106 protein-coding genes, 3 tRNA genes and 2 pseudogenes (2 of these 111 running past the window's edge) are annotated in these 108,479 nt (G+C 72.6%); 58 read left to right on the top strand and 53 right to left on the bottom strand.

Going from position 1 to position 108,479, the window contains the following annotated elements; translation table 11 throughout:
* On the top strand, window positions 1-225 hold the 3' portion of the coding sequence (locus ACE3UN_RS01345; RefSeq protein WP_374673096.1) for a YecA family protein. Its footprint begins 531 nt before the window's first position; 225 of the gene's 756 nt are visible here — the last part of the coding sequence; its start codon lies beyond the left edge, outside the window; its stop codon occupies window positions 223-225.
* Window positions 226-291: 66 nt separating this feature from the next.
* Here the strand turns inward: ACE3UN_RS01345 and ACE3UN_RS01340 are convergent, their stop codons facing one another.
* The 9 genes from ACE3UN_RS01340 to ACE3UN_RS01300 form a co-directional block, all read right to left on the bottom strand.
* Window positions 292-744 (bottom strand): nuclear transport factor 2 family protein, encoded by a 453-nt coding sequence (locus ACE3UN_RS01340; RefSeq protein ID WP_374673095.1) that lies wholly within the window; start codon window positions 742-744, stop codon window positions 292-294.
* Window positions 745-859: 115 nt separating this feature from the next.
* Complete coding sequence (locus ACE3UN_RS01335; RefSeq protein WP_374673094.1) at window positions 860-1,156, bottom strand: cupin domain-containing protein; 297 nt, start codon at window positions 1,154-1,156, stop codon at window positions 860-862.
* A gap of 84 nt (window positions 1,157-1,240) precedes the next feature.
* On the bottom strand, window positions 1,241-1,690 hold the full coding sequence (locus tag ACE3UN_RS01330) for a hypothetical protein (protein ID WP_374673093.1): 450 nt from the start codon (window positions 1,688-1,690) through the stop codon (window positions 1,241-1,243).
* Window positions 1,691-1,736: 46 nt separating this feature from the next.
* The gene (locus ACE3UN_RS01325) at window positions 1,737-2,282 is read right to left on the bottom strand and encodes a DinB family protein (RefSeq protein WP_374673092.1); all 546 of its coding nucleotides are present in this window, start codon (window positions 2,280-2,282) and stop codon (window positions 1,737-1,739) included.
* Window positions 2,283-2,349: 67 nt separating this feature from the next.
* On the bottom strand, window positions 2,350-2,688 hold the full coding sequence (locus ACE3UN_RS01320; protein WP_374673091.1) for an antibiotic biosynthesis monooxygenase: 339 nt from the start codon (window positions 2,686-2,688) through the stop codon (window positions 2,350-2,352).
* A gap of 175 nt (window positions 2,689-2,863) precedes the next feature.
* Window positions 2,864-3,349, bottom strand: a complete 486-nt coding sequence (locus ACE3UN_RS01315; protein WP_374673090.1) for an energy transducer TonB — start codon at window positions 3,347-3,349, stop codon at window positions 2,864-2,866.
* Between the two features lie 79 nt (window positions 3,350-3,428).
* Window positions 3,429-4,742 carry an Hsp70 family protein gene (locus tag ACE3UN_RS01310; protein WP_374673089.1) on the bottom strand — a complete coding sequence of 438 codons (1,314 nt, stop codon included), beginning with the start codon at window positions 4,740-4,742 and terminating at the stop codon, window positions 3,429-3,431.
* A 764-nt stretch (window positions 4,743-5,506) separates the two neighbouring features.
* The gene (locus ACE3UN_RS01305) at window positions 5,507-6,841 is read right to left on the bottom strand and encodes a glycerate kinase (protein WP_374673088.1); all 1,335 of its coding nucleotides are present in this window, start codon (window positions 6,839-6,841) and stop codon (window positions 5,507-5,509) included.
* Window positions 6,842-6,898: 57 nt separating this feature from the next.
* Window positions 6,899-8,212, bottom strand: a complete 1,314-nt coding sequence (locus tag ACE3UN_RS01300; RefSeq protein ID WP_374673087.1) for a D-amino acid dehydrogenase — start codon at window positions 8,210-8,212, stop codon at window positions 6,899-6,901.
* A gap of 248 nt (window positions 8,213-8,460) precedes the next feature.
* Between ACE3UN_RS01300 and ACE3UN_RS01295 the strand changes: the two genes are divergently transcribed.
* Window positions 8,461-8,679, top strand: coding sequence for a hypothetical protein (locus ACE3UN_RS01295; protein ID WP_374673086.1), 219 nt, complete (start codon window positions 8,461-8,463; stop codon window positions 8,677-8,679).
* Between the two features lie 78 nt (window positions 8,680-8,757).
* On the opposite strand, the gene ACE3UN_RS01290 is transcribed toward ACE3UN_RS01295, so the two are convergent.
* Window positions 8,758-9,180, bottom strand: a complete 423-nt coding sequence (locus ACE3UN_RS01290) for a universal stress protein (protein WP_374673085.1) — start codon at window positions 9,178-9,180, stop codon at window positions 8,758-8,760.
* An 83-nt stretch (window positions 9,181-9,263) separates the two neighbouring features.
* Window positions 9,264-10,106: a metallophosphoesterase gene (locus ACE3UN_RS01285; protein WP_374673084.1), complete on the bottom strand. Its 843-nt coding sequence runs from the start codon at window positions 10,104-10,106 to the stop codon at window positions 9,264-9,266.
* 183 nt (window positions 10,107-10,289) lie between these two features.
* Here ACE3UN_RS01285 and ACE3UN_RS01280 point away from each other — a divergent pair, with 183 nt between their 5' ends.
* The gene (locus ACE3UN_RS01280) at window positions 10,290-10,706 is read left to right on the top strand and encodes a DUF1801 domain-containing protein (RefSeq protein ID WP_374673083.1); all 417 of its coding nucleotides are present in this window, start codon (window positions 10,290-10,292) and stop codon (window positions 10,704-10,706) included.
* 246 nt (window positions 10,707-10,952) lie between these two features.
* Here the strand turns inward: ACE3UN_RS01280 and ACE3UN_RS01275 are convergent, their stop codons facing one another.
* The 8 genes from ACE3UN_RS01275 to ACE3UN_RS01240 all read right to left on the bottom strand — a co-directional run bounded on the left by ACE3UN_RS01275 (window position 10,953) and on the right by ACE3UN_RS01240 (window position 20,553).
* Window positions 10,953-12,017: a hypothetical protein gene (locus ACE3UN_RS01275; protein ID WP_374673082.1), complete on the bottom strand. Its 1,065-nt coding sequence runs from the start codon at window positions 12,015-12,017 to the stop codon at window positions 10,953-10,955.
* 347 nt (window positions 12,018-12,364) lie between these two features.
* Window positions 12,365-12,571 (bottom strand): hypothetical protein, encoded by a 207-nt coding sequence (locus ACE3UN_RS01270; RefSeq protein ID WP_374673081.1) that lies wholly within the window; start codon window positions 12,569-12,571, stop codon window positions 12,365-12,367.
* Window positions 12,572-12,654: 83 nt separating this feature from the next.
* Window positions 12,655-12,945, bottom strand: a complete 291-nt coding sequence (locus ACE3UN_RS01265) for a hypothetical protein (protein WP_374673080.1) — start codon at window positions 12,943-12,945, stop codon at window positions 12,655-12,657.
* A gap of 12 nt (window positions 12,946-12,957) precedes the next feature.
* Window positions 12,958-15,183 carry a hypothetical protein gene (locus ACE3UN_RS01260; RefSeq protein WP_374673079.1) on the bottom strand — a complete coding sequence of 742 codons (2,226 nt, stop codon included), beginning with the start codon at window positions 15,181-15,183 and terminating at the stop codon, window positions 12,958-12,960.
* Window positions 15,184-15,442: 259 nt separating this feature from the next.
* Entirely contained in the window at window positions 15,443-17,089 is a 1,647-nt protein-coding gene (locus ACE3UN_RS01255) for a GDYXXLXY domain-containing protein (RefSeq protein WP_374673078.1), read from the bottom strand.
* Window positions 17,086-18,060, bottom strand: a complete 975-nt coding sequence (locus tag ACE3UN_RS01250) for a DUF2157 domain-containing protein (RefSeq protein ID WP_374673077.1) — start codon at window positions 18,058-18,060, stop codon at window positions 17,086-17,088. Before ACE3UN_RS01250 ends, ACE3UN_RS01255 begins: the two co-directional genes overlap by 4 nt.
* A 173-nt stretch (window positions 18,061-18,233) precedes the next feature.
* Window positions 18,234-19,406, bottom strand: a complete 1,173-nt coding sequence (locus ACE3UN_RS01245; protein WP_374673076.1) for an ABC transporter permease — start codon at window positions 19,404-19,406, stop codon at window positions 18,234-18,236.
* Window positions 19,396-20,553, bottom strand: coding sequence for an ABC transporter permease (locus tag ACE3UN_RS01240; RefSeq protein ID WP_374673075.1), 1,158 nt, complete (start codon window positions 20,551-20,553; stop codon window positions 19,396-19,398). Before ACE3UN_RS01240 ends, ACE3UN_RS01245 begins: the two co-directional genes overlap by 11 nt.
* A gap of 69 nt (window positions 20,554-20,622) precedes the next feature.
* Between ACE3UN_RS01240 and ACE3UN_RS01235 the strand changes: the two genes are divergently transcribed.
* Window positions 20,623-20,997 (top strand): MAPEG family protein, encoded by a 375-nt coding sequence (locus ACE3UN_RS01235; protein WP_374673074.1) that lies wholly within the window; start codon window positions 20,623-20,625, stop codon window positions 20,995-20,997.
* 46 nt (window positions 20,998-21,043) lie between these two features.
* Here the strand turns inward: ACE3UN_RS01235 and ACE3UN_RS01230 are convergent, their stop codons facing one another.
* Window positions 21,044-22,294 (bottom strand): ferritin-like protein, encoded by a 1,251-nt coding sequence (locus ACE3UN_RS01230; RefSeq protein ID WP_374673073.1) that lies wholly within the window; start codon window positions 22,292-22,294, stop codon window positions 21,044-21,046.
* Between the two features lie 68 nt (window positions 22,295-22,362).
* Here ACE3UN_RS01230 and ACE3UN_RS01225 point away from each other — a divergent pair, with 68 nt between their 5' ends.
* The 3 genes from ACE3UN_RS01225 (at window position 22,363) to ACE3UN_RS01215 (ending at window position 23,972) form a co-directional block, all read left to right on the top strand.
* Entirely contained in the window at window positions 22,363-22,998 is a 636-nt protein-coding gene (locus ACE3UN_RS01225; protein ID WP_374673072.1) for a cytochrome c oxidase subunit 3, read from the top strand.
* Between the two features lie 67 nt (window positions 22,999-23,065).
* A complete protein-coding gene (locus ACE3UN_RS01220) occupies window positions 23,066-23,314 on the top strand; it encodes a hypothetical protein (RefSeq protein ID WP_374673071.1) in 249 nt (82 codons plus the stop codon).
* A gap of 46 nt (window positions 23,315-23,360) precedes the next feature.
* The gene (locus ACE3UN_RS01215) at window positions 23,361-23,972 is read left to right on the top strand and encodes a magnesium transporter (RefSeq protein WP_374673070.1); all 612 of its coding nucleotides are present in this window, start codon (window positions 23,361-23,363) and stop codon (window positions 23,970-23,972) included.
* Here ACE3UN_RS01215 and ACE3UN_RS01210 read toward each other — a convergent pair.
* The 4 genes from ACE3UN_RS01210 to ACE3UN_RS01195 form a co-directional block, all read right to left on the bottom strand.
* Window positions 23,939-24,793, bottom strand: a complete 855-nt coding sequence (locus ACE3UN_RS01210) for an alpha/beta hydrolase (RefSeq protein ID WP_374673069.1) — start codon at window positions 24,791-24,793, stop codon at window positions 23,939-23,941. The two genes, ACE3UN_RS01215 and ACE3UN_RS01210, sit on opposite strands and share 34 nt — an antisense overlap.
* A 68-nt stretch (window positions 24,794-24,861) precedes the next feature.
* The gene (locus ACE3UN_RS01205) at window positions 24,862-25,557 is read right to left on the bottom strand and encodes an ABC transporter ATP-binding protein (RefSeq protein WP_374673068.1); all 696 of its coding nucleotides are present in this window, start codon (window positions 25,555-25,557) and stop codon (window positions 24,862-24,864) included.
* The gene (locus tag ACE3UN_RS01200; protein WP_374673186.1) at window positions 25,554-26,804 is read right to left on the bottom strand and encodes an efflux RND transporter periplasmic adaptor subunit; all 1,251 of its coding nucleotides are present in this window, start codon (window positions 26,802-26,804) and stop codon (window positions 25,554-25,556) included. Before ACE3UN_RS01200 ends, ACE3UN_RS01205 begins: the two co-directional genes overlap by 4 nt.
* A gap of 129 nt (window positions 26,805-26,933) precedes the next feature.
* Window positions 26,934-28,034 (bottom strand): SUMF1/EgtB/PvdO family nonheme iron enzyme, encoded by a 1,101-nt coding sequence (locus ACE3UN_RS01195; RefSeq protein WP_374673067.1) that lies wholly within the window; start codon window positions 28,032-28,034, stop codon window positions 26,934-26,936.
* Window positions 28,035-28,130: 96 nt separating this feature from the next.
* On the opposite strand from ACE3UN_RS01195, the gene selD reads away from it, so the two are divergent.
* The gene (gene selD / locus ACE3UN_RS01190; RefSeq protein ID WP_374673066.1) at window positions 28,131-29,210 is read left to right on the top strand and encodes a selenide, water dikinase SelD; all 1,080 of its coding nucleotides are present in this window, start codon (window positions 28,131-28,133) and stop codon (window positions 29,208-29,210) included.
* A gap of 647 nt (window positions 29,211-29,857) precedes the next feature.
* Window positions 29,858-30,046 (top strand): annotated as a pseudogene (locus ACE3UN_RS01185) (AIR synthase-related protein); the annotation flags it as partial.
* Between the two features lie 252 nt (window positions 30,047-30,298).
* On the opposite strand, the gene fghA reads toward ACE3UN_RS01185, so the two are convergent.
* The 3 genes from fghA to ACE3UN_RS01170 form a co-directional block, all read right to left on the bottom strand.
* A complete protein-coding gene (gene fghA, locus ACE3UN_RS01180) occupies window positions 30,299-31,138 on the bottom strand; it encodes an S-formylglutathione hydrolase (protein ID WP_374673065.1) in 840 nt (279 codons plus the stop codon).
* A 19-nt stretch (window positions 31,139-31,157) separates the two neighbouring features.
* Window positions 31,158-32,267 (bottom strand): S-(hydroxymethyl)glutathione dehydrogenase/class III alcohol dehydrogenase, encoded by a 1,110-nt coding sequence (locus ACE3UN_RS01175; protein WP_374673064.1) that lies wholly within the window; start codon window positions 32,265-32,267, stop codon window positions 31,158-31,160.
* Between the two features lie 87 nt (window positions 32,268-32,354).
* A complete protein-coding gene (locus ACE3UN_RS01170; RefSeq protein WP_374673063.1) occupies window positions 32,355-33,083 on the bottom strand; it encodes a GntR family transcriptional regulator in 729 nt (242 codons plus the stop codon).
* Between the two features lie 60 nt (window positions 33,084-33,143).
* Between ACE3UN_RS01170 and scpA the strand changes: the two genes are divergently transcribed.
* From scpA to ACE3UN_RS01135, 7 genes and pseudogenes are all read left to right on the top strand, one after another.
* A complete protein-coding gene (gene scpA / locus ACE3UN_RS01165) occupies window positions 33,144-35,300 on the top strand; it encodes a methylmalonyl-CoA mutase (protein WP_374673062.1) in 2,157 nt (718 codons plus the stop codon).
* Between the two features lie 39 nt (window positions 35,301-35,339).
* Window positions 35,340-35,804: a GNAT family N-acetyltransferase gene (locus ACE3UN_RS01160; RefSeq protein WP_374673061.1), complete on the top strand. Its 465-nt coding sequence runs from the start codon at window positions 35,340-35,342 to the stop codon at window positions 35,802-35,804.
* Window positions 35,801-36,010 (top strand): annotated as a pseudogene (locus tag ACE3UN_RS01155) (GIY-YIG nuclease family protein); the annotation flags it as partial. The gene ACE3UN_RS01160 and the pseudogene ACE3UN_RS01155, both read left to right, overlap by 4 nt.
* Before the next feature lie 570 nt (window positions 36,011-36,580).
* Window positions 36,581-37,552: a methylmalonyl Co-A mutase-associated GTPase MeaB gene (gene meaB / locus ACE3UN_RS01150; RefSeq protein WP_374673185.1), complete on the top strand. Its 972-nt coding sequence runs from the start codon at window positions 36,581-36,583 to the stop codon at window positions 37,550-37,552.
* A 40-nt stretch (window positions 37,553-37,592) separates the two neighbouring features.
* Window positions 37,593-39,125, top strand: coding sequence for an acyl-CoA carboxylase subunit beta (locus ACE3UN_RS01145; protein WP_374673060.1), 1,533 nt, complete (start codon window positions 37,593-37,595; stop codon window positions 39,123-39,125).
* A 133-nt stretch (window positions 39,126-39,258) separates the two neighbouring features.
* The gene (locus ACE3UN_RS01140; RefSeq protein WP_374673059.1) at window positions 39,259-41,334 is read left to right on the top strand and encodes an acetyl-CoA carboxylase biotin carboxylase subunit; all 2,076 of its coding nucleotides are present in this window, start codon (window positions 39,259-39,261) and stop codon (window positions 41,332-41,334) included.
* A gap of 11 nt (window positions 41,335-41,345) precedes the next feature.
* Window positions 41,346-41,894, top strand: a complete 549-nt coding sequence (locus tag ACE3UN_RS01135; RefSeq protein WP_374673058.1) for a VOC family protein — start codon at window positions 41,346-41,348, stop codon at window positions 41,892-41,894.
* On the opposite strand, the gene ACE3UN_RS01130 is transcribed toward ACE3UN_RS01135, so the two are convergent.
* The 4 genes from ACE3UN_RS01130 to ACE3UN_RS01115 are packed head-to-tail and all read right to left on the bottom strand — an operon-like array spanning window position 41,879 to window position 45,286.
* Window positions 41,879-42,202 (bottom strand): hypothetical protein, encoded by a 324-nt coding sequence (locus tag ACE3UN_RS01130; protein WP_374673057.1) that lies wholly within the window; start codon window positions 42,200-42,202, stop codon window positions 41,879-41,881. The two genes, ACE3UN_RS01135 and ACE3UN_RS01130, sit on opposite strands and share 16 nt — an antisense overlap.
* Window positions 42,199-43,203: a hypothetical protein gene (locus ACE3UN_RS01125; protein WP_374673056.1), complete on the bottom strand. Its 1,005-nt coding sequence runs from the start codon at window positions 43,201-43,203 to the stop codon at window positions 42,199-42,201. Before ACE3UN_RS01125 ends, ACE3UN_RS01130 begins: the two co-directional genes overlap by 4 nt.
* Before the next feature lie 27 nt (window positions 43,204-43,230).
* Window positions 43,231-44,439 (bottom strand): glycosyltransferase family 4 protein, encoded by a 1,209-nt coding sequence (locus tag ACE3UN_RS01120; protein ID WP_374673055.1) that lies wholly within the window; start codon window positions 44,437-44,439, stop codon window positions 43,231-43,233.
* On the bottom strand, window positions 44,432-45,286 hold the full coding sequence (locus ACE3UN_RS01115; RefSeq protein WP_374673054.1) for a hypothetical protein: 855 nt from the start codon (window positions 45,284-45,286) through the stop codon (window positions 44,432-44,434). Before ACE3UN_RS01115 ends, ACE3UN_RS01120 begins: the two co-directional genes overlap by 8 nt.
* Window positions 45,287-45,483: 197 nt before the next feature.
* Between ACE3UN_RS01115 and ACE3UN_RS01110 the strand changes: the two genes are divergently transcribed.
* Both ACE3UN_RS01110 and ACE3UN_RS01105 read left to right on the top strand, forming a co-directional pair.
* A complete protein-coding gene (locus ACE3UN_RS01110) occupies window positions 45,484-47,412 on the top strand; it encodes a propionate--CoA ligase (protein ID WP_374673053.1) in 1,929 nt (642 codons plus the stop codon).
* Window positions 47,413-47,518: 106 nt separating this feature from the next.
* Window positions 47,519-48,292, top strand: a complete 774-nt coding sequence (locus tag ACE3UN_RS01105) for a hypothetical protein (protein ID WP_374673052.1) — start codon at window positions 47,519-47,521, stop codon at window positions 48,290-48,292.
* Between the two features lie 45 nt (window positions 48,293-48,337).
* Here ACE3UN_RS01105 and ACE3UN_RS01100 read toward each other — a convergent pair whose 3' ends face one another.
* Both ACE3UN_RS01100 and ACE3UN_RS01095 read right to left on the bottom strand, forming a co-directional pair.
* Complete coding sequence (locus ACE3UN_RS01100; protein ID WP_374673051.1) at window positions 48,338-49,441, bottom strand: hypothetical protein; 1,104 nt, start codon at window positions 49,439-49,441, stop codon at window positions 48,338-48,340.
* Between the two features lie 56 nt (window positions 49,442-49,497).
* Window positions 49,498-50,490, bottom strand: coding sequence for a hypothetical protein (locus tag ACE3UN_RS01095; RefSeq protein WP_374673050.1), 993 nt, complete (start codon window positions 50,488-50,490; stop codon window positions 49,498-49,500).
* Between the two features lie 360 nt (window positions 50,491-50,850).
* Between ACE3UN_RS01095 and ACE3UN_RS01090 the strand changes: the two genes are divergently transcribed.
* From ACE3UN_RS01090 to ACE3UN_RS00955, 28 genes are all read left to right on the top strand, one after another.
* Window positions 50,851-51,744 carry a LysR family transcriptional regulator gene (locus ACE3UN_RS01090; RefSeq protein ID WP_374673049.1) on the top strand — a complete coding sequence of 298 codons (894 nt, stop codon included), beginning with the start codon at window positions 50,851-50,853 and terminating at the stop codon, window positions 51,742-51,744.
* Between the two features lie 38 nt (window positions 51,745-51,782).
* Window positions 51,783-53,198 (top strand): 3-isopropylmalate dehydratase large subunit, encoded by a 1,416-nt coding sequence (leuC, locus tag ACE3UN_RS01085; protein WP_374673048.1) that lies wholly within the window; start codon window positions 51,783-51,785, stop codon window positions 53,196-53,198.
* A 14-nt stretch (window positions 53,199-53,212) separates the two neighbouring features.
* Window positions 53,213-53,860 (top strand): 3-isopropylmalate dehydratase small subunit, encoded by a 648-nt coding sequence (gene leuD, locus ACE3UN_RS01080; RefSeq protein WP_374673047.1) that lies wholly within the window; start codon window positions 53,213-53,215, stop codon window positions 53,858-53,860.
* A 10-nt stretch (window positions 53,861-53,870) separates the two neighbouring features.
* On the top strand, window positions 53,871-54,710 hold the full coding sequence (locus ACE3UN_RS01075; RefSeq protein ID WP_374673046.1) for a hypothetical protein: 840 nt from the start codon (window positions 53,871-53,873) through the stop codon (window positions 54,708-54,710).
* Between the two features lie 50 nt (window positions 54,711-54,760).
* A complete protein-coding gene (gene leuB / locus ACE3UN_RS01070; protein WP_374673045.1) occupies window positions 54,761-55,852 on the top strand; it encodes a 3-isopropylmalate dehydrogenase in 1,092 nt (363 codons plus the stop codon).
* Between the two features lie 96 nt (window positions 55,853-55,948).
* On the top strand, window positions 55,949-57,103 hold the full coding sequence (gene asd / locus ACE3UN_RS01065; protein WP_374673044.1) for an aspartate-semialdehyde dehydrogenase: 1,155 nt from the start codon (window positions 55,949-55,951) through the stop codon (window positions 57,101-57,103).
* A 279-nt stretch (window positions 57,104-57,382) separates the two neighbouring features.
* Window positions 57,383-60,061, top strand: a complete 2,679-nt coding sequence (locus ACE3UN_RS01060; RefSeq protein WP_374673043.1) for a FimV/HubP family polar landmark protein — start codon at window positions 57,383-57,385, stop codon at window positions 60,059-60,061.
* Window positions 60,054-60,860 (top strand): tRNA pseudouridine(38-40) synthase TruA, encoded by an 807-nt coding sequence (gene truA, locus ACE3UN_RS01055; protein WP_374673042.1) that lies wholly within the window; start codon window positions 60,054-60,056, stop codon window positions 60,858-60,860. The genes ACE3UN_RS01060 and truA overlap by 8 nt, the downstream gene beginning before the upstream one ends.
* 6 nt (window positions 60,861-60,866) lie before the next feature.
* Window positions 60,867-61,502: a phosphoribosylanthranilate isomerase gene (locus tag ACE3UN_RS01050; protein ID WP_374673041.1), complete on the top strand. Its 636-nt coding sequence runs from the start codon at window positions 60,867-60,869 to the stop codon at window positions 61,500-61,502.
* A 64-nt stretch (window positions 61,503-61,566) separates the two neighbouring features.
* Window positions 61,567-62,811 (top strand): tryptophan synthase subunit beta, encoded by a 1,245-nt coding sequence (trpB, locus tag ACE3UN_RS01045; RefSeq protein ID WP_374673040.1) that lies wholly within the window; start codon window positions 61,567-61,569, stop codon window positions 62,809-62,811.
* Entirely contained in the window at window positions 62,811-63,632 is an 822-nt protein-coding gene (trpA, locus tag ACE3UN_RS01040; RefSeq protein ID WP_374673039.1) for a tryptophan synthase subunit alpha, read from the top strand. Before trpB ends, trpA begins: the two co-directional genes overlap by 1 nt.
* Before the next feature lie 3 nt (window positions 63,633-63,635).
* The gene (accD, locus tag ACE3UN_RS01035; RefSeq protein WP_374673038.1) at window positions 63,636-64,508 is read left to right on the top strand and encodes an acetyl-CoA carboxylase, carboxyltransferase subunit beta; all 873 of its coding nucleotides are present in this window, start codon (window positions 63,636-63,638) and stop codon (window positions 64,506-64,508) included.
* Window positions 64,509-64,568: 60 nt separating this feature from the next.
* Window positions 64,569-65,855, top strand: a complete 1,287-nt coding sequence (folC, locus tag ACE3UN_RS01030; RefSeq protein WP_374673037.1) for a bifunctional tetrahydrofolate synthase/dihydrofolate synthase — start codon at window positions 64,569-64,571, stop codon at window positions 65,853-65,855.
* 47 nt (window positions 65,856-65,902) lie between these two features.
* Window positions 65,903-66,664, top strand: a complete 762-nt coding sequence (locus ACE3UN_RS01025) for an SPOR domain-containing protein (protein WP_374673036.1) — start codon at window positions 65,903-65,905, stop codon at window positions 66,662-66,664.
* Between the two features lie 20 nt (window positions 66,665-66,684).
* Entirely contained in the window at window positions 66,685-67,191 is a 507-nt protein-coding gene (locus tag ACE3UN_RS01020) for a CvpA family protein (RefSeq protein ID WP_374673035.1), read from the top strand.
* A gap of 49 nt (window positions 67,192-67,240) precedes the next feature.
* Window positions 67,241-68,773 carry an amidophosphoribosyltransferase gene (gene purF / locus ACE3UN_RS01015; protein ID WP_374673034.1) on the top strand — a complete coding sequence of 511 codons (1,533 nt, stop codon included), beginning with the start codon at window positions 67,241-67,243 and terminating at the stop codon, window positions 68,771-68,773.
* Window positions 68,763-70,016 (top strand): O-succinylhomoserine sulfhydrylase, encoded by a 1,254-nt coding sequence (locus ACE3UN_RS01010; RefSeq protein ID WP_374673033.1) that lies wholly within the window; start codon window positions 68,763-68,765, stop codon window positions 70,014-70,016. Before purF ends, ACE3UN_RS01010 begins: the two co-directional genes overlap by 11 nt.
* Before the next feature lie 53 nt (window positions 70,017-70,069).
* A complete protein-coding gene (gene gltX / locus ACE3UN_RS01005) occupies window positions 70,070-71,479 on the top strand; it encodes a glutamate--tRNA ligase (protein ID WP_374673032.1) in 1,410 nt (469 codons plus the stop codon).
* 109 nt (window positions 71,480-71,588) lie between these two features.
* Window positions 71,589-71,664: transfer RNA gene (locus tag ACE3UN_RS01000), tRNA-Ala, on the top strand.
* A gap of 36 nt (window positions 71,665-71,700) precedes the next feature.
* Window positions 71,701-71,776 (top strand) — tRNA-Glu (locus ACE3UN_RS00995).
* 87 nt (window positions 71,777-71,863) lie between these two features.
* Window positions 71,864-71,940: transfer RNA gene (locus tag ACE3UN_RS00990), tRNA-Asp, on the top strand.
* Window positions 71,941-72,215: 275 nt separating this feature from the next.
* Window positions 72,216-72,632 (top strand): hypothetical protein, encoded by a 417-nt coding sequence (locus ACE3UN_RS00985; RefSeq protein WP_374673031.1) that lies wholly within the window; start codon window positions 72,216-72,218, stop codon window positions 72,630-72,632.
* A gap of 135 nt (window positions 72,633-72,767) precedes the next feature.
* Window positions 72,768-73,265: a plastocyanin/azurin family copper-binding protein gene (locus tag ACE3UN_RS00980; protein ID WP_374673030.1), complete on the top strand. Its 498-nt coding sequence runs from the start codon at window positions 72,768-72,770 to the stop codon at window positions 73,263-73,265.
* Between the two features lie 15 nt (window positions 73,266-73,280).
* Complete coding sequence (locus tag ACE3UN_RS00975; protein WP_374673029.1) at window positions 73,281-74,489, top strand: TolC family protein; 1,209 nt, start codon at window positions 73,281-73,283, stop codon at window positions 74,487-74,489.
* A complete protein-coding gene (locus tag ACE3UN_RS00970) occupies window positions 74,486-75,046 on the top strand; it encodes a hypothetical protein (protein WP_374673028.1) in 561 nt (186 codons plus the stop codon). The genes ACE3UN_RS00975 and ACE3UN_RS00970 overlap by 4 nt, the downstream gene beginning before the upstream one ends.
* Window positions 75,043-76,173, top strand: a complete 1,131-nt coding sequence (locus tag ACE3UN_RS00965; RefSeq protein ID WP_374673027.1) for an efflux RND transporter periplasmic adaptor subunit — start codon at window positions 75,043-75,045, stop codon at window positions 76,171-76,173. The genes ACE3UN_RS00970 and ACE3UN_RS00965 overlap by 4 nt, the downstream gene beginning before the upstream one ends.
* A gap of 16 nt (window positions 76,174-76,189) precedes the next feature.
* Window positions 76,190-79,330, top strand: a complete 3,141-nt coding sequence (locus tag ACE3UN_RS00960; RefSeq protein ID WP_374673026.1) for an efflux RND transporter permease subunit — start codon at window positions 76,190-76,192, stop codon at window positions 79,328-79,330.
* Between the two features lie 49 nt (window positions 79,331-79,379).
* Window positions 79,380-79,775, top strand: coding sequence for a hypothetical protein (locus ACE3UN_RS00955; RefSeq protein ID WP_374673025.1), 396 nt, complete (start codon window positions 79,380-79,382; stop codon window positions 79,773-79,775).
* Here the strand turns inward: ACE3UN_RS00955 and ACE3UN_RS00950 are convergent.
* The gene (locus tag ACE3UN_RS00950; protein WP_374673024.1) at window positions 79,762-80,418 is read right to left on the bottom strand and encodes a hypothetical protein; all 657 of its coding nucleotides are present in this window, start codon (window positions 80,416-80,418) and stop codon (window positions 79,762-79,764) included. The two genes, ACE3UN_RS00955 and ACE3UN_RS00950, sit on opposite strands and share 14 nt — an antisense overlap.
* A gap of 126 nt (window positions 80,419-80,544) precedes the next feature.
* Between ACE3UN_RS00950 and ACE3UN_RS00945 the strand changes: the two genes are divergently transcribed.
* Window positions 80,545-81,933, top strand: a complete 1,389-nt coding sequence (locus ACE3UN_RS00945) for a sigma-54 interaction domain-containing protein (RefSeq protein ID WP_374673023.1) — start codon at window positions 80,545-80,547, stop codon at window positions 81,931-81,933.
* A 5-nt stretch (window positions 81,934-81,938) separates the two neighbouring features.
* On the opposite strand, the gene ACE3UN_RS00940 is transcribed toward ACE3UN_RS00945, so the two are convergent.
* Genes ACE3UN_RS00940 through ACE3UN_RS00930 form a run of 3 tightly spaced genes read right to left on the bottom strand, consistent with a single transcriptional unit; the run spans window position 81,939 to window position 83,984 of the window.
* Window positions 81,939-82,763 (bottom strand): TSUP family transporter, encoded by an 825-nt coding sequence (locus ACE3UN_RS00940; protein WP_374673022.1) that lies wholly within the window; start codon window positions 82,761-82,763, stop codon window positions 81,939-81,941.
* Window positions 82,763-83,650 (bottom strand): MBL fold metallo-hydrolase, encoded by an 888-nt coding sequence (locus ACE3UN_RS00935; protein WP_374673021.1) that lies wholly within the window; start codon window positions 83,648-83,650, stop codon window positions 82,763-82,765. The genes ACE3UN_RS00940 and ACE3UN_RS00935 overlap by 1 nt, the downstream gene beginning before the upstream one ends.
* Window positions 83,651-83,654: 4 nt before the next feature.
* Entirely contained in the window at window positions 83,655-83,984 is a 330-nt protein-coding gene (locus ACE3UN_RS00930) for a rhodanese-like domain-containing protein (protein WP_374673020.1), read from the bottom strand.
* Window positions 83,985-84,126: 142 nt separating this feature from the next.
* On the opposite strand from ACE3UN_RS00930, the gene ACE3UN_RS00925 reads away from it, so the two are divergent.
* From ACE3UN_RS00925 to ACE3UN_RS00915, 3 genes are read left to right on the top strand one after another with little or no spacing between them, the layout of a single operon-like run.
* Window positions 84,127-84,507, top strand: a complete 381-nt coding sequence (locus tag ACE3UN_RS00925) for an ArsR/SmtB family transcription factor (protein WP_374673019.1) — start codon at window positions 84,127-84,129, stop codon at window positions 84,505-84,507.
* A complete protein-coding gene (locus tag ACE3UN_RS00920) occupies window positions 84,507-85,271 on the top strand; it encodes a cytochrome c (RefSeq protein ID WP_374673018.1) in 765 nt (254 codons plus the stop codon). The genes ACE3UN_RS00925 and ACE3UN_RS00920 overlap by 1 nt, the downstream gene beginning before the upstream one ends.
* A complete protein-coding gene (locus tag ACE3UN_RS00915; RefSeq protein WP_374673017.1) occupies window positions 85,268-86,572 on the top strand; it encodes a c-type cytochrome in 1,305 nt (434 codons plus the stop codon). Before ACE3UN_RS00920 ends, ACE3UN_RS00915 begins: the two co-directional genes overlap by 4 nt.
* A gap of 45 nt (window positions 86,573-86,617) precedes the next feature.
* Here ACE3UN_RS00915 and ACE3UN_RS00910 read toward each other — a convergent pair whose 3' ends face one another.
* The 3 genes from ACE3UN_RS00910 to ACE3UN_RS00900 are packed head-to-tail and all read right to left on the bottom strand — an operon-like array spanning window position 86,618 to window position 89,910.
* Window positions 86,618-86,998, bottom strand: a complete 381-nt coding sequence (locus tag ACE3UN_RS00910) for a copper-binding protein (protein ID WP_374673016.1) — start codon at window positions 86,996-86,998, stop codon at window positions 86,618-86,620.
* Window positions 86,999-87,016: 18 nt separating this feature from the next.
* Window positions 87,017-87,466 carry a Cu(I)-responsive transcriptional regulator gene (gene cueR, locus ACE3UN_RS00905; protein ID WP_374673184.1) on the bottom strand — a complete coding sequence of 150 codons (450 nt, stop codon included), beginning with the start codon at window positions 87,464-87,466 and terminating at the stop codon, window positions 87,017-87,019.
* Between the two features lie 41 nt (window positions 87,467-87,507).
* Window positions 87,508-89,910, bottom strand: coding sequence for a heavy metal translocating P-type ATPase (locus tag ACE3UN_RS00900; protein ID WP_374673015.1), 2,403 nt, complete (start codon window positions 89,908-89,910; stop codon window positions 87,508-87,510).
* Between the two features lie 190 nt (window positions 89,911-90,100).
* Between ACE3UN_RS00900 and ACE3UN_RS00895 the strand changes: the two genes are divergently transcribed.
* Window positions 90,101-90,361, top strand: coding sequence for a heavy-metal-associated domain-containing protein (locus ACE3UN_RS00895; protein WP_374673014.1), 261 nt, complete (start codon window positions 90,101-90,103; stop codon window positions 90,359-90,361).
* Between the two features lie 4 nt (window positions 90,362-90,365).
* Here the strand turns inward: ACE3UN_RS00895 and ACE3UN_RS00890 are convergent, their stop codons facing one another.
* Complete coding sequence (locus ACE3UN_RS00890) at window positions 90,366-90,878, bottom strand: DUF411 domain-containing protein (RefSeq protein ID WP_374673013.1); 513 nt, start codon at window positions 90,876-90,878, stop codon at window positions 90,366-90,368.
* 84 nt (window positions 90,879-90,962) lie between these two features.
* Here ACE3UN_RS00890 and ACE3UN_RS00885 point away from each other — a divergent pair, with 84 nt between their 5' ends.
* Window positions 90,963-92,516: a thymidine phosphorylase family protein gene (locus ACE3UN_RS00885; RefSeq protein WP_374673012.1), complete on the top strand. Its 1,554-nt coding sequence runs from the start codon at window positions 90,963-90,965 to the stop codon at window positions 92,514-92,516.
* 8 nt (window positions 92,517-92,524) lie between these two features.
* A complete protein-coding gene (locus ACE3UN_RS00880; RefSeq protein WP_374673011.1) occupies window positions 92,525-93,421 on the top strand; it encodes a ribose-phosphate pyrophosphokinase in 897 nt (298 codons plus the stop codon).
* 24 nt (window positions 93,422-93,445) lie between these two features.
* Here the strand turns inward: ACE3UN_RS00880 and ACE3UN_RS00875 are convergent, their stop codons facing one another.
* The 7 genes from ACE3UN_RS00875 to ACE3UN_RS00845 form a co-directional block, all read right to left on the bottom strand.
* A complete protein-coding gene (locus ACE3UN_RS00875; RefSeq protein WP_374673010.1) occupies window positions 93,446-94,033 on the bottom strand; it encodes a hemerythrin domain-containing protein in 588 nt (195 codons plus the stop codon).
* A gap of 106 nt (window positions 94,034-94,139) precedes the next feature.
* Window positions 94,140-94,880 (bottom strand): MgtC/SapB family protein, encoded by a 741-nt coding sequence (locus ACE3UN_RS00870; protein ID WP_374673009.1) that lies wholly within the window; start codon window positions 94,878-94,880, stop codon window positions 94,140-94,142.
* Window positions 94,880-95,797: a DMT family transporter gene (locus tag ACE3UN_RS00865; RefSeq protein WP_374673008.1), complete on the bottom strand. Its 918-nt coding sequence runs from the start codon at window positions 95,795-95,797 to the stop codon at window positions 94,880-94,882. Before ACE3UN_RS00865 ends, ACE3UN_RS00870 begins: the two co-directional genes overlap by 1 nt.
* A complete protein-coding gene (locus ACE3UN_RS00860) occupies window positions 95,794-96,327 on the bottom strand; it encodes a methylated-DNA--[protein]-cysteine S-methyltransferase (protein WP_374673007.1) in 534 nt (177 codons plus the stop codon). Before ACE3UN_RS00860 ends, ACE3UN_RS00865 begins: the two co-directional genes overlap by 4 nt.
* Window positions 96,328-96,341: 14 nt before the next feature.
* Window positions 96,342-97,841, bottom strand: a complete 1,500-nt coding sequence (locus ACE3UN_RS00855) for an Ada metal-binding domain-containing protein (protein WP_374673006.1) — start codon at window positions 97,839-97,841, stop codon at window positions 96,342-96,344.
* 101 nt (window positions 97,842-97,942) lie between these two features.
* The gene (locus tag ACE3UN_RS00850; RefSeq protein WP_374673005.1) at window positions 97,943-98,719 is read right to left on the bottom strand and encodes a LytR/AlgR family response regulator transcription factor; all 777 of its coding nucleotides are present in this window, start codon (window positions 98,717-98,719) and stop codon (window positions 97,943-97,945) included.
* Window positions 98,720-98,750: 31 nt separating this feature from the next.
* Window positions 98,751-99,884: a histidine kinase gene (locus ACE3UN_RS00845; protein WP_374673004.1), complete on the bottom strand. Its 1,134-nt coding sequence runs from the start codon at window positions 99,882-99,884 to the stop codon at window positions 98,751-98,753.
* Between the two features lie 194 nt (window positions 99,885-100,078).
* Between ACE3UN_RS00845 and ACE3UN_RS00840 the strand changes: the two genes are divergently transcribed.
* The 4 genes from ACE3UN_RS00840 (at window position 100,079) to ACE3UN_RS00825 (ending at window position 103,598) form a co-directional block, all read left to right on the top strand.
* Complete coding sequence (locus tag ACE3UN_RS00840) at window positions 100,079-101,467, top strand: phosphomannomutase/phosphoglucomutase (RefSeq protein ID WP_374673003.1); 1,389 nt, start codon at window positions 100,079-100,081, stop codon at window positions 101,465-101,467.
* An 85-nt stretch (window positions 101,468-101,552) separates the two neighbouring features.
* Complete coding sequence (locus ACE3UN_RS00835) at window positions 101,553-102,827, top strand: 3-deoxy-D-manno-octulosonic acid transferase (RefSeq protein ID WP_374673002.1); 1,275 nt, start codon at window positions 101,553-101,555, stop codon at window positions 102,825-102,827.
* Window positions 102,828-103,021: 194 nt separating this feature from the next.
* Window positions 103,022-103,234: a cold-shock protein gene (locus ACE3UN_RS00830; RefSeq protein ID WP_374673001.1), complete on the top strand. Its 213-nt coding sequence runs from the start codon at window positions 103,022-103,024 to the stop codon at window positions 103,232-103,234.
* A 100-nt stretch (window positions 103,235-103,334) separates the two neighbouring features.
* Window positions 103,335-103,598, top strand: coding sequence for a hypothetical protein (locus ACE3UN_RS00825; RefSeq protein WP_374673000.1), 264 nt, complete (start codon window positions 103,335-103,337; stop codon window positions 103,596-103,598).
* On the opposite strand, the gene ACE3UN_RS00820 is transcribed toward ACE3UN_RS00825, so the two are convergent.
* From ACE3UN_RS00820 to ACE3UN_RS00800, 5 genes are all read right to left on the bottom strand, one after another.
* Window positions 103,595-104,665, bottom strand: coding sequence for an AI-2E family transporter (locus ACE3UN_RS00820; RefSeq protein WP_374672999.1), 1,071 nt, complete (start codon window positions 104,663-104,665; stop codon window positions 103,595-103,597). The two genes, ACE3UN_RS00825 and ACE3UN_RS00820, sit on opposite strands and share 4 nt — an antisense overlap.
* Before the next feature lie 95 nt (window positions 104,666-104,760).
* Complete coding sequence (locus ACE3UN_RS00815) at window positions 104,761-105,780, bottom strand: TRAP transporter substrate-binding protein (RefSeq protein ID WP_374672998.1); 1,020 nt, start codon at window positions 105,778-105,780, stop codon at window positions 104,761-104,763.
* A gap of 28 nt (window positions 105,781-105,808) precedes the next feature.
* On the bottom strand, window positions 105,809-107,101 hold the full coding sequence (locus ACE3UN_RS00810; protein ID WP_374672997.1) for a TRAP transporter large permease: 1,293 nt from the start codon (window positions 107,099-107,101) through the stop codon (window positions 105,809-105,811).
* On the bottom strand, window positions 107,098-107,604 hold the full coding sequence (locus ACE3UN_RS00805) for a TRAP transporter small permease subunit (RefSeq protein WP_374672996.1): 507 nt from the start codon (window positions 107,602-107,604) through the stop codon (window positions 107,098-107,100). The genes ACE3UN_RS00810 and ACE3UN_RS00805 overlap by 4 nt, the downstream gene beginning before the upstream one ends.
* Window positions 107,601-108,122, bottom strand: a complete 522-nt coding sequence (locus tag ACE3UN_RS00800) for a gluconokinase (protein ID WP_374672995.1) — start codon at window positions 108,120-108,122, stop codon at window positions 107,601-107,603. The genes ACE3UN_RS00805 and ACE3UN_RS00800 overlap by 4 nt, the downstream gene beginning before the upstream one ends.
* 200 nt (window positions 108,123-108,322) lie before the next feature.
* Between ACE3UN_RS00800 and ACE3UN_RS00795 the strand changes: the two genes are divergently transcribed.
* Window positions 108,323-108,479, top strand: the 5' portion of a protein-coding gene (locus ACE3UN_RS00795) for a LacI family DNA-binding transcriptional regulator (RefSeq protein ID WP_374672994.1). Its footprint extends 872 nt past the window's final position; the window shows 157 of its 1,029 coding nt (coding positions 1-157); its start codon is at window positions 108,323-108,325; the stop codon falls past the right edge of the window.

The following is a 108,479-nucleotide window of genomic DNA, read 5'->3' as shown; positions in this document are numbered from 1 at the left end:
GCCGTGCTCTACCGCAGCTTCGACCCCGAAGACCTGGAAGACGCCGACGAACTGCTCGGGCTCATCGAAGAACTCGAACCCCCGGCCGACCTGGCCGAGGCGGTGGAGGCGCTGGTCAACAGCGTGCTGCTGCTGGCGGATGTGACGAGGCCGTTGGCGAGTACGCGGCCGGCAGCAGGACGCCCGAGGCCAGGGGCCGGCGGCGCGCGCCGGCCGCGGCGCTGAGCCTGCCGGGGCCCGCTGCGGGATCCCGGCGGGGCGGGCGCAGCGCACGCACGCCGGGCGGTGCGATCACGAGGTGAGGGGTGGGGACAGCGCCTCCGGTGTGCCCTTCCGGGAGATTCGCTGGAGCGTGGCTTCCAGGGCGGCGGTGTCGGGGTAGATGCGGACCGGGGTGACCCTGCCCCATCTGATCTCGATGAGGTTGACACCTTCAGCCGATGTCACCACGCCATCGGTACCTCGGTTCGTCTCCGTCCAGATGGCCTGCACCTGCGTGCGCCACGGCCCACCGCTGACCCTGACCTCCTGGACGCTGAAGCTGATTCCATTCAGCAGGCGAAGCAGCCGTTCGTACCCGGCGCGCATGGCGTCGGGTGTCCGACGCGTTCCTGACAGGGCGTGAGTGCCCACGAAGTAGTGCTGCGCGTCGGGAGCCAACTCATCGGTGACGGCTTCGATGCGACCTGCGCTGAGCCCCGCGAAGGCAGCGATGACCCTGCGTCGAACCATGGCGTGGTACACGTGTGCTCCTTGTGCTGACCGTGGTGAGAGACGCTTCGACCGACAGCGGGCGAGGCGCGCGGGCGCTCGGGTCCGGTAGGGACGTCTGCAGTCCCGCCGAAGGCCGTCGACCGCATCACCGATCGATGACCACCAGAGTGCCATGACTGCCCGCGGCGACCGCATGGCGGACACCGGCAGGAACGATGGCCAGTTCTCCGCGACGCACGATGACCGGGAGGCCCTCCATGTCGAGATTCATCTGGCCATCCAGCACCAGCAGTGCTTCCTCGAAGCCATGTGCCTCCGATGGGTAGGCCGCGCCATCCATGCGCAGCACCTTGAGGGTGGCACCAGCCGCTTGGCCGAGCGCGAGCGACTGCCAAGCTGCCGGAAGGGCGGCGGCTTCGTGCAGCAGGTTGATCTTGTTCATGTCGGGCATGCGAAGAGAGGGAGGAGGACGCGCGGCCGCCTGTCGGACCGGCCGGGCAGCGTGAGCAGCCTGAGGGTTTCGCCGTCATCGACGGTAAGACACCCCTGCGGTGGCCATGAAGCCTTTCGGGTCGAACCGTGACCACACCGTTCCCCAGGGGAACGACGCACTGCCGTCGGTCAGCGTCACATTCAGCTGCCGCTCGAGCTCGCGGGACATGAATGCCATCTGACGCAGGCTGGACGCCTCCGTGGGCCAGCTGTCGGACAACTCGTCGTCGGGAAGCGATAGGCCCAGCGTCACCATCACGAGGCCATCCTGCCGGAAGCACAGGCCGGCGCCGGCGGGGCGTCCCCCGAAGGTGACGTGGGCCAGGGACAACCACAGGTAGCCCGTGCCTCCCTGGCGCTGCGCCGCCACGCGTTCGCCCAGCGCCTGGCGGCCGGTGTGCAGCAGCGTGCGGCCGTCGATGGCTACCGTGCCGACGTGAACCGCGCCGTCGGCGTCGATTCGGATCGGGGCAGGCAGTTCCATCGCGGCGTCGTCGGTCGGCGCAGCATCCTCGGCAGCCGCACGGGGCTCAGTCACCGGACGGGGGGACGTCGGGGATGAACGTGATCAGGTCGGTGACACCCACATCCACGCCGGCCTGAAAGAGCAGGGTGGACACCTGGCCGCGGTGGTGCGTCTGGTGGTTGAAGAAGTGCTGCAGCACCGCGCCAAGGGGCTTGTTTGCCGTGACGCCCGCCATGTTGGCATAGGCCAGGGTGGACGCCAGGTGCACGGGGGTCAGCTCGTCCACCCAGCGCTCGATGATGTCGTCGACCCGCCGGCGGTAGTCACCCAGGCCCTCCAACTCGGATGAAACGGTCTGTCGAAGCGACGTGGGCCGCTCGAATGCCGACAACGCCGCGAGCGCGGAGAACCCGCCCGGATACTGCGCGAAGCGGTGCAGCCAGATAGTGTCGGCCACGGCGATGTGGTTGAGTGTGCCCAGGATGGAACCGAAGAAGGCGCCTTTGTCGGCGCGCAGATCGGCTGGGCTCACGTCCCGGGCAGCACGGAACACGCGCTCATTCATCGTGCGGTTGTATGCCGCGAGCAGCACGGCCATCTGCGGTGTCATGCGGTCTCCTTTGCAGAACATGGACGCCCCAGCCGGCTCGCCGGGGCGCCGCGGGCTGGCTGGGGTGTCAGGCGCCAGCGCCCCGTGGGAGGACCAGGTAGTCCGCTACCGGCTCCAGGACCAGCTCGGGCAGGCGCTCGACAACCGCCTCGTCCATCTTCCGACTCGCCTCTGGATCCCCCGGCGTGCCCGCGAACGCGTCCTCTCGTGCCTTTGCGCTGGGCCATTGGGCGTAGCCGTACCACCAGCCGTCCGGTCCTCGGTGAAGGCGGGAACCCAACGAGCCGCCCTGCGCGAGCAAGCGCTCCGTGACCCGGGACCACGCTTCGACGAACTGCTGCTCCTTGCCTTCGCGCAGCCGCCATCGGTACAGGACGGTGAATCCAGGGCCTTGTCGTTGAATCATGGTCAGCTCCCGTGTGACGGGCCGCACGCCGCGCCATGTCACTGGGGCGTCGCCCGGCAGGTGCGGGGCCCGCCGGCATGCTAACGCCGCAGGGGGTTGGGCGGACACCGCATTCCCGGTGGGCCGGCCTCGCCGTCCGTGAGATGTGGCGAGCTGCGCGCGTGCACTCGACCGTTCAGCCCGGCAGGCGACGAATGTAGGCGCCGGTGGGAGACGCGCGCAGCTCCCACTGGTACTCCAGGACGAACCGGCTACCGGAAGCCGTCCTCGCCGTCAGGTCGGGCGGGAACCGGCAGGCCGAGAAACCCTGGGTGGCGGCGTGGTCCAGGCTGGCATGCCCGCTTCCCTGGAGCAGGACCACGGCCGAGACCCTGCCGTCGGGCTCCACGTCGATCCGGACCGTCGTTCGTCCTTCCTGCCTGCTCTTCCTCGCCTCCCGCGGGTACTCGGGCGGAAAGCACCCGCCCACTGGGGTCCACCGCTGACGTCGCTGGTGGCACATCGCCAACTCCGGATTGCAGTCGCGGATGGCGTTCCAGGTGTCCAGCTGGCGCGCCAGCCACGCCTCCTGCGTCGTCACCTCCGGCATGGTGGCGCATGCCGTCAGCACGCACGCGGACAGAAGCCAGCCTGGCGTGCCTGGAAGTGGTCGGTGCATCATTCTCGGCTCCCTCGTGTCCGGACCGTGGTCGGCGGCGGTGACGGTCTCGTGTGCATCCAGATTGTGGCCTGCGGAAGCCTCACCCGAACACCCGCCTTGCGTGCCAGCCCAGCCCCTGCGCCACGCTGGCCAGGCGGTCGCCGCGCACGGTGCGGGCGTGGGTGAAGGGCTCGGCGATGCGCGTGGCCAGGGGCAGCAGGCCGGTGGAGCCGCCAGTGAGGTAGACCACGTCCACCTGCTCGGGCGCCACGCCGGCGCGGCGGGCGGTTTCCACGCCGGCGGCCACGATGCGGGCCATGTCGGCTTCCAGGGCGGTCAGGGCGTCGGGCTCGGTCAGGTGGCCGGCCAGGCCGTCTTCCACGGCGTCCAGGGGGATGTCCACCTGGCCCGTGCTGCCGGCGTCGGCCACGGCGATCTTGGCGGCTTCGGCGGCGCCCAGCAGGGCGTGGCCCAGGCGGTGCTCGACGATGGCGAGCAGGCGCGCGTGCAGGGTGGGGTCGGCGTAGAAGCTGCGCATGCGGCGCAGCTCCATCACGCGGGCCGGGGTGTACACCGTGTTCACCAGGTGCCAGGTGGCGAGGTCGAAGTACACCTTGCTGGGCACCTCGCGCTCAGCCGGCCTGGGGCCGCGGGCGCGGTAGCCGGCCAGGGGCAGGATGGCGGCCAGCTCCACGTGGCGGTCGAAGTCGGTGCCGGCCACGTGCACGCCGTGGCTGGCCAGGATGTCGTCGCTGCGGTCCACGCGGGCGCGGCGGCTGGGGCCCACGCGCACGAGCGAGAAGTCGGACGTGCCGCCGCCGATGTCGGCCACGAGCACCAGCTCTTCGCGGTCGGTGCTGGCTTCATGGTCCAGCGCGGCGGCGATGGGCTCGAACTGGAACGCCACCTCGGTGAAGCCCACTGAGCGTGCGGCGGTCTCCAGCGCGGCCTGAGCCTGGGCGTCGCGCTCGGGGTCGTCGTCCACGAAGTAGACGGGCCGGCCCAGCACGGCGCGGGTCAGCGGTGCGCCGGCCTCGGCCTCGGCCAGCGCCTTCAGGTGGCGCAGGTAGCCGGCGATCACCTCCACGAAGCGCACCGAGCGGCCGGCGCCCACGTCGGTGCTCTGCTCGATGAGGGCGGAGCCCAGCACGCTCTTCATCGAGCGCATGAGCCGGCCCTCGTGGCCGTCCACATAGGCGGCCAGGGCGGGGCGGCCGAACAGCACGCGCGGCGGTTCGTGCGGGGCCGTGCCCTCCAGCGAATAGAACACCGCCGTGGGCATGGTGCGCTGGCCGGGCTCCACCTCCACCAGGCGCACGCCGCCTGTTGGCGTGGGCAGGGCGATGGCGGAGTTGGAGGTGCCGAAGTCGATGGCGCAGAAGGCCGGGGCGGCCTGGGGGGTGGGAGTCGTCATCGGGGCAGGGCCGGCCAAAAAGGGGCGCGATTCTACGCAGGTGGGAGGTGCTTCGATAGGCGGGTGCTGAGCTCGTCGAAGGGCTCAGCCTGAACGGAGGGGGCTTCGACAGGCTCAGCCCGAACGGATCTCTCTGTCCCGTTCGTCCTGAGCCTGTCGAAGGGCTCGGCCTGATCGGAAGGGGGCTTCGACAGGCTCAGCCTGAACGGAGCTCTCCGTCCGGTTCGCCCTGAGCCTGTCGAAGGGCTCAGCCTGATCGGCAGGAGGCTTCGGCAGGCTCAGCCCGAACGGATCTCTGTGTCCCGTTCGCCCTGAGCCTGTCGAAGGGCTCAGCCTGATCGGAAGGAGGCTTCGGCAGGCTCAGCCCGGACGGATCTCTCTGTCCCGTTCGCCCTGAGCCTGTCGAAGGGCTCGGCCTGATCGGAAGGGGGCTTCGACAGGCTCAGCCCGAACGGATCTCTGTGTCCCGTTCGCCCTGAGCCTGTCGAAGGGCTCAGCCTGATCGGAAGGAGGCTTCGGCAGGCTCAGCCCGAACGGATCTCTCTGTCCCGTTCGCCCTGAGCTTGTCGAAGGGCTCAGCCTGATCGGAAGGGGGCTTCGACAGGCTCAGCCCGGACGGATCTCTGTGTCCCGTTCGCCCTGAGCTTGTCGAAGGGCTCAGCCTGAACGGTGGGGGCTTCGACAGGCTCAGCCCGAACGGATCTCTCCCTTCCCCGTTCGCCCTGAGCTTGTCGAAGGGCCCTCGGTCCTCGGCCCCGAAGGGCTCACGTGTCCAGGATGACGAGGGCCCGGAAGTCGTTGATGTTGGTGTGCGTGGGCCCGGTGTGCACCAGCTGGCCCAGGGCATCCAGCGCGGTGGCGCTGTCGTGCGCGGCCAGGGCGGCGGGCAGGCTCAGGCCCAGGGCGTGGGCGCGGGCCAGGGTGTCAGGGGCCACCCAGGCGCCCGCGGCGCGGGCGGCGCCGTCGAGCCCGTCGGTGCCGGCGGCCAGGGCGTGGATGCGCGGGTGGCCGCCCAGCGCCAGGGCCAGTGCCAGCGCGAACTCGGTGTTGCGCCCGCCGCGGCCGGCGGGCCCCTGCAGGGTGACGGTGGGCTCGCCGCCCGAGAGCAGCACGCAGGGCGGCGCGAAGGGCACGCCGCGCTCGGCCACGGCGCGGGCGATGGCGGCGTGCGCCAGCGCCTGGTCGCGCGCCTCGCCCTCCATGGCCTCGGCCAGGATGTGGGCGCGCCACCCGGCGGCCTGCGCGGCCTGGGCGGCGGCCTGCAGGCCGTTCCATGCGCTGGCCACGAGGCGGTGCGTGTGGCCGGCCAGGCGCGCGTCGCCCGGCTTGGGCGATTCCCAGCGGGCGTCGGCCCACGCCGCCGCCACGGTGGGGCCGGGTTCGATGGCATAGCGGGCCAGCACGGCGGCGGCGTCGGCGCAGGTGCTGGAGTCGGGCAGCGTGGGGCCCGAGGCCACCACGGCCGGGTCGTCGCCCGGCACATCGCTCAGGATCAGCGAGTGCACGCGCGCCGGGTGCGCCGCCAGCGCCAGCCGGCCGCCCTTGATGGCCGAAAGGTGGCGGCGCACCGTGTTGATCTCGCCGATGGTGGCGCCGCGGGCCAGCAGCTCGCGCGTCAGGCGCTGCTTGTCGGCCAGGGCCAGGCCCTCGGCGGGCAGGGCGCACAGGGCCGAGCCGCCGCCGGAGACGAGCGCGAGCACCAGGTCGTCGGGCCCCAGGCCCTGCACGGCCGCCAGCAGGGCGCGTCCGGCGGCCTCGCTGCGGGCATCGGGCACGGGGTGGCTGGCTTGCAGCAGACGCAGGCGCGCCAGGGGCAGGGCGCTGCCCTCGGGCACCACCACCACGCCGCTTAAGCGCGCGTCGGCAGGCCAGTGCGCCTCCACCGCCTGGGCCATGGCGGCGGCGGACTTGCCCACGCCCACCACCACGGTCCGGCCGCGCTCGGGCGGCTCGGGCAGGTGGGGCGGCAGGATGCGCGCGGGGTCAGCGGCCTCGCGCATGGCCGCGTACAGCCGGTGCAGCAGGGCGAGCGGGTCGGCGCAGGGGGAGGGCGCCGAAGGTGGCGCCGAGGAGGGCGCAGGGCCGGGCGGGCGGGGCATGGCCGATTCTGGCCCGCCCGCCACCCGGCCGGTGGTCAGCCGGTGATCAGCCGGTGATCAGGTCGCCAGCGCCACCTGGGTGGGGCGCTGCGGCAGCTCGGGGCCGCAGAAGCCGAAGGCCAGCTGCGGGCGCTTGCCGCTCATCAGCTCGGCCAGGGCGCGGCCGGAGCCGGCGCCGTGCGTCCAGCCCAGCGTGCCGTGGCCGGCGTTCAGCCACAGGTTGGCCACGCGAGCGGCGCGGCCGATGTAGGGCACGTTGTTGGGCGTGCTGGGGCGCAGGCCCGTCCAGTAGTTGGGCTCGGTGGTGTCGGCCACGCCGGGGAAGAGCTCTTCGTAGCGCTTCACCAGCGCCTCGCAGCGCACGCGGGCGGTGGCGGTGTCCAGGCTCAGGTCGTAGCCCGCCATCTCGGCCGTGCCGGCGATGCGGATGTGGTCGCCCAGGCGCGAGATGGCGATCTTGCGCGTGTCGTCCAGCAGGCTCACCACGCTGGCGGCCTCGGGCCGCTTCAGGCGCAGCGTGGCCGAGTAGCCCTTGGCGGGGTAGATGGCCAGGTTCACGCCCAGCGGGCGCAGCAGCGGGGCGGTGAAGCTGCCCATCGCGGCCACGTACTGGTCGGCCTTCAGCGTGCGGCGCTGGCCGGTGCGCTGGCAGCCCACGCGCACGCCGCTGACCTCTCCACCGGCGGTGTCCACGCCGATCACGTCGTGCTCGTACAGGAACTGCACGCCGCGCTCGCGCGCCAGGCGGGCCAGCTGCTGGGTGAACACGCGGGCGTCGCCCGATTCGTCGCTGGGGGTGAAGGTGCCGCCGTGGATGTGCGGGCCGAAGGCGGCGAGCGCCGGCTCCACCTTGAGCACCTCGTCGCGGTCGAGCACGCGGCGGTCCACGCCGTGGGCGCGCATCAGTTCGGCCGCGGCGGCGCCGGATTGGTAATCCTTCTCGGTGGAGAAGAAGTGCAGGATGCCGCGCTCCAGGCGGTCGTACTGGATGCCGGTCTGCGCCACCAGCTGCTTGAGCGATTCGTGGCTGTAGGCGCCCAGCGCCACCAGCTGTTGCACGTTGCGCGCAAAGGCGGCGTCGCTGCAGTGGGTCAGGAACTTCAGGCCCCAGATCCACTGGTGCGGGTCCAGCCGGGGGCGGAACAACAGCGGCGAGTCGTCGCGCAGCAGCCATTTCAGCACCTTCAACGGCGCGTCCTTGCTGGCCCAGGGCTCGCAGAAGCTCACCGAGATCTGCGCGCCGTTGGCGAAGCTGGTCTCCAGGGCGGCGTCGGGCTGCCGATCCACCACGGTGACCTCATGGCCCTCTTCGAGCAGGTACCAGGCGGTGCTGATGCCGACGATGCCGGCGCCGAGAACGATGACCTTCATGGGGGGCGGTGGGGTGACGGGAGCGACGCCGCGATTGTGCGGATGACGCCCGTCAAGTTGAAGGGTTACTCATGAAAGTCTCTGTTCATAAGGTTGGCTAATGGATTGGCATGCGCTTTGCCAGCGGGCGTGCAGCGGCCGGTGTGGCGAAAGTCGCAAAAGGGCCATAAGCGGGTGCTCTCGCGCTCTGCTCGTCGTAACGAATTCATACAGCGTGCCGAAACTGAGTCCATCCACCGGAGACGCCCATGACACAAGCCGCCCACCCGAGCCTGTTCCGCCGCCTGATGGGCGCGTCGTCGTCTCCTGCGCCGGAGCTGGACCCGGCCGACATGGGCACCGCCATGGGCCTGGATTTCTGCCTGGATGAGCCGCCGGCGGACCTGCCGGCCCCGGGCGCCCTGGCCACCACGGCCGGCGCGGCCGCGGCGCAGGTGAGCTGGCTGCGGCGTCTGAGCGCCAGCTGATTCGTCATGCCGGAGCCGCCGCGGGCGGGCTCCGGCGCGGCGGCCCTCCCGAGCCGCCCCACGCCCTCCTGCCGGTGCTCAGCGCACCAGCAGCATCGGCGTCTGGCAGTGGGCCATCACCTTGGTGGCCACCGATCCCATCACGAGGTTGCCCAGCGTGCCGTGGCCGTGGGAGCCCATCACCAGCAGGTCGAAGCCGCCCTTGGCCGCCACGGCGGCGATGCTGTCGGCGGCGTGGCCGACCTTGGTGACGAAGTTCGCGCGCAGCTTCTGCTTGCCGAAGAAGGTGCGGATGGGCTTGAAGACCTTCTCGGCCTCGGCCTCGTAGTAGGACGCGAGCACGGCCTTGTCCAGCGCCGCGGCGGCGCGCGGCGGCACGGCGGGCACCACGTGCACCACGGTGTACTCGTGCTGGTCACCCAGCCATTCGTCGTGCGCTGCCAGGTAGGCGAGCATGCGCTTGGTGTAGGAGCTGCCGTCCACGGCCACCAGGATCTTCATCGTCTTCTCCTTGTCGAGCGGGGTCCGCCCCCGGGTGAGCGCGGGAAGTGTCGCACGCAGGGGTGGGGCTCCCTTGCCGTGCGTCAAGCCGCGCCGGCGCCTGCCGGCACGTCGATCACCAGCCCGGGCCGGAAGCCCGCGCGCTCGCCCTTGGCCGCATAACCCAGCGGGTTGGCCACCACGCGGCAGCGGTTGCCCGCGCCGGCGCGGTAGTCCACCGCACAGTGCAGGTGGCCGTGCAGCCACAGGTCGGCGTGGTCCAGGCAGTCGTCGATGGCGTTGCAGAAGCCGGCGGTGCCGGGCACCAGCCCGTAGCGCGGGTCGGCGCTGCGCAGGCTGGGCGCATGGTGGGTGACGACCACGGTGGGGCCGGCCGGGTACGGCTCGGCCAGCGCCGTGCGCAGCCACGCCTGGCAGGCCAGCGCCTGCTCGCGCCACTGCTCGGCCAGCATGGGCTCGCCGCCCTGCAGCGCGGTGAAGCGGCGCAGGTAGAAGTTGGCCGCGCGGAAGGCCTTGTCACGCGCCTTGAGCTGCTGGGTGGCCGTTTTCTCGCGCGCGGCCAGGGCGTCGAAATCGGTCCACAGCGTGGTGCCGATGAAGCGCACGCCGTCGATGCGCACCACCGCGCGCTCCAGCCAGGTGATGCCCAGCTCGTCGCACAGGGCGCGCAGGCGAGCGTGGCGCGGGCCGAACTCACCGCCGTCGTACTCGTGGTTGCCCGGCACGTAGAGCACGCGGCGCCAGGGCGCGCCGGGCTGGCGCGGCGAGAAGCGCGCCAAGCCGAAATCGTCGCCGCCCAGCAGCGAGCCGGCCTGGTAGCTGCCCACATCGCCGGCCAGCACCAGGGTGTCGGCGCCGGGCGCTGGGGCGAGCACGAAGCCGGGGTCGCGTTCGAGGTGCAGGTCCGAGGCGAGTTGCAGGCGCATGCGGGGGATGATCGCACCGCGGCTGCGGGCAGGTGCCGATGGGCGCGTCGCGAGGCCGCTGCTAGGGTGGCCGCCTACCTGCCCATGGCCTGGCTCGGCGGGCGCATCGGCGCGCGCATCGTGCCGGCTGCGCCAGCCGCGCTGCGATGAAGCGAAAGCCGCGAGACCCGACCGGAGCCCCCCATGCCAGAGAACAAGACCCAGCCCACCGACGCCAGCGTGAGCGACTACATCGCCTCGCGCGCCAGCGACGAGCAGCGCACCGACTGCGCCGTGCTGATGACCATGTTCCAACGGCTCACCGGTGAACCGCCAACCATGTGGGGGCCCAGCATCGTTGGCCATGGCCGCTACCGCTACACGTACGACAGCGGACGCAGCGGCGAGGCCTGCCTGGCCGCCTTCGCCATCCGCGGCCGCGAGCTGGTGGTCTACCTCTCGTGCGACGGGCACGACCAGCAGGCCCTGCTGGCCCGCGTGGGCAAGCACAAGATGGGCAAGTCGTGCTTCTACTTCAAGCGCCTGGCCGACCTGGACACGGCGGTGCTGGAGCAACTGGTGGCAGGCTCGATTGCCGAGGTGCGGCGGAAGTACGGCTGACGGGCGCCGCCTGCCATGGCGCCGAATCGGCTGCCTCGATTCCCACGCGGGCTGCCGCGCAACCCCGCCATCGAGCGCTGGCTGGCCATTCACCGAGCACGTCGACGGCGGGAATGCCGCGGTTGCGGTCGGTCGGGCTTTGGAGCTGAGTAGCCGCAGTCAGTCCGGCCAGGACCTCGAACTGGCGAAGGCCCGCGTGCGCGAGTTCTTCAACACGCGCACCTATGGGTCAAGCCATGACGGCGATCAGTGCTGCAAGAGCGGCTTCAGCAGGAAGCCGCGCTGTTCGAATCCCCAGACATTGCGCATCACGCCGGTGATTTCGCCTCGACCGTTGATGGCCATGGCTTCCGTCAGCAGCCACTCGTTCGGGTCCAGTTGGGAGGGATCGACCAGGTCGTTCAGGTCGAGGACCGCGCCGGCCTGCCACAGCGTGGCGTGCGGCGTTTCGGTGCCCACCTTGGAGCTGGCCCCAACCGCCGAGCCCTGATTGTTGATCCCGTTGACCCAGCCCTGCGCCCCGCCGAGGGTGCCCACATCGACCGGCGTGGTTCCGCTCCAGATGATCGGGCGGGAATACGCGCCGGGCGCGATGTGGTAGCCGACCGCGGTGCCGTTGTCGTTCACGCCGCGCGCGTTGGACGAACCGGCGAGGCCCGCGCCGAGGTTGGTGAGCCCGCCGGCGCTCGACCACATCACCGCCCGCGTGCCCTGCTGGCCGCGCGCGGTGCTGTAGCCCACCACATGGCCCTTATTGCTCAGCGCCGTGGCGACGGCGTTCTTGCCGCCGAGGTCCGGCAGCGCCCGTGCCACGCCTGCGCGCCACACCACGGCGCGGTAGCGCACGTTGCCGGCGGTGGTGGCGTAGCCGGCGATGTCGCCGCGGCGGTTGATGGCGTAGGCGCCGCTGGCTTGCCCACCGAGGTTGGGGAGCTGAGTGGCCAGGCCGTTGACCCAGGTCGTGGCCACGTCGTTGCCTCCGCCCGCGAGAGTGCTGGCACCGATCACCACGTTCTGATCGTTGATGCCGGTTGCCGTAGCGTTCATGCCGCCCAGCGTGCCCAGGTCGGTCGGGTTCGACGCGGTCCAGCGCACGGCGCGCCGCGTCTCGTACGGTGCATCGTCGTCGCAGCAAGGCATGGTGTGCGCCTTGCCAACCACTGTGCCCGATTCATTGAGGGCGAGCCCAATGGCGATCGAGCCACCGAAGGAATCGAGGCGGATCAGTTGGTAGGTCGGCGCCGCCTGGGCGGCGACGGGGATGAGCGAGGCGGCCACGGCGGCAGCCAGGATGGCGTGGATGGTCTTCATGTCGGGAGCGGCGTGAATAGAAGAAGCCCGCCAGGCAAGTCCCCCGGCAGCGCCGCCGGTTATAGCCGCGCATTGGCGGCGCGACGTCGACAAATTGCTGAGCAAGGGGGCCGCAGGCGGGTCGGGTTGAATATGGTTGATCGGCCTGATGCAGCGCCCGCTCGGCGAGTTTGGCCAAGAACACGAGAGTGATCCGATCGCGGACCTGCCGCCATGCTGCCCTTTTTTGGAGTTATGACCACAGTGCCGCTTCGGGTCGACAGGCGCCGGTCGCCATGCCTCAACCGACAGACCGCAATCAGTGTGAAGCTGTCCTCTCTACGGCCTGCTCAGCTGCTCCCGCACCCTCACCGCACCCACCGAAGCCCTGCCACCGCCATCAACCCCGGTCGGTCCCGCGCGTCCACCGCGAGCCGCTCGCCTGGGCGGTTGAAGCGGTAGCGCTGCCCGCTGGCAGGGCCGATCACGGTGGCGCTTGGGGCGGTGCCGGTGTATTCGAAGACGATGGTCGTGATGCGCGCCGGCGATGCGGGGATGGCGGGCGTCGCGTGCATCGCGCGGGCGGCGGGCGGGGTAGGCGTGCGCGTGAGCGCGGCGCGTCGGGTGCCACAGCACATGAGGGTCTCCAGGGTTGGGGTCAGGCAGGGGTGTCGGTTTGCTGCGCGCGTTGCAGCAGCATGGCGCCGCCGGACGCGGCGAGCCAGGCGACCAGCCGGCCTGGCCAGTCGTCGGCCAGCCAGGCCGCGAAGGGCAGGGCCAGCCAGAGGCTGGCGCAGTAGAAGCAGTCCATCATCTGGCCGGCCAGGCCGTCGCCGGCCGCGCGGCGCAGGCGCACCACCACGTCCCACGGGCCGTCTTCGGCCACGACGAGGTGGGTGAGCCGCCACGTGGCCAGCGTGGCGGCGGCAAGGCTGGCCAGGTCGAGCATGGCTTCTTTCGGTCAGACCGTGACCTGGAAGCTGCGCTCGCTGAGGTTGCGGTGCGCGAAGTTGGCCTGGCAGTCCACGATGGTGCGCTTGTAGGCGCGCAGCTCCAGCTGGTAGCAGCAGCTCTCCGGGAAGGCCGTGGCCGCGGGCAGGCGCAGGCGCAGTGCGCCGCCGGTCCAGGTGGGCGCTGTGGCGTTCTGGGGAGCCGAGCGCGCGGTGGCGTAGTCCGGCCCCACCTGCGCCGCGGCCGGCACCGGCGGTGCGCCGCCGGGCAGCGGCATCAGCCCCGCGGCGCCGCCGGCCAGCGCGATCAGGTCGCGCGCCAGGTTTTCGCCGTAGGTGGCGATCAGGCTGTACCAGGCCAGGTGGCCTTGCGCGTCGTGGGCGATGAAGTCCACTTCCAGCATGTCGCCTTCGGCCAGCGTGACGTTGCCGCAGGGGCCGATGGGGGTGGCGCTCGAGTCGGCGTGCACGATGCGCGCGTCGAGGATGTCGGTCATCGGCTCGTCGGTGCAGGCGTGGGTGGTGCCGGGGCCGCAGGGGTTGTCGATCGGGCCGGGCGCAGGGTAGCTCGACTGGTTGTCGATGGTCACCACGATCTGCGCCTCGTCCTGGTCGTTGCACAGCCGCATCACTCTGGGGTTGGACAACGTGCCGCCGGCTTCGTCGTAGCCCACCACGCGCAGCCGGTAGGTGCCGTCGCCGAACACGCCTTGCGTGACCCAGGGGAACACCAGGTCGATGTGGGTGCCCAGCCAGACCTTGCTGCCGCCCCAGTCGGCGGGGGTGTGGGTGGCCTCGTAGTGGGCCACGGTCTCGTAGACGTGGTGGCCATTGATGGGCACGGTGGCGCTGAAGCCCACGTCCACGTCGGTGCCGAGCGCGAAGTCCCAGTACTCGCGCACGAAGCCGCCCAGCGCATCGGCGGGCACCGCGCCCCAGGTGGCGCCGCCATCGGCGCTGAACTCGATCTCGTAGTAGTCGATGCTGCTCATGCACTGCGCGGTGCCGCGGATGTGCACCACGCCGCCAAAGGGCGCGTCGGCGCCGGTGGCGATCACGTCCGGGAAGGCGTAGCCCACCGGGGCCGGGTCGGCGCCGGGGTTGCCGCCCACCTGGTCGGCGTCGACGCTGCACACCTTGGCCAGCGCCAGGCATTCGCCCTCGTCGCAGTCGTTGATGGGCACGCAGCAGGCGCCTTCGCCGGCGGTGAGCGTCACGTCCAGCACCTGGGGCACGTTCCAGCGCGCCTGCAGCCAGCCTTCGTCGACGACGACGCGTTCGACGCCGCCGCAGCGCTGCGTGGCACGGAAGACGAGGTCGGGTGTGCAGTCCCACCAGGGCTGCCAGGGGGCCCAGGGCCACAGCCGCTCGGTCAGGCGCGGGTTCAGGTGGTCAGCCAGCGGCGGCAGCTTCGCGACCAGGCGCTCGCGCAGGCCGTCCAGCAGGTCGGGCTGCACGCGGGCGAGTGGCGGTGCGGGGGCGAAGGCCTTGGCGCCGCGCCGTGGCAAGGCCAGCCGCTCGCGCGGGGGGGTGCGTGCACCGCCCATGCCCAGCAAGGCCTGCTCGCCCAGCAGGTGTTGGAACAGGTTCAGGTCGGGCGAGGGGTCGGGCAGGGGGATCTTCGGCACACGCGGTTCGCGCTGCAGCGCGCCATACAGGTGGCGGGCCAGGTCCGGCTCCACCTGCCAGCGGCGCAGCGACCACCACCACCACGGCCACCAGCCGCAGCACCAGCGGAAGCTCATGCTGAAGCTGCCGCTCGCGTCGGTGGTGGCGCAGGCCAGCTGCTGCTTGCTCCACCACCACCAGAAGGCGTCGACGTCGTAGGCGCAGACCACCGCGCCGGGCACGGGTGAGCCATCCGGGCAGAGCAGGCGGCCGCGCACGGTGAAGGTGCGGCACCAGCGCAGCCACCAGTGCCAGTGGTACTCGGGAATGCGCAGCGGCGGCAGCACCAGCTCCTCGCGGCCGACGAAGCGACGCAGCGGCACATCGATGCCCAGCGTCTGCAGGCCGACGAGGTCGTCATCGCTGGCGTCGGGTGGGCCCACCACGATGCGCAGCGCGCCGGCCGTTTCCTTGAGCTCGAACCGGGCGTAGGCCATGCCCTTGGGGTCGAATTCGAGCAGTTGGTAAGCGACCGGCTTGCCGCCGGCGGTGAGCAGGGCCCTGATCGGTTGCTTGGGGTCGCGGGCCTCGATGCCGGTGGCATCGAGGGGAAGGGTGAGGCGTGCCATGGTGAGCTCTCCTGACGCGTGAGTGATGCGTCAGTCGGAGCCTGACGCGTGAGTAATGCGTCAGTCTGAGAGCCGGTGGCACGCGGCCACCACCCCGAAGGTTCGCTGCTTTCCTCCCTCGGCCATGGGCCCTAGAAGGCCACCACGGCTATTCGAGCCCCCACACCATCGGGAACTCGTACGGGCCGGGTGTCAGCGCGATCGGCGCGGGGCTGCGCGGCGGGTGCAGCCGGTGGGCCATCGGAACCCGCGGCGGCGCTTACAGCGCCTGCAGCTTGTCGCCGCGCAGGCCGACCAGCAGCGCCTTGCCGCTCGCATCGACGCGGAACTCGCCGTAGCGGGCGCGCGCCCAGCGCTCGGCCTCGCCTTCGCGGAAGAACCAGGCGTCGGTGACGAGCACCCAGCGGCTGTCCTTGGGCGTCAGCTCGATGCGCAGTTCGCCCGGGGCCAAGGGCTGGCCGTCGTCTGCGCGCAGCAGCGTGGCGATGCCATTGGCTTCGCGCCGCGCGACCACCTTGGGGCGATCGGCGGTCGCCAGCCCCTCCACACGCGGTTCCACCTCGGGCGGCAGGCGGAAGGCGAGTTCCATGTAGTCACCCTGCATCAGCGAGCGCGGGTCCACGGGCGCCAGTTCCACGAACACCGGCTGGCCGGTGGCGATGAGCCGTTCTTTCTGCCAGATGCCGACGTTGGCCACCACCAGCACGGCCGCCAGGGTGCCTGCAATGCCCAGCAGCACCCTGCGTGGCCGTGCGGCGGGCCGCGCCTTGTCGTGGCTCGGCGCTGCGTTGCCCGGCCGGCCGACGCGCAGCGCCAGCCACGCGAACAGCCCCAGCAGCGCGCCGGCACCGGTGAGCGCGATGGCCTTGGTGGCCAGTGGCCAGTCCAGCCGGTAGTAGAAGGCGCCGACGATCCACGCCGCCGAGGCAGCCGCGGCGCAGGCCAGGCGCCAGCGCTGGCCGCTGGCGGCCACCGCCAGCAGCAGCAGCACCGCGCCGAGCGCCGGCATGAACCAGGCGAGTGCAACGAGCACCAGCGCGACGCCGGCGCACCAAGGCCGGCGCAGCGCCGGCCAGTGGTGGGCCAGCCAGGCGCCGCCCGCGGCGGCGAGCGTGGCGGAGGCGGCCTGCAGCCACGGCTGGGCACCGGCGCCGGCGCGGGCGCCGCGCGACGTCCAGTAGCCCGGTCCGTCGCCCAGGCTGGCGCCCACCAGGAAGGCCATGCCCGACCAGGCGGCCAGCGCCGCGGCGGTGGCCACGAAGCTGCCCGCGAGCACCGGCTCCAGCGCGACGCCCAGCCGCGCTGCTGGCCCGTGGGCGATCACGCGTGCCTGCGCCGCCCAGGCGCCGAGCGTGGCCGCGCCCACCAGGTGCCAGGACAGCCAGTACCCGGCCATGTCCGTGCCGCTGTCGAACAGCCGCGGTGCATCGGGCAGCAGGGCGATGGCCAGCAGCACCGCCGCCGTGGCGCCCAACAGCAGGCGCAGCCAGGTGCGCCCCACCACCAGGGCCACGCCGAGGGCCACTGCGGCCAGCCCGGCCGACGCGGCCTGGGCCTGCAGGTCCCGGTACAGCCCGAAGCCGATCGAGGCGCCGCCCACCAGCAGCGCCGGCACGGCCAGCTGCTCGACGAACAGGGGCAGGCCCTTGGCGTGCAGCACGACGACGGCGCCCGACAGCACGAGTACGCCGACGACATAGGCCCCGACGCCCTGGTCCAGCGGGTCGCCCAGCAGCATGCCCACGACGATGGTGAGCGGCAGGGCGGCGAGCCAGGCGCCGAGCGCTGTCAGCAGCACGGCGGGCCAGGGCCGCGTGTCCTGCGCGGCCACGCGTGCGTCGGCCGGCAGCAGTCCCTCGGCCACGGCGGCTTGCAGCCACGCGTCGATGCGGGTGTCGGTGGTCATGGGGCCTCCTTCGTGGCATGCACGCGGGCGATACGCAGCACCGCGGTGACGGTGGCCGCCAGCAGGCCGGCAGCCACCAGGCCGAGCACCAGCAGCTGACCGATGGTGTCGCCGCCGCGCCCGTCGAACAGCATGCGGGCCAGGCCGCAGACGAGCAGCGTGTCCAGCCCCAGCGCGATGGCGCTCAGGCCGTAGAGGTCAAAGAAGCGGCCAGTGGCGAACAGCGCGGCGCCGGTGGCCAGCAACAGCAGGCCCAGCCCGTAGTGCGAGCTGACCTCGTGCGAGAAGAGCCCGAACAAGGCGGTGGTGGTGACCGTGATCACGGTGAGCGTGGTGGCCGTGCGCAGCGACCACACGCCCGCGCCCGTGAAGCGCCGGGCCGGTGCGCTGAAAGCCGCCACGAGCACGAGCGCCGCGATCCACCCCAGGCCATGCACCTGCAGGTCACCTGGGCGCACCGCCCACACGTGGCCCAGGTGGGCATGCACCCACAGCGAGATGCCCGTCATCGCGACCAGCGCCCACGGTGCCCAGGCCACGTCGCTGCGCAACGCCAGGCACAGCGGCAGCGTGAGCGCGGCCCACAGCGCGAAGAGCTGCCACGGGTCGGCGCCGGTCTGATAGGTCTGGCCGAAGTAGGCGAAGAGGCCGCCGGTGGCGAGCAGCGCGGCCAAGGCCAGCGGCACGCGCGCAGCGGGCTTGAACAGCGCGCCGACGCAGGCCACCACCACCGCCGCCTGCAGCAGCGCGAAGCGGCCGAACCGGCCCAGCGAATCCCAGTTGGCCGCCACCCAGAAGATCATGCCCAGGCCCAGCAGCGCCGCGGCGAGCACCGCGATGCCACGCGCCAGCCAGGTGGCGGCTGCCGCGGGCTCGGCGTCCACGCCGGCGAGCTGGCGCAGCCGCCGCGCGCCGGCTTCGTCCAGCCCGTGGCGGGCCGTCAGTTCATACAGCGCAAGGCGCAGGTCCATCGCGGGCTCCTCCCGTTGTCTTCTTGGCGGGCGAATCGTAACGGCGCCAGTGGAGGTCTCGTCGGCGCATGCCCCGCCCCGGCGGCTTCCGCCGCGGCCAGCGTTCTCAGGGCGGGTGGAGTTCCCCACCGGGCGGTGGGTCGCCTGCCCCATCCGTCGAATGCCAGGTCGCCTCAAGCCGCGCGCAGCCCATCCACGATGTTCAGCCGCGCGGCGCGCCAGGCGGGCAGGAAACCGCCGGCCACGCCCATGGCGAGCGCGAACAGGAAAGCCTGCACGGCGATCGACGGGGTGAGCCGGAAGCGGAAGGCCAGCTCGGCGAAGGTCTGGAAGTTGGTGGTGGAGATGTCCACGGTCTGCATCACGCTGGCCGCGGCCAGGCCGGCCACGCCGCCCACGGCGCTGAGGACCAGGCTCTCGGCCAGGAACGCGCGCAGCACCGCGCCACGGCGGAAGCCCAGTGCGCGCAAGGTGCCGATCTCGCCCGTGCGCTGGGCCACGGCGGCGAACATGGTGATCATGGCGCCCACCACCGCGCCGATGGAGAAGATGGCCGCCAGCACGCTGCCCAGGATGCGGATGAACTCGGCCAGGGCGCGGCTCTGCTCCTCGTAGAACTGCACCTCGGGCTTGGCGTCCAGCTGCAGGCGCAGGTCGGCCGCGATGGCGGCCTGCAGGCGCGCCACCTCGGCCAGGCTGGCCGCCCGCATCACCACGATGGAATAGGCCGCGCGGCGGTAGCTCTGCAGCATCAGCTCGGCGTCGCCCCAGATCTCGGAATCGAAGGCGCTGCCGCCGGCGTCGAGCACGCCCACGATCTGCCAGTCGCGCCCGCCGAAGCGCAGGCTGCCGCCCAGCTGGGCGCCGGCGAAGCCGCTGGCCACCGAGCGCCCCACCACGATCTCGGCGGTGCCCGGGCGGAACCAGCGCCCCTGCACCAGCCGCGCCTGGGGGCGCAGGGCGGTGCCGGCCGGGCCCATGCCGCGCATGGTCACCTGGCCCGGCCCGCCGGTGCCGCGCTTGGCCAGGGTGTTGAGCACCACGGTCTCGGCCGACACGAGCCGCTGCCCGCCCACGCTGGCCACGCCCGGCAGCGCGGCCAGGATGGCGGCCTGGCCGCGGTCGATGCCGCTGCTGATCTCGGCGTTGGCGCCCTTGCGCAGGATCATCAGGTTGTCCGCCTGGCCGGTGGCCACCAGGGTGGCGCGGATGCCCTCGCTCATCATCAGCACGGTGGCGAAGGTGAACACCACCAGCGCCATGCCGGCGGCCGTGAGCGCGGTGGTCACGCGGCGCGCCCAGAGGTTGCGCGCCACGTAGCGCCAGGGCAGGCCGCTAGGCGACATGGCGCAGCCCCTGCACGATGTCGATGCGGCCCATGCGCCAGGCGGGCCAGGCGGCGGCCACCGTGCCCACCAGCGCCGCCGCGCCCAGCTGCATGGCCACCGTGGCGGGCTGCACCTGGAACGCGGGCAGGAACGAGCCCAGCGCCTGCGCGATGGCGCGCACGGCGGGGAAGGTGAGCGCCACGCCGATGGCCGCGCCGATCAGCGCGATGAGCAGGCTCTCGCCGAACAGCAGCCGCACGATGAAGCTGGGCGGGAAGCCCAGCGCCTTGAGCGTGGCGTACTCGGCCATGCGCTCGCGTGCGGTCATGGTCATGGTGTTGGCCATCACCACCATGATGATGACGATGAGGATCAGGCTCACCGCCTCGATGGCCACCAGGATGGCCTGGCTCATGGAGACGAAGCCCAGCTGGAAGGCGGCCTCGGTCTCGGTGAGCGTCTCCGCGGCGGAGTTGCGGAACAGCGCGTCCACCCGCTCGGACACCAGCGCCGCATTGGCCGGCTGGTCGATGCCCAGCACGTACACGCCGACGAAGTCCGCCCGCGGGCCGTACTTGCGGCGCATCGTCTCGTTGATGTATTGCCAGTGGAACAGCATCTGGTTCTCGTCGGTGCGCTCCTCGGCGCCGTCCCAGATGCCGCGCAGCGTGAAGGTCCAGGTGCCGCTGTAGATGGTGCCGCGCAGGGGGATCTGGTCGCCCACCTGCCAGCCGTAGGTGCGCGCGAGCTTGCGGCCCACGATGGCGCCGCGGCGGTCGCGCAGGAAGGCCTGCTTCTGGTCCTCGGGCAGCAGGTACTCGGGGTACAGCGCCAGGTAGCTGGCCGGCTCCACCGCGAACTGCGGGAAGAAGTTGCGCTCGGTCTGGTACACGCCGCCGAACCAGTTGGCCCACGAGATGGTGGTCACGCCCTCCACGCCCTTCAGGCGTTGGGCGTAGTGCAGCGGCAGCGGGAAGGTGAGCGACACCGAGCTGCGTGTGACCAGGCGGGTGCTGGAACTGGCCGCCACGCCGGCGTACCAGGCGTCCACCAGCGTGCGCAGCAGGCCGAAGGCGCACACGGCCACCACCAGGCCCACGATGGTGAGCGCGGTGCGCAGCCGGTGGCGGAACGCGTTGAGCAGCAGCAGCTTGAGCAGGAACATGGCCGGCGGGGGTGGGGCGCCCGGGGCAGTGTAGGCTGCGCCCCTGCTTCATCTGCAAGGGATGCGCCCATGACCACTGCCCAGCTCTGTCTGCTCGTCGCCTGCCTGCTGCCCGTGTCCTGCGCCTGGGTGGCCAAGGCCGGGGCCTTCGGGCTGAAGGACAACCACGACCCGCGTGCCTGGCTGGCGCGCCAGGACGGCTGGCGGGCACGTGCCAACGCCGCGCAGGCCAACGGCTTCGAGGCGCTGCCGCTGTTCATCGCCGGCCTGTTCGTGGCGCACCAGCACCAGGCGCCCCAGGCCACCGTCGACATGCTGGCGCTGGCCTTCGTGGCGGCGCGCGTGGCCTACATCGGCCTGTACCTGGCGGACTGGGCCGCGCTGCGCTCGGTGGCCTGGGTGGCGGCCGTGGCGGCGGCGCTGGGGCTGTTCTTCGCCGGCTGATGGCGCGCCTGGCGCGCAGGGTGCCCGGGGTGCGCCCGCGGCCGGCTCAGCGCGCGGCGCCGTGCCAGCCCTCCGTGGCGCGCTGCAGCCGCAGGTGGGCGCCGGCCGGCAGGGCCAGCGTGGCCAGCCCGTCCATCAGCTCGCGGGCACGCTCCTGCAGCAGCGCCAACGCGGGGGTGCCGCCCAGATAACCCGCCGTGTGGCGCGGCAGCGTGAACGTGGGCCCGGCCCGCGGCGCGCGGCGGCCAGGGCGGGCCGGCAGCCGGGTCAGGGCGGTGCCGAGTTCGCCCATCGCGTGCATGGCCCCCACCGCGACGGACCACACCGCCTGCCGCACGTCGGCGTGCGCCTGCGGCGTGTCGTACAGCGTGCTCCAGGCGCGCAACATGAGCGCGTAGCTGGCATTGAAGGCATCCAGCAGCGGCACCGCGGCCGGGTGGGTGACGTGCACCCGGCCGCGCGCCACCGGCGCCCGCATCACCGGGTGGGTGGCCGCGGGGCGCGCCGGCTCGAAGCCGGGCCGCCGGCGGCGCAGCGCGCGCAGCTCCTGCTGCATGGCGACGAAGCGGGCGTAGTGGCCGTCCTCGCGGTCGTCGCCGCTGCCTTCGCCCTGCGCCACCACCTGCTCGATGGCGCGCAGCGCGCTGGCCAGGTCCGTCACCACCTCGAGCGGCTGGCCGGGCAGCTCCTCGGGGCGCATCTGCGCCGCGGCACCGCCCGGGAACGGCCGCGGCGAGTGGTCCGCCAGGGCCCGCAGGCCGTCCGCGATGCGGGCATAGAACTCGCCGATGGTGCGGTAGTCCGGCGCATGGGGCGTCAGGCGGGCGGTGGGCGGCAGCGCACGCGAGGCCGGTGCGGGCGGGCTGTCCGGCACGGCCGGCGGCGTGTCGCGGTGGGGGTCCTGCGGCGCACGTTCGAGGAAGATGAAGTGCTGCAGCGCCTCGTCCGAGAACGGCGCGAGCGCCACCACGATGCCCGCCGGGTGGTAGCCGGGCGCCACGGGCAGGTTGGGCCGGTCGAAGTGCGGCCGCGCACCCAGCGCCACCATCAGGTTGGCCACCTGCGCCAGGTGGGCCATCTCCTCCATGCACACCGTGCGCAGCGAGGCGCGCCAGCGGGACACGGCGGCGAGCTCGCCGTCCGTGAGGTCCTCGTCGGTGCCGGTCTTCAGGCTGAAGCCGGCATAGAGGTAGCTGCACAGCAGGTTGTGCTCCAGCTCGGCCGCCTCGGTCAGCAGGTGCAGCAGCTGTTCGCGGGTGGTGGGCAGGGCGGCGCCGGTGGGTGGGGAAGAGGCCATGGCGGGCCCTCGGGCATACCGCGTTCCTTCCGCGGGGCCGCGCCGCCGGAACAGGCATGATGGGTCCGGTGACACCGAACCCGGACCTTGCGCTGTCCGCCACGCCGTCCGCCGCGGCCCCCGCGCCCGACGCTGCCGTGGACCAGAGGCTCGACCCCATTCCCGGGCACCGGGCGATGTGGGTGGGCATCTGCCTGGAGTTCGTCGAGTTCGCCGTCTTCTTCGCCGTGTACTTCAGCGCCCGCTGGCACTATCCCGAGGCGTTCCAGACCGGGGCCAGCAAGCTGTGGACCGCCGGTGGCGTGGCCATCACGCTCGCCATGGTGACCAGCGGCTGGCTGCTGACCCGCGCACTCGCGGCGATGGCTGAGGACCGGCGCCGGGCTGCGCTGCGATGGATGCTCGCGGCGCTCGCCGTGGGTGCGCTGTACCCGGTGACGAAGCTCTTCGAGTGGCGCTGGAACATGGCCCACGGGCTCGACGCCACCGCCGGGGTGTTCGTGGTCGTCTACTGGTACCTCACCATCAATCACTTCATCCACGCCAGCTGGGGCCTGCTGGGCATGGCGTGGTGCAGCGCGCGCCTGTATGCCGGCCAGTACAGCGCGGCGGACCACCGGGGCCTGCAGTCCCTGGCGGTCTACTGGCATGCGACCGACCTGGTCTGGCTCATGCTGTTCGGCCTGTTCTATGCCTATGCCTGATCCCGCAGTCCCCGCGCCCGCCTCTGGCACAAAACCCCGCGACACGGCCACGGGGACTTGGCTGCTGTTGGTGGTGCTGACCCTGGTCAGCGCCCTCACCACCGCGCACGGCGCCCACCCGGGCTGGCGGCTGGCTGCGGCGCTGGCGGTCGCGGCGCTGTGTGCGCTCAAGGCGCGGCTGCTGGTGCGCGGCTATCTGCACTCGCGCGCCGCCGGGCCGCTGTTCGACCGCCTGGTGTGTGCGTTCGCGGTGCTGGCCCCGGCGCTGCTGGTGCTCAGCGCCCTCAGGGAGGCATGGCGGGCGCTGGCGGCATGACCGGAACGGCACGCCACTGTGCCGCGGGCCGGCCAGAATCCGGGGCATGACGCCCGCCCCCGCCACGCACCCGCCCGAGGCCTCGTTCCACCACATCCACCCGCACCCGCTCGTCGCGCACCCGGGCGACACGGTGGGGCAGGTGCGGGCGCGGCTGCGCCAGCGGCGGGCCGACCAGGCGTGGAGCCTGCTGTGCGTGCTGGACGGTGACGGCCGGCTGCTGGGCACGCTGGCGCCGCAGGCGCTGGCGGCGCTGGACGACGCGGCGCGGGTGGACGAGGCCATGGAACCGCACGGCCCGCGCGTCACGCCCGGCATGGACCAGGAGGAGATGGCGTCCTGGGCGCTGCACCGCACGTGGAGGACCTGCACCGCCTGGCCGGCATCACGCGCGAGGCCGATGGCGGCGCGCGCACGCCCGACGCCACGCGGGCGCTGGAGGCGCTGGAGGCGCCGCCCATGCGCCGCGCGCGGCACCGCCTGCCCTGGCTGCTGGTGGGGCTGGCGGGCAGCGTGCTCGCCACCGCTGATGCTGCCCTGGGCCCTGCAGCGGCTGAAGCTCGACCCGGCCTACGGCAGCGGGCCGCTGGCCACCATCGTGCAGGACGTGCTGAGCCTGCTCATCTACTTCGGGTTCGCCACGGCGTTGCTCTTCTGAGCGAGCTGGCGCTCGAAGAACCCGGTCGCGCGGGCCAGCGCCGCGGCATTGCCGCTGCCATGCGCGACGCCGGGCATCACCTCCAGGCTCACCGGGCTGCCCAGCGCCTGCAGTGCCGCATGCAGGCAGGCGATGCGGTCCTGTCGGTCGGAGCCCCGGCGCTGCTCGGCGCGCGCCCACAGGCGAGAGGGTGGCTGGGGCTTGATCTCGTGCGTCTCGGTGTCGCGCTCGCCGATGAGCAGCTTCACCGGCACGCGGGCCGCGGCGGCCACGTCCACCCGCCGGCCGAAGCGCGCCGCCGTGTCGGCCACGCCGGCCCACCAGGCGGCGTGCGGGTCCGGCAGCGTCACCTCGCCCGGCGCGCCCACCACCACGGCATGCAGCCGCTCGGGCCACAGCCAGAGGTAGCGGTGCGCGAACTGCGCGCCGCCCGAGTAGCCATACAGGCAGAAGCGGGTGATGCAGGCCCTCGGTGCGCCCGCCTCGGCGGCGGCCTGGTCGATCATGGCGTGCAGCAGGCGGTCGTAGCGCAGGGGGCCCTCCTGCAGGCGCTTGTAGCCGTCCTCCTCGCCGTCCCCCCGCGGGCTCTTGGGGAAGTGGGGGGCCAGCAGGAGCAGGCCGTGGCGGTCGGCCAGCGGCGCGAAGGCCCGCACCAGCGAGGCGACGTCGCGCGTGCTGTCGTGCACGGCCACCAGCAGGCCGGTGGGGGCTGGGCGTCCCCGCGCATGGGGCCGGCGCAGGGCGAAGTGGAACCGGGGGTCCGCGGCCAGTGGCCGCCAGGGCGCGCCGGGTGGGGCGTCGCCAGGGGAGGGAAGGGGCATGCCCTGTGTCGGCAAGCGGTGGGCCCGTTCGCGGCGCCGAGGACGTCGGTGGGCGACGCCGCCCGCGCTCAGGCGCCGGGCACCTCGTCCACCAGCACGCCCTTCTCCAGGTGCACCAGGCGGTGTGCCCGGGCGGCGGCCTTGGGGTCGTGCGTCACCATCACGATGGTCTTGCCGAGCTCGCGCACCAGGCGGTCCATCAGGGCGAGCACCTCCTCGCCGGTGGCGCGGTCCAGGTCGCCGGTGGGCTCGTCGGCCACGATCAGCGGTGGGTCGGTCACCAGGGCACGGGCGATGGCCACGCGCTGCTGCTGGCCGCCCGAGAGCTCGCCGGGGCGGTGGTCGGCCCGGTCGCTCAGGCCCACCATGGCCAGCAGGGCGGCGGCCCGCTCGGCGCGCTCGCGCGCGCCCAGGCCGGTCAGCAGCAGCGGCAGTTCCACGTTCTCGGCCGCGGTGAGCACCGGCAGCAGGTTGTAGAACTGGAAGATGAAGCCCACGTGCTCGGCGCGCCAGTCGGCCAGCTCGCCCTCGCCCAGCGTGGCGATGTCCACGCCGCCGATCTCCACCGTGCCTGCGCCGGGCCGGTCGATGCCGGCGATGAGGTTGAGCAGCGTGCTCTTGCCCGAGCCCGACGGGCCCATGAGCGCGACGAATTCGCCCGCGGCCACCTCGAGGTGGATGTCCAGCAGCACGGGGATGTCCTGGCCGCCGCGGCGGTAGGCCTTGCGCAGCCCGCGCAGGCGGATGAGGGGCGGGCCGCTCATCGGCCGGCCACGCGCACCGCCTGGCCGTCACGCAGCCCCGGCGGCGGCGCCAGCACCACGCGGTCGCCACGCTGCAGGCCTGCGCCCGACACCTCCACCGCTTCACCGAGCCGGCGGCCGGCGCTGACCGGCAGCGCCTGCACGCGGCCGTCGGCGCCCACGCGCAGCAGCACGGGGCGGCCCTCGCGCTCGGCCAGCGCACCGGGGGGCACGGCCAGCACCGGCTGGCGCTCGTTCGCGCCGGGCGCCTGCGACAGGAAGCTCACCTTGGCGCTCATCTCCGGCAGCACGCGCGCGTCCATGCGCTCGAAGCGGACCTTGGTCATCACGGTGGCCTTGGCGCGGTCCACCGTGGGCACGATGCGCGCCACGCTGCCGGCCAGGCGCAGCTCGGGCAGGGCGTCCAGCGTGATCTCCACCGGCTGGTCCACCGCCACCTTGCCCACGCTGGACTCGGACACGTCGGCTTCCACCTCCAGCGTGGACAGGTCGGCCAGGGTGACCACCGCGCCGGACGTGCCGGCGGCGCTGGAGAAGGGGGTGATGAGGTCGCCGACGTTGGCGTTCTTCACCAGCACCACGCCGTCGAAGGGCGCGCGGATCTCGGTGGAATCGCGGTTCACGCGCGCCACGGCCACCTGCGCCTGCGCCTGGCCGACGGCCGCCTGGGCCGTGGCCAGCGCGGCGCGTGCGGCGGCGGTGCTGGCGGCGGCGGTGCGGGCGCGGGTCCCCGCGCTGTCCACCGCCTGGGTGGACACGAAGCCCTGCCCCGACAGGCCCAGCGTGCGCTGCAGGTCCTGGTCGGCCAGCGCCTGCTGCGCTTGCGCCAGCACCAGGTTGGCCTCGGCTTGGCCGGCGGCGGCGCGGGCCTGCCGTTCGCCGGCCTGGGCCACGCCCAGGCTGGCGCTCACGTCGGCGGCGTCCAGACGGGCGATCAGCTCACCCTGGCGCACGCGGCTGCCTTCGCGCACGTGCAGTTCCACCAGCCGGCCCGTGGCCTTGGACGACACCGCGGCGCGGCGCTGCGCCACCACGTAGCCCGAGGCCGAGAGCTGGGTGTACTGCTGCGAGGGCCAGGCCGGTTGCACGGTGGCCACCTCCACCGCGGGCACGCGCGGCCAGGCCCACCAGGCGGCTGCGGCCAGCGCGAGGGCCGCCACGGCGCCGATGGCCCATCGGCGGCGGCCATGTCGCCGCGTGTCGGCGCGCGGCGGGCGCCGCAGGGCGGACAGCCCGGAGGGCGGCAGGGACGCGGCTGCGGCGGGGGAGGGGGCGGTGGCGGGGCCGGCGTCGCGGCCCGGGCTCTCGGGTTCGGGCATGGGCCAAGCATGCCATGGCCGCGGCGCAGCGGCCGCGCCCGCACGGCGTGACCGTGCTCAGGCGGCCGGCGCGGAGCGGAAGCCCCAGAAACCGTCGTGGCGCTCGGGGTCCTGCGCGCGCGTGGCGGGGGTGTCGAGCGGCTGCACGAAGCAGCCACCGACGAGCTGGCCGGCGCCGCCGTTGCCGTCACCTTCGCCATCGCCGGGCGCCACCCACTCCCACACCTGTCCCCAGGTGAAGCCGGCGGTGTGCGCGGCAGCCTGTCGCCACTCGTCGGCGCTGGGCAGGCGGCGGCCCGCCCAGCGGCACCAGGCCTCGGCCTCGTGGCGGCTCAGGTGCATGGCGGGCAGCGCCTCGTCCAACGGCACCCACTGGCCGAAGCGCGCGCGGCGCCAGCCCGGCTCGCCCATGGCCTCGTCCGGCGCGGCCAGGTGGCGCGGGCGCGGCAGCTGCAGCCGCTTGCGCCAGGCCCAGCCGTCGGCCGACCAATGCGCACGCTCTGCATAACCCCCGGCCTGCACGAAGGCCAGCACCTGGCCCCAGGTGACGGGCGCGAGGTCCACGCCGTCGGGGGACGGCGCGGCGCCCGCGGGCACGGCGGCCGGGTCACCGGCATCCGCGCCGGGGTCGATGCCCAGCGTCTGCGCCATGCCCAGCCAGTGCTCATGCAGCGCCTGCTCGGCCTGCAGCACCTGCGCGAACAGCGCCAGGGCGGCGGGGTGGCGCCGCGCGGTGGGCAGCAGGGCCAGGCTGCGTGCGCGCGTGCGCTCGGCCCAGCCCAGCACCGTGGCCGCGGGCGGCAGCATCTGGTGCCAGCGCGCCGGGTGGTTCACCCGCCGGTCGTCGAACCAGGCGTCGGCGGGCGGCAGGTCGGTCTCGGCGGCGTGGGCGCCCGCCTCGTCGTGCCGGCCTGCCAGCCACAGCGGGTTGCGGCCCAGGCCGCGCGATTCGCGCCAGGCCAGGTGGCCCAGGTCCCACAGCGGGGGGCTCAGCTCGGGCAGGTAGCGCGGCAGGCTGTCGGGCCCCAGGCCGGCCCGCAGGCGCGCGAACAGGCGCAGGCTGCGCACGCGCGCGCCTGCGAGGGCGGTGGCGAGCGTGTCGGCGGTGGCGACGCGGTCGGCGGTGTCGGGCGTGTCGTGCGTGTCGGCGGTGTCCATGGCGGGGCCGGATTATCCGCGGCGTGGGCCGCGCGGCCCGCTGGCCTGCGCCCCTGCGGGCGGCGTGCCGAGGGGCCTGCTGGTAGGCTCCCCGGCATGGACACTTCTGCCGATTCCTCTTCCCTTGCCGCGCCGCCCCGGCTGACTTCGCTGTCGCACGGTGGCGGCTGCGGCTGCAAGATCGCCCCGGGCGTGCTCAGCGAGATCCTGCGCGGCACGGCCGGCATGCCGGTGCCGCCCGAGCTGCTGGTGGGCATCGAGACCAGCGACGACGCCGCCGTGTGGCAGCTCAACGACGAGCAGGCGCTGATCGCCACCACCGACTTCTTCATGCCCATCGTGGACGACCCGTTCGACTTCGGCCGCATCGCGGCCACGAACGCGATCTCCGATGTTTACGCCATGGGCGGTCGGCCCATCCTGGCGCTGGCCATCGTGGGCATGCCGGTGAACGTGCTGGGCACCGAGGTCATCGGCCGCATCCTGGCCGGTGGCCAGGCGGTGTGCCGGGCGGCCGGCATCCCCATCGCGGGCGGCCACACCATCGATTCGGTGGAGCCCATCTACGGCCTGGTGGCGCTGGGCCTGGTGCACCCGCAGCGCGTGCTGCGCAACGCGGCGGCGCGGCAGGGCGACCGCCTGGTGCTGGGCAAGCCGCTGGGCGTGGGCGTGCTCTCGGCGGCGCTGAAGAAGGCGCGCCTGGACGAGGCGGGTTATGCCGCGATGATCGACACGACCACCCGGCTGAACACGCCGGGGCCGCGCCTGGCGGAGCTGGACGGCGTGCATGCCATGACCGACGTGACGGGCTTCGGCCTGGCCGGCCATGCGCTGGAGATGGCCCGGGGCGCGGACGCGCAGGTGGCCATCGACTGGCCGCGCGTGCCGCTGCTGGCGCAGGTGCGCGCGCTGGCGGCGGACGGCATGGTCACCGGCGCCAGCGGCCGCAACTGGGCGGCCTACGGCGCCGATGTGCTGCTGGACGAACGCCTGGACGCCACCGACCGCGCGCTGCTGACCGACCCGCAGACCAGCGGCGGCCTGCTGGTGGCCTGCGCGCCGCACGCGGTGGACGCGGTGCTGGCGGTGTTCCGCGCCGAGGGCTTCACCGAGGCCGCCGAGATCGGCGAGATCACCGACGGGCCCGGCGGCACGCTGCGCGTGCGTGGAACCTGAGCCAATCCCGCCGTTCGGCCTGAGCCGCCCCCGCCGTTCGGCCTGAGCCATTACCGCCGTTCGGCCTGAGCCCCCCGCTGTTCGGCCTGAGCCGTTACCGCCGTTCGCCCTAAGCCGCCACCGCCGTTCAGCCTGAGCCACCACCTCCGTTCGGCCTGAGCCTGTCGAAGGCCCCGCGAAGCCTCCGTTCGGGCTGAGCGTGTCGAAGCCCGCGCAAGCATGCAGAGGTGGGCGCGAGCCCGCCCCGGCGCCCGCCCCGTCGGGCTCATTCGTCCGCGCCTTCGGCCTCACGGCCGAAGGTGCCCTGCGATGCTCGGCCGCGGGTCGCGCGGCTCAACTCGCTGCGCTCACTGCGTTCGCTGCGCTCGAACAGTCGCCGCGAGTCAGATCACGAAGCGCGCCTTGGGCGCGCCGACCCGCCACCTGCGCTTCTCGGCGCTGCCCACATCGCCCACCGGGGCGGGCGCCGGTGCGGGCCGGAGGGCGGCTCGTCCTGCAAAGGGGGCCCTTCGACAAGCTCAGGGCGAACGGAAGTGGCGCCTCAGCCCGCGGCCGCCAGCGCCTGCGCGTGGTGCGCCAGGTGCTCGCCGATGAAGCTGGCGATGAAGTAGTAGCCCGCCTACGGCGCCGACGTGCTGCTGGACGAACGGCTGGACGCCACCGACCGCGCGCTGCTGACCGACCCGCAGACCAGCGGCGGCCTGCTGGTGGCCTGCGCGCCACATGCGGTGGACGCGGTGCTGGCGCTGTTCCGCGCCGAAGGCTTCGCCGAGGCCGCCGAGATCGGCGAGATCACCGACGGGCCCGGCGGCACGCTGCGCGTGCGTGGAACCTGAGCCAATCCCGCCGTTCGGCCTTGGCCGCCCCCGCCGTTCGGCCCGAGCCATTACCGCCGTTCGGCCTGAGCCGCCACCTCCGTTCTGCCTGAGCCGCCACCGCCGTTCGGCCTGAGCCTGTCGAAGGCCCCGCGAAGCCTCCGTTCGGGCCGAGCCTGTCGAAGCCCGCGCAAGCATGCAGGGTGGGCGGGAGGGCAGCTCGTCCTGCAAAGGGGGCCCTTCCACAAGCTCAGGGCGAACGGAAGTGGCGCCTCAGCCCGCCGTCGCCAGCGCCTGCGCGTGGTGCGCCAGGTGCTCGCCGATGAAGCTGGCGATGAAGTAGTAGCTGTGGTCGTAGCCAGCGTGCCGGCGCAGGGTGAGCGGGTGGCCGGCGGCGGCGCAGGCGGTTTCGAGCAGCTCGGGCTTGAGCTGCGTGGCGAGGAACTCGTCGGCCTCGCCCTGGTCCACGAGCAGCGGCAGCCGCTCGGTGGCGCCGGCCACCAGCGCCACGGTGTCGTGCGCGGCCCAGGCCGCGGGGTCGTCGCCCAGGTAGGCGCGCAGCGCCTTCTGGCCCCAGGGCACCTGGCTGGGCGCCACGATGGGCGAGAAGGCCGACACGCTGGCGTAGCGGCCGGGGTGGCGCAGCGCCAGGGTGAGTGCGCCATGGCCGCCCATCGAGTGGCCGTAGATCGACTGCCGGCCGGTGGTGGGGACGTGCTGCGCTACGAGGGCGGGCAGCTCGTCCACCACGTAGTCCTCCATGCGGAAGTGGGGCGCCCAGGGGGCCTGCGTGGCGTTCAGGTAGAAGCCGGCGCCCTGGCCCAGGTCGTAGCCCGGGTCGTTGGCCACGCCGTCGCCGCGCGGGCTGGTGTCGGGCGCCACCACGATCAGGCCCAGCCGCGCCGCGTGGGCCTGCGCGCCGGCCTTGGTGATGAAGTTCTGTTCGGTGCAGGTCAGGCCCGAGAGCCACACCACCACGGGGCAGGGCTGGCCGGCCAGTGCGGCGGGCGGCAGGTACACGCCCAGGCGCATGTCGCAGCCCAGCGTGGACGAGGCGTGGCGCCACACCTCCTGGCGGCCGCCGAAGCTGGCGTGGTGCTCGATGCGTTCCATGGCGGCTCAGCTCCCGGGCTCAGTAGTGCAGCACGGTGCGGATGGACTCGCCCCGGTGCATCAGGTCGAACGCCTCGTTGATGCCGGTGAGCGGCATCGTGTGGGTGACGAAGGGCGCCAGCCGGATGCGGCCGGCCATCGCGTCTTCCACCATGCCGGGCAGCTCGCTGCGGCCCTTGACGCCACCGAAGGCCGTGCCCAGCCAGCGCCGCCCGGTGACGAGCTGGAACGGGCGGGTGGAGATCTCCTGCCCCGCGCCGGCCACGCCGATGATGACGGACTGGCCCCAGCCACGGTGCGCGCACTCCAGCGCCGCGCGCATCACCTGCACGTTGCCGATGCATTCGAAGGAGTGGTCCACGCCCCAGCCGGTCATCTCGACGATCACCTGCTGGATGGGCTTGTCGTGGTCCTTGGGGTTCACGCAGTCGGTGGCGCCGAAGGCGCGCGCCAGCTCGAACTTGCCGGGGTTGGTGTCGATGGCGATGATGCGGCCGGCGCCGGCCAGCTGCGCGCCATGCACCACGGCCAGGCCGATGCCCCCCAGGCCGAACACGGCCACGGTGTCGCCCGGCTGCACCTTGGCGGTGTTCTTCACCGCGCCCAGGCCGGTGGTGACGCCGCAGCCCAGCAGGCACACCTGCTCGGGGTCGGCCTCGGGGTGGATCTTCGCCAGCGAGACCTCGGCCACCACGGTGTACTCGCTGAAGGTGGAGCAGCCCATGTAGTGGTACAGCGGCTGGCCGTTGTACGAGAAGCGGGTGCTGCCGTCGGGCATGACGCCCTTGCCCTGCGTGGCGCGCACGGCCACGCACAGGTTGGTCTTGCCGCTGCGGCAGAACAGGCACTGGCCGCACTCGGCGGTGTACAGCGGGATGACGTGGTCGCCGGGCTTGACGCTCGTGACGCCTTCGCCCACCTCCACCACGATGCCGGCGCCCTCGTGGCCCAGCACCACCGGGAACAGGCCCTCGGGGTCGTCGCCGCTGAGGGTGAAGGCATCGGTGTGGCACACGCCGGTGTGCGTGATCTTCACCAGCACCTCGCCCTGCTTCGGGGGCGCGACATCGATCTCGACGACCTGCAGGGGCTGGCCGGCCTGGAAGGCGACGGCGGCACGCGATTTCATGGCTTCTCCTGGTGGCGATGGCGCGCCGCCGGCGGGCGCGAGGCGGCCACTGTACAGGCGGGAAGAAGCAGCGTGGCGGGGCGGGAATCAGGCCGGTGTGGCCGGTGCAGGGGCGGGGGCCGGCGAGGCCGCGGCCAGGCCATTGGCGAAGTGCTCGCGCATGAGCTGCGCGGCGCGGGCGCCGTCGCCCGCCTCGATGGCCTGCATCACCGCGCGGTGCTCGGCCAGGCTCTCGGCGATGCGCCCGCGGCGGAACAGCGAGTGGTGGCGGTTGAGCTTCATCACCTTGCGCAGGTCGCCCACGATCTGGCTGCGCCAGCGGTTGCCGGCCAGCGCCAGCAGGCGCAGGTGGAACTGCTCGTTGGCGGCGAAGAAGGCGTCGCGCTGGCGCACCTGCTTCTCCAGCTTGTCGTGCAGGGCGCGCAGCTCGGCGATCTCGTCGGCGCGGCGGCGCTCGGCCACCTCGGCGGCGGCGTCGGCCTCCAGCAGGCCGAGCAGGCGGTAGACCTGCTGCACGTCGTCGGTGGACATCTCGGTGACGTAGGCGCCGCGGCGCACCTTCATCGTTACCAGGCCCTCCACGGCGAGCACCTTCAGCGCCTCGCGCAGGGGGGTGCGGCTGATGCCGTACTCCTGCGCGAGCTTGAGCTCGTCGATCCAGCTGCCGGGCTCGAGCTCGCGGTTGAAGATCTGCTCGCGCAGCCGCTCGGCCACCTGCTGGTACAGGGCGCGGGGAGCCAGCGGATCGGCTGGCGGAAGGGCGGCGGTGGGCACGGGCGTCAGACAGGCGTCAAGCTTGAATTCATAATTATGCATAACGTATAGTTCACGGCAAGCCGGGTGATCCCCGGCGGCGAGTCGTCTTCAGGAGCCCCCATGAGCAGCCAACCCGAGTTCACCCCCGCCAGCCTGGAGCAATGGGCCAAGGCGGCCGCCAAGTCCGCGCCGGGGGGCGACGTGGCGGCGCTGAACTGGGTGACGCCCGAGGGCATCACCGTCAAGCCGCTGTACACCGCGGCGGACACCGCGGCGCTGCCGCATGCCGACACGCTGCCCGGCTTCGAGCCCTTCATCCGCGGGCCGCAGGCCACCATGTACGCGGTGCGGCCGTGGACGATCCGCCAGTACGCGGGCTTCTCCACCGCGGAGGAATCCAACGCGTTCTACCGCAAGGCGCTGGCGGCCGGCGGCCAGGGCGTGAGCGTGGCCTTCGACCTGGCCACCCACCGCGGCTACGACAGCGACCACCCGCGCGTGACGGGTGACGTGGGCAAGGCGGGCGTGGCCATCGACTCGGTCGAGGACATGAAGATCCTGTTCAACGGCATCCCGCTGGACAAGGTGAGCGTGTCCATGACCATGAACGGCGCCGTGCTGCCGGTGCTGGCGGGCTACGTGGTGGCGGCCGAGGAGCAGGGCGTCAGCCAGGACAAGCTGTCCGGGACCATCCAGAACGACATCCTCAAGGAGTTCATGGTCCGCAACACGTACATCTACCCGCCCGAGCCGAGCATGCGGATCATCGGCGACATCATCGAGTACACGGCGCAGAAGATGCCGAAGTTCAACTCGATCTCGATCTCCGGCTACCACATGCAGGAGGCGGGGGCCAACCAGGCGCTGGAGCTGGCCTTCACGCTGGCCGATGGCAAGGAGTACGTGAAGACCGCGCTGGCCAAGGGCCTCGACGTGGACGAGTTCGCCGGGCGCCTGAGCTTCTTCTGGGCGATCGGGATGAACTTCTATCTCGAGATCGCCAAGATGCGCGCGGCGCGCCTGCTGTGGTGCCGCATCATGAAGGGATTCGGCGCGAAGAACCCCAAGAGCCTGATGCTGCGCACGCACTGCCAGACCTCGGGCTGGAGCCTGACCGAGCAGGACCCGTACAACAACGTGGTGCGCACCACCATCGAGGCCATGGCGGCGGTGTTCGGCGGCACGCAGAGCCTGCACACCAACAGCTTCGACGAGGCCATCGCGCTGCCCACCGAGTTCTCGGCGCGCATTGCCCGCAACACGCAGCTCATCATCCAGGAGGAGACCCACATCACCAACGTGGTGGATCCCTGGGCCGGCTCCTACCTGATGGAGTCGCTCACCCAGGAGATGGCCGACAGGGCCTGGGCCATCATCGAGGAGGTGGAGGCCATGGGCGGCATGACCAAGGCCGTCGACTCCGGCTGGGCCAAGCTGAAGATCGAGGCCAGCGCCGCCGAGAAGCAGGCGCGCATCGACAGCGGCAAGGACGTCATCGTGGGCGTCAACAAGTACCGCCTGGCCAAGGAAGACCCGGTGGACATCCTGGAGGTGGACAACGTCCGGGTGCGCGAACAGCAGATCGCCCGGCTGCGCCAGATCAGGTCCACGCGCGACGACGCCCGGGTGCAGGCCGCGCTGGCCGCGCTGACCGACACGGCGCGTGCCGGCCAAGGTAACCTGCTGGCCCTGAGCATCGATGCGATCCGCCTGCGCGCCACCGTGGGCGAAGTCAGCGACGCGCTGGAGGCCGTGTTCGGCCGCCACCGCGCCGACATCCAGAAGGTGACCGGTGTGTACGCAGCTGCCTATGACTCGGCCGAAGGCTGGGACAAGCTCAAGGGCGAGATCGACGCCTTCGCGGCCGAGGCCGGCCGCCGGCCGCGCGTGATGATCGCCAAGCTGGGCCAGGACGGCCACGACCGCGGCGCCAAGGTGGTGGCCACGGCCTTCGCCGACCTGGGTTTCGACGTGGACATGGGCCCGCTGTTCCAGACGCCCGAGGAATGCGCCCGGCAGGCTATCGAGAACGACGTGCACGCGGTGGGCATCTCCACCCTGGCGGCCGGCCACAAGACGCTGGTGCCGGCCATCATCGCCGAGCTGAAGAAGCAGGGCGCCGACGACATCGTGGTGTTCGTGGGCGGCGTCATCCCGCAGCAGGACTATGGCTTCCTCTACGAGGCCGGCGTGAAGGGCATCTACGGCCCGGGCACGCCCATCCCGGTGAGCGCCAAGGACGTGCTGGAGCAGATCCGCACGGCCCAGGCGGCCTGAGGGCCGCGACGACGGCCGTTCCACCCCCACGCAGTCCCCATGAGCGCGCCCACCCCGACCGACCGGCCCGACCTCGCCCTGCGGCCCGCCGACGAAGGCGATTTCGAGGCGTTGCTCGCCCTGCGCCTGGCCGCGATGCGCGAGAGCCTCGAGCGTGTGGGCCGCTTCGACCCGCAGCGCGCGCGTGAGCGGCTGTCGCGCGGCTTCCAGCCGGCCCACACGCGCCACATCCTGCGCGGCGGCGAGCTGGTGGGCTTCGTGGTGGTGGTCCCGCGCGAGCGCGACTGGCTGCTCGACCACCTGTACATCCACCCCAGCGCGCAGCGCGAGGGCATCGGCGCGTGGGTGCTGGCCCAGGTGCTGCGCGATGCCGACGCGCTGCACATGCCGGTGTCCGTCACCGCCCTGAAGCACAGCGACGCCAACCGCCTCTACCAGCGCCACGGCTTCGAGCTGCAGGCGGAAGGAGAGTGGGACCTTTACTACCTCCGGCAGGCGCGATGAAGCCGTTCTTCGTGTACCTGCTTCGCTGCGCCGACGGCAGCTACTACGCGGGCCACACCGACGACCTCGATGCCCGCATGCGCCAGCACCACGCCGGCACGCTGGGCCACACCAGCGAACGGCGGCCGCTGGAGCTGACCTGGGCCGGCGAGTTCGAGACGCGGGCCGGGGCGCTGGCGTTCGAACAGCAGATCAAGGGCTGGTCCCGGGCCAAGAAGGAGGCGCTCATCCGCGGGGATTGGGACGCGGTGCAGCGCCTGGCGAGAGGACAAGTGAAGGACGAGGGGCTTCGACAAGCTCAGCCCGAGCGGTTGAGAGATGCCGTTCGCCCTGCGCCTGTCGAAGGGCACGTGACGAACAAGGGGCTTGGACAAGCGCAGCCCGAGCGGTTGAGCGATGCCGTTCGCCCCGAGCCTGTCGAAGGGCACGTGACGAACAAGGGGCTTCGACAAGCTCAGCCCGAGCGGTTGAGAGATGCCGTTCGCCCCGAGCCTGTCGAAGGGCAAGTGAAGGACGGGGGGCTTCGACAAACTCAGCCCGAACGGGTGAGGGATGCCGTTCGCCCCGAGCCTGTCGAAGGGCAAGTGAAGGACGAGGGGCTTCGACAAGCTCAGCCCGAACGGTGGAGAGATGCCGTTCGCCCTGAGCCTGTCGAAGGGCACGTGACGGACAAGGGGCGTCGACAAGCTCAGCCCGAACGGCAAGAAGACTCCGTTCTCCCTGAGCTGGTCGAAGGGCCCTCCAGCCCCAGCCCGCAGGGCTCACTTGTCACCGACATCCTCGGCACCCATTCCGCCCGCCGCCGGCGCGCCATCGCAAAGGCCATCACCCTGCTGGAATCCACCCGAGCCGACCACCGCGAGCGGGCGGATGCGCTGCTGAACGCCCTGTTGCCGCATGCGGGCCGCTCGCTGCGGCTGGGCATCTCCGGCGTGCCGGGCGTGGGCAAGAGCACCTTCATCGAGGCACTGGGCCTGCACCTCATCGGCCAGGGCCACCGCGTGGCCGTGCTGGCGGTGGACCCGTCCTCGTCCGTCTCGGGCGGCTCCATCCTGGGCGACAAGACGCGCATGGAGCAGCTGTCCATCCAGGAGGCGGCCTACATCCGGCCCAGCCCCAGCGCGGGCAACCTGGGCGGGGTGGCCGAGCGCACGCGCGAATGCATGCTGGTGTGCGAGGCGGCCGGCTTCGACATCGTCATCGTCGAGACCGTGGGCGTGGGCCAGAGCGAGACGGCGGTGGCCGGCATGACCGACATGTTCGTGCTGCTGCAGCTGCCCAATGCGGGTGACGACCTGCAGGCCATCAAGAAGGGCGTGATGGAGCTGGCCGACCTGGTGGTGATCAACAAGGCCGACATCGACGAGGCCGCCGCCACCCGGGCCCGCGCGCAGATCACCTCGTCGCTGCGCCTGCTCGGCATGCATGCCCATGGCACGCCCGAGGGCGCGCCGGCCTGGCAGCCGCGCGTGTTGCAGCTCAGCGCACTCAGGCACACCGGCCTGGCCGAGTTCTGGGCCACCGTCACCGAGTTCCACACGCTGCAAGCCACCCACGGCCGGCTGCAGCAGCGCCGCCACGCCCAGGACGAGGCCTGGATGTGGGAGCGCATCGACGCCGGCTTGAAGGAGCGCTTCCGCCAGCACCCGGCCGTGCGCGCCCAGCTGGCCGGGCTGGCCGGCGGCGTGCGCGCCGGCACGGTGGCGGCCTCGGTGGCCGCGCGCCGCCTGCTCGACCTGTTCCACTGATTCCACCGATTCCACGTATCCGACCGAGGAGCCACACCAAATGCACGACATCCAGCAGATGCTCGAGGACAAGCGCGCCAAGGCCCGACTGGGCGGCGGCGAGAAGCGCATCGCCGCCCAGCACGCCAAGGGCAAGCTCACCGCGCGCGAGCGCATCGAGCTGCTGCTCGACGAAGGCACCTTCGAGGAGTGGGACATGTTCGTCGAGCACCGCTGTGCCGACTTCGGCATGGCCGACAACAAGGTCCCGGGTGACGGCGTGGTCACCGGCTACGGCATGATCAACGGCCGCCTGGTGTTCGTGTTCAGCCAGGACTTCACCGTCTTCGGCGGCGCGCTCAGCGAGGCCCACGCCGAGAAGATCTGCAAGGTGATGGACCAGGCGATGAAGGTGGGCGCGCCCGTCATCGGCCTGAACGACTCCGGCGGCGCGCGCATCCAGGAGGGCGTGGCCTCGCTGGGCGGCTACGCCGACGTGTTCCAGCGCAACGTGATGGCCTCGGGCGTGATCCCGCAGATCAGCATGATCATGGGCCCCTGCGCCGGCGGCGCCGTGTACTCGCCGGCCATGACCGACTTCATCTTCATGGTGAAGGACAGCTCGTACATGTTCGTCACCGGCCCCGAGGTGGTGAAGACCGTGACGCACGAGGAGGTGACCGCCGAGGAGCTGGGCGGCGCCACCACCCACACCGGGCGCAGCGGCGTGGCCGACCTGGCCTTCGAGAACGACGTGGAGGCGCTGCTGATGCTGCGGCGCTTCTTCAACTACCTGCCGCTGAACAACAAGGACAAGCCGCCGGTGCGCCCCAGCGGGGACGCGGCCACGCGCATCGACTTCTCGCTCGACACGCTGGTGCCGGACAACCCGAACAAGCCCTACGACATGAAGGAGCTGATCCTCAAGGTCGTGGACGACGGCGACTTCTTCGAGATCCAGCCCGACTACGCGCAGAACATCGTCATCGGCTTCGCCCGCATGGAAGGCGCCACGGTGGGCATCGTGGCCAACAACCCGCTGGTGCTCGCCGGCTGCCTGGACATCAAGAGCTCCATCAAGGCGGCGCGCTTCGTGCGCTTCTGCGACGCGTTCAACATCCCCGTGGTGACCTTCGTGGACGTGCCCGGCTTCATGCCCGGCACCAGCCAGGAGTACGGCGGCATCATCAAGCACGGCGCCAAGCTGCTGTACGCCTACGCCGAGTGCACGGTGCCCAAGATCACCGTGATCACCCGCAAGGCCTACGGCGGCGCCTACGACGTGATGGCCTCCAAGCACCTGCGTGGCGACGTGAACTTCGCCTGGCCCAACGCCGAGATCGCGGTGATGGGCGCCAAGGGCGCGGTGGAGATCATCTTCCGCGAGGACAAGGGAGACCCGGCCAAGCTGGCCGCCCGCGAGGCCGAGTACAAGGCCCGCTTCGCCAACCCCTTCGTGGCCGGCGCACGCGGCTTCATCGACGACGTCATCCAGCCGCACGAGACGCGCAAGCGCATCTGCCGCTCGCTGGTGATGCTCAAGGACAAGAAGCTCGAGAACCCGTGGCGCAAGCACGGCAACATCCCGCTGTGAGACCCACCCCCGAAGCGGCTTCGCCGCTCCCCCTCGAGGGGGCGCCGCCAGTGGCCCGGCGAAGCCGGCGCCACGGCGGCCGCTTGGAGGCGGCGGCGCTTCGCGCGCCATGAGAGACACACTGAGGCACGACATGTTCAAGAAGATCCTGATTGCGAACCGCGGCGAGATCGCCTGCCGCGTCATCAAGACGGCCAGGAAGATGGGCATCGCCACCGTGGCGGTGTACTCCGAGGCCGACCGCGAGGCCCGCCATGTGGAGCTGGCCGATGAATCGGTGCTGCTGGGCCCCGCGCCCAGCCGCGAGAGCTACCTCGTGGCCGACAAGATCATCGCCGCGGCCAAGGCCACCGGCGCCCAGGCCATCCACCCCGGCTACGGCTTCCTCTCGGAGAACGAGGACTTCGCCCGCCGCTGCGAGGAGGAAGGCATCGTCTTCATCGGCCCGAAGCACTACAGCATCGCGGCCATGGGCGACAAGATCGCCTCCAAGAAGCTGGCCAACGAGGCCCAGGTCAGCACCATCCCCGGCCACAACGAGCCCATCCTCAGCCCGGAGGAGGCGGTGCAGATCGCGCAGCGCATCGGCTACCCGGTGATGATCAAGGCCTCGGCCGGCGGCGGCGGCAAGGGCCTGCGCGTGGCCTACAACGACAAGGAGTGCTTCGAGGGCTTCTCGTCGTGCCGCAACGAGGCGCGCAACAGCTTCGGCGACGACCGCGTGTTCATGGAGAAGTACGTCCAGGAGCCGCGGCACATCGAGATCCAGGTGCTGGGCGACGCCCACGGCAACGTGGTGTACCTGCACGAGCGCGAGTGCTCCATCCAGCGCCGCCACCAGAAGGTGATCGAGGAGGCGCCGTCGCCCTTCATCAGCGACGCCACGCGCAAGGCCATGGGCGAGCAGGCCGTGGCCCTGGCCAAGGCGGTGAAGTACCAGAGCGCCGGCACGGTGGAGTTCGTGGTCGGCAAGGACCAGGACTTCTACTTCCTGGAGATGAACACCCGCCTGCAGGTGGAGCACCCGGTCACCGAGTGCATCACGGGGCTGGACCTGGTGGAGCAGATGATCCGCGTGGCCGCCGGCGAGAAGCTCGCCTTCGGCCAGGCCGACATCCCGAAGCAGGGCTGGGCCATCGAGTGCCGCATCAACGCGGAAGACCCGTTCCGCAACTTCCTGCCGTCCACCGGCCGCCTGGTGCGCTACCAGCCGCCGCAGGCCAACCTGGAGCAGGGCAGCGTGACGCTGCGCGGCGCCGCCTACGAAGGCGGTGCCTTCGGCGGCGTGCGCGTGGACACCGGGGTCTACGAGGGCGGCGAGATCCCGATGTTCTACGACTCGATGATCGCCAAGCTCATCGTGCACGGCATGGACCGCAACGACGCCATCGCCAAGATGCGCGCCGCGCTCAATGCCTTCGTCATCCGCGGCATCAGCAGCAACATCCCCTTCCAGGCGGCGTTGCTGGCGCACCCGAAGTTCGTCTCCGGCGCCTTCAACACCGGCTTCATCGCCGAGCACTACCCGCAGGGCTTCCGCGCCGAGGACGTGCCGCACGACGACCCGCTGTTCCTGGTGGCGCTCGCTGCCTTCGTGCGCCGCAAGGCGCGCGAGCGCGCGGCCGGCATCAGCGGCCAGCTGCCCGGCCACGAGGTGGCCCACCTCGACGACCTGGTCATCGTGGTGCTGGGCCGCGAAGGCCAGAACACCCACCACGCCGTGAAGGTGACCGGCTTCGACGCCGCCGCGGGCCGCGCCGTGGTGCAGGTGGGCGAGCGCCGCTACGACATCCAGAGCCCCACCAAGCTGGGCGACATCCTGATGACGGGCACCTGCAATGGCCAGCCCTTCTCCGCCCAGGTGGAGCGCGGCCCGAGCAAGAGCCCGCTGGCGCTGCGCGTCAGCCACAACGGCACGCAGATCGACGCCATGGCCCTGCTGCCGCGCGCCGCCGAGCTGCACAAGCTCATGCCCTACAAGGCGCCGCCCGACCTGTCGAAGTTCCTGCTGTCGCCCATGCCGGGCCTGCTGGTGGACGTGGCGGTGACGCCGGGCCAGAAGGTGCTGGCCGGCGAGAAGCTGGCGGTGATCGAGGCCATGAAGATGGAGAACATCCTCGTGGCCACGCAGGACGGCGTGGTCAAGGACGTGCTGGCGGCCAAGGGCGCCAGCCTGTCGGTGGACCAGCCCATCGTGGCCTTCGAGTGAAGGGCACGACGATGAGCAGCGAAGACACGAGCCTGCCGCCGGGCCGCCCCAAGGCAGGCGAGGTCCCCTCGGGGGACCGGCGGGCGTACCCGCCCGCCGAGGGGCGGACATTCCGCATCCTCGGCATCCAGCAGATCGCCATCGGCGGGCCCAGCAAGGACAAGCTGAAGGCACTGTGGGTGGACATGCTGGGCCTGCAGGTCAAGAGCACCTTCGTCAGCGAACGCGAGAACGTGGACGAGGACATCTGCGCGCTGGGCAGCGGCCCCACCGCCGTGGAGGTGGACCTGATGCAGCCGCTGGACCCGGAGAAGAAGCCGGCCGTGCACACCACGCCGCTCAACCACGTGGGCCTGTGGGTGGACGACCTGCCCCAGGCCGTGGAGTGGATGACGGCCAACGGCGTGCGCTTCGCCCCCGGCGGCATCCGCCGCGGCGCCGCCGGCCACGACATCTGCTTCATCCACCCCAAGGGCAACGACGAGTTCCCGCTGGGCGGCGAGGGTGTGCTGATCGAGCTGGTGCAGGCACCGCCCGAGGTGGTTCAGGCGCTGGGCTGAGCCTCGGGTTGGGCCGCTGCGGCCGGCGGCGCCAGCTCGTCCACGCGGGTGGTGCGCGCCGAGTCCTCGGGCGAGAAGACCATGCGCCGCAGGGCGCCGGCCGGTGCCTGCTGGCGGTCCTTGCGCACACGGAACTGGCCCAGCCCGGGCAGGGCCATGCGCTCGTCGGGCGTGCACTCGTTCAAGGCCTGGCGCAGGGCGTGCAGCGTGGCGAGCACGATGCGCTGCGCGCCCTGGGCACCGGACTGTGCGGTGGCCACGGCGGGTTCGATGCGCTGGATGCGCTGCATGAGTTCGTCGAGTTTCATGGGGTGGTGGCGAGCAGCGCCGGGCTGCCGTGCAGGGTGAAGAGATCGGCGGCGCGGGCGATGGCGAAGCCGCGGCGGCGGGCTTCGCCCATCACCAGGGCCCAGTCGTCGGCGAGCATGTCCATGTCGGGTGCGCGGCTGCCCACGTACTCGTGCTCGCGCGGCTCGATGACCACGCCGTAGCGGGCGGCCAGCTGGGCGCGGTCGCCCTCGTACATGCCGGTCACGTAGTTCACGGTGGCGCGGTCCACGAACATGGCGCCGCGGAACTCCTTCTTCAGCTTGGACAGGGCCGTCACCTCGTCCACGAACCCGGCCGCCTCGGCCTTGGGGAAGAAGTTGTTCACCACGCGCTTGATGAACAGCAGGTTGCCGGTGACGCTGGGGTTGCTCTCGTAGGGCTTGCGCACGAAGCGCGCCAGGTCGCCACCCAGGCCGATGACCTGGGCGAAGTCCTGCACGATGTCGCCGCCGTGCAGGGCCGCGCGGTCGTACAGGCGCACGGTGACGCGGTCACGCCCGAACACCTCGCCCCAGGCGTCGGCCACCTTGAACAGCGGCTTGCGGGTGAAGTAGCAGAACGAGTCGAAGGCGCAGCTCAGGTGCGTGGCCTGCACGTTCTGCTGGTACCAGCTGGCGAGGTAGGCCACGTGCTCGCGCACGTACAGCACCACGCGCACCTCGTGCCCGTCGAGCGCGTCGCGGATGCGCTCGATGCCGCGCGGCACGTGGGTGTGGAAGTCCTCCGACGACAGCACCGCCCGCTCGCAGCCGGCCAGCTCGGTGCGCAGCGCGGCCACCATCTCCCGCGTGGCCGCGTCGTTGGCCAGCGGGCCGGGCTTCAGGCGCTTGGACAGCGGGTGGTGCGCGGTGGTGTCGCGGCCGGCGCGCGGGTAGCACCAGCCTTCGGCGCGCAGCGCGTCGGCGTTCATGCTGAAGAAGTCCTGCAGCGAGGAGGTGCCGGTCTTGTTCAGCCCGATGTGGAGGTGGATCTCGGCCATGGGGAGTGGGGCAGTCGGCGCGCCGCGTCAGCGGGCGTAGAGGTGGTCGATGAGGTCGTGGTACTGCGTGGCGGAGTGCTGCACCGAGCAGTGCTCGCGCATGAAGCGCCGCGCCGCCTGGCCGATGCGCGCCCGTGCGGCGGGGTGCAGCATCAGGTGCTCCAGCGCCTGCGCCAGCGCCTGCGGCTCGCCGAGCTCCAGCGGCACCTTGATGACGGTGTCGTCCGGCGCCTCGGCGAAGGGGCCGAAGTTGTGGATGATGGCCGGCAAGCCCAGCGCCATGGCGCGGGCCAGCGTGCCCGAGCTTTCGCCCACGCTGGGGTAGCGCAGGTTCACCAGGGCGTCGGCCGCCACGATGTGGCGGAAGAAGGTGTCCTCGTCGAGGAAGCCGGTGACGGTGACGCAGTCCTCCAGGCCGTGGCGCTGGATGTGGGCGTCGATGTCGAAGCCGGCATTGCGCTCGCCACCGATGACGAAGTGGAAGCGTGCGCCGCGGCGGCGCAGCATGGCCAGCGCCGCCAGGGTGCACTGGATCTGCTTGGGGGGCGTGATGTAGCCCAGCGACAGCACCACGAAGGTGTCTGCCGGCAGGCCCAGCGCCTCGCGGGCCTCATGCTGGGGCAGCTCGTCGTACGCCAGGGCCTGCGGCGCGAAGTGGTGGGGCAGCACCGTGGTGCGCGCGTGCGCACCGGCCGGCAGCCGCTCGTACACCCAGCGGCTGTGCACGATGACGCCGCGCGCCTGGTGCACCAGGTGGGTGTTCACCGGCAGCGAGATCTTCTGCGCCTCGGAGAACAGGCCCACGTGGCGCAGGTCGGCCAGGGCGGCGCCGGACGGGCCGTACTCCTCGGCCAGCACGTCGCGGTAGGCGTCCTTGTCGCCGGCCACCAGGGTGGCGTCCTCCACCAGGTAGTGCAGGTTGAAATCGTGCTGCACCAGGATGCCCGGGCGCTCGCGGAAGGCCCGGTAGGCGAAAACGTGGTCGCCGTTGTTGCCGATCTGGTAGACGTGCGGGCAGGCGGCCAGCGCGCGCTCGTCGGCGTACTCGGCCTGCGTGACGGCCCGCCAGCGACCGCCGCTGGCGGCCGCCGCCCGGGCCGCCGGCTCGGGCACGCGCTCGCACACCACCACGATCTCGCGCGATTCCGCCAGCGCGGGCAGCAGCTCCAGCATGTAGTCGGCGATGCCCGACTTGGCCGGCGGCAGCGGCGAGAACATGACCACCGGCCTAGCCATGCGTGGGCTCCACCAGCCGCATGGGCACGGCCTTGGCGAGCGGGGTGGCGGCCCCCGTGGACGACGCAGCGGCCCGTGCGCGGCCGGCGGCGGGCTCGGCCGCCAGCACCGGCCGCGGCCGCGTGGCCTCCACGATCGCGTTCACGTAGTCGGCCACCTGGCGCTTGAGCTCCACCGTGGTGTAGTGATGGAGGTGGAAGAAGCCCTCGCGGAGCTCGGCGAGCTGCTGCGTGATCTGCCCCAGGGCCTCGGTGGTGCGGGCCAGCCCGGCGTCCACCTCGGCCCGCCATGACGCGGCCTCCGGGTCGGCAGGCGCCGCGGCCAGGGGACCCGCGCCGCGCAGGCTGCCCTGGGCGGCGGCGCGGCCCAGCTCGCGCACATCGGCAGCGAGCGTGTTCACGCGGCTTTCCAGCAGGCACTGCGCACCGGCGTGCGCCTCGACGAAGGCATTCAGCGCCCGGCTGAGGTGGTGCTCGGTGAGCTGCCCCACGCTGGCCTGCAGCTGCCGGATGTCGGCCACCGCCTGCGCCAGGCGCAGCGCCAGGCTCATCTCCACCAGCTTGTGGCTCTCGTGGTGCTCCGGCAGGAACACGTGGTCCTCCGGCAGGTCGTCCACGAACCGCACCCCGCAGCGCCGGGCGGTGGGCGACGCGGCGATCTCGCGCAGCACCTGCGCGCGCGCGCCGGGCTGCTGCTCCAGCAGATGCAGGTAGTGGCCGAAGCCACCCCCGTCCGGCCACTGGCGCTGCAGGGCGAGGTACGCGTTGATGACGAAGTCCGAGGGGCTGCCGTGCATCAGGGCGCTGGCCCGCACGGTGCTGGGCGGCTGCAGGGTGGGGGTGGCCACGGGAGTCCTTCGCGGGGCGTTGGCAAGACCCGGCGGATTCTGGGAACCGACCGTGAAGGCGCCGTGACGCCCGGCTGCGCCCTGCCGACGCGGCGGGACTTGACGTGGCGCAACCTGGGGGGGCGTCGGACCGGGGCGCGACAGTGCGTTGTCAGCCACGCGCGCTGCAATACCGCACCCTACGCGCGCGCAGTGTCGTGCGCGCGCCCCGACAGCAGGAGACCCGGATGACCCGCTACGCCGATTTCCACCGCCGCTCCATCGAGGACCGTGACGGCTTCTGGGCCGAGCAGGCCGCCCTGATCGACTGGCAGGCGCCGTTCGAGCAGGTGTGCGACTACAGCCACCCGCCGTTCGCGCGCTGGTTCCCGGGCGGCCGCACGAACCTGTGCCACAACGCGGTGGACCGGCACCTGAAGGACCGCGCGGCGCAGAACGCGCTCATCTTCGTCTCCACCGAGACGAACCAGGAGCGTGTCTACAGCTTCGCCGAGCTGCACGCCGAGGTGCAGCGCATGGCCGCCAGCCTGCAGGCGCTGGGCGTGAAGCAGGGCGACCGCGTGCTCATCTACATGCCGATGATCCCCGAGGCGGCGTTCGCCATGCTGGCGTGCACCCGCATCGGCGCCATCCATTCGGTGGTGTTCGGCGGCTTCGCCAGCGTCAGCCTGGCCAGCCGCATCGACGATGCCGAGCCCACCGTCATCGTGAGCGCAGACGCGGGCTCGCGCGGCGGCAAGGTGGTGGCCTACAAGCCCCTGTTGGACGACGCCATCGCCCACGCCACGCACAAGCCGGCCAAGGTGCTCATGGTCAACCGCGGCTTGGCGCCCTTCACGCCGGTGGCCGGCCGCGACGAGGACTACGCCGCCCTGCGCGAGCAGCACCGGCACGCCGAGGTGCCCTGCACCTGGGTGGACAGCACGCACCCGAGCTACACGCTCTACACGAGCGGCACCACCGGCAAGCCCAAGGGCGTGCAGCGCGACACGGGCGGCTATGCCGTGGCGCTGGCCGCCAGCATGAAGCACATCTTCTGCGGCCAGCCGGGCGAGACCTACTTCTCCACCAGCGACATCGGCTGGGTGGTGGGCCACAGCTACATCATCTACGGCCCGCTGATCGCCGGCATGGCCACCATCATGTACGAGGGCCTGCCGATCCGGCCCGATGCCGCCATCTGGTGGAGCCTGGTCGAGAAGTACAAGGTGACGGTGATGTTCAGCGCGCCCACCGCCGTGCGCGTGTTGAAGAAGCAGGACCCGGCCGCGCTGAAGAAGCACGATCTCTCGTCGCTGCGCGCGCTGTTCCTGGCCGGCGAGCCGCTGGACGAGCCCACCGCCAAGTGGATCGCCGAGGCGCTGGGCAAGCCCATCATCGACAACTACTGGCAGACCGAGACCGGCTGGCCCATCCTCACCATCTGCAACGGCGTGGAGCAGGCGCCGAGCAAGTTCGGCTCGCCCGGCAAGGCGGTGTACGGCTACAACGTGCAGCTGCTGGACGAATCCACCGGCGAGGCGCTGACCGAGCCCAACCAGAAGGGCGTGGTCGCGATCGAGGGCCCGCTGCCCCCGGGCTGCATGCAGACGGTGTGGCGCGATGACGCCCGCTTCGTCAAGACCTACTGGTCCAGTGTGCCCGGCAAGATGGTGTACTCCACCTTCGACTGGGGCATCAGGGACGAGGACGGCTACTTCTTCATCCTGGGCCGCACCGACGACGTGATCAACGTGGCCGGGCACCGCCTGGGCACGCGCGAGATCGAGGAGAGCATCTCCAGCCACCCGGCCGTGGCCGAGGTGGCGGTGGTGGGCGTGGCCGACACGCTCAAGGGCCAGGTGGCCGTGGCCTTCGCCGTGCTGAAGGACCCCTCGCTGGCCGCCACCGAGGCGGACGCCAAGGCGCTGGAGGCCAGCGTGATGAAGGTGGTGGACGAGCAGCTCGGTGCGGTGGCGCGTCCGGCGCGGGTGCGTTTCGTCAGCGTGCTGCCCAAGACCCGCTCGGGCAAGCTGCTGCGCCGCGCCATCCAGGCCGTGTGCGAGGGCCGCGACCCGGGCGACCTGACGACGATGGAAGACCCGGCGGCGCTGCAGCAGGTGAAGGACCTGCTCGAGCGCGCCTGACGTGCAGGCGGCCCCCGTGCCGTTGTGCACATTGGGGCGGCGACGGCGCAGCTGAAGCCGGCGGGCAGGCAGGGAGAATGGCGGGTTTACATCTCTTCACACTTCCATGCCTGCCCTGTACCGGCGCCTTGCCGCCTCCTGTGCCGTCTCCGTGGCCGCCCTCCTTGCCGCTTGTGGCGGCGGTGGCAGCGACCCGGCCTCGCTCACCTACAGCACGGATATCGTCCGCGTCACCGCCTTCGAGAACCAGGCCGCCGACGTCAACGCCTTCGAGACCGCTGCCGTCACGATCCAGGTGACCGTCAGCAACCCGCCCAGCGGCCAGTCCTATTTCTTCATCGGTGACACGGGCACCGGTTTCCAGGGGCAGCCGATGGAGGTGTTCCAGCTGTCCGACACCACCTTCGAGGTGACCCTGCACCCGCAGGTGGCCCAGTCGGCCGGCGTCTACACGGGCGAGCTGTCGGTGCTGCTGTGCAAGGACCCCGCGTGCAATGCCCGCCATGAACTGGACAACGACACGCTGCCGTACGAGGTGACGATCACGCCGCAGCTCAGGGCGGACGTGGTGGCCGACGGCATCGAGGTCGCGTCCGTGCGCTCCGACCGCGACCACGAGCAGGGCAGCATGTCGGTCGAGGGCGACTCGGTGGTGATCGAGTTCACCAGCAGCATCCCCGTCACGCTGCACTACAGCCGCGGGCTGCCGGGCGAGCCGGTGGTCGAAGTGGACCCGTCGTCGACGGACACCTACCTGAAGGTGCGCGTGAGCCGCGCGGGTCCCAACGGCGGCGGGTCGGTCAACCTGATGCTGTGGCCCGACGACTCCAGCTGGACCATTCAGCACGGCGTGGCCTTCGACGTGAGCTTCATGCCCTGACGCGGCTGAATCCGGCCTGCGCTTCGCGCAGGCCGGGCCGCACGCTCAGTTCACCCGGATCGGGATGTACGTGGCGTTGTTGCTGCGTACCGCGTCGGCCACCGTGTTGTCCTTGTCCACCACGGTGCCCAGCCAGTAGTTGCGGCCGCTGACCAGGTCGCTCGGGATGGTCACCGTGCGGCGGTAGGTCATCACGTCGCCGCGGCCCAGGCTCATGCCGGTGTTGGTGGCCAGCAGCCGGTCGCCGGTGGAGATGATGTCGTTGCTCGACACATACCAGCCGGTGTTCACCACCTGGGTGGCCTCGCCGTTGTTCTCGTAGGTGAACTCCACCTGCACCTGCTGGCCCTTGTTCACCCGGTAGCCGGTCTCGCCGTTCACCGTGACGGTGGGCAGCGCGACGCCGGCCGTGGTGAACACGCCCGTCTTCACGTGGCGCGAGTACTCGCCGTTGGCGTAGCTGTACTTCCAGTGCGCCGCGCTCACGTCCTGGTAGTTGTTGCCCCACAGGCCGTACAGGCGCACCGCGCCGTCGCTCGCGTCCTCGCCGAGGTAGCCACGCGCCGCCGTGCCGTTGGCCCAGATGTGCTCGAAGTCGGCGCCCATCACGTTGTACTCGGTGTTCACGTGCAGCAGGCCCATGGCGTGGCCGAACTCGTGGATGCCGGTGCCTTGCAGCTGGCGCCTGGTGCCGGTGTAGCGGATGAGGCTGGACTTCAGCTCGTCCGCGGTCCACTGGAACGGCGCGTTGTAGTCGAAGATGACGTCCGACTCGTTGCGCTGCGCCACCACGCCGAAGAGCCAGTAGCAGCTGTCCCACCAGTAGGCGATGGCCGGGGCGCCCTGCAGCACGTTGGCGTCGGTGCTGCCCCAGGTCTCGTTCTGGCCGTTGTTCAGCCCCACGCCGCCGGTGTCGCTGATGAGCGAGTACCAGAAGGGCGTCGGGTTCTGGTTCGTCAGGTCGATGGTGCGCTGGATGCCGTTGCGCCAGTAGCCGTCGGGGAAGCTGGTCGTGCTGGCGCGGAAGGTGACGTTGTTGGAGCCCCACTTCATCGGCGTGCCCATGCAGTCGATGACGTTGTAGGCGAAGGCCGGGGTGGCGGCGGCGCAGGCCAGGGCGGCGCCGAGCAGGGTGTGCAGGGGTTTCATGGTGCAGGTGCTTTCGTTGGGTTCGTGATGACGGGAGCCGTGCGCACGCGCGGCGCTCAGCGGGACTTGTTCCGGAAGGCGGACAGGTCGTCGGCCGGCAGGCTGGCCTGCTCCGCGGTGTCGGCGGCCGAGCGGTTGCGCTCGCGGGCCGGTGCCGGTGCCTGCGGGGCGGGCGCCTCGCGGCTGGACGGCGCGCGCAGCGTGGCTTCGGGCGACAGGCCGGCGAACGGCTGGGCCCCCTCGGCCTGCGGCAGGCGCAGGCTGCGCAGGTGGGTGGCGAAGGTGTCGGCGCTCAGGGCGCGGGCCGGCGCGGCGCGCTGGCTGTCGGGCGAGCGGCGGCCTTCACCGGCACCCGCGCGGTCGGTGCCGGCAGCGCCGCCACTGACCATCTGCATTTCCACCATGGCCGGGGCCTCGGCCTCGTAGCGGCGGCGGGCGTCGTCCATGCTCAGCCCCTGACGCTCCAGCATGGCGCGGGCCTGCGGGTTGCGCATCAGGGCGTCGAAGCTGGGGCGGGGGTAGCGCAGGGTGCGCAGCTCGGCCGGCACCTCGCCGCCGGTGACCACACGCTGCTGCTCCACCGCCACCACCGGCGCGCCGGTGCCGTCGTGCACCACGCCGTTGGCGATGCGGAAGCGGCCGTCCAGGCAGCCGGACAGGGCGCAGCCCGACTCGCCCGTGCCTTGCAGGAACAGGATGTCCTCGTCACCGGCCTGGAACACCGGCACCTCGGAGGCGCGCAGGAAGCGGCCCTGGCCGTCCGGGCCGCCGATGAAGCGCAGCGTGAACTGCTGGCTGGCCATCTGGCCGCGCAGCGGGCGCACCACCTCGAAAGTGACGAGCGTGTGCGGCACGGCGCCGCGGCCGTTGGCCTCGGCCTGGGTGTAGTCCACCTGGGCCACGCGGGTGTGGACGATGGCGCGGGCGTGGTTGGCCAGGTCCTGCAGGTCGTCGCCATGGGCGGCGGCCGGCAGGCTGGTGAGCGCGGCGCCGGCGGCCAGCAGGCCGGCCAGGGCCACGGGGGCGAGGCGGAAGGATCGTTGCGACATGGGAGAACACTCCGTTGGGTGCGGGGGCCGCGACCGTCGCCGCCCCATGTCCGTCACTCTAGGAACCGGTGCCCGATTGGCCGATCCCGGCGCGTAGGGAAGACCGGCCCTGGGGTGAGGGGCCTCTTTCGGGGGATGGGCCCCCCGGCGGCGGGGGAGGACGGTTTATCCTTCGTGCTGCGCGAAAGCTCGCTTGGTCATCCGCTGAGAGCGTTCCTGCCAGCCTTCGTGCACCATGGCTGCCGCGACACGCTGCTGGTGACCGGCTGACCGGCTGGCCACCGGCCCCGGCCGCGCCGCCCTACCCGGGCGGCGCGGTAGGCGGGTGAGGGCAGCCGTCGCTTCCGCCATTTCGCCGTCATGCGCTTCGATCTCGTCACGCTCAACCTGGTGCTCGCCATCGCCGAGACCCGCAGCATCACGCGGGCGGCCGAGCGCGAGCACCTGGCGCTGGCGGCATCGAGCAAGCGCCTGAAGGACCTGGAAACCCGCCTGGGCGTGCAGCTGTTCGAGCGCCGCGCCCGGGGCGTGGAGCCCACCGAGGCCGGCCGTGCCCTCGTGCGCCATATCCGCAGCCTGCACGCGGCGCTGCATGCGCTGGAAAGCGAGGTGGTCGAGTTCAGCCGCGGCATCAAGGGCCATCTGCGCATCGCGGCCAATGCCGGCGCCATCGCCGAGGCGCTGCCGGCCGACCTGGCCGCCTTCTCGCGCGAGCACCCGCAGATCCGCATCAGCCTCGAAGACATGACCAGCGCCGAGGTGCAGGCGGCCGTGGCCGAGGGCCGGGCCGACGTGGGCGTGTTCGCGCCGCCGCTGGCGGACGCGGCCCGCCTGCAGACCTGGCCCTACCGCACCGGCGCCCTCGCCGTGGTGCTGCCCTCCGGCCATGCGCTGGCCGGGCAGCCCGGCGGCCTGCGCTTCGAGGCGCTGCTCGACTACGACATCGTCGGCCTGCACATCGGCGCCTCGGTGCACGAGCAGATGCTGCAGCGCGCGCTGGAGCGCGGCCGCACGCTCAATGCCCGGCTGCAGGTGCGCGGCTTCGACGCCATCGCCCAGCTGGTGGGCGAGGGCCTGGGCGTGGCCGTGCTGCCCGCGGCCGTGGCCGAGCGTTTCGCCCGCCTGTTCCCCATCACCGTCCGCCCGCTGGACGAGCCCTGGGCCGAGCGCCGCTACCTGCTGGCCGCCCAGCGGCAAGAGGTGCTGCCCGCCGCCGTGCAGCGCTTCATCGACCGCCTGCGCCAGGCGGCCTGACCCTCAACACCTCTTCTTCCCGCGTCACCGCCACCGCCATGACCACCGCCCGCACCCTCTACGACAAGCTCTGGGACGACCATGTCGTCCACACCGAGGACGACGGCACCGCCGTGCTCTACATCGACCGCCACCTGGTGCACGAGGTGACCAGCCCGCAGGCCTTCGAGGGCCTGGAGATGGCCGGGCGCAGGGTGTGGCGCCTGTCGGCCAACCTGGCGGTGAGCGACCACAACGTGCCCACCACCGACCGCTCGCAGGGCATCGCCGACCCGGTGTCGAAGCTGCAGGTGGACACGCTGGACGCCAACTGCGACCGCCACGGCATCACCCAGTTCAAGATGCACGACAAGCGCCAGGGCATCGTGCACGTGATCGGCCCGGAGCAGGGCGCCACGCTGCCCGGCATGACGGTGGTCTGCGGCGACAGCCACACCAGCACCCACGGCGCCTTCGGTGCGCTGGCCCACGGCATCGGCACCAGCGAGGTCGAGCACGTGCTCGCCACGCAGACGCTGTTGGCCAAGAAGGCGAAGAACATGCTGGTGAAGGTGGACGGCGTGCTGCCGCGCGGCTGCGGCGCCAAGGACGTGGTGCTGGCCATCATCGGCCGCATCGGCACGGCCGGCGGCACGGGCTACACCATCGAGTTCGGCGGCTCCACCCTCCGCTCGCTCAGCATGGAAGGGCGCATGACGGTGTGCAACATGGCCATCGAGGCGGGCGCGCGCGCCGGCCTGGTGGCGGTGGACGACACCACGCTGGAGTACGTGAAGGGCCGCCCCTTCTCGCCGCGGGGCGTGGAGTGGGAGCAGGCGGTGGCCCATTGGCGCACCCTGCACTCCGACCCGGGCGCGCACTTCGACCAGGTGGTGGAGATCGACGCCACCCAGCTCAAGCCGCAGGTCACCTGGGGCACCTCGCCGGAGATGGTGCTGCCCGTCGATGCGCGCGTGCCCGATCCGGACAAGGAGAAGGACAGCGTGCGGCGCGGCGCCATCGAGCGCGCCCTGCAGTACATGGCGCTGGAGCCCAACAAGCCGCTGGCCGACATCCGCATCGACAAGGTGTTCATCGGCTCCTGCACGAACAGCCGCATCGAGGACATGCGCGAGGCGGCCGCGGTGGTGCAGCGCGTGGGGGGCCGCATCGCCGCCAACGTGAAGCTGGCGCTGGTGGTGCCGGGCTCCGGGCTGGTGAAGGCGCAGGCCGAGGCCGAGGGCCTGGACCAGGTGTTCAAGGCGGCCGGCTTCGAATGGCGCGAGCCGGGCTGCAGCATGTGCCTGGCCATGAACGCCGACCGCCTGGAGCCGGGCGAGCGCTGCGCGTCCACCAGCAACCGCAACTTCGAGGGCCGCCAGGGCGCGGGCGGCCGCACCCACCTCGTCAGCCCCGCCATGGCCGCCGCCGCCGCCATGGCCGGCCATTTCGTCGACGTGCGTCGCATCGCCTGAGCCGGGAGCCCGCCATGCAAGCCTTCACCCTCCACACCGGCCTGGTCGCTCCGATGGACCGCGCCAACGTCGACACCGACGCCATCATTCCCAAGCAGTTCCTGAAGTCGATCAAGCGCACGGGCTTCGGGCCCAACCTGTTCGACGAGTGGCGCTACCTCGATGCCGGCGAGCCGGGGCAGGACCCGGCCACGCGCCGCCCGAACCCCGACTTCGTGCTGAACCAGCCGCGCTACCAGGGCGCGTCCATCCTGCTGGCGCGCGACAACTTCGGCTGCGGCTCCAGCCGCGAGCACGCGCCCTGGGCACTGGAGCAGTACGGGTTCCGCGCGCTCATCGCGCCCAGCTTCGCCGACATCTTCTTCAACAACTGCTTCAAGAACGGCGTGCTGCCCATCCAGCTGCCCGAGTCGCAGGTGGCCCGGTTGTTCGACGAGGTGGCCGCCTTCCCAGGCTACCAGCTCACCATCGACCTGCGGCGCCAGGTGGTGGTCAAGCCCGATGGCACCGAGCTGCCCTTCGACGTGCAGCCCTTCCGCAAGTACTGCCTGGTCAACGGCTTCGACGACATCGGGCTCACGCTGCGCCACGCCGATAAGATCCGCGCCTTCGAGGCGGAGCGCCTCGCCAAGATGCCCTGGCTGGGGCACCGAGTGATCTGACATGCCTGACATGCGCCTTGACCTGCACCTGGGTGTCCACAAGACCGCCACCACGCACCTGCAGCGCTACTGGGTCCAGTGCGCCGGGCTGCCTGGGGCGGCCGCGTGCCCGCCCATGCAGGAAGTGCGCAACGCCGTGACGCCCGTGGCCTACGGCGCGCCGGCCACCGCCCAGGCCACGGCCTGGCTGGCCGGGTGGCCCGGGCGCACCGACCGCCTGGTGCTCAGCGAGGAGAACCTCATCGGCGACTGCGGCCTGCTGTTCGACCAGCAATCGCTGTATGCCGATGCGCGACGCCGCCTGGCGCGCGTGGCCGACATGCTGCCGCAGGCCGACCTGCGCCTGTGGCTGTGCATCCGCGAGTACGGCAGCTTCATCCGCTCGGCCTACAGCGAGGTGCTGCGGCACCGCCCGTACAAGCCGTTCCGCTCGGCCTACACCGGCTTCAACCTCGACCAGCGCGGCTGGCCGGAGCTGGTGGCCGACGTGCAGGCCGCGTTTCCGCGCGCGCGGCTGCACGTGTGGCGCTACGAGTCGCTGGCCGAGCTGCGCGACCGCATCACCACCACGCTGTTCGACGTGCCGGCCAGCGCCCTGCCCACGCCGGACGATGCCCGCGACCGCCAATCGCTCAGCCGCATGGCCGTGCGCCTGCTCGACGACATCTGCCAGAAGGCCGGGGCCGACGTGGCCACCAAGGTCCGGCCCTCGGTCGAGCGCATCGTCAACGGCCCCAACTACCCGCGCTTCGACCCCTGGCGCGACGACGAGCGCCAGGCCTTCCAGCGCCGCTACGAGCAGGACACCGCCCGCCTGGCGCGCGAGCCGGGCATCACCTGGCTCGGCTGAGCGCGGCACCGGGCCCGCCCCCTCTTTCTTTCGCTTTCCACGAGACCCCCATGAAAATCGCAGTCCTTCCTGGCGACGGCATCGGCACCGAGATCGTCGCCGAGGCCGTGCGCGTGCTGAACGTGCTCGACCTGCCCTTCGAGCTGGAGCAGGCGCCCGTGGGTGGCGCCGCCTATGCGGCGATGGGCCACCCGCTGCCCGAGTCCACGCTGAAGCTGGCCCGGGCCGCCGACGCGGTGCTGTTCGGCGCCGTGGGCGACTGGAAGTACGACACGCTGGAGCGCTCGCTGCGGCCCGAGCAGGCCATCCTGGGCCTGCGCAAGCACCTGGGGCTGTTCGCCAACTTCCGCCCCGCCATCTGCTACCCGCAGCTCACGCACGCGTCCAGCCTCAAGCCCGAGCTGGTGGCGGGCCTGGACATCCTGATCATCCGCGAGCTCACCGGCGACATCTACTTCGGCCAGCCGCGCGGTCGCCGCACGGCAAGCGACGGCCACTTCCCAGGCGCCGAGGAGGCGTTCGACACCATGCGCTACTCGCGCCCGGAGATCGAGCGCATCGCCCACGTGGCCTTCCAGGCCGCGCGCCAGCGCGGCAGGAAGGTCACCAGCGTGGACAAGGCCAACGTGCTGGAGACCTTCCAGTTCTGGAAGGACGTGGTCACCGAGGTGCACGCCCAGTACCCCGACGTGGCGCTGGAGCACATGTACGTGGACAACGCCGCCATGCAGCTGGTGAAGGCGCCGAAGAAGTTCGACGTCATCGTCACCGGCAACATGTTCGGCGACATCCTCTCGGACGAGGCGTCCATGCTCACCGGCTCGATCGGCATGCTGCCGTCGGCCTCGCTGAACGCGAAGAACCAGGGGCTGTACGAGCCCAGCCACGGCAGCGCGCCGGACATCGCGGGTCAGGGCATTGCCAACCCGCTGGCTACAATTCTGTCTGCCGCCATGATGCTCCGCTTTTCCCTTCAGCAGCCCGAAGCCGCCGATCGCGTCGAGAACGCGGTGCGCGCCGTGCTGGCCGCGGGCTACCGCACGCCCGACATCTGGAGTGAAGGCACCCACAAGGTGGGTACGCGCGAGATGGGTGACGCCGTGGTCGCGGCGGTCACCGGCAAAACGATTACCAAGAGCTGACAGCTCGGTCTCGTCTCGCCCCTACCCAGGACCCCGGCGAAGCGAGCCGGGGTGGCAGGTGAAGTGGGTCCGGGCAACTTTTCAAAGGCATCTGACATGGCACTCGTAGGACTGGTCGGCTGGCGCGGCATGGTGGGCTCCGTGCTCATGGAGCGCATGGTCGCCGAGGGCGACTTCGACCTCATCGAACCGCTGTTCTTCTCCACCTCCAACGCCGGCGGCGCCGCCCCGGCCATGGCGAAGAACGAGACCACGCTGCGCGACGCGTTCGACATCGACGCGCTCAAGCGCTGCGACATCATCCTCAGCGCCCAGGGCGGCGACTACACCACCGAGGTGTTTCCCAAGCTGCGCGCCGCGGGCTGGAAGGGGCACTGGATCGACGCCGCCAGCACCCTGCGCATGCAGGACGACGCGGTCATCGTGCTGGACCCGGTGAACATGCCGGTGATCAAGGACGCCATGGCCCGTGGCGGCCGCAACTGGATCGGCGGCAACTGCACCGTGAGCTGCATGCTCATGGGCGTGGGCGCGCTCTACAAGGCCGGCCTGGTCGAGTGGATGAGCACCCAGACCTACCAGGCCGCCTCCGGTGGCGGTGCGCAGCACATGCGCGAGCTGCTCACCCAGTACGGCACGCTCAACGCCGAGGTCAAGGCGCTGCTGGACGACCCCAAGAGCGCCATCCTGGAGATCGACCGCCGCGTGATCGCCAAGCAGCGCTCGCTGACCGCCGAGGAAACAGCGCACTTCGGCGTGCCGCTGGGGGGGTCGCTCATCCCCTGGATCGACAAGGATCTCGGGATCGGCAAGCAGCCGGGCGAGCCGGGCTGGGGCCAGTCCAAGGAAGAGTGGAAGGGCATGGCCGAGACCAACAAGATCCTCGGCCAGGGCGAGGGCTTCGGTTCGCCGGCGGTGCCGGTGGACGGCTTCTGCGTGCGCGTGGGCGCCATGCGCTGCCACTCGCAGGCGCTCACCTTCAAGCTGAAGAAGGACGTGCCGCTGGCCGACATCGAGGCCATGATCGCCGCCGACAACGAGTGGGTGAAGCTCGTGCCCAATACCCGCGAGGCGACCGTCCGCGACCTCACGCCCGTGGCCGTGACCGGCACCATGACGATTCCCGTGGGGCGTGTGCGCAAGCTGGCCATGGGCCCCGAGTACCTCGGCGCCTTCACCATCGGCGACCAGCTGCTGTGGGGCGCGGCCGAGCCGCTGCGCCGCATGCTGCGCATCCTGCTGCAGGCCTGACCGGGCGGCTTCGACTGCCCCGGTGGACCGGGGGCAGTTGAAACGACACGTTACTGTTGTCAAGAACGATGTTGTCGGCCGGCCACATCGTGCCCCCGCGCGGGCCGGTGAAAACGCAAATACTCCCGGAGGTGAGGTTTTGCGTGAGCATCGGAGCCTATATGCTTGATGCTCTGGTGTTTTCTCACTTCCTGCCGAGAGAACGGTCATTCCACGCGGACCTGCGCCTGCAGGCCCGCTGATGGCGTTTCGGGAGACGCTTTGAAGAACTCTTCATCCATGGCCAAGACCGCATCGCTGACGTCCGTGGCCGCTGCCGCCCTCCTCATGCTGCACGCCGGCGGCGCCCAGGCGCTGTCGCTGGGCCGCCTGACCGTCCAGTCCGCGCTCGGTGAGCCCCTGCGGGCCGAGATCGACATCACCAGCATGACGGCCGAGGAGGCCGCCTCGTTGCGCAGCACGCTGGCGTCGCCCGAGGCCTTCCGGGCAGCGGGTGTCGACTTCAACGCCGCCCTGCAGGGCGCGCAGCTGTCGCTGGCCCGGCGGCCCGATGGCCGTGCCTTCATCCGCGTCACCGGCGAGCGAGCGGTGTCCGAGCCGTTCGTCGACATGGTGATCGACTTCTCCTGGTCGAGCGGCCGGCTGCAACGCGCCTACACCCTGCTGATCGACCCGCCGGTCACGGCCGCCCGCCCCGCTCCCGCGCCATCGACGGCGCCGGCCATGTCCGCGGCCGCGCCCGCCCCCGCGCCCGCTGCCCGGCCGACGAGCCCGCCGCCGGCGGTGGCCACCCGTCCGGCCAGCCCGGCGCCGGCCCCGCGCCCTGCCGCGCAGCCGCCCGCACCGGCCACCAGCGCGGGCGGCGCCGACAGCTACCGCGTGCGCAGCGGCGACACCCTGTCGTCCATCGCATCCTCCAACGCCCGGCCGGGCGTCTCGCTGGACCAGATGCTGGTCGCGCTGTACCGCGGCAACCCGCAGGCCTTCATCGACAGCAACATGAACCGGCTCAAGTCGGGTGTGGTGCTGAGCGTGCCTGACGCTGCCGCCGCGGGCGACATCGCGCCCGACGAGGCGCGCAAGGTGATCCAGGCCCACAGTGCCGATTTCGCCACCTTCCGCCAGCGCCTCGCCGGTGCGGCGCCCACGGTCAAGGGCAGCGAGCCCGCGCGCCAGGTCACCGGCCAGGTGCAGACGGCGGTCAAGGACCGCAAGACCGACACCGGCGCCGCGTCGCCCGACAAGCTCACCCTCAGCCAGGGCGCGGCGCGCGCCGCAGCCTCCGAGGCCAAGGTGTCCAAGGACACCGAGCGCAAGGCCAACGAGACGCGCGTGGCCGAGCTGTCGCGCAACGTCCAGGAGCTCAAGCAGCTGGCCGATGCCACGAAATCGGCCACCCCGGCGCCGGCCGGCAAGCCGGCCGCCACGCCGCCCGCACCGCCGGCCCCGGCGCCCGCCGCCAAGCCCGGCGTCACGGTGCCGGCCGCAGCCGTCACGCCGCCGCCCCCGCCGGCACCGGCACCCGCACCGGCACCTGTGACGCCCCCGCCGGCGGCCGCACCGGCAGCGGCCGTGGTCGCTTCGGCGGCGCCGGCGCCTGCAGCCGCCGCCTCGCTGGCGGCGTCCGCACCCGGTGCCGCCTCCGCGCCGCTGGCCGCGTCCGCCGCCGTCCCGGCGTCTGCACCGGCCTCCCGCCCTGCGGCCAAGCGGCCGGCGCGCCCCGTGCCGGCCCCTGCGCCCGAGCCGAGCTTCCTGGAGTCGCTCTCCGGCAATCCTTGGGTGCTGCCCGGTGCCGCTGGCCTCGTCGCGTTGCTGGCGGGCTGGGGCGTGATGCGCCTGCGCCGCCGCAAGGGTGACGGTGCCGCCGAGACCTCCTTCATCGAGAGCAAGCTGCAGCCGGATTCCTTCTTCGGCGTCAGCGGCGGCCAGCGTGTCGACACGCGGGACGGCGCCTCCAGCAGCTCCTCGCTGAGCTATTCGCTCAGCCAGCTCGACGCCATCGGCGACGTGGACCCCGTGGCCGAGGCCGACGTCTACCTCGCCTATGGCCGCGACCTGCAGGCCGAGGAGATCCTCAAGGAAGCCCTGCGCAGCGACCCGGGCCGGGTGGCCATCCGCTCCAAGCTGCTCGAGGTGTACGCCAAGCGCGCCGACACCAAGGCCTTCGAGGCCCAGGCCCGCCAGCTGCAGGAGCAGACCGGCGGCCAGGGCGAGGACTGGGACAAGGCCGTGGAGCTGGGCCGCTCGATCGACCCGGCGAACCCGCTGTACGGCGCGCTGGGGGTGGCAGGTGCGGCCATGGCCGCCGGCGCGGTGGCCGACGTCGACCTCGACCCCTCGGCCCCCACGGGTGACCTGCGCGACCAGCTCGGTGCGCCGGCGGCGCGCGTCGACGACGAGCCGCCCGCCGAGCGCACCCAGCCCGTGGGCGAGGTGCTGCTCGACACGGCGCCGGGTGAGCTCGACATCGACCTCGGGGCGCCGTCGTCCCTGCAGGGCGTGGAGAGCACGCGGCCGCTGGACACGGCGTCCGGCCTGCTGGACCAGCCGGCCGTCGACCTGCCCGATCTGCCCGACCTGCCGCTGTCCCCCGAGCCCGGCATGGGCGAGCCGGTGATGCACTTCGACGAGTTGCCCACGCTGGACCTGCCGCCCAGCCCGGCGCCTGCGGCGCCGGAGGCGCGGCCCGAGCCCGAGGCCACCGCGCCGTCGGTGTTCGACTTCGGCGACCTGTCGCTGGACCTGGGCGACGCCACCGCCGACGACACGCAGCGCAGCCAGCTGCCCATCGACGAAGGCGAGGACGGCGACCCGCTCGGCCGCAAGCTCGAGCTGGCCGACGAGTTCCGCCGCATCGGCGACATGGAAGGTGCCCGCGACCTGCTGGAGGAAGTGGTCGCCAAGGCCGACGGCGCGCTGAAGGCGCGTGCGCAGGCCATGCTCGACGACCTTGGCTGACGACCCTCGCCCGGCCCGGCGCCTGGCGCTGGGCCTGGCCTACCGGGGCGACCGCTACCACGGCTGGCAGAGCCAGCCGGACGGGCGCACCGTGCAGGACACCCTCGAGGCGGCGCTCTCTCAGTTCGCCGCCCAGCCGGTGAGCACGCTGTGCGCCGGGCGCACCGACACCGGGGTGCACGGGCTGAACCAGGTCGTGCACTTCGACACCCCGCTGGACCGGCCCGAGTTCAGCTGGATCCGCGGCACCAACCGCTACCTGCCCGCCGACATCGCGGTGCAGTGGTGCCGGCCGGTGCCGGCCCACTTCCACGCCCGCAACAGCGCGCGCGGCCGCCGCTACCGCTACCTGCTGCTCGAATCGCCCGTGCGTCCGGCCATCGAGCGCGGCGGCTGCGGCTGGGTGTTCCGCCCGCTGGACGGCGACGCCATGCGCGAGGCGGCCACCCACCTCCTCGGCGAGCACGATTTCAGCTCCTTCCGTTCGTCCGAATGCCAGGCGCCATCGCCGGTGAAGACGCTGCGGCAGCTCGACATCTCGCGCCACGGCGCCTACTGGCGCTTCGACTTCGAGGCCAGTGCGTTCCTGCACCACATGGTGCGCAACCTGATGGGTTGCCTGGTGGCGGTGGGGCAGGGCAGCCGCCCGCCGGGCTGGATGGGTGATGTCGTCGCGGCGCGCAGCCGCGACGCCGCCTCGCCCACCTTCGCCCCCGACGGCCTGTACTTCGTGGGCCCGGCCTACGATGCGGACCTCGGCCTGCCCGACCGCACCGCGGCCATGGACTGGCTGCCCTGACCACGCATGTCGCACCGCACCCGCATCAAGATCTGCGGCCTCACCCGCGAGGCCGACGTCGACGACGCCGTCGCCGCAGGCGCCGACGCGCTGGGCTTCGTGCTCTACCCGCGCAGCCCGCGCGCGGTGGTGGCCGAGCGCGCCGGCGCGCTCGCCCGGCGCCTGCCGCCCTTTGTCACGCCGGTGCTGCTGTTCGTCAACGCGACGCCGGCGGAGATCGACGCCGGTCTGCAGGCGGTGCCGCAGGCGCTGCTGCAGTTCCATGGCGACGAAACGCCCGAGGCCTGCACCGCGCCGGGCCGTCCGTACCTGCGCGCCGCCCGCATGGCGCCGGGGGTCGATTTGCTAGACTTGGCCTCCCGCCACCCGCAGGCCACCGGCCTGCTGCTCGACGCCCATGTCGAGGGCTATGGCGGGGGTGGAAAGGCATTCGATTGGTCTCTCATTCCCGCCGACGTGCCCTGTCCGGTCGTTTTGTCTGGTGGGTTGAATCCTGCAAGCGTGACCGATGGGGTGCTGCGCGTCCGGCCCTGGGCCGTTGACGTGAGCTCCGGCGTGGAAAGCGCGAAGGGCATCAAGGATGCCGCGCTGATGCGCCGGTTCTGCCAGGCGGTGCGCGACGCCGACGCCCGGGCGGGCTGACCGCCCGAGCCGGCCGCCGCGGCGCCACCGCCGGCCCCCCGAATCCGCGAGTGCACATCCCTTCATGACCGTCTACCAGCAGCCCGACGCCACGGGCCACTTCGGCCCCTATGGCGGCCGCTTCGTCTCCGAAACGCTCGTCCACGCCCTGGACCAGCTCAAGGACGCCTACGCCCACTACCGGGCCGACCCGGCCTTCATCGCCGAGTTCAAGCGCGAGTTGCGCCACTTCGTGGGCCGCCCCAGCCCGATCTACCACGCCGAGCGCCTGTCGCGCGAGATCGGCGGGGCGCAGATCCACCTCAAGCGCGAGGACCTCAACCACACGGGCGCCCACAAGATCAACAACGTGATCGGCCAGGCCCTGCTGGCGCGCCGCATGGGCAAGCTGCGCGTCATCGCCGAGACGGGCGCCGGCCAGCACGGTGTGGCCACGGCCACGATCTGCGCCCGCTACGGCCTGGAGTGCGTGGTCTACATGGGCGCCGAGGACGTGAAGCGCCAGAGCCCCAACGTCTACCGCATGCACCTGCTGGGCGCGCGCGTGGTGCCCGTCGAATCCGGCAGCCGCACCCTGAAGGACGCGCTCAACGAGGCGCTGCGCGACTGGGTGACGAACGTGGAGAACACGTTCTACATCATCGGCACGGTGGCGGGCCCCGAGCCCTATCCGGCGATGGTGCGCGATTTCCAGGCCGTGATCGGCGAGGAGTGCCTGGGCCAGATGCCCGAGGCCATCGGCCGCCAGCCCGACGCCGTCATCGCCTGCGTGGGCGGCGGCAGCAACGCCATGGGCATCTTCTACCCCTACATCCCGCACGAGGGTGTGCGCCTCATCGGCGTGGAGGCCGCGGGGCAGGGCCTGTCCACCGGCAAGCACGCGGCCAGCCTCTCGGCCGGCTCGCCCGGCGTGCTGCACGGCAACCGCACCTACCTGCTGCAGGACGAGAACGGCCAGATCACCGAGACGCACTCCATCTCGGCCGGGCTGGACTACCCCGGCGTGGGCCCCGAACACGCCTACCTCAAGGACATCGGCCGGGCCGAGTACGTGGGCATCACCGACGACGAGGCGCTGGCGGCCTTCCACCGCCTGTGCCGCACCGAGGGCATCATCCCCGCGCTGGAATCCAGCCATGCGGTGGCCCACGCGATGAAGCTGGCGGCCACGCTGCGCCCCGACCAGCACCTGCTGGTCAACCTCTCGGGCCGCGGCGACAAGGACATCGGCACCGTGGCCGACCTGTCCGGCGCCGAGTTCTACTGCCGGCCGTCATGCCGCGGCCAGACCGTGAAGGGGGGCGTGTGATGAGCCGCATCGCCACCACCTTCCGCGCCCTGCAGCAGGCCGGCCGCAAGGCGCTCATCCCCTACGTGACCGCAGGCGACCCGTACGCCGACGCCACGGTGGACATCATGCTCGCCCTGGCGCAATCGGGCGCCGACGTCATCGAGCTGGGCGTGCCCTTCTCCGACCCCATGGCCGACGGCCCGGTGATCCAGAAGGCGTCGGAACGCGCCCTGGCGCGCGGCATCGGCCTGGCCCAGGTGCTGGACATGGTGCGCAGCTTCCGCGCGCGCGACGCCGCCACGCCCGTGGTGCTGATGGGCTACGCCAACCCGGTGGAGCGCTACGACCAGCGCCACGGTGCCGGTGCCTTCGTGCGCGACGCGGCGGCCGCCGGCGTGGACGGCGTGTTGATCGTGGACTACCCGCCCGAGGAATGCGAGGCCTTCGCCGCCCTGCTGCGCGCGCACGGCCTGGACCTGATCTTCCTGCTGGCGCCCACCAGTACCGAGGCGCGCATGGCCCAGGTGGGCCGGCTGGCCAGCGGCTACGTGTACTACGTGTCGCTCAAGGGCGTCACGGGTGCCGGCCACCTGGACACCGATGCGGTGGCGGAGGCCGTGCCCCGCATCCGGCGCCATGTGAGCGTGCCCGTGGGCGTCGGCTTCGGCATCCGCGACGAGGCCACCGCCATGGCCGTGGGACGGGTCTCCGACGGCGTCGTGATCGGCTCGCGCCTCATCCAGATCCTGGAAAACGAAACGCGCGACAATGCGCCCTTGGCGGCCGGCCGGTTCATCGCCGGGATCCGCGCCGCCCTGGACACCTTGAAGGAGCCTTGACCGATGAGCTGGCTTGAGAAACTGCTGCCCCCGAAGATCCAGCAAACCGACCCGGCCGAGCGCCGCTCGGTGCCCGAGGGGCTGTGGATCAAGTGCCCGTCGTGCGAGTCGGTGCTCTACAAGACCGACCTGGAGCAGAACGTCAACGTCTGCCCCAAGTGCGACCACCACCACCGCATCGGCGCCCGCGACCGCCTCAACGCCTTCCTCGATGCCGAAGGGCGCTACGAGATCGGCCACGAGGTGCTGCCGGTGGACCCGCTGAAGTTCAAGGACAGCAAGAAGTACCCGGAGCGCCTGAAGGGCGCGATGGAGACCACGGGCGAGACCGACGCACTGGTGGTCATCGGCGGCGCGGTGATGAGCGTGCCGGTGGTGGCGGCCGCCTTCGAGTTCGACTTCATGGGCGGCTCCATGGGCTCGGTGGTGGGCGAGCGCTTCGTGCGCGGCGTGGAGACGGCGCTCGAGCAGAAGGTGCCCTTCGTGAGCTTCACCGCCACCGGCGGCGCGCGCATGCAGGAGGGCCTGTTCAGCCTGTTCCAGATGGCCAAGACGAACGCGGCGCTCACCCACCTGGCCCGGGCCCGGCTGCCCTACATCAGCGTGCTGACCGACCCGACCATGGGTGGCGTGTCGGCCAGCTTCGCCTTCGTGGGCGACGTGGTCATCGCCGAGCCCAAGGCCCTGGTGGGTTTCGCCGGCCAGCGCGTGATCAAGAACACCGTGCGCGAGGACCTGCCGGAGGGCTTCCAGCGCGCCGAGTTCCTGATGGGCAAGGGGGCGATCGACATGATCATCGACCGCCGCCAGCTGCGCGCCACCATCGCCCGCCAACTGGCCATGCTGCAGCGCCAGAGCGCCGATGCCGTGGCCTGAGGCCGGCAATCGTCCGACGGCCAGGCCCAGCCTGGCCGTTTTTCTTTCCAGGAACCTGTGATGACCCGCACGCTGGCCGACTGGCTCGCCCACAGCGAGAGCCTGCACCCCAAGACCATGGACCTGTCGCTGGAGCGGGTGCAGCAGGTGCGCTCGGCCATGGGGCTGCGCTTCGACGTGCCGGTCATCACGGTGGCCGGCACCAACGGCAAGGGCTCCACCTGCTCGATGATCGAGGCCATCGCGCTCGCGGCCGGCTACCGCGTGGGGCTCTACATCAAGCCGCACCTGGTGCACTTCGAGGAGCGCTGCCGGGTCAACGGCGCGCCGGTGGCGGCGGAGTCGCTCGACGAGGATTTCCAGGCCGTGGAGGACGCGCGCGGTGAGGTGGCGCTCACCACCTTCGAGTTCAGCACGCTGGCCATCGCCCACCGGCTGGCACGCGAGCCGCTGGACCTGGTGATCCTGGAGGTCGGCCTGGGCGGCCGATTCGACGCGGTCAATGCCTTCGACGCCGACTGCGCCGTCATCACGAGCATCGACCTCGACCACACCGAGTTCCTCGGCCCCGACCGCGAGAGCATCGGCCGCGAGAAGGCCGGCGTGCTGCGCACCGGCCGGCCCGCGATCGTCTCCGACCCCGTGCCGCCGCAGAGCGTGATCGACCATGCCACCGAGATCGGCGCGGACCTGTGGCTCATGGGCCGCGACTTCAACCAGCAGGGCGACCGCCAGCAGTGGGGCTGGAGCGGCCGTGGGCGCCGCTACCACGGCCTGGCCTACCCGGCGCTGCGCGGCGCCAACCAGCTGCTCAATGCGTCCGGCGCCATCGCCGCGCTGGAATCGTTGCGCGAGCGCCTGCCCATCAACGCGCAGGCGGTCCGGCGCGGGCTGGCCGCCGTGGACCTCCCGGGGCGCTTCCAGATCGTGCCCGGCCAGCCGGCGCTGGTGCTGGACGTGGCGCACAACCCGCAATCCGTGGCCGCGCTGGCGCTCAACCTCGACCAGATGGGGTTCTTCCCGCGCACCCTGGCCGTCTTCGGCGCCATGCGCGACAAGGACCTCGCCGGCGTGATGGCCCGCATCGCGCCGCTGATCGAGCACTGGTACCTCACCGACCTGCCGTTGCCGCGCGCCGCCACGGCGGTGGAGCTGGCCGACACCCTGGCCAGCCTGCCGGGGTCGACGCCCGCGGCGAGCCGGCACCCGACGCCCTCGGACGCCTTGTCGGCCGCCCTGGCCGCGGCAGACCCCACTGATAGAATCGTGGTCTTCGGTTCGTTCTACACCGTGGGCGGCGTGCTGAAGCAGGGGCTGCCCAGGCTGAAAGCGCCGCACCAGGCCTGAAATGCAGCGGGCGCAACGCTCGCCGCTTGCCCCACCCGCCGCCTCGCATGGGTCTGCTGTCCAAAAAGCCTTCCGCCTCCGCACCGGGACACGCGCCCGAGCTGCATGCCAACGCCGACCCCCAGGAGGTGGTGCGTGATGCACGCACCCGCGCGCGCCGCCGCCTGATCGGCGCGGCCCTGCTGCTGGGCGTGGGCATCATCGCCTTCCCGCTGCTGTTCGAGACGCAGCCTCGCCCCATCTCGGTGGACATCCCGATCGAGATCCCGTCGCGCGACCAGGTCGCACCCCTGTCGGCGCCGGGCGGCCGGCCGGTGCGCAGCGCCCCGGCGGCCGTGGTGCCGCCCCCGGTCGAGGCGCCGCCCGTGGCGGCGGCCCCCGCAGCGCAGGCCACGCCGCCCGCGCCCGAGCTGCGCCCCGAGCCCAAGGCCGACACCCCGCCGGCACCGAAGCCGGAGCCCAAGGCCGAACCGAAGCCGGAACCCAAGCCGGAACCCAAGCCCGAGGCGCGTCCCGAGCCCAAGCCGGCCGCCAAGGCCAGCGAGGCCGCCCCCAAGGCCGCCGATGCGGCGGCGGACACGGGCCGCTTCGTGGTGCAGATCGGCGCCTTCGCCGAGGCCGCGAGCGCCCGCGAGGCCCGCATGAAGGTCGAGGCCATGGGCCTGAAGACCTACACCCAGGTGATCGAGTCGGCCACCGGGCGGCGCATCCGCGTCCGCGTCGGGCCCTATCCCACCAAGGCCGAGGCCGAGAAGGCCGCGCGTCGCATCAAGGCGGGCGGCCTGCAGGCGGCCGTGCTGGTGCTCTGAGGCCGGCGGCAGGGCAGGGCATGGTCGCGGGCTTGAGCTGGGTGGACTGGGCACTGGCCGCGGTGCTGCTGGTGTCGGTGGCCGTCGGGCTGTGGCGCGGGTTGGTCTACGAGGTGCTTGCCATCGTCGGCTGGGTGGTCGCCTTCGTCGTCGCCCAGGCGGGCAGCGACTGGACCGCCTCCTGGCTGCCGGTGGGTGCCCCGGGCAGCCTGGCCCGTGTGGCAGCGGCCTTCGGCCTCACCTTCTTCGCGACCCTGGTGGCCTGGACCCTGCTCGCCCGGCTGGCCCGCAGCCTGGTGTCGGCCACGCCACTGACCGTGCTGGACCGGGCGCTCGGCGCCGGCTTCGGGCTCGCGCGCGGCGTGCTGCTGCTGCTGGTGGTGGCCCTGGTGGTCACCTGGACACCCATCGCCCGCCACTGGCCGGCGTGGCAGGCTTCGCAGGGCGCCGCCTGGCTGGGCGTCGTCCTGCACGAACTCCAACCCTGGTGGCCCGCCGACTGGGCGGCCCCCCGCCGTGGCGCCTGACCCGGCGCCCCGGCCTGTCGAACCTCCTTCCATCGAACGGACCCAACCCATGTGCGGCATCGTCGGCGTGATCTCCAAGCAGCCGGTCAACCAGCTGATCTACGACGCCCTGCTCCTGCTGCAGCACCGCGGCCAGGATGCGGCGGGCATCGTCACCATGCAGGGCACGAAGTGCTTCATGCACAAGGCGCGCGGCATGGTGAAGGACGTGTTCCGCACCCGCAACATGCGCGCGCTGCCCGGCACCGTGGGGCTGGGGCAGGTCCGCTACCCCACTGCCGGCAACGCCTACAGCGAGGAAGAGGCCCAGCCGTTCTACGTGAACGCGCCCTTCGGCGTGGTGCTGGTGCACAACGGCAACCTGACCAACGCGCTGGCGCTCAAGAAGGAGCTGTTCGACATCGACCGCCGCCACATCAACACCGAGAGCGACACCGAGGTGCTGATCAACGTGCTGGCGCACGAACTCGAGCGCGCAGGTCGCGACCTGGCGCTGACGCCCGAGCTCGTGTTCAAGGCCGTGGCCGCGGTGCACAAGCGCATCAAGGGCTCCTACGCGGTGGTGGCGCTCATCGCCGGCCATGGCCTGCTGGCCTTCCGCGACCCCTTCGGCATCCGGCCGCTGTGCTTCGGCGAGCTGGCCGGCGAGCAGGGCCCCGAGTACATGGTGGCCAGCGAGTCGGTGGCGCTCGAGGGCACCGGCCACCGCTTCGTGCGCGACATCGCGCCGGGCGAGGCGGTGTTCATCGACCTGGACGGCCGCGTGCATGCCCAGCAGTGCGCGGAATCGCCCACGCTCAACCCCTGCATGTTCGAGTTCGTGTACCTGGCCCGGCCGGATTCCGTGATGGACGGCGTCTCCGTCTACCAGGCGCGCCTGAACATGGGCGAGACGCTGGCGCAGCGTGTCATCTCCACCATGCCGCCGTCGCAGATCGACGTGGTGATCCCCATCCCCGAGTCCAGCCGACCGGCCGCGATGCAGCTGGCGCAGAAGATCGGCAAGCCCTACCGCGAGGGTTTCGTGAAGAACCGCTACGTGGGCCGCACCTTCATCATGCCGGGCCAGGCCGTGCGCAAGAAGAGCGTGCGCCAGAAGCTCAACGCCATCGGCGTGGAGTTCAAGGGCCGCAACGTGCTGCTGGTGGACGACTCCATCGTGCGCGGCACGACCAGCAAGGAGATCGTCCAGATGGCCCGCGAGGCCGGGGCCAACAAGGTCTACATGGCCTCGGCCGCGCCGCCTGTGCGCTTCCCGAACGTGTACGGCATCGACATGCCCACGAAGGACGAACTCATCGCGCACAACCGCAGCATGGAGGAGATCCGTGCCTACATCGGCGCGGACGCGCTCATCTACCAGGACGTGGCGGCCATGAAGCGCGTGGTGGGTGCGCTCAACCCGCGTCTGGCGGGCTTCGAGGCCTCGTGCTTCGACGGCCACTACATCACGGGCGACGTCACCGCCGAGGACTTCTCCGCCATGCAGGCCCAGCGTGCGGCCCAGGGTGACGACGAGGACGGCCCGGGGCGCGGCCGGCTGTCGCTGCAGAGCGGGCAGGTGGTGCACGATGGCCGCTGACGGGTCCGGCGCGGGCAGGAAGCGCCTGCCGCGCGTGCGGCTGCCGGCCTCGGCCCGGCCGGCCACGCGCGCACTGCGCGAGGGGCTGCCGCCCTCGCAGTGGGGCGAGAACGCCGAGGCGCTCTACCTCACCAGCAGCTTCACCTACCCCGATGCCGCCACCGCGGCACGGCGTTTTGCCGACGAGGAAGAGGCGTTCACCTACAGCCGCTTCTCCAACCCCACGGTGATGATGATGGAGCGGCGCCTGGCGTCGCTGGAGGGCATGGCGGCCTGCGTCGGCACGGCCAGCGGCATGTCCGCCATCACGCTGCTGATGATGGGCCTGCTCAAGGCCGGCGACCACGTGGTCTGCTCGCGCAGCGTGTTCGGCTCCACCATCAAGCTGCTGCAGGACGTGATGGGCCGCTTCGGCGTGCACACCAGCTTCGTCTCGCAGACCGACCCGGCCGAATGGCGCGCGGCGCTGCAGCCGAACACGCGCCTGCTGTTCGCGGAATCGCCCACCAACCCGCTCACCGAGGTGTGCGACATCGCCGCATTGGCCGACATCGCGCACGGCGCGGGTGCCTGGCTCGCCGTCGACAACTGCTTCTGCTCGCCCGCGCTGCAGCGGCCGGTGGAGTGGGGCGCCGACTTCGTCATCCACTCAGGCACCAAGTACCTGGATGGCCAGGGCCGTGTGATCGCTGGCGCGGTGTGCGGGCCCGAGGACCTGCTGCAGGGCAAGCTGGTGCCCGTGATGCGCTCGGCCGGCATGACGCTGTCGCCCTTCAATGCCTGGGTGGTGCTCAAGGGCATGGAGACCCTGTCCATCCGCATGGCCGCGCAGAGCGACAGCGCGCTGGCGCTGGCGCAGTGGCTCAGCGAGCAGCCGGGTGTGGCGCGGGTGCACTACCCCGGCCTGGCCAGCCACCCGCAGCATGCGCTGGCCATGCGCCAGCAGTCGGGCCGCGGCGCGGCGGTGGTGTCGTTCGACGTGCTGGGCGACGACGCCGCCTCGCTGCGCGCCAACGCCTTCTCGGTGATCGACGCCACCGAGGTGTGCTCGCTGACCACCAACCTGGGTGACACCAAGACCACCATCAGCCACCCGGCCACCACCTCGCACGGCCGCCTCACCGAGGCGCAGCGCCAGGCGGCCGGCATCGGCCAGGGCCTCATCCGCGTGGCGGTGGGCCTGGACGACATCGACGACCTGAAGGCCGACCTGCAGCGCGGCCTGGATGCGCTGGCACGCTGAGCCGCCCGCGCCTGCCGCCGACCCGCGCTGCCACTGGCCACTGCCCTGACCGCATGACCTCTACCGCCGTTCCCCCGACCATCCGCACGCGCATCGCGCCATCGCCCACGGGCTTCCTGCACCTGGGCACGGCGCGCACCGCGCTGTACTCCTGGGCCTATGCCCGCCACCATGGTGGCCAGTTCGTCCTGCGCATCGAGGACACCGACGTGGCGCGCTCCACGCAGGACTCGGTGGACCAGATCATCGCCTCCATGCACTGGCTGGGCCTCGACTACGACGAGGGCCCCATCTACCAGATGCAGCGCCTGTCGCGCTACCACGCCGTGGTCGAGCAGATGGTCGCCGCCGGCACCGCCTACCGCTGCTACTGCACGCCGGAGGAACTGGAGGCGATGAAGGCCGGCCAGGAGGCCCGCGGCGAGAAGCGCCGCTACGACGGCACCTGGCGCCCCGAGCCGGGCAAGACCCTGCCACCGGTGCCCGCCGGCGTGCAGCCCGTGGTGCGCTTCAAGAACCCGCTGGAGGGCGAGGTCACCTGGGACGACCTGGTCAAGGGCCCCATCACCATCGCCAACCGCGAGATCGACGACCTGATCATCCAGCGCACCGACGGCGTGCCCACGTACAACTTCGCGGTGGTGGTCGACGACTGGGACATGGGCATCACCCATGTCTTCCGCGGCGACGAGCACGTGAACAACACACCCTGGCAGATCAACATCTTCCGCGCGCTCGGGGCGCCACTGCCGCAGTTCGGCCACTGCCCGGTGATCCTTGGCGAAGACGGCCTCAAGCTCTCCAAGCGCCGGGGCGCCGTGAGCGTGACCGCCTACGAGGAGGGCGGCTACCTGCCCGAGGCCATGCTCAACTACCTGGCCCGGCTGGGCTGGAGCCACGGAGACGACGAGCTGTTCACCCGTGAGCAGATGGTGGCCTGGTTCGACGGTTCGCACCTGAACAAGAGCCCGGCCCAGTGGGACCCTGCCAAGCTCGCCTGGGTGAACGGGCAGTACATGAAGCAGGCCGACGACGCGCGGCTGGCCACCCTGGTGGCCACGCAGTTGCAGGGGCGTGGTGCCCCTGTACCCGACAGCGATCGCCTGGTGCGCATGTGCGGCCTGTTCAAGGACCGCTGCGCCACCACCGTCGAGCTGGCGGACTGGCTGCAGATGTACGTCACGCCGGTCACGCCCCGCGACGAGGACGTGGCCGCGCACGTGACCGATGCCATCCGGCCGGCGCTGGCGTCCCTGCGCGGGCGGTTGGCCGAGATCGACTGGGACAAGGGCACCATCGCGCAGGCCATCAAGGCCACCATCGCCGAGCAGGGCCTGAAAATGCCGCAGCTGGCGGTCCCCCTGCGCGTGCTGGTGTGCGGCCGCACGCAGACGCCGTCAGTGGACGCGGTACTTGAGCTTTTTTCTCGGGAAGACGTGCTGCACCGCTTGCGTGCCGTTTAAAAACTGTTCTATACTCTTGGTCTTCGCTCAACGGCGCAACCGAATTGAGTCAGCAGCGAAACGGCAGCTCGATGCATACGCAAGGCAGTCGTTTCACGGCGAATCAAACGGGGGTATAGCTCAGCTGGGAGAGCGCTTGCATGGCATGCAAGAGGTCAGCGGTTCGATCCCGCTTACCTCCACCAATGATGGTGGCGTCGTCGAGTGATGGAAAGGACAACGTCCCCTTCGTCTAGAGGCCTAGGACACGACCCTTTCACGGTTGTAACAGGGGTTCGAATCCCCTAGGGGACGCCAACCACCTTGGCTTGTTCAAGGTGCGAGGCACGGGCAGTTGAAAGCCCGGGGTGATGCGACAGCAGAGCCCGAAGTTCAGCACCACGCGGAGTGGTAGTTCAGTTGGTTAGAATACCGGCCTGTCACGCCGGGGGTCGCGGGTTCGAGCCCCGTCCACTCCGCCACTTATTCCGAACGGGGCAATCACTTCACGGTGGTTGCCCCGTTTCGCATGGGGCGCCTGGATGTTGGGGTCCGGGTCGGGGTCGTCACGGAGCGTGGGGCGCCTGGCCCGGTGCCACCGCCACGCGGCCAAGCCGCAGCCGAACCCGCACCTCCGATGACGGCCGACACATCCCTGCCGATCCCATGGACTTGACCTTGCCCTCGTGACAAGGTTTAAGGTGATGTCCTGTGGTCGCGGCGTGCCCGTCGGCCTTGCGTGCTAACCTCGCCTGCCGTGAAGACTGTCCGACTCCTGCTGCTCGTGCTGCTGGCCCTGGTGCTCCCGATGCGGGGCGCGCTGGCCAACGTCACGTGGTGCATGGACCGCGACCACGGCACGGGGCACGCGGTGTCCACCCCGCACGAGCACGGCTCGGCACACGGCGCCGAAGGCCATGCCCATGGCGACGAGCACGTCCACGCGGACCATTTGCTGCCGGCGACGCCGGCCGCGGGTGCCGACGCCACGGACGACCCGTGCGCCGAGCACGGCAGCGTCTGTGCCGCGTCCTGCGGCGCGCCACCCATCATGAGCGCCCCGCCCGCCGTGCTGGCCCCCATGGCCACGGCGGCCACGTCGTACCCGGCCTTCATCGCTCCGCCGCCGAGCCATCCCTCGGAAGGTCAGGAGCGCCCTCCTCGAGCCCTCTGACGCCTGCGGCGCCGCGCTGCGCCGTGGTGGCCTGCGTGCCCGCCTGAACGGCGGCCACCGGCCCGGTGCGGACACCCGTCCGCATCTTCCCGTGCGGCCCGACGTCCGCACGACCGTCAGATCCGGAGCTCGACCATGAACCGATTCCTTTCGGGCGGCATTGCCGCCCTCGCGGCGATCGCCGCCACCCCGTCCTTTGCCCATGGCGCGGGCGGCCACGCCCCCAAGGCGCCCGCTTACGTCGCGTCGCAGGTGGAGGACACCGCCTTCGGCCGCCAGGGCGACCCCGGCAAGGTCACCCGCACCCTCACGCTCGACATGAGCGACCGCATGCGGTTCACCCCCGACCAGCTCACGCTGCGGCGCGGCGAAACCGTGCGGCTCAAGGTGGTGAACAAGGGCCGCCTGCCGCATGAGCTGGTGCTGGGCACCGACGAGGCCATCCGCGCCCACTGGGAGGCGATGAAGCAGCACCCCGACATGGAGCATGACGACCCGAGCATGGTCCATGTGGCGCCTGGCGAGTCGGGCGAGATCGTCTGGCAGTTCACCCGGACAGGCGAGTTCCGGTTCGCCTGCCTGCTGCCCGGCCACTTCGAGGCGGGCATGCACGGCCGGATCGTGGTGCGCTGACGCGCGGAGGCCTCGATGACACGCATGCACGGGCGAGCCGCGGTGGCCGGCTTGGCCATCGTCCTCGCGTTCTGGGCGTCGGCGGGCGCACGGGCTGCCGTCACCCTGTCCCAGGCGGTGGACGCGGCCTGGCCGCTCGGCACGGTGGCGGCGGAGGCGGCGGGCCAGGCGCGCCGCGCGCAGGCCGGGCAGACGGCGGCCTCGGCTTGGTGGGCCGCCCCGCCGTCGGTCGAGCTGGGCACGCTGCGCAACCGCCAGGCAGGACGCGGCGCGGCCAGCGAGACCGAGGTGGGCGTGGCGCTGTCCCTGTGGCTGCCCGGCCAGCGGGCCGCCCACCAGGCGCAGGGCGACGCCGAGCTGGCCCTGGCCACCACCCAGGCCCAGCTGGCCCGCTGGCGCCTGGCCGGCACCGTGCGCGACGCCGCCGCGGAGGTGGCCCTGCAGCGCGCCGACGTGGCGGCCGCTCACGCGCAGGCGCAGGAGCTGTCCACGCTGGCGGCGGACGTGGCGCGCCGCGTCGCCGCCGGCGAACTGGCGCGCGCGGACGCGCTGGGTGCGGACGCGGAGCGGCTCGCCGCGGCCACGGCCCTGGCCCAGGCCCGGCAGCGCCTGCTGGCCGCCGAGCGCCAGTGGGCGGCGCTGACCGGGCTGCCCGAGGTGGTGGACCTGCCCGTGGACGCGCCGGCGGCGGCGTCGGCAGGACATCCCGCGCTGGCCGCGGCGGCGGCCGAGGTGGCCGTGGCGCGCCACCGCCTGCAGGTGGCCCGCGCGTCGCGCCGCGATGCGCCCGAGCTGGTGCTCAGTGCGCGCCATGAGGCCGCCCCCGGCGAGCCGGATGTGCGTGGCGTCGGGGTCGCGCTGCGCGTGCCGTTCGGCAGCGCCAGCCGCAACGAGCCGCTCCTGGCCGCCGCCCTGTCCGAGGTGGAGCTCGCCGAGGCGGCTGAACGCGCCCTGCAGCGCCAGGTCCAGGCCGAGCAGGACGGCGCGCGCGCAGCCGAAACGTCCGCGCGCCAGCAGTGGCGGGACGAGCAGGCCCGCGCTGCGCTGCTGCGCGAGCGTGCCAGCCTCATCGACAAATCTTTCCGCGCCGGCGAGACGGCGCTGCCCGACATGCTGCGCGCCCTGACCGCCGCCACCCAGGCGGAAGCGGCCGCCGCGCGGGCGCGCGCGGTGTTCGCTCAGGCCGTGTCGCGCCTCGAGCAGGCGCTGGGAGCCATGCCATGAACCTCCTGATCCCTTCCCTCCTGGCGGCCGCGCTGGCCGGCGGCAGCGCCACCGCGGCCTGGGGCCACGGCGACGAGCCGCACGGCGACGAGCCGCACCCGGCGTCGGCCGCGTCGGCCGACGCGGGCCGCGTGGAAGCGGCCACGGACGCCTTCGAGCTGGTCGGCCGCCTGGAGGGCAGCGCGCTGGTGCTGTACCTCAACCGCTACGCCACCAGCGAGCCGGTGGCCGGTGCGACCCTGGAGCTGGAATCCGGGCCGCTGCGTGCCGTGGCCACCTACCAGCCCGACCACGGGAGCTACGTGGTCACCGAGCCGCGCTTCGTGCAGGCCCTGCGCAGGCCCGGTGAACACGCCCTGGTGGCCACCGTGACGGCCGGCCAGGAGGCCGACCTGCTGGAGGCCACCCTGTCGCAGGCCGAGGACCCGGCGCCCGAGGCGGCCGGGCCCGCTGTCGGCGCGGCCGCAGCCGCGGCCGCGTTGTTGATCGCCGCCATGGGCGGCGCCTGGGCGTGGCGCGTGCGCCGCCGCCCCACCGCGCGAGGAGCGCGTCCATGAAGACACGGATGTACGGGCCGAGCACGATGCTGGCCCTGGCCCTGGCCTTGATCGCCGCCGGCGCGGCGTACGCCGGCCCCGGCGCCCATGGGCCCAACGGCGAGCACCTGGACACGGCGCCCGTCACGATGCCCGGTGCGATCAGCCGCCTGCCCGATGGCAGCGTGAGCGTGCCGGTGCCGGCCCAGCGGCGCTGGGGCCTGCGCACGGTGCTCGCCACCGCCTCCGACGCGGCCGCGGCGGTGGAGCTGCCGGGCCAGGTGGTGATGGACCCCAACGCGGGCGGGCGGGTGCAGGCGCTGGCCGGCGGCAAGCTGCTGCCGGGGCCGCGGGGCCTGCCGGTGGCGGGCCAGGCCGTGCGCCAGGGCGAGGTGCTGGCCTACGTGGCCTACAACGCCAGCCCGGTGGAGCTGGCCAACCAGCAGGCCCAGCTGGCGCAGGTGCGTGCCAGCCGCCAGCTGGCCGCGCAGCGGCTGCAGCGGCTGGAGTCGCTGGAGGGCACCGTGCCGCGCAAGGAGATCGAGGCCGCGCGGTCCGAGCTGCAGGGCCTGGGCGCGCAGGAGCGCGCGCTGTCCGGCAGCGTGGGCGCGCGCGAGGCGCTCGTGGCGCCCGTCAACGGCGTCGTGGCCAGTGCCATGGGCGTCGCCGGCCAGGTGGTCGAGCCCAGGGACGTGCTGTTCGAGGTGGTGGACCCGGCGCGCGTGCTGGTGGAAGCCCGCACGCCCGACGCCGCGCTGGGCAGCCAGCTCGCCGGCGCGGCGCTGGCGGGCCTGCCGGCGGTGAAGCTGCGGTTCCTGGGCGCCGCCCGGTCGCTGCGCGACGGCACCTTGCCGCTGACCTTCCGCGCCACGGGGCCCGGCCCCCTGCCGCTGGCGATCGGGCAGCCCGTCACGGTGGTGGCCTCGCTGCGCCAGACGGTCAGGGGCCACGTCCTGCCCGCGCAGGCCGTCACGCGCAGCCCGGCGAACGAGACGGTGGTGTGGGTCAAGGCCGGCGCCGAACGCTTCGTGGCCCAGCCCGTGCAGGTGCAGCCGCTGGATGCGCGGACCGTGGTCGTCACCCAGGGCCTGGGGCCGGACAACCGGGTGGTGGTGCAGGGCGCCTCTCTCATCGCGCAGGTGCGCTGACGCCGGGAGACCGCCCATGTTCAACTGGATCGTTCGCATCAGCCTGCACAACCGGCCCTTCGTGCTGGTGTTCGCCGCGCTGCTGATGGCCTATGGCGCGTTCACCGCCACCCGCACGCCGGTGGACGTGTTCCCCGACCTCAACAAGCCGGTGGTCACGGTGATGACCGAGGCCGGCGGCATGGCGCCGCAGGAGGTGGAGCAGCTGGTCACCTACCCGCTGGAGACGGCGCTCAACGGCATGCCGGGGGTGACGCGCGTGCGCTCCACGTCCGGCGTCGGCCTGTCCATCCTTTACGCGGAGTTCGACTGGGGCACGGACATCTACCTCAACCGACAGCTGGTCTCGGAACGCCTAACCCTGGTGCGCGAGCAGCTGCCCGCGGGCGTGAGCCCGGCGATGGGGCCGGTGTCGTCCCTGATGGGCGAGATCCTGCTGCTGGCGCTGCCGCTGGACGCCGCGCAGGGGGCCACGCCCATGCAGGCGCGCGAGTACGCGGATTTCGTGCTGAGGCCGCGTCTGCTGTCGGTGCCGGGGGTCTCGCAGGTCGTCCCCATCGGCGGCGAGGTGCGCCAGCTGCGCGTGGAGCCCGACACCGCCCGCATGGCGCAGCTCGGCGTGACGCTGTCGCAGGTGCAGGCGGCGCTGGAAGGCTTTGCGTCCAATGCCGGTGGGGGCTTCGTCGACCTGAACAACCGCGAGTACCTCATCCGGCACATCGGCAAGACCAGCCGGGTGGAGGACCTGCAGGGCGTGGCCGTGGCCTGGAAGGACGGCCGGGCGGTCACGCTGGAGCAGGTGGCCAGCGTGCGCTTCGCCGCGGCGCAGAAGCGCGGCGAGGCCGGCTACGGCGGCGCGCCGGCGGTGGTGCTCAGCGTGCAGAAGCAGCCCAATGCCGACACGGTGCGTGTCACGCGCCAGGTCGAGCAGGCGCTCGCCGAGCTCGCCAAGGGGCGGCCGGCCGGCCTGAGCGAACCGCAGGTGCTGTTCCGACAGGGGGATTTCATCCTCGCGTCGGTCAGCAACGTGACCGAGGCCCTGCGCGACGGCGCGGTCATGGTGGCGATCGTGCTGTTCGCGTTCCTGCTGTCGGCGCGCACCACGCTCATCTCGCTGCTCGCCATTCCGCTGTCGCTGGCGGTCACGGCGCTGGTCTTCCGCTGGCTCGACCAGTCCATCAACGTCATGACGCTGGGCGGCCTGGCCATCGCCATCGGCGAGCTCGTGGACGACGCCGTGGTGGACGTGGAGAACATCCTGCGGCGCCTGAAGCACAACGCCGCCCAGGGTCACCCGCTGCCGGTGCTGGAGGTGGTGCGCCAGGCCAGCGTGGAGGTGCGTTCCGGCATCGTCTACGCCACGGTCATCGTGGTGCTGGTGTTCGTGCCGCTGTTCGCGCTGCCGGGCATCGAAGGGCGGCTGTTCACGCCGTTGGGCATCGCCTACATCGTGTCCATCCTCGCGTCCATGGCGGTGTCGATGACGGTCACGCCGGTGCTGTCGTCGTACCTGCTGCCGCGCATGAAGCGGCTCGGCCACGGCGACAGCCCGCTGGTGCAGCGGCTGAAGGCCTGGGACACCCGCGTGCTCGCCTGGTCGTTCCGCCACGCGCGCCCGCTGATGGGAGGGGCCGTGCTCGCGGTGGGGGTGGCGGCGTCGTCGGTGCCGTTCTTCCCGCGCGCCTTCCTGCCCGCCTTCAACGAAGGCTCGCTGGTGGTCGGCATGCTGTTCAACCCCGGCACCTCGCTGGACGAGTCCAACCGCATGGGGGCACTGGCCGAGCGGCTGCTGCAGGAGGTGCCGGAGGTGCGGCAGGTGGGCCGGCGCACCGGCCGTGCCGAACTGGACGAACACGCGGAAGGGGTGCATTCCACCGAGGTGGAGGTGGATCTGGCGCCCTCCGAACGCCCGCGCGAGGCCGTGCTGGCCGACATCCGCCAGCACCTGGCGGTGCTGCCCGCGCAGGTGTCGGTGGGCCAGCCCATCTCGCACCGGCTGGACCACCTGCTGTCGGGCGTGCGGGCGCAGATCGCGGTGAAGATCTTCGGCGACGACACCGACACCCTGCGCGGCCTGGCCGAGCAGGTGCGCCAGGGCATGGCCACCATCCCCGGCATCGTCGACCTGACGGTGGAGAAGCAGGTGCTGATCCCGCAGGTCACCGTGCGCCTGGACCATCGTCGTGCCGCCCAGGTGGGGCTGGCGCCGGGCGAGGCCATCCGTGTGCTGCAGGCGCTCACCGACGGCGCCCATGGGGCGCAGATCGTGGACGGCACGCGCCGCTACGACCTGGTGCTGCGCCTGCCCGATACCGCCCGTGGCCCGCAGGACCTGGCGCGCACGCTGATCGACACGCCCGCGGGGCGCCTGCCGCTGTCGTCGATCGCCACGGTGGAGGAGTCCGACGGGCCGAACCAGATCGGCCGCGAGAACGGACGCCGCCGCATCGTCGTCTACGCCAACACCGACGGCTCGGACATGGGGCAGATCATCGAGGACCTGCGGCGCAGCGTGGACCGCACCGCGCTGCCCGCCGGCACCTTCATCACCCTGGAGGGCCAGTTCCAGGCCCAGGAGGACGCGACCCGGCTGATCGCCGCGCTGTCGGTGCTGTCGCTGGGCATGGTGTTCCTGGTGCTGTACTCGCGCTACCGCTCGGCCGTGCTGGCGGGCATGATCATGGCGAACATCCCGCTCGCGCTCATCGGCAGCGTGGTGGCCATGTGGCTGGCCGGCGTGACGCTCTCCGTGGCCTCCATGGTGGGTTTCATCACGCTGGCCGGCATCGCGGCACGCAACGGCATCCTGAAGATCAGCCACTACATCAACCTGTGCCAGTTCGAGGGCGAGCGCTTCGGCGAGGCGATGGTGGTGCGGGGCTCGCTGGAGCGGCTCACGCCCGTGCTCATGACGGCGCTGACGGCCGCGTTCGCGCTGACGCCGCTGCTGCTGGCGGCCGACGCGCCGGGCAAGGAGATCCTGCACCCGGTGGCCGTGGTGATCTTCGGCGGGCTGGTCAGCTCCACGCTGCTGGACACGCTGCTGACGCCGGTGCTCTACCTGCAGTTCGGCCGCCGGGCCACCGAGCGCCTGCTGGCATCCACCGGCGCGGCGGCCCCGGCCGACGCCGTGCCACCCGCCCGCGAGGCGTTCTGAGGTCGGCCCGCGCCGATCCTGTCCCTCCCTTCATCCCACGGAGACCCCCATGAAGCAGCTGTCCATCACCCTCGCGGCCGCGTGCACGGCCCTGTCGCTGTCCCTGTCCCTGTCCCTGTGCTTGCCGGCCCGGGCGCATGGCGACGCCAAGCCGATGCACGGTGGCATCGTGCAGACGGCGGCCGACCTGCAGTACGAGCTGGTGCCGCAGCCCCAGGGCGCCGCCCTCTACGTGGTCGACCACGGCCAGCCGGCCGATGCCACCCGCCTGGGCGGCAAGCTCACCGTCCTGAACGGCACGGCCAGGTCGGAGGCCCCGCTCAAGCCGGCGGGCGGCAACAAGCTGGAAGCCACCGGCATCACCGTGGGCCCCGGCGCCAAGGTGGTGGCCAGTGTCCAGGGCGCGGACGGCAGGACCACCAGCGTGCGCTTCACCGTGCGGTGACGGGCGCGGCGCTGCGTGCAGCCGGCCAGGGCGCCGCCGGCGCTGCCGGCTCCGGCGGCGGCATCACGCGCGTCAGGAACTCATCGCGCGAGGCGGCTCCGAACCAGGGGTGCCAGCGCCGCAGCTCCAGCACCGTGCCCACCGCCCGGCCGGCGGCGGCATGGCCATGGAACAGCAGCGTTTCGTCCGGCAGCGGCAGCAGCTGGCGGGTGACGCTGTCCCACAGCGCCTCGGGCAGCGCGGGGCTCGGCTGGTGCGGGCAGTCCGCGCCCTGCACGAGGCCGCCGCAGAACAGCCGGTCGCGCCAGCGGAAGCTCAGGCAGTGCGCCGTGTGGCCGGGGGTGGCCAGCACGTGCAGGTGCTCGCTGCCGACGACCACGCACCCCCCGGGTGGCGCCTGCGCGCCGACCACCGGTGCCCCGAGCTGGGCGAGCGCCGTGCGCTCCCGTTGCGGCAGCTGCGCGTCGTGCTCGTGCGTGCGCAGCACCCCGCGCAGGCGCAGGCGCTGTTCGGCCAGCATCGCCAGCAGCAGCGGCACGTCGCCCCCCCGGGGGTCGATGACCACCGCCTCACCGGCGTCCAGGTCGCCCAGCAGGTAGCTCACGCTGCCGCAGCGGTCGTCGTGGAGGAGGCGGAAGTACATGGTGGGTCCTGGCAGCGGAGGCTGGGTACACCAGGGGGTATCAAGTCGCGTGCCAGCCGTGTGGTGCGCGTGGGCACCGGGCGCCCCGGGCGCGCGCCCGCGGGTGCGGCCCCCCGGTGCGCTGCCATGGGCTACAGTGCATGCCACCCACTGCCAGTGCTGTCAGTCGTGCCCCCTCCCGCCGTGCCTCCCGAGGCGTCCCCGCCCGCGCCGGTGCTGCCCGAGCTGGTGGCCTTCCTGGACGGGCTGCCCGAGCCCCACATCCTGGTGGACGAGCACTACCGCGTCGTGGCCGCCAACCCGGCCTACCGGGCGCAGTTCGGGCGCCAGGCGCCGGTGATCGGCCGGCGCTGCCACGAGGTGTCCCACGGCATCGCGGTGCCCTGCGACCAGGCCGGCGAGAGCTGCCCCATGGCGCACTCGCGCCAGAGCGGGCAGCGCGAGCGCGTGCTGCACCTGCACCACACGCCCGGTGGCGAGGCCTACGTGAACATCGAGCTCACGCCGCTGTCCGACGCGTCCGGGCACCGGGCCTGGTTCGTCGAGAAGATGGAGCCGCTGCGCGTGGCCGCCAGCGAGGAGCGGGCGCACGGGCTGATCGGGCGCTCGCCGGCGTTCCAGCAGATGCTGGCGCTGGTGGCGCGGGTGGGGCCGTCACCGGCCAGCGTGCTGCTGCTGGGCGAATCCGGCACCGGCAAGGAGCTGGTGGCGCGGGCCGTGCATGACGCCAGCCCGCGCGCGGCCCGGCCGCTGGTGGTGGTGGATTGCGCCAGCCTGCCCGACACGCTGTTCGAGAGCGAGCTGTTCGGCCATGAGAGGGGCGCCTACACCGGGGCGCACGCCGCCCGGCCGGGGCTGGTGGAGGCGGCCAGCGGCGGCACGCTGTTCCTGGACGAGGTGGGCGACATCCCGCTGCCCATGCAGGTGAAGCTGCTGCGGCTGCTGGAAAGCGGCACCTACCGCCGCGTGGGCAGCACCGAGCTGCGCCGGGCCGATGTGCGGGTGGTGTCCGCCACGCACCGCGACCTGGCGGCGATGGTGGCCGATGGCCGCTTCCGCGAAGACCTGTACTACCGGCTGAGCACCTTTCCGATCCGCCTGCCGCCGCTGCGCGAGCGGCCGGAGGACATCCCGGTGCTGGCGCGCTCACTGCTCGCCCGCGTGGCGCCGGGCCGCACGCTGGCGCTCAGTGCGCAGGCCCTCGCCCGCCTGCAAGGCCACCCCTTCCGCGGCAACGTGCGCGAGCTGCGCAACGTGCTCGAGCGCGCCTCGCTGCTGTGCGACGGCGACACGGTGGACGCGGCCACGCTGGACCGCGCGCTGGCGGTCGCCTCGCCCCACCTGCCGCCCGCGGCGGCCGGCGTGCCACCCGCCTCGCTCAAGCAGGCCGAGGCGCAGGCCCTGCGCGACGCCTTGCGGCGCCACCATGGCAGCCGTGACGCGCTGGCCGCCGAGCTGGGGATCAGCGTGCGCACGCTCTACCGCAAGCTGCGCGCCCTGGGCGAGGCGGGCTGAGCGGGTCAGCGCAGCCAGCCCGCCACGCGCGCCACCATCAGGGCGGCCATGCCCAGGGTGGTGACGGCGAAGGCCCGGCGCAGCGCAGGGGCGGGCAGCCGCCGCCCGAGCCGCCGTCCGCCCAGCATGCCCAGCACGGCGCCCGCCGCGAACGGGGCCGCTGTCGCCGCGTCCAGCCCGCCTTGCCAGGCGGCGGCCGCCAGGCCGCTGGCGGCCACCAGGGCGATCACCATCAGCGAGGTCGCCTGGATCGCAGCCACGTCCAGGTTGCTGCGGCGCTCCAGGGCCGGGACGATGACGAAGCCGCCTCCCACCCCGAGCAGGCCGCTGAGCAGGCCGGTGACACCGCCGATGCCGGCCAGCTCGGCCGCGCAGCGCGGGGTCCAGGTGAGCCGGCGGGCGCCCGGGGCGCGCAGGCAGGCCACCGAACCCGCGGGCCGTTCGACCGTCGCCGGACGCAGCATGCGCCAGGCGTTGAGCAGCAGGAAGGCGGCGAAGCCCAGCATCAGCGGGCCGGGCGGCAGGCGCTTGGCCAGCCACACGCCGGCCGGGGCCATCGCCATGCCGGCGCCGCCGATGACCATGGCGGCCCGGTAGCGCACCACGCCTTCGTGCAGGCCGAGGCCCGTGGCCAGCCAGGCGGCCATGGCCACGGCCACCAGCGACATGGGGCCGGCCTGCGCCACGCCCAGCCCCGCGCCCAGCACCAGCAGGGGTACCGCGATGGCGCCGCCGCCGGCGCCGGTGAGGCCCAGCACCGCGCCCACCACGGCGCCCAGGCCGCCGATGTGCAGCGCATGCAGCGCCAGGGCATCCGCGCCGGCGGCCATCAGACGGCGTCCAGCGGGATCTTGAGGTAGCGCCGGCCGTTGGCTTCCGGGGGCGGCCAGTGCCCGGCGCGCATGTTCACCTGCACCGACGGCCACAGCAGCACGGGCATGGCGAGCGTGGCGTCGCGCGCCTGGCGCATCGCCACGAAGCTGGACTCGGCCACGCCTTCGTGCACGTGGATGTTGGCCTGCCGCTGCTCGGCCACCGTGCACGACGCGCGCGGCGGCTGGCCGGCGGCCGGGTAGTCGTGGCACAGGTACAGGCGCGCGGCGGGCGGCAGGGCCAGCAGGCGCTGGACCGAGCGGTACAGCGTGGCGGCGTCCCCACCGGGGAAGTCGCAGCGTGCGGTGCCGTGGTCGGGCCGGAACAGCGTGTCGCCGACGAATACCGCCGGGGCCGGGCCGTCGCCCACGACGTAGGCCGTGCAGGCGGGCGTGTGCCCGGGCGTGTGCATCACGCGCACGGGCAGCTCGCCGATGTGGAACACCTCACCGTCCTCGAACAGGCGGTCGAAGGCGCTGCCGTCCGGACGGAAGCCCGGCTCCGCGTGGAGCAGCGCGCCGAAGGTCCGCTGCACGGCGGTGATGCGGCTGCCGATGCCCACCTGGCCGCCGAGCGCCTGCTGCAGGTGGGGCGCGGCCGAGAGGTGGTCGGCGTGCACGTGGGTCTCCAGCACCCATTGCACGGTGGCACCGAGCTCGCGCACCCGCGCGATGACGCGGTCGACGCTGCGCGTGGCGGTGCGGCCGGACCTGGGATCGAAGTCCAGCACGCTGTCGACGACCGCACAGGCGCGCGTGGCCGGGTCGAGCACCAGGTGGGTGAAGGTGCCGGTGTCGGGGTCGTGGAAGGACTCGACCAGGGCCCGGGGCGGGGCGACGGTCATCGCCTCAGCCCCCCTGCCGCACCGGCAGGCCATGCGCCGCCCAGGCGCCGATGCCGCCGGCCAGGTTGGCTACCTGGGTGTAGCCATGGTGGGCCAGGAACTGCATGGCCTGGAAGCTGCGGCCGCCCGCGGCGTAGGCCATCACCAGGGGCTGGTCACGCGGCAGTTCGGCGAAGCGGCGCTGGAACTCGCTCAGCGGCAGTGCCAGGCAGCGCGGGTGGTCGAACGCCAGGCGCTGCACCTCGTGCGGCTCGCGCACGTCGACCAGCCAGGCGCCGTGTGCCAGGGCGTCGGCACAGGCCGCCGGGGCAAGCTGCGGGGAAGGAAGGTTCATGCGGGCTCCGTGGACACGACGCAGGCAGGCGCGCCGCGCGAAAGTATTTGCTTTGTTGCGCAAACAGTCAATATGATGCGGCCCACCGAACCAGGTGGCGTGAGGCATGATGACGAACGCCCGCTCCCCTCTGCCCGTGTCCATGCAAGGCCTTCCTCCCGAGGCGCTCGTCCAGGTGGCAGCCCACTTCCAGGCGCTGTCCGAGCCGACCCGCCTGCAGATCCTGAACCTGCTGCGTGACGGCGAGCGCAACGTGGGCGACCTGGCCCAGGCCACGGGCACCACGTCCGCCAACGTGTCGCGCCACCTGTCGCTGCTGATGCAGCGGGGACTGGTCGAGCGCGAGGGCCGCGGCACGGCGGTGTACTACCGCATCGCCGACGCGTCCGTGTACGCGCTGTGCGACCTGGTCTGCGGCCACATCGCCCGCCAGTTGGCGCGCCAGGCGCAGCAGCGACAGGCCTTCACGCGTCCGGCGCGCCCCCCGCGCGCCTCCCGCACGCCCCGCGGGGTGCGCGGATGATGCGGCCGCCGAGGGCGTCGTCCGCGCGGGCGCGCCGGTGCGCGTCCTGGCGCCGCCGCACGCTCGCCGGGCTGCGCGCCGGCCTGCTGGCCAGCCTGCTGGGCGCCGTACCCGCCGCCTGGTCGGCCGAGGAGGCCGGTGCGGGCGGGGGCATGGCCGATCGCGTGCGGGCCTGCGCGGCCTGCCATGGCCCGCAGGGCCGCGCCACCCCGGGCGGCTACTTCCCCCGCATCGCCGGCAAACCGGCCGGCTACCTGTACCACCAGCTGCTGCACTTCCAGGCGGGCCGGCGGCACAACGAGGCAATGCAGCACCTGCTGCAGCACCTGTCGAGCGCCTACCTGCAGGAGATCGCCGGGCACTTCGCGTCGCTGGACCTGCCATACCCGCCGGCCGCGCCGGACCGCCTGACGCCGCCGGAGCGGGCCCGCGCCGAGCGACTCGTCCACCACGGCGCGCCGGAGCGGGAGCTGCCCGCCTGCGCCAGCTGCCACGGGCAGGCGCTGGCGGGCACGCTGCCGGCCACCCCGGGCCTCACCGGCCTGTCGGCGGATTACCTCATCGGCCAGCTGGGGGCGTGGCGCACCGGCCAGCGCCGTGCGCACGCGCCGGACTGCATGGCCGAGGTGGCCCGCCGCCTGAGCGCGGAGGAAGTGGGCCTGGTGGCGCGCTGGCTGGCCGCCCGCCCGCCCACGCCCGGCGCGCGGCCCGCACCGGCCCCTGCCGCTGCGCTGCCGCTGCGGTGCGGCAGCGCCTCGCCATGACGGCGTCGCGTGCCGAATGGCGCCGCTCGCGTGCCGGCCGCGTGGTGGCGGTGCTGGCCGGCCTGGGTGTGCTCGGCATGGTGGCGGGTGCGTGGGTGGCCGCGCTCAACGTGCGCGGCGAGACGCCCTTGCGCCCCGAGGCGCCGCGGGCACCCGCCAGCGCGGACCAGGTGGCGCAGGGGGCCTACCTCGCCCGGGTGGGCAACTGCATCGGCTGCCACACTGCGCCCGGCGGCGCGCTGCTGGCGGGTGGCCGGGGCGTCACCACCCCGTTCGGCACGGTGTTCGCGCCCAACCTCACCCCCGACCCCGTCACGGGCCTGGGCGCCTGGACGGCGGACGAGTTCTGGCGCGCGCTGCACCATGGCCGCTCGCGCGACGGGCGGCTGCTGTACCCGGCGTTCCCCTACCCGCAGTTCACGCAGGTCACGCGCGAGGACGCGGACGCCCTGCTGGCCTACCTGCGCAGCGTGCCCGCCGTCGTGCAGCCCCACCGGCCGCATGCCCTGCGCTTTCCCTATGGCACCCAGGCCGCGCTGGCCGTGTGGCGGGCGCTGTACTTCCGGCCGGCGCCGCCGGCCACCGCGGTGCCGCGCGGCGACGCGCAGGCGGACCGCGGCCGCTACCTGGTCGAGGGCCTGGCCCACTGCGCCGCCTGCCACTCCCCGCGCGACCGGCTGGGCGGCGTGCGCGAGGACAGCGCCTGGCTGGGTGGCGCCATGCCCGGCCAGGCATGGCATGCGCCGTCGCTGGCCGACCCGCGCGAGGCCGGTGTGCAGCGCTGGCCGGCCGAGACCACTGCCCGACTGCTGCGCGACGGCACGGTGCCCGGCGCCTCGGTGTCCGGGCCGATGGCCGAGGTGGTGTTCGCGAGCACGCAGCACCTGAGCCCGGCGGACGCGCTGGCCATGGCGCGCTACCTCGCCTCGCTGCCGGAGCGTGCGGCCGCCCGGCCGCCCGTGGCGCCGGCGCCGGCCGCCCAGCGCGAGCTGGGCCAGCGGCTGTACACGCGGCACTGTGCGGACTGCCATGGCGAGCGGGGCGAGGGCCAGCCCGGCCGGTTCCCCGCGCTGGCGGGCAACCGCGCGGTCACCCTGGCCGCGCCGCAGAACGTGCTGCAGATGATCCGGCACGGGGGGTTCGCCCCGGCCACCGCGGGGCACCCGCGCCCGCACGGCATGCCACCGTTCGCCCACGTGCTCGACGCGCAGGAGCAGGCGGCCGTGGCCACCTACATCCGGCAGGCCTGGGGCGAGCCGGCGCCGGCGGTCGGCGCGCTGGAGGTGCTGCGCCTGCCCTGAGCGCCGCGGCCGGGCCGCCCGGGTCGCCCTCAGGGTGCCAGCCCGTCAGCGCAGCGCGTCGAGCCGGGTGACGGTGATGAAGCCGTTCAGCCGCTCGGCGCTGAAGCGCACCTTGTCGCCGTCCTGCACGCGGTCGAGCATGGCCGGGTCGGCCACGCGGAACACCATGGTCATGGCCGGCATGGACAGGTTGGCGATCGGGCCGTGCTTGAGGGTGAGCTTGCCCTGCGCCTTGTCCACGCGGCGCACCTCGCCCTCGGCCAGCTCGGCAGCCGCCGGCGCGGCGGCCACCGCGTGGTTGTGGTCGTGGGCGTCGGCCGCGCGTGCCGGGCCGGCCAGCCAGGGGGCCGCCGCCAGGGTGAGCAGGGCCGCGGCGGCCAGGTGCCAGCGCGGGGTGGCGAGGGAATGGGCGCGAAGGTGGGTCATTGTGGAGTCGTGCGGTGTTCAGGGCTGGTGACAGCCGTTGGAGCCTGCCGCCGGTGCAGAGTTCAACGCCCCGGCGGGCGTGCCCGAGGCCAGGGTGTCGATGATCGGGCAGTCCGGGCGGTCGTCGCCATGGCAGCACTGCACCAGGTGGGCCAGCGTGGCCTTCATGGCCTGCAGCTCGGCCAGCTTGCTGTCGAGCTCGGCGATGTGGGCCTCGGCCAGCGCCTTCACCTGCCGGCTCGGGCGTCGGCGGTTGTGCCACAGGCCGAGCAGCTCGCGGATCTGCTCCAGCGAGAAGCCCAGGTCGCGTGACTGTCGGATGAAGCGCAGCGTGGCCAGGTCCTTGTCGTCGTACTGGCGGTAGCCCGCGTCGGTGCGGCGGGCTTCGGGCAGCAGGCCGACGCTCTCGTAGTGGCGGATCATCTTCGCCGAGACCTGGGTGGCCTTGGCGGCCTGTCCGATGTTCATCATGGCGGTTGCCTCGTTCGGTGCCTGGTCGAGCGCCGGGTTCAGTGGGAGCCCGGGCGCCAGCGGCGCAGGGTGAGGGCGTTGGCGACGACGCTGACGCTGCTGAAGGCCATGGCCGCGCCGGCGATCACCGGGCTCAGCAGGCCGGCGGCGGCCAGGGGAATGCCCAGCACGTTGTAGCCGAAGGCCCACCACAGGTTCTGGCGGATCTTGCGCCAGGTGCGGCGCGAGACATCCACCGCCTCCGGCACCAGCCGGGGATCGCCACGCATCAGGGTGATGCCGGCGGTCTCCATCGCCACGTCGGTGCCGGTGGACATGGCCATGCCGACGTCGGCGGCCGCCAGGGCCGGGGCGTCGTTGATGCCGTCGCCCACCATGGCCACCACGCCGCCCGGCCCGCGCAGCGCCTGCACCGCCGCGGCCTTGTCGCCGGGCAGCACCTGGGCGCGCACCTCGTCGATGCCCAGCGCGCGGGCCACGGCCTGGGCACTGCCGGCGTTGTCGCCGGTGAGCATGACGGTGCGGATGCCCAGTGCCTTGAGACGGGCCACCGCCTCGGCGGCGGAGGGCTTGAGCGTGTCGCCGAACGCCAGCAGGCCCAGCACGCGCGCCGCGCCCGCCGGATCGTCGGTGCGCTCGATGAGCCACGAGACCGTGCGGCCCTCGCCCTCCAGCCGCTCCGCCTCCGCCGCCAGCGCTCCCGCGTCGGCCTGCCATTCGGCCAGCAGACGGCTGCTGCCGACGGCCAGCGACCGCTGTTCCACGCGGGCCTGTACGCCACGGCCCGGCAGGGCCTGGGCGTCCTCGGCCGCGGGCAGCGCCAGGCCCGCCGCCGCCGCGCGGTCGATCACGGCTTGCGCCAACGGGTGCTCGCTGGCCTGTTGCACACCGCCGGCCAGGCGCAGCAACTCGGCCTCGGCGATGCCCTCGCCGGGCAGCGCGGCCACCAGCGACGGCTGGCCGGCCGTCAGCGTGCCGGTCTTGTCGAAGGCCACGGTGCGCACCGCATGGGCCAGCTCCAGCGCCTGGGCGTCCTTGATGAGGATGCCGTGGCGTGCCGCCACGCCGGTGCCCGCCATGATGGCGGTGGGCGTGGCCAGGCCCAGGGCGCAGGGGCAGGCGATCACCAGCACGGCCACGGCATTGACGAGCGCCTGCTCGGCGTCGCCCGCGGCCAGCAGCCAGCCGCCGAAGGTGAGGGTGGCGATGGCCAGCACCACCGGCACGAACACCGCGCTCACCCGGTCCACCAGGCGCTGGATGGGCGCCTTGGCGGCCTGCGCGGATTCCACGAGGCGGATGATGCGCGCCAGTGTCGTCTCGGTGCCGACGGCGCGCGTGCGCAGGCGCAGCCGGCCCTCCTTGTTGATCGCGCCCCCGGTGACGCGGTCGCCCACCGCCTTGGCCACCGGCAGGCTCTCGCCGGTGATGAGCGACTCGTCCACGTGGCTGCGGCCGTCCGTCACCTCGCCGTCCACGGGCACCCGTTCGCCGGGGCGCACGACCACCTCGTCGCCCACGCGCACCTGCTCCACCGGGAGCTCCTGTTCCTGGCCGTCGCGCCACACGCGGGCGGTGGCGGGCCGCAGCGCATTGAGCGCGCGGATCGCATCGGCCGTCTGCCGCTTGGCGCGCTGCTCCAGCCACTTGCCCAGCAGCACCAGCGTGATGACCGTGGCCGAGCTCTCGAAGTACAGGTGCGGCATGGCGTCGCCGCCGTGGCGCCACCACAGGAAGACGGACAGCCCGTAGGCGGCGCTGGTGCCCAGCGCCACCAGCAGGTCCATGTTGCCGCTGCCGGCACGCGCGGCCTTCCAGCCCGCGCGGTAGAAGCGGGCCCCGAAGACGAACTGCACCGGCGTGGCGAGCAGCCATTGCCACCACGCGGGCAGCATGAGGTGGCGCCCGGTGAGGTCCAGCAGCATGGGCACCACCAGCGGCAGGGTGAGCAGGGCGCTGGCGAGCACCGGCGCCCAGTCCGGCCAGCGCGGCGCCGGGCGGGCGGCGCTGGCGCCGTCGGCCGGCACCGGCAGCGCACGGTAGCCCGCGCGCGCCACCGCGGCCTGCAGGTCGGGCACCGCCACGCTGGCCACGCTGCGCACGCTGGCCCGTTCGGTGGCCAGGTTGACGCTGGCCTGCAGCACGCCCGGCACCTGGCGCAGCGCCTTTTCCACCCGGCCGACGCAGGAGGCGCAGGTCATGCCTTCGACCACCAGCTCGGTGGGCACGGTGGCCACCTCGTAGCCGGCCCGCTGCACGCTGGCCAGCAGGGCGGCGGTGTCCGGTGCGCCGGCGGTGGTGACCGTGGCTTCCTCGGTCGCCAGGTTGACGCTGGCGGCCGACACGCCCGGCGCGGCGCGCAGGGCTTTCTCGACACGTCCCACGCAGGAGGCGCAGGTCATGCCCGTGACGGGCAGTCGCAGGGTGGTGGCGGAGGTCATGGCGGAGCAAGGGAGGGCAGGTCAGGGCTGCGATGCTCATCCTTGCCATGATGGTAAGGTCAACGGCGCGGGACGATGTCCCTGCTTGCGTTGAGGTGGGTCAACCCCGGCCCCTTGTGCTTGCCATGGTGGGAAGGTTCAACATGGCGACATCGTTGCACCGCGTTCGCGCGCCTCACCGGAGATATCGATGCTCACCTTCGAAGTCAAGGACATGACCTGCGGCCATTGTGTCGGCGCCATCACGCAGGCGCTGCAGGCCGCCGACCCCGCCGCCCGGGTGGAGATCGACCTGGCCAGCCACCGGGTGCAGGTACAGCCCGCAGCGGCCGACGCCACCGCGCTGGCGCAGGCCATCGCGGACGCGGGCTACACGCCGGTGCCGGTGGCGGCGGTGGATGCGCCGCCCGCCAAGGCGGGCGGCTGCGGCGGCGGCTGCCGCTGCGGCTGAGCGCTCAGCGGTAGCTCTGCCAGACCCGCGCGCTGCCGTCGCGCAGCACCAGCAGCACGTCGTACGGGTCGCGCCGGGGGCCGTAGTCGGGGCCGTCCATGCCCGGCGAGCCGATGGGCATGCCTGGCACGGCCAGGCCCACGGCCGCGGGCCGTTCCTTGAGCAGCCGGCGGATGTCCGCGGCGGGCACGTGCCCTTCGACGGCGTAGCCGCCGATCAGCGCGGTGTGGCAGGAGCCGTACTTCACGGGCAGGCCCAGGCGCTGGCGCACGTCGGTGTTGCCGGTGTCGTGGGCCTTCACCTGGAAGCCGTGGGCCTCCAGGTGGCGGATCCAGTCGCCGCAGCAGCCGCAGCTGGGGCCCTTCCACACCTCCACGGCCGTGGCGGCGCCCGTGGCACGGGGCGTCGCGGCCGCCCAGACCGGCAGCAGGCCGGCGGCGGCGGCCAGCAGCAGCTGGCGGCGGTCGAGCGCACGGCGGCCGGTCGGGGTGGGATAGGCGAAGTCGGTCGTGTCCATGGCCGCGAGCTTACGGGCAGGGGGCCGGCCACGGTTGACTGGGGTCAAGACAGCCGGGCCGTCCCGACATAAGCTGCGCGCCACATGAGCCATGTTCCCGCCGACGGCCTTGCGGCCGCATCCCGCCCCCTGCTCAAGGCCCGCCGCATCGGCATCGAGACCTCGCAGGAGTTCGTCGTCTACATGCACCGCGACTGCCAGGTGTGCCGGGCCGAGGGCTTCGAGGCCCTGGCCCGGGTGCAGGTGCGCGCCGGTGACCGGTCCATCGTGGCCACCCTCAACGTGGTGGACCCGGGGCTGCTCAGCGTGGGCGAGGCGGGGCTGTCCAACAGCGCCTGGCGTGCGCTGGGCCTGCGATCGGGCGACGCGGTGACGGTGACGCATGCGCCGGCGCTCGATTCCATGAGCCCCGTGCGGGCCAAGATCTACGGCCACCGGCTGGAGGACGCGGACCTGCGCCACATCGTGGCGGACATCGCCGCCGGCCATTACCCCGACACCCACATCGCTGCCTTCCTGGCCGCCTGCGCGGGCGGGCGCATGGACGTGCAGGAGACCATCGGCCTGACGCGCGCCATGGTGGACGCCGGCGAGGTGATCGACTGGGGCCGCGAGGTGGTGGCGGACAAGCACTGCGTGGGCGGCCTGCCGGGCAACCGCACCACGCCCATCGTGGTGGCCATCGTCACCGCGGCCGGGCTGACCATGCCCAAGACCTCGTCGCGCGCCATCACCTCGCCCGCGGGCACCGCCGACGTGATGGAGACGCTCACCACCGTGGCGCTGGATGTGCCGGCCATGCGCCGCGTGGTCGAGCGCGAGGGCGGCTGCTTCGTGTGGGGGGGCGCGCTGTCGCTCAGCCCCGCCGACGACATGCTGATCCGCGTGGAGCGCCCGCTGGACCTGGACAGCGACGCGCAGCTCGTGGCGTCGGTGCTGTCGAAGAAGATCGCAGCGGGTGCCACGCACGCCGTGATCGACGTGCCCGTGGGCCCCACGGCCAAGGTGCGCACCGAGGCGGACTTCCGCTGCCTGGAATCCATGCTGGTGCAGGTGGCGGCCGTGTTCGGCCTGCACCTGAAGGTGATGCGCACCGTGGGCACCCAGCCCGTGGGCCATGGCATCGGCCCGGCGCTGGAGGCGCACGACGTGCTGGCGGTGCTGCGGGGCGCCCCGGACGCGCCGGCCGACCTGCGCCAGCGCGCCCTGGCACTGGCGGGCGTGCTGCTGGAGTTCTGCCAGCCCTCGCTGGCCGGGCGGGGCCTGGACGAGGCCACGCGCCTGCTCGACAGCGGGGCGGCCTGGGCGCGCTTCCAGGCCATCTGCGAGGCGCAGGGCGGCCTGCGCGAGCCGCCGGTGGCGCCGTGGCGCCACGTGGTGGCCGCCGAGGCCGCGGGCCGGGTGCAGGCCATCGACAGCCGGCTGCTGGCGCGCGTGGCCAAGCTCGCCGGGGCACCCGCATCGCCGGCCGCCGGGCTGGAGCTGCACGTGCGCCTGGGTGACCGGGTGCGCGTGGGGCAGCCGCTCATCACCGTGCACGCCGACGCGCCGGGCGAGCTGGCCTATGCGCTGCAGTACCTGGACGGCCACCCGCTGGTCGACCTGGCCGACGAGACCGTGGTGGGGGCCGTGGCATGACGCCCGGCGTGAACCCGCTGCCCGTGGTGCTGCCCTGGCCGGGCCAGGACCGCCTGGCCGACGCCCTGGCCACGGCCCTGCCGGCGGAACGCGGCGCCGTCACCGTGCGGCGCTTTCCCGACGGCGAATCCTTCGTGCGCGTGGAGCGGCCCGTGGCCGGCCGCCCGGTGGTCATCGCCTGCAGCCTGGACCGCCCGGACGACAAGCTGGTGCCGCTGATGCTGCTGGCCCAGGCGGCGCGCGAGGCGGGCGCCACGCGGGTGCTGCTGGCCGCGCCCTACCTGTGCTACATGCGACAGGACATCGCCTTCCATCCCGGCGAAACCGCCAGCGCCGCCCATGTGGCACGCTGGCTCAGCCAGGCGGTGGACGGCCTGGCCACCGTGGACCCGCACCTGCACCGCATCGCGCGCCTGGAGGACGTGTACACCGTGCCGTGCCGCCATGCGCGCGCGGCGCCGGCGATCGCCGAGTGGATCGCGCGCGAGGTGCCGCGCCCGCTCCTGGTGGGCCCCGACGAGGAGAGCGGCCAGTGGGTGCGCGACGTGGCGGCGCGCGCCGCGGCGCCCGCCATCGTGCTCACCAAGCAGCGGCGCGGCGACCGCGACGTGGAGGTGTCGGTGCCCGAGGTGGCGCGCTGGGCCGGCCACACGCCGGTGCTGGTGGACGACATCATCTCCACCGGCCGCACGCTGGCCGAGACCGTGGCCCACCTGCGCCGCGCCGGCATGGCTGCGCCGGTGTGCGTGGCGGTGCACGCGCTGTTCGCCCCTGGCGCGGCCGAGGCGCTGCGCGAGGCCGGCGCGGCGCGGGTGGTCAGCGGCGACACGGTCGCCCACCCCACCAACGCCATCCCGCTCGCCCCGGCGCTGGCCGAGGGCGTGCGCGAGCTGCTGGGGGCGTGACGCCGGCCTGTGGCCGCGGCGGGGTCAGCGGGTGGCCGGCCCCAGCCCGATGGGGGCGGGTACCAGGTGCGCGATGCGCGTGAACAGCGCGCGGTAGGCCTCGTCCGGCGCATGGCCGGTGAGCGGGTCGCGGTTCTCGCCGAAGGCGGCGTCCAGGGCCGCCCAGTCCTCGGCCGTGAGGGTGCGCTCGGCCAGGGGCAGGATCTCGTGCTCCTCGTGACGCATGTGGGTGAGGTAGGCGTCCACGTAGCGCTCGGCGGCCTGCTCGAAGGCGGCGCGCCGCGGCTCACCCATCATCTCGAAGCCCAGCAGCGCATGCTCCAGCTCGCGCACGGCGCGCTCGCTGTGCTCATGGTCGCGGTCGAGCTTGTCGAGCAGCGCGGCGCCCTCGGCGGTGCGCTGGCGCAGCCGGGGAAACAGCAGCTCGGTCTCCTTGCGGTGGTGGCGCTGCTCGGGGAACTCGTCCAGGTAGAACAGGATGGCGCGCAGCGCCGTGAAGTCGGGCAGCGTGGCCTCGCGGCGGTGCTGCGCCAGCAGCAGCAGCAGCGAGCGCAGCATGGCCGCCAGGGCAGCGTGTTCGTCGTGCAGGATGCGCAGGGTGGCGGGCGTCATGGCGGGGCTTCCTCGTGGCGGCAGGCTGCGCAAGCGTCGCACCCGGCCCGCGTGGGCGTCTTGCCGCAGATCAAGCCCGGCCCGTGGGGCCGGGACGCCTCGGGGATCAGTTGCGCGCGTGCGCCAGGTGGAACTGCGCCACCTCGGGCCGCGCCCGCAGCGCGTCGGCCAGCTGGGGCAGGGTGGCGGCGCGCCGGGTGCTGTAGGCCACCGCGACGAAGCGCCACTCGATGCGACCGGGCTCCTCGGTGATGGTGATGGAGCCCGGGGCCAGCTCGTAGCCGAGCGCGGCGGCCCAGGCCGCCATCTCGTCCTGCCGCGGCGCGTGGCCGGTGGCGAAGCGCAGCTGCACCCCCACCGCATGCCGCGACGGCAGGCGCGCCTCCACCCGGGAGCCCCACATCATGAGCGCGGCCGACAGCAGCGACAGCAGGATGGCGGCGCCGAAGAAGCCCACCCCCACCAGCACGCCGATGGCGCTGGCCGCCCAGATGGACGCCGCGGTGGTCAGGCCGCTGATGCTCAGGCCCTCCTTCATGATGAGGCCGGCGCCGAGGAAGCCCACGCCGGTGACGATGCCCTGCACCACCCGGGTGGGGTCCATCACGCCGTGGATGGCCTGCTGCCCGCCGTACCAGAAGCCCGGGTAGCCGGCGAACACCGTGAGCGCGGCGGAGGCCATGCACACGATGCCGTAGGTGCGCATGCCGGCCGCGCGGCCGTGGTAGGCGCGCTCGTAGCCCACGAGCAGGCCCAGCGCCAGCGCGCCGAGCAGGTTGAGGAACACCGCCAGGTTGGCGGCGATCAGCGGCTGCGACCAGAACCCGGCCAGCCATTCACGGCTCATCAGCTCCATCGTGCGGGCGGTTTGCCTTGTCGGGGAAGGGTGGGCGGCCGCCACAGGCCGGTGACCAGCGACGTGCCGGCGAGGATGACCCCGCATGCGCCCACCATCGTCGCATCGACAGTCTCGCCCAGGAACAGCCCGCCCCACAGCATGGCGAAGGCGGGGATGAGGTAGGTCACGCCCAGGGCATGGGTGGCGCCGAGCGCCGCGATGAGGCGGAAGTACAGGATGTAGGCCACGCCGGTGCACAGCAGGGCCAGCGCCGCCACCGCGGCCCAGGGGCCGGGCCCCGGCAGCTGGGCGGGCCACTGCCACACCATCAGCGGCGCCAGCACCACGGTGGCCGACAGCTGGCTGCCCGTGGCCAGGGCCATGGGCGGCACGCCCGTGAGGTAGCGCTTGGTGAGGCTGGCGGCCAGGCCGTACATGAGCGTGGCCAGCAAGCACGCGCCCACGGCCAGCGCCGTGGTGGTGCCGCCTGCGCCGGCGCGGAAGTCCGCCTTGTCCCCCGCGAGCCACAGCACGCCGGCGAAGCCCACCGCCAGGCCGGCCAGCCGCCAGCCGCCCGGCCGGTCCTTCAGCCAGGCCCAGGCGATGAGCACGCCCCACAGCGGCGTGGTGGCGTTGAAGATGGCCGACAGGCCGCCGGTGATGGCCAGCGCGGCATAGGCGAAGCACAGAAAGGGAATGGCGGAGTTGGCCACCCCCACCACCGCGATGGCGCGCCAGTGCCGCCGCAGGGCCGGCCACTCGCCGCGCTGCAGCAGGATCGGCAGCAGGAACAGCGAGGCGCCCAGCACACGCAGCCCCGCCAGCGCCACCGGGCCGAAATCGGCCGCGCCCAGGCGCAGGAAGAGGAACGAGCCGCCCCAGATGGCCGCCAGCGCCAGCAGCTCGGCTGCGTCGCGCGGCCTCATGCGCACACCGCCTCGCCAGCGGCCGCCTGGGCCGCCAGCGCATGGCCTTCGCGCTGCAGCAGCGCCTGCTTGCGGGCCAGCCCGCCGGCGTAGCCGGTGAGCGCACCGTCCCGTCCCAGCACGCGGTGGCAGGGCACGATGACCGACAGCGGGTTGCGCCCCACGGCAGCGCCGACCGCGCGGGCCGCCTGCGGTGCGCCCAGCGCCGTGGCCAGGCCGCCGTAGGCGCTGGACCGGCCCGGGGCGATGTCGAGCAGGGCCCGCCAGACCGCCTGCTGGAAGGGCGTGCCGGCCGGGTCCAGGGGGACGCGGAAGCGGGCCGTGCGGGCGTCGCGCCAGTAATCGGCCAGCTCCGCCACCGCCTGGGCGATGTGCGGGTGGCGGGCGTCCACCGGCGCGTCGAGCGGACCGGGGTGGTGGCGCTGGTCGCTGAACCAGCAGCCGGCCAGGCCGCGCGCACGGGCGGCCAGCAGCAATGGCCCCAGCGGGCTGGGCACCGTGGCCTGGGCGACGAGAGGGGGAGGGGTCATGGCGGGCCTTTCGGTCAGACGGGCAGCGTGGCGGCGGATTGCCACAGCTGCATGACGGCATAGGAGCGCCAGGGCTGCCAGGCCCGGGCCTGGGCGGCGGCGCTGGCGGCGTCGGGGGCACCGAGCGCCCGGCGCACGCCGACGTCGCTGGCGGGGAAGGCGTCGGGCCAGGCCAGCACGCGCAGCGCCACCAGCTCAGCCGTCCAGTCGCCGATGCCGGGCAGCGTGCGCAGGGTGTCCAGCGTGGCGGCCATGGGCGCGGCCGGCGAGAGCACCAGGCGGCCCTCCACCACGGCGCGGGCCAGGCCCTGCAGGGCAGCGACGCGGGTGCGCACGATGCCCAGCGTGCCGATGGCGTCGGGCGACGCAGCGGCCAGCGCCTGGGGCGTGGGGAACAGGTGGGTGAGGCCGTCGAAGGGGGTGGCCAGCGGCTCGCCGAAGCGCTGCACCAGGCGGCCGGCGAGCGTGCAGGCGGCCGCCACGGTGACCTGCTGGCCGAGCACGATGCGCACCGTCGTCTCGAAGCCGTCCAGGCAGCCCGGCACGCGCAGCCCGATGCGCAGCGCCAGCGGCATGCCCGCCAGCGCCTGTTCGATGGGCGCGGTGTCGGCGTCGAGGTCGAGCAGGTGGCGCAGGCGGTCGATGACCGCGCCCAGCACGGGCGCGAGCGCGGGGCTCACGGTGGCGGCCACCTCGTTCGCGCCGGGACGCCAGCGCAGTGCCAGCCAGCCGGCGTGGTGCTGCCCCTGGGCATCGGCCAGCGCAAGCGTGCGGCGCCACACCGTGCCGTCCCGGTCGGTGCCGACGGCCTCCACACCGGCCAGCGGCCGGGCGGCCAGGAACCCCAGCATGGCCGCGTCGTCGTACGGTGGCCGCCAGGCCAGGCGCACCGTGACCGGCTCGGTGGCATCCACGGCGGCGGCCCCGGCCGGCACGGCGGCGTGGCGGCGCAAGGCGCCGGGCGCCAGCCGGTAGCGCTCGGCGAAGGCCGCGTGAAAGCGCCGCAGGCTGCCGAAGCCGGCCGCCAGCGCCACGCGGGTCACCGGCAGGTCGGTGTCGGTGAGCAGGCGCTTGGCCAGCAGCAGGCGCTGGGTGGCGAGCCAGTCCACCGGGCTCACGCCATGGGCGGCCTGGAACACCCGGCGAAAGTGCCGGTCGGTGACGCCCAGGCGGGCCGCCACCGCGGGCAGCGCGACCGGCTCGCCCTGCGCCACCGCGTGCTCGATCAGCCGGGCCCCGGCGCGGGCCAGGGCGTCGGGCGAGTCGGTGGCGGCCAGCCCGGGCGCGAGCTCGGGGCGGCAGCGCAGGCAGGGCCGGAAGCCGGCGCATTCGGCGGCGGCGGCGTGGGCGAAGAAGCGGCAGTTCTCGCGCCGTGGCAGCCGCACACGGCACACCGGCCGGCAGTACACGCCGGTGGAGGTGACGCCCACGAACAGCCGGCCGTCGAAGCGGGCGTCGTGCGTCTGCAGCACGCGGTAGGCGGCGTCGGGCTGGAGCGGCGGGGCGGGGTGCATGGGGCGCATTCTTGGCGCTGGCCGATGCGCTGACTCGCCGTTTTCGGACCTGTGCCTCGCGCAGCATAGCGGCGCCCCGGTCCGCCCGGGCCGCCGGGGCCTCACATGGCCTTGAACAGGTGCACGTAGGCGCGGCTGACCGGCAGCTCCTGGGCCAGGCCGCGCAGGCGCAGCCACAGGCGGCTGGCCTCGTCGCGCCGGGTACTGTCCAGGAACGCCAGGTTGACGAGCGTGGCGCGGTGCACCTGCCAGAACTGGTCGGGGTCCAGCTGCGCGGCCAGCTCGGTGATGGGCGTGCGGATCAGGTGTTCCCGGCCGCTGGCGGTGTGCACGCAGGTGTACTTGTCGTCGGCCTGGAAGCACACCACCTCGTCCACCCCCACCTGGTGCGTCACCTCGCCGGCGCTGGCGCGGATCCAGCGCAGCCGCGCCGGGGCGGGCTGTGCCGCCGCGGCGGCCGGCAGCAGGCGGCGCAGCGTCTGCGCCAGCCGGGCGTCCGGCTCGTCGGGCGCCGCCTGCACGGCGGCACGCAGGCGCTGGACGCAGCGGCCCAGGCGCTCGGCCGTCACCGGCTTGAGCAGGTAGTCCAGCGCCGCCTGATCGAAGGCCTGCACCGCGAACTCGTCGTAGGCGGTGACGAAGACCACCCGGGTGCGGCCCTCCACACCCTGGGCGACCTCCAGCCCGGTCAGGCCCGGCATGCGGATGTCCAGGAAGGCCAGGTCGGGCGCGTGCGTGGCGATGGCCTGCGCCGCCTCCAGGCCGTTGCGGGCGGTGGCCACGATGTGCAGCTCCGGCCACAGCTGGGCCAGCTGCTGCTGCAGGTGGCGCACCAGGTGCGGCTCGTCGTCGGCGATCAGGGCGGTGGGTGTCGTCATGGGGCAGGGCAAGGGATCGGCACAGGGAGGGTCAGGCCAGGGTCGGCGGCACGGGCCAGGGCAGGGTGAGGCGGGCGCACACGCCGCCGCCCGGGCGTTCGGTCAGGGCCAGGCCGGCGGCCGCGCCGTCGCGGGCCGCCCGGCGCTCGCGGTTGTGGCCCCGCGCGGCACCGGCCCCGCGGGGGCGGCGCGCCGCCGCCCCGGCGGGGTGCAGGCCCAGGCCGTCGTCCCGCACCTCGATCTGCAGGCGCTGGCCGTCCACCTCGGCATGCACCACGATCTCGCCGCCTTCGACCTTGGGCTCCAGCCCGTGGTGGATGGCGTTCTCCACCAGGGGCTGCACCAGCAGGGCCGGCAGCGGGGTGGCGCGCAGCACGTCGGGCACCTCGATGCGCACCCGCAGGCGATCGTCCATGCGCAGGGCCAGCACGCCGAGGTAGGCTTCCACCAGGGCCATCTCCTGGCCCAGCGTGTGCTGCCCGTTGCGCAGGCCGCCGAGCGAGCCGCGCAGGTAGTCGATGAAGCTCTCCAGCATGCGCCGCGCCCGCTCCGGCTCGTGGTCGATCAGGCCCACCACGTTGGCCAGCGTGTTGAACAGGAAGTGCGGCTCGATCTGGCCCTGCAGCAGCCTGAGCTGGGCCTCGGCGGCGCGGCGGTTGGCCATCTCCAGCCGGGCCTTGCCGCCGAAGTACAGGAACATCACGAGGCTGAACATCAACGCGAAGGCGACGAAGCCCATGTTCACGCGCGGGCTGCCCGTGCCGAAGCCGTGGCCCATCAGCCACACCGCGGTGGGCCACAGGAGGGCCACGCCGCCCAGCGGCACGGCGACGAAGAACAGCGCCCGCCGGCCCTCCGGCCAGCTGCGGATGCGGGCCGGGCCGATCCAGCGGGTCAGCAGCTCGAACAGGCCGTGGATGCCGTAGCCGATGACGGCGCTGATGAACAGGTTGGCCTGGAACCAGCGCCACCAGGCGGCGCCATCGCCCATCTGGCTGCGGCCCATCATCACCATGCCGAAGGCGGTGAACAGCAGCGCGCAGGCCACCGAGAACAGCCCGGTCCACACCAGCTGCAGCCAGCCCGGGCCCTCCACCTCGAGGTCGATGGAGGTCCAGCTGCGCCAGGAGCGGCGCAGGGTGTCGAGCCAGAGGGTGCTGTCCATGGCGGCGCAGTGTAGGCAGCCGCCCGGGCGGGGCGTCCTGGGGTGGCGACGGATCGACAGCGCAGGCGACGGATGGCGAGACGCAGCGGCGCGCGGCGGCCGGCACGGGCCCTGCTTGCCCCCCACGCCGGACGTCACAGTGCCTGAGCGTCCCCTGCCTACAATCGCGCCCGCCACTAGGAGAGAACACCCCCATGAAGGTTGCAGCATCCGCATTCAAGGCCTACGACATCCGAGGCATCGTCGGCCAGGCCCTCGACGAGCAGTTCGCCGAGCACCTCGGCCGCGCCTTCGGCACCGAGGCGCTCAAGGCCGGCGAGAAGGCCGTGGCCGTGGGCCGCGACGGCCGCGTGTCCGGCCCGGGCCTGGCACAGGCGCTGATGCGCGGCCTGGCCTCCACCGGCCTGGACGTGGTGGACCTGGGCGCCGTCACCACGCCCATCGTCTACTACGTGGCCGCCACGCGCGCGCGCCATGGCTGCTCCAGCGGCATCCAGGTGACGGGCAGCCACAACCCGAAGAACTACAACGGCTTCAAGATGGTGCTAGCCGGCCGCGCCATCTACGGCGACGAGATCCAGGGCCTGCGCCAGCGCATGGAGGCCGAGGACTACGCCACCGGCCAGGGCCGCATCGCGGCGATGGACGTGATCCCCGAGTACGCGCACCGCATCACCAGCGACTGCCAGCTCTCGCGGCCGATGAAGATCGTGGTGGATTCGGGCAACGGCATCCCCGGCGCCACGGCACCCGCCATCCTGCGCGCGCTGGGCTGCGAGGTGATCGACCTGTACTCCAAGGTCGATGGCGACTTCCCCAACCACCACCCCGATCCGTCCAAGCCCGAGAACCTGGCCGACCTGATCAAGGTGGTGCACGCCACCGACGCCGAGCTCGGCCTGGCGTTCGACGGCGATGGCGACCGCCTCGGCGTGGTCACCAGGGACGGGCAGATCATCTACCCCGACCGCCAGCTCATGCTGTTCGCGCGCGACATCCTCACGCGCGTCAAGGGCGGCACCATCATCTACGACGTGAAGTGCAGCCAGCGCCTGGCGCCCGACGTGCGCAAGGCCGGCGGCGTGCCGATGATGTGGAAGACCGGCCATTCGCTGGTGAAGGCCAAGCTCAAGGAGACCGGCGCACCCATCGCTGGCGAGATGAGCGGGCACATCTTCTTCGCCGAGCGCTGGTACGGCTTCGACGACGCCATGTACACGGCGGCGCGCCTGCTGGAGATCCTGTCGCGCTCGGACGACCCCAGCGCGGTGCTCAACGGCCTGCCCACCAGCCACAGCACGCCGGAGCTGAACGTGCCCTGCGAGGAGGGTGAGCCGCATGCCGTGATCGAGAAGCTGCGCGAGACGGCGAAGTTCCCCGGCGCCGAGATCGGCACCATCGACGGCCTGCGTGCCGACTATCCCGATGGCTTCGGCCTGGTGCGCGCGTCCAACACCACGCCGGTGCTGGTGATGCGCTTCGAGGGCCACACCGCCGAGGCGCTGCACCGCATCGAGCGCGACTTCATGGCCGCGCTGCGCGAGGTGAAGCCCGACGCGCAGTTCGCGGCGGCCGCCCACTGACTGCACGGAGCCCGACCGCGGCCGCGGTGGCGCTGAGCGGCTCGACCGGCCGCAGCCGGCCGCCCGGCTCGGCGGCCGGCTCGGGATGCCCATGAAGGCGCTGTTCGCCCGCCTCGTGTACGTGGCGCTGCTGCGGCTGGCGACACCGCTGCTGCTCGCGCGGCTGTGGTGGCGCGGTCGGCAGGAGCCGGGGTACCGGCTGGCGATCGGCGAGCGGCTGGGCTTCGGCGCCCGCAGCGAGCCGGGCGCCGTGTGGGTGCACGCCGTGTCCCTGGGCGAGACGCGCGCCGCGGCCGCCCTGGTGGCCGCCTTGCGCGAACACCGGCCCGGCCTGCGCCTGCTGCTCACCCACGGCACGGCCACCGGCCGCACGGCCGGCGCGGCGCTGCTGCGCCCGGGCGACCGCCAGGCCTGGCTGCCCTTCGACACGCCGGGAGCGGTGCGCCGCTTCCTGCGGCGCCATCGCCCGGCGGTGGGTGTGCTGATGGAGACCGAGGTCTGGCCCACGCTGCTGGCCGAGGCCCGGCGCGTGGGCGTGCCGATGGTGCTGGCCAACGCGCGGCTGTCCGAGCGCAGCGCCGCCAAGGGCCGACGCCTTGCTGCCCTGCTGCGGCCCGCGGCCGACACGCTGGCGCTCGCGCTCGCGCAGACGGCCGCGGACGCCGAGCGCCTGCAGGCGGCCGGCGTGCGCCACGTGCAAGTGGCGGGCAACCTCAAGTACGACCTGCGCCCCGACCCGGCGCAGCTGGCGGCGGGCCTGCGCTGGAAGGCCCGCATCGCCCGCCCCCTGGTAGTGGCCGCCAGCACGCGGGAGGGCGAGGAGGCCCAGCTGCTGGCGCACTGGGCGGCGTGGCCGGCGCCCCGGCCGCTGCTGCTGCTGGTGCCGCGCCACCCGCAGCGGTTCGACGAGGTGGCGGCGGCCGTCGGCCAGCAGGGCTTCAGCCTGCGCCGCCGCAGCGGCTGGCCCGACGCCGGGCCGCCGGCCGCGGACACGCAGGCCGACGTCTGGCTGGGTGATTCGCTGGGCGAGATGCCGCTGTACTTCGCGCTGGCCGATGCGGGCCTGCAGGGCGGCAGCTTCGGCCCCTTCGGCTCCCACAACTTCATCGAGGCGGCCGCCTGCGGCTGCCCGATGGTGCTGGGCCCGTCGGTGTTCAACTTCTCCGAGGCCGCCCGCGAGGCCACCCTGGCCGGGGCGGCATGGCAGGTGGACGACATGGCGCAGGCACTCGCGCAGGTGCGCCGCCTCGTGGACGATGCGCCCGCCCGCCGGCAGGCGCAGGCCGCGGCCGAGGCCCTGGCCTCGGCGCACCGCGGCGCCTCGGCGCGCATGGCCCGTCAGATTCTCGGGCTTGTGTAAAGCTGCAGCGCGGGAAGCCGGGTTCGACTAGTATTCGGCTGGCTGATATGCACAAGAGCATCTGCTGATTGGTTTTTCTTCCCGCTGCGGCGTTCTGCCGGCGGTTGTGTCGAATCCCCCTTTGAAGATTTTCTTGGCGTCTCTTCGCCTGGGCGCGCTGTTGCGCCCATCGCAAACTTGAAAAGGAATTCGATATGACGACCGAAACCGGTACCGTGAAGTGGTTCAACGAAGGCAAGGGCTTTGGCTTCATCGCCCCCGATGGCGGTGGCAAGGACCTGTTCGCCCACTTCAAGGAAATCCAGGGCAGCGGCTTCAAGACGCTGACCGAGAACCAGCGTGTGCAGTTCGAGGTGACCCAGGGCCAGAAGGGCCCGCAGGCGGCCAACATCCGCTCGCTGGACTAAAGACCGCACGGTCCAGGCGCTGTCCGGTTCGCCGGCGCGCGCCTGACCTGGCGATGCAAGCGCGGCCTGGCCGCGCTTTTCTTTTTCCGAAGGCCCACGCGTGAAGAACCTCCAGGAAGTCACCGAACGCGTCTGCGAGCTGAAGGGAAGCCTGATCGCGCTGGACGCGCTGCTGCCCGCGCTGATCGACAGCCTGGCCCCGCGGGTGCGTGCCGGCGTGCTGGCCGAGTTCGAGGCCCGCGCCGAGGTGGCGCGCACCATGCTGCTGCACGCGGATGTCTCGGACCTGGTGCTCGCGTCCTTCGAGCGCGACGTGGCGCGCAACCGCGCCTTGCTGGCGCCGGGTGCCGGCGCCGCCGGCTAGTTCTTCCGGGCGTAGATCCCCCAGGCCGCCACGAACACGCTGGCCACCAGCGGTCCCACCACGAAGCCGTTCAGGCCGATCAGGGCGATGCCGCCCACGGTGGTGACCAGCACCAGCCAGTCGGGCAGCCGGGTGTCGCGGCCCACCAGGATGGGGCGCAGCAGGTTGTCCACCATGCTGATCACGCCCACGCCGATCACCGTGAGCGCCACGCCGCGCCAGATGTCGCCCGTGGCGAGCAGGTACAGGGCGATGGGGCCCCAGACCAGCGCCGAGCCCACGGCCGGCAGCAGCGAGAACAGCGCGATGAGAGCGCCTGCCAGCAGGGCGCCCGGCACGCCGAGCACGGCCAGCACCACGCCGCCGATGCCGCCCTGGAGCACGGCCACGACGAGGTTGCCCTTGACCGTGGCGCGCAGCACGGTGGTGATGCGCTCGCGCAGGGCCCGCTTGTGGTGCTCGCCCAGGGGCAGGGCGGCCCACACCTGGGCCGACAGCGCGTCGCCGTCGCGCAGCATGAAGAAGCCGGTGTAGAGCGCCACGAACAGCTGCACCACGAACGCCACGGTGACCTGTCCCATGTCCAGCACATGGCCGGCCAGGAACTGGGCGACCCGGCCCGCGCTCTGCTCGATGCGCTGGCGCAGGGCGTCCACGTTGCTGATGCCGGCCTGGCCCAGCAGGTCGCTCACCGGGCCCGGCAGGGCGTTGAACACGCCCTGCAGCATGCCGGGCAGGTCGATCGCACCCGTCTGCACCGCCTGGGCGAAGCGCGCGCCCTCGCGCGCCAGCGCAGCGGACAGGCCCAGCAGCGGCAGCACCACCACCAGGATCACCACCAGCAGCGTGATGGCGGCGGCCCAGCCAGGGCGCTGCAGCCGCCGCACGAGGCGCCGCTGCAGCGGGCGGAACACCAGCGCCAGGATCACCGCCCACAGCACCGCGCCGTAGAAGGGCAGCAGCACGGCCAGCATGGCGAGGGTGGCGGCCACCACCAGCGTGCGCAGCGCCAGGTCGGGGCGGTGCGCGTCGGGCGGCGCAGGGGGCAGGGGGGGAGGCGGGCTCATCGAGCCGGCCCCCGGGCAGGCGCCGTGCCTGCCCCGGCCCGGCCCGTCTCGGCTCGGCTCGGTTTACCGGCCGCCGTGGCCGGCGCCGGGCCCGGTCACTTCCGCCCGCGCAGCTTTGCCAGCTCGGCCTGCGTCTCGTTCCACAGGTCCATGCCCACGTTGGCCGCGATGCTGGCGTTCACCCGCGTGAGCTTGTCGCGCATGCGCGCGGCCTCGGCCGGGCTCAGTTCGTTCACCTGCATGCCCTTGGCCTTCAGCTCGGCCAGCGCGCGGCCGGCTTCCTCGCGCGTGTCCTTGCGCTCGAAGTCGCGGCTGGCCACCGCGGCGTCCTTCAGGATCTTCTGCTCGGCCGTCGAGAGCGTGTCCCACCACTTCTTGCTCACCAGCACGATCCACGGGCTGTAGACGTGGTTGGTCACGCTGAGGTACTTCTGCACCTCGTAGAACTTGCTCGACAGGATGGTGTTGTACGGGTTCTCCTGGCCGTCCACCGTCTTCGTCTCGAGGGCGCTGAACAGCTCCGAGAAGGGCAGCGGCACGGCGTTGGCGCCCAGGCTGCGGAAGCTGTCGAGGAACACGTTGTTCTGCATCACGCGCAGCTTGATGCCGTCCAGGTCCTCGGCCTTGGTGACCGGGCGCTTGCTGTTGGTGAGGTTGCGAAAGCCGTTCTCCCAGTACACCAGGCCCACCAGGCCCTTCTCCGGCAGCCTGGCCATCACCTTCTGGCCCACCGGGCCGTCCAGCAGCGCATCGGCCTCGCGCACGTTGTTGATCAGGAAGGGCGTGTCCCACAGCGCCATTTCCTTGGTGATGCCCACGAGGGTGGCGGTGGAGCCCACCATCATCTCCTGGGCGCCGCCCACCAGGGCCTGCTGCATCTGGGTGTCGGGGCCCAGCGCCGCGGCGCCGATGGCCCGCACGCGCATCTTGCCGCCGGAGGCCTTCTCCACCGCCTCGGCGAACACCTTCACCGCGCGGCCCTGGTTGCTCTGCTCGTTCAGGCCGTAGCCGAAGCGGATCAGGCGCGGCTTGATGTCCTGGGCCAGGCCGGCCAGCGGGGCGGCCAGCAGGGCGGTGGCGGCGGCGGCGACGAGGTGGCGACGGATGCGGTGCATGGAAATGTCTCCTTGTGGGTGGGATGGGTCAGCGCATCCAGGCGACCGGTGCGGTGACGAGCGACGGGAACGCGATGAACAGCGCCAGGATGGCCAGGTAGGTGAGCAGGAAGGGGTTCACGCCCCGGATCACCTGGTGCAGCGGCAGCCGGCCCACGCCGGCCACCACGTTGAGCACGGTGCCCACGGGCGGGGTGATCAGGCCGATGGCGCCGTTGAGCACGAACATCAGGCCGAAGTACACCGGGTCGATGCCGGCCTTCACGGCGATGGGCAGCATCACCGGGGCGAAGATGAGGATGGTGGGCGTGAGGTCGAGCGCGGTGCCCACGATCACCAGCACCACCATCATCACCAGCATCAGCAGGCGCGGGCTGTCGATGAGTGGGCCCAGCCAGCCGCCGAGCGTGCCGGGCAGGTCGGCCAGCGTGATCATGTAGCTCGCCACCTGGGCGCCGGCGCACAGGAACATCACGATGGCGGTGGTGCGGGCGGCACGCACCAGCACGCCGTGGATGTCGCCCAGCCGCATTTCGCGGTGCACGACGAGCGCCACGAACAGCGCGTAGAAGGCCGCCACCACCGCGGCCTCGGTGGGGGTGAACACGCCGCTCTTCATGCCGCCGATGATGATGACCGGCATCAGCAGTGCCCAGAAGGCCTTGCCCGTGGCGCCCAGGCGCTCGCGCAGGGGCAGCGGCTGGCCTTCGGGCAGCTCGATGCGCCGCAGCACCCACTTCCAGGCCAGGATGAGCCCCGCACCCATGCACAGGCCGGGCACGATGCCCGACAGGAACAGCGCCGAGATGGAGGTGTTGGTCGTCACGCCGTAGATCACGAACGGCATGGACGGCGGGATGATGGGCGCGATGATGCCGCCCGAGGCCAGCAGCCCGGCGGAGGTGGGCAGGGGGTAGCCCTGCTGGCGCATCATGGGCAGCAGGATGGTGGCCAGCGCGGCCGTGTCGGCCAGCGCCGAGCCGCTCATGCTGGCCATGAGCACCGCGGCGCCGATGGCCACGTAGCCCAGGCCGCCGCGGATGTGGCCCACCCAGGCCTGGGCCATGGTGATGATGCGCCGGCTGATGCCGCCGGCGTTCATCAGCTCGCCGGCCAGCACGAAGAAGGGCACGGCCAGCAGCGGGAAGCTGTCGATGCCGGCCACCAGGTTCTGTGCCAGCAGCTGGGTGTCCCAGAAGTCCAGCACCCAGGCCATGCCGGCGCCGGTGAGCACCAGGGCGAACGCCATGTTCATGCCGATGCCCATGAGCACCAGCATGCCGAGCGAGAAGACCACGAAGGCAGCGGCTTCGGCGCTCATTCCGTCTCCATGCCGTGGCCGAGCGGCAGCGGCCGGCGTTGCACGATCTCCCACAGCACCATCACGCCGATGGCGGTGGTGCACAGCAGGGCGGGCAGGGGCAGCAGGGCGGCGGGGTAGCCCAGCACCACCGAGTGGCTGTCCCAGCCCACGGCCACCTGCTGCCAGGCGCCGCGGCCCACCAGCACGCAGGCCAGCAGCACCAGCAGCCGGATCACCAGCGTGGCCGCGGCCATCGTGCGCGGCCGGCGGCGCAGACGCGCCACGAGGCTGGTGAAGGCCATGTGCTCGCCGGCCGGGTAGGCGGCCGTGGCGCCGATGAACACCATCCACACGAACAGCAGGCGCGAGAGCTCCTCGCTCGCGGCCACGCCGCTGCCGAAGCCGTAGCGCAGCACCACGTTGACGAACACCGCCAGGGCCATCACGCCCAGGCACAGCGCCATGGCGGCCTCGGCGATGCGGCGCGCCAGCGGCGCCTGGGCGTCGGGGGAAGCGGTCATGCGGTCTCCTCGCGGGTCAACCAGGCCACCACCTGCCGGGTGAGCTGCGCGCGCTCGGCGGTGGCGTCCAGGCGCAGCACGCCGGCCTCGCCGTCGGGCCGCTGCAGGGTGGCGAACTGGCTGTCCACCAGCTGGGGGGTGAAGAAGTGGCTGCCGGCGCGCGCCTGCACGCGCCGACGCGCCTCGTCGGGCGTGATGTCGAGGAAGGCAAAGCGCAGGCCGGGCGAGGCCGCGCGCAGGCGGTCGCGGTAGGCGCGCTTGAGCGCGGAGCAGCTCAGCACAGCCGGCAGCGGGGGCTGGCCCAGCTGCGCGGCCAGCGTGTCCAGCCAGCCGGCGCGGTCGGCATCGGTCAGGGGCGTGCCTTCGCGCATCTTGGCCAGGTTGTCCGGGCCATGGTGGGCATCGCCCTCGATGAAGCGCCAACCGAGCGCGTCGGTCACCGCCTGCGCCAGGCTGGTCTTGCCGCAGCCGGACACGCCCATGACGACGAGCGAGGCGCGGGGGAAGGGAGCGGGCATGGCCAACACGGGGAAACGATCAAGCGGTGCGCCGTTTGGACAGCGCTATCCAACAGGGTGGAAAAGACGGCGGCCGCCTGGGGGACACGGGCCCCGCCGCAGGAACCTGCCGCTTGGGGTGTGCACCAGCTTGGCGAATGCCGCCGGACAGCGCTATCCTAGCCATCCACACCCCTCGGTTCATCCGTGTAAACCCTGACATGACCGCACCGCCGCGCCGTCCCCGTTCCACCGGCCGCGTCACGCTCGACGACGTGGCGCGGGCCGCCGATGTGAGCCCGATCACCGTGTCGCGCGCCCTGCGCGGCGAGCGCGCGGTGGACCCGGCGCTGGTGGCGCGTGTGCGCGAGGCGGCCG

This window comes from Ideonella sp., from assembly GCF_041918995.1.
Taxonomy (GTDB): Bacteria; Pseudomonadota; Gammaproteobacteria; order Burkholderiales; family Burkholderiaceae_C; genus Ideonella.
Note: the sequence above shows the minus strand (reverse complement) of the source record. Positions and strands in the feature narration are given on the sequence as shown.

Excerpts from the sequence above, each read along its gene's own strand:
- ACE3UN_RS01335 (WP_374673094.1), bottom strand. The coding sequence starts at position 1,156 with ATGAACAAGATCAACCTGCTGCACGAAGCCGCCGCCCTTCCGGCAGCT.
- ACE3UN_RS01330 (WP_374673093.1), bottom strand. The coding sequence starts at position 1,690 with ATGGAACTGCCTGCCCCGATCCGAATCGACGCCGACGGCGCGGTTCAC.
- ACE3UN_RS01325 (WP_374673092.1), bottom strand. The coding sequence starts at position 2,282 with ATGACACCGCAGATGGCCGTGCTGCTCGCGGCATACAACCGCACGATG.
- ACE3UN_RS01320 (WP_374673091.1), bottom strand. The coding sequence starts at position 2,688 with ATGATTCAACGACAAGGCCCTGGATTCACCGTCCTGTACCGATGGCGG.
- ACE3UN_RS01315 (WP_374673090.1), bottom strand. The coding sequence starts at position 3,349 with ATGATGCACCGACCACTTCCAGGCACGCCAGGCTGGCTTCTGTCCGCG.
- ACE3UN_RS01310 (WP_374673089.1), bottom strand. The coding sequence starts at position 4,742 with ATGACGACTCCCACCCCCCAGGCCGCCCCGGCCTTCTGCGCCATCGAC.
- ACE3UN_RS01305 (WP_374673088.1), bottom strand. The coding sequence starts at position 6,841 with ATGCCCCGCCCGCCCGGCCCTGCGCCCTCCTCGGCGCCACCTTCGGCG.
- ACE3UN_RS01300 (WP_374673087.1), bottom strand. The coding sequence starts at position 8,212 with ATGAAGGTCATCGTTCTCGGCGCCGGCATCGTCGGCATCAGCACCGCC.
- ACE3UN_RS01295 (WP_374673086.1), top strand. The coding sequence starts at position 8,461 with ATGACACAAGCCGCCCACCCGAGCCTGTTCCGCCGCCTGATGGGCGCG.
- ACE3UN_RS01290 (WP_374673085.1), bottom strand. The coding sequence starts at position 9,180 with ATGAAGATCCTGGTGGCCGTGGACGGCAGCTCCTACACCAAGCGCATG.
- ACE3UN_RS01285 (WP_374673084.1), bottom strand. The coding sequence starts at position 10,106 with ATGCGCCTGCAACTCGCCTCGGACCTGCACCTCGAACGCGACCCCGGC.
- ACE3UN_RS01280 (WP_374673083.1), top strand. The coding sequence starts at position 10,290 with ATGCCAGAGAACAAGACCCAGCCCACCGACGCCAGCGTGAGCGACTAC.
- ACE3UN_RS01275 (WP_374673082.1), bottom strand. The coding sequence starts at position 12,017 with ATGAAGACCATCCACGCCATCCTGGCTGCCGCCGTGGCCGCCTCGCTC.
- ACE3UN_RS01270 (WP_374673081.1), bottom strand. The coding sequence starts at position 12,571 with ATGCACGCGACGCCCGCCATCCCCGCATCGCCGGCGCGCATCACGACC.
- ACE3UN_RS01265 (WP_374673080.1), bottom strand. The coding sequence starts at position 12,945 with ATGCTCGACCTGGCCAGCCTTGCCGCCGCCACGCTGGCCACGTGGCGG.
- ACE3UN_RS01260 (WP_374673079.1), bottom strand. The coding sequence starts at position 15,183 with ATGGCACGCCTCACCCTTCCCCTCGATGCCACCGGCATCGAGGCCCGC.
- ACE3UN_RS01255 (WP_374673078.1), bottom strand. The coding sequence starts at position 17,089 with ATGACCACCGACACCCGCATCGACGCGTGGCTGCAAGCCGCCGTGGCC.
- ACE3UN_RS01250 (WP_374673077.1), bottom strand. The coding sequence starts at position 18,060 with ATGGACCTGCGCCTTGCGCTGTATGAACTGACGGCCCGCCACGGGCTG.
- ACE3UN_RS01245 (WP_374673076.1), bottom strand. The coding sequence starts at position 19,406 with ATGTCGCCTAGCGGCCTGCCCTGGCGCTACGTGGCGCGCAACCTCTGG.
- ACE3UN_RS01240 (WP_374673075.1), bottom strand. The coding sequence starts at position 20,553 with ATGTTCCTGCTCAAGCTGCTGCTGCTCAACGCGTTCCGCCACCGGCTG.
- ACE3UN_RS01235 (WP_374673074.1), top strand. The coding sequence starts at position 20,623 with ATGACCACTGCCCAGCTCTGTCTGCTCGTCGCCTGCCTGCTGCCCGTG.
- ACE3UN_RS01230 (WP_374673073.1), bottom strand. The coding sequence starts at position 22,294 with ATGGCCTCTTCCCCACCCACCGGCGCCGCCCTGCCCACCACCCGCGAA.
- ACE3UN_RS01215 (WP_374673070.1), top strand. The coding sequence starts at position 23,361 with ATGACGCCCGCCCCCGCCACGCACCCGCCCGAGGCCTCGTTCCACCAC.
- ACE3UN_RS01210 (WP_374673069.1), bottom strand. The coding sequence starts at position 24,793 with ATGCCCCTTCCCTCCCCTGGCGACGCCCCACCCGGCGCGCCCTGGCGG.
- ACE3UN_RS01205 (WP_374673068.1), bottom strand. The coding sequence starts at position 25,557 with ATGAGCGGCCCGCCCCTCATCCGCCTGCGCGGGCTGCGCAAGGCCTAC.
- ACE3UN_RS01195 (WP_374673067.1), bottom strand. The coding sequence starts at position 28,034 with ATGGACACCGCCGACACGCACGACACGCCCGACACCGCCGACCGCGTC.
- selD (WP_374673066.1), top strand. The coding sequence starts at position 28,131 with ATGGACACTTCTGCCGATTCCTCTTCCCTTGCCGCGCCGCCCCGGCTG.
- fghA (WP_374673065.1), bottom strand. The coding sequence starts at position 31,138 with ATGGAACGCATCGAGCACCACGCCAGCTTCGGCGGCCGCCAGGAGGTG.
- ACE3UN_RS01175 (WP_374673064.1), bottom strand. The coding sequence starts at position 32,267 with ATGAAATCGCGTGCCGCCGTCGCCTTCCAGGCCGGCCAGCCCCTGCAG.
- ACE3UN_RS01170 (WP_374673063.1), bottom strand. The coding sequence starts at position 33,083 with ATGCATAATTATGAATTCAAGCTTGACGCCTGTCTGACGCCCGTGCCC.
- scpA (WP_374673062.1), top strand. The coding sequence starts at position 33,144 with ATGAGCAGCCAACCCGAGTTCACCCCCGCCAGCCTGGAGCAATGGGCC.
- ACE3UN_RS01160 (WP_374673061.1), top strand. The coding sequence starts at position 35,340 with ATGAGCGCGCCCACCCCGACCGACCGGCCCGACCTCGCCCTGCGGCCC.
- ACE3UN_RS01145 (WP_374673060.1), top strand. The coding sequence starts at position 37,593 with ATGCACGACATCCAGCAGATGCTCGAGGACAAGCGCGCCAAGGCCCGA.
- ACE3UN_RS01140 (WP_374673059.1), top strand. The coding sequence starts at position 39,259 with ATGTTCAAGAAGATCCTGATTGCGAACCGCGGCGAGATCGCCTGCCGC.
- ACE3UN_RS01135 (WP_374673058.1), top strand. The coding sequence starts at position 41,346 with ATGAGCAGCGAAGACACGAGCCTGCCGCCGGGCCGCCCCAAGGCAGGC.
- ACE3UN_RS01130 (WP_374673057.1), bottom strand. The coding sequence starts at position 42,202 with ATGAAACTCGACGAACTCATGCAGCGCATCCAGCGCATCGAACCCGCC.
- ACE3UN_RS01125 (WP_374673056.1), bottom strand. The coding sequence starts at position 43,203 with ATGGCCGAGATCCACCTCCACATCGGGCTGAACAAGACCGGCACCTCC.
- ACE3UN_RS01120 (WP_374673055.1), bottom strand. The coding sequence starts at position 44,439 with ATGGCTAGGCCGGTGGTCATGTTCTCGCCGCTGCCGCCGGCCAAGTCG.
- ACE3UN_RS01105 (WP_374673052.1), top strand. The coding sequence starts at position 47,519 with ATGCCTGCCCTGTACCGGCGCCTTGCCGCCTCCTGTGCCGTCTCCGTG.
- ACE3UN_RS01100 (WP_374673051.1), bottom strand. The coding sequence starts at position 49,441 with ATGAAACCCCTGCACACCCTGCTCGGCGCCGCCCTGGCCTGCGCCGCC.
- ACE3UN_RS01095 (WP_374673050.1), bottom strand. The coding sequence starts at position 50,490 with ATGTCGCAACGATCCTTCCGCCTCGCCCCCGTGGCCCTGGCCGGCCTG.
- ACE3UN_RS01090 (WP_374673049.1), top strand. The coding sequence starts at position 50,851 with ATGCGCTTCGATCTCGTCACGCTCAACCTGGTGCTCGCCATCGCCGAG.
- leuC (WP_374673048.1), top strand. The coding sequence starts at position 51,783 with ATGACCACCGCCCGCACCCTCTACGACAAGCTCTGGGACGACCATGTC.
- leuD (WP_374673047.1), top strand. The coding sequence starts at position 53,213 with ATGCAAGCCTTCACCCTCCACACCGGCCTGGTCGCTCCGATGGACCGC.
- ACE3UN_RS01075 (WP_374673046.1), top strand. The coding sequence starts at position 53,871 with ATGCGCCTTGACCTGCACCTGGGTGTCCACAAGACCGCCACCACGCAC.
- leuB (WP_374673045.1), top strand. The coding sequence starts at position 54,761 with ATGAAAATCGCAGTCCTTCCTGGCGACGGCATCGGCACCGAGATCGTC.
- asd (WP_374673044.1), top strand. The coding sequence starts at position 55,949 with ATGGCACTCGTAGGACTGGTCGGCTGGCGCGGCATGGTGGGCTCCGTG.
- ACE3UN_RS01060 (WP_374673043.1), top strand. The coding sequence starts at position 57,383 with ATGGCCAAGACCGCATCGCTGACGTCCGTGGCCGCTGCCGCCCTCCTC.
- ACE3UN_RS01050 (WP_374673041.1), top strand. The coding sequence starts at position 60,867 with ATGTCGCACCGCACCCGCATCAAGATCTGCGGCCTCACCCGCGAGGCC.
- trpB (WP_374673040.1), top strand. The coding sequence starts at position 61,567 with ATGACCGTCTACCAGCAGCCCGACGCCACGGGCCACTTCGGCCCCTAT.
- trpA (WP_374673039.1), top strand. The coding sequence starts at position 62,811 with ATGAGCCGCATCGCCACCACCTTCCGCGCCCTGCAGCAGGCCGGCCGC.
- accD (WP_374673038.1), top strand. The coding sequence starts at position 63,636 with ATGAGCTGGCTTGAGAAACTGCTGCCCCCGAAGATCCAGCAAACCGAC.
- folC (WP_374673037.1), top strand. The coding sequence starts at position 64,569 with ATGACCCGCACGCTGGCCGACTGGCTCGCCCACAGCGAGAGCCTGCAC.
- ACE3UN_RS01025 (WP_374673036.1), top strand. The coding sequence starts at position 65,903 with ATGGGTCTGCTGTCCAAAAAGCCTTCCGCCTCCGCACCGGGACACGCG.
- ACE3UN_RS01020 (WP_374673035.1), top strand. The coding sequence starts at position 66,685 with ATGGTCGCGGGCTTGAGCTGGGTGGACTGGGCACTGGCCGCGGTGCTG.
- purF (WP_374673034.1), top strand. The coding sequence starts at position 67,241 with ATGTGCGGCATCGTCGGCGTGATCTCCAAGCAGCCGGTCAACCAGCTG.
- ACE3UN_RS01010 (WP_374673033.1), top strand. The coding sequence starts at position 68,763 with ATGGCCGCTGACGGGTCCGGCGCGGGCAGGAAGCGCCTGCCGCGCGTG.
- gltX (WP_374673032.1), top strand. The coding sequence starts at position 70,070 with ATGACCTCTACCGCCGTTCCCCCGACCATCCGCACGCGCATCGCGCCA.
- ACE3UN_RS00980 (WP_374673030.1), top strand. The coding sequence starts at position 72,768 with ATGAACCGATTCCTTTCGGGCGGCATTGCCGCCCTCGCGGCGATCGCC.
- ACE3UN_RS00975 (WP_374673029.1), top strand. The coding sequence starts at position 73,281 with ATGACACGCATGCACGGGCGAGCCGCGGTGGCCGGCTTGGCCATCGTC.
- ACE3UN_RS00970 (WP_374673028.1), top strand. The coding sequence starts at position 74,486 with ATGAACCTCCTGATCCCTTCCCTCCTGGCGGCCGCGCTGGCCGGCGGC.
- ACE3UN_RS00965 (WP_374673027.1), top strand. The coding sequence starts at position 75,043 with ATGAAGACACGGATGTACGGGCCGAGCACGATGCTGGCCCTGGCCCTG.
- ACE3UN_RS00960 (WP_374673026.1), top strand. The coding sequence starts at position 76,190 with ATGTTCAACTGGATCGTTCGCATCAGCCTGCACAACCGGCCCTTCGTG.
- ACE3UN_RS00955 (WP_374673025.1), top strand. The coding sequence starts at position 79,380 with ATGAAGCAGCTGTCCATCACCCTCGCGGCCGCGTGCACGGCCCTGTCG.
- ACE3UN_RS00950 (WP_374673024.1), bottom strand. The coding sequence starts at position 80,418 with ATGTACTTCCGCCTCCTCCACGACGACCGCTGCGGCAGCGTGAGCTAC.
- ACE3UN_RS00945 (WP_374673023.1), top strand. The coding sequence starts at position 80,545 with ATGGGCTACAGTGCATGCCACCCACTGCCAGTGCTGTCAGTCGTGCCC.
- ACE3UN_RS00940 (WP_374673022.1), bottom strand. The coding sequence starts at position 82,763 with ATGGCCGCCGGCGCGGATGCCCTGGCGCTGCATGCGCTGCACATCGGC.
- ACE3UN_RS00935 (WP_374673021.1), bottom strand. The coding sequence starts at position 83,650 with ATGACCGTCGCCCCGCCCCGGGCCCTGGTCGAGTCCTTCCACGACCCC.
- ACE3UN_RS00930 (WP_374673020.1), bottom strand. The coding sequence starts at position 83,984 with ATGAACCTTCCTTCCCCGCAGCTTGCCCCGGCGGCCTGTGCCGACGCC.
- ACE3UN_RS00925 (WP_374673019.1), top strand. The coding sequence starts at position 84,127 with ATGCAAGGCCTTCCTCCCGAGGCGCTCGTCCAGGTGGCAGCCCACTTC.
- ACE3UN_RS00920 (WP_374673018.1), top strand. The coding sequence starts at position 84,507 with ATGCGGCCGCCGAGGGCGTCGTCCGCGCGGGCGCGCCGGTGCGCGTCC.
- ACE3UN_RS00915 (WP_374673017.1), top strand. The coding sequence starts at position 85,268 with ATGACGGCGTCGCGTGCCGAATGGCGCCGCTCGCGTGCCGGCCGCGTG.
- ACE3UN_RS00910 (WP_374673016.1), bottom strand. The coding sequence starts at position 86,998 with ATGACCCACCTTCGCGCCCATTCCCTCGCCACCCCGCGCTGGCACCTG.
- cueR (WP_374673184.1), bottom strand. The coding sequence starts at position 87,466 with ATGAACATCGGACAGGCCGCCAAGGCCACCCAGGTCTCGGCGAAGATG.
- ACE3UN_RS00900 (WP_374673015.1), bottom strand. The coding sequence starts at position 89,910 with ATGACCTCCGCCACCACCCTGCGACTGCCCGTCACGGGCATGACCTGC.
- ACE3UN_RS00895 (WP_374673014.1), top strand. The coding sequence starts at position 90,101 with ATGCTCACCTTCGAAGTCAAGGACATGACCTGCGGCCATTGTGTCGGC.
- ACE3UN_RS00890 (WP_374673013.1), bottom strand. The coding sequence starts at position 90,878 with ATGGACACGACCGACTTCGCCTATCCCACCCCGACCGGCCGCCGTGCG.
- ACE3UN_RS00885 (WP_374673012.1), top strand. The coding sequence starts at position 90,963 with ATGAGCCATGTTCCCGCCGACGGCCTTGCGGCCGCATCCCGCCCCCTG.
- ACE3UN_RS00875 (WP_374673010.1), bottom strand. The coding sequence starts at position 94,033 with ATGACGCCCGCCACCCTGCGCATCCTGCACGACGAACACGCTGCCCTG.
- ACE3UN_RS00870 (WP_374673009.1), bottom strand. The coding sequence starts at position 94,880 with ATGAGCCGTGAATGGCTGGCCGGGTTCTGGTCGCAGCCGCTGATCGCC.
- ACE3UN_RS00865 (WP_374673008.1), bottom strand. The coding sequence starts at position 95,797 with ATGAGGCCGCGCGACGCAGCCGAGCTGCTGGCGCTGGCGGCCATCTGG.
- ACE3UN_RS00860 (WP_374673007.1), bottom strand. The coding sequence starts at position 96,327 with ATGACCCCTCCCCCTCTCGTCGCCCAGGCCACGGTGCCCAGCCCGCTG.
- ACE3UN_RS00855 (WP_374673006.1), bottom strand. The coding sequence starts at position 97,841 with ATGCACCCCGCCCCGCCGCTCCAGCCCGACGCCGCCTACCGCGTGCTG.
- ACE3UN_RS00850 (WP_374673005.1), bottom strand. The coding sequence starts at position 98,719 with ATGACGACACCCACCGCCCTGATCGCCGACGACGAGCCGCACCTGGTG.
- ACE3UN_RS00845 (WP_374673004.1), bottom strand. The coding sequence starts at position 99,884 with ATGGACAGCACCCTCTGGCTCGACACCCTGCGCCGCTCCTGGCGCAGC.
- ACE3UN_RS00840 (WP_374673003.1), top strand. The coding sequence starts at position 100,079 with ATGAAGGTTGCAGCATCCGCATTCAAGGCCTACGACATCCGAGGCATC.
- ACE3UN_RS00835 (WP_374673002.1), top strand. The coding sequence starts at position 101,553 with ATGCCCATGAAGGCGCTGTTCGCCCGCCTCGTGTACGTGGCGCTGCTG.
- ACE3UN_RS00830 (WP_374673001.1), top strand. The coding sequence starts at position 103,022 with ATGACGACCGAAACCGGTACCGTGAAGTGGTTCAACGAAGGCAAGGGC.
- ACE3UN_RS00820 (WP_374672999.1), bottom strand. The coding sequence starts at position 104,665 with ATGAGCCCGCCTCCCCCCCTGCCCCCTGCGCCGCCCGACGCGCACCGC.
- ACE3UN_RS00815 (WP_374672998.1), bottom strand. The coding sequence starts at position 105,780 with ATGCACCGCATCCGTCGCCACCTCGTCGCCGCCGCCGCCACCGCCCTG.
- ACE3UN_RS00810 (WP_374672997.1), bottom strand. The coding sequence starts at position 107,101 with ATGAGCGCCGAAGCCGCTGCCTTCGTGGTCTTCTCGCTCGGCATGCTG.
- ACE3UN_RS00805 (WP_374672996.1), bottom strand. The coding sequence starts at position 107,604 with ATGACCGCTTCCCCCGACGCCCAGGCGCCGCTGGCGCGCCGCATCGCC.
- ACE3UN_RS00800 (WP_374672995.1), bottom strand. The coding sequence starts at position 108,122 with ATGCCCGCTCCCTTCCCCCGCGCCTCGCTCGTCGTCATGGGCGTGTCC.